Raw genomic sequence first — 115,343 nt, forward strand, 5'->3', positions numbered from 1 at the left:
TTCGAGCAGGTCAAACAAGCGCCGGCCCGCTTCGACACAGCGCTCACGCTGACGAACCTGCCCGGCGGTATCACGCAGGCACACTTGCCCGAGCACGCGGGTCGGCCCGCTGACGGCCCACGGCCCAACCTGCTCGGCCAACAGCCGCAGCAACCGGCGCTCAGCCAGCACGAAGCCCAGGCGCACACCGGCCAGGCCGAAAAATTTGCCGAACGAGCGCAATACAATCAGGCCGACATGATGGGTGTGGCTGGCCAGGCTGAGCTCTGGTGTGACGTCCATGAATGCCTCGTCCACCACCAGCCAACCGCCGCGTTGGGCCAGCCGCGCGTGCCAGTCCAGCAGGCGTTGCGGGCTCAGGCTAAGGCCGGTGGGGTTGTTGGGGTTAACCACCACCAGCACGTCAAGGCTGTCGAGAAAGAAGTCGACTTCCTGCTCCTGCACTTCGCGCACCACATACCCGGCGCGGCGCCAGGCTTCGGCGTGCTCGGCGTAACAGGGCGACAACACGCCAACCTTGCCGGAGCGGCGCAGACGCGGCAGCAGCTGGATCGCGGCCTGGGAGCCCGGCACCGGCAGCAGGTGGGCGGCACCGTAATAGTCGCAGGCGGCCTTTTCCAGGCCGTCGTCGGCTTCCGGCAAACGCGCCCAGGCGCGCAGCGGGATGTCCGGGATCGACCAGGGCCAGGGCGCGAGGCCGCTGGACAGGTCAAGCCAATCGGCCTCGGCAATCCCGTATTCAATCACCGCCTTACGCAGGCGCCCACCGTGCTCAAGCATACAATTGCGCCCCCGCGCAGAGGATCAACAGCCATAACCAAACGCCACGCTGCACCAGTTGCCAGCCACGGTCGATGGCGTCGGCATCGGCGGCCGGGCCTTCGCCCAACTGCGGACGCTGATGCAGCTCGCCGTGATAGATCGCCGCGCCACCCAGCTCGACGCCCAGGGCGCCCGCCCCGGCCGCCATCACCGGACCCGCGTTGGGACTGTCCCAGGTGGGGCCTTGGGTGCGCCAGCATCTGAGCGCCAAGCGAGTTTTGCCTAAAACGGCGTAGGTCAGCGCCACCAGCCGTGCAGGAATATAGTTGAGTACATCGTCGATCTTGGCGGCTGCCCAGCCGAAGCGCTCGAAGCGTTCGTTGCGATAGCCCCACATGGCGTCGAGGGTATTGCTCAGGCGGTACAGCACCACGCCCGGCACACCGGCGACCACAAACCAGAACAACGCGGCGAATACCGCGTCGCTGCCGTTCTCCAGCACTGACTCGGTGGCGGCGCGGGCGACTTCGGTGCTGTCCAGCTCGCTGGTCTGGCGACTGACCAGATAACTCACACGTTTGCGCGCTTCATCCAGGTCACCGCTGCGCAACGCCTGCGCAACCGGGATCACATGTTCACCCAGGCTGCGCATGCCGAGCGCCAGGTACAGCGCCAGGATTTCCAGGACCCAGCCGATATAGGGCGCCCACGATAACGCGGTCGCCAGCAGTGTCAGCGGCACCACGGCGATAAACCATGCGGTCACGCCGTGGCTGCGCCAGCCACGGCCACCGGTGTTGAAACGTTGCTCGATGCGCCCGGCGAAATTGCCGAACGCCACCAGCGGATGCCAGCGCCTGGGTTCACCCAGCAGCGCATCCAGCGCCACCGCAGCGACACACAGCAAGGCCACACTCATTGACTCACTCCCCACACATTCTCATACAACATGTCACTCAGCGGCCGTGGTTCGGTCCAGCCTTCGAGTTGCAACATCGGTGCCGGGTAGAACTCGGCCACCGGGCCCAGGCACAAGACGGCCAGGGGTTTGGCGCCGGGCGGCAGGCCCAGCAGGTCGGCCAGGGCTTGTGGCTCGAACAGCGAGACCCAGCCCATACCAATGCCCTCGACACGGGCGGCCAGCCAGAGATTCTGGATCGCGCAGGACAGCGACGCCATGTCCATCTCCGGCAAGGTGCGCCGGCCAAAAATATGGCGCTCGCGGTCGTCCATCAACGCGGCCACCAATACTTCGGCGCAGTCGTGGATGCCTTCGACCTTGAGCTTCATGAATTCGTCGGAGCGCTCGCCCAGGGCTTCGGCGGTGCGCACGCGTTCTTCCTCCACCAATTGCTGAATATTCCCACGCAGTTGACGGTCGCTGATGCGGATAAACCGCCAGGGTTGCATCAAGCCCACGCTGGGCGCCTGGTGTGCGGCCTGGAGCAGGCGGTGCAGCAATTCGGGCGCGACCGTGCCGCCGGTGAAGTGGCGCATGTCGCGGCGTTCGGCGATGGCGCGGTAGACGGCGTCGCGGTCGGCTTGGGGATAGGCGTTGTCCGTCATGGCCCTATCGCGGGCAAGCCCGCTCCCACATTTGCAATGCATTCCCCTGTGGGAGCTGGCTTATCGGGTCGCCGCATCGCTGCGATAGCGGTCTCAATGCTCGGCGCGAAGAGTGCGGCCACCGCCGTTGGATTCGACGGAAAATAAAAGTGCACATAAGAAGCCGTCATCCGCCCCTGCCGATACACCGCCTCCGCCCCGCGCCCGCCATTGGGGCTCAGGCCGCGGGCAATCGGCTGCCATTCGGTGCTGGTCAGGGAATGGTGATAGGTATGGCCGCGCAGCACGCCTTCGGGCAACTCGACACTTTGCAGGGCCAGGGCGGCAAGTTTCTTTTGCATCACCGCATCGCCTTGCAGCAGACCGACCAGTTCGGCACGGGCGCCGTCCACATCGGTGAGCGAATCCAGCAGGTAGAGCATGCCGCCACATTCAGCCAGCAGTGGTTTGCCAGCCGCATGATGGGTGCGAATAGCCGCAAGCATCCGGGTGTTTTCAGACAGTGCCTGGTGATGCAATTCGGGATAGCCGCCGGGCAAGTACAGGCTGTCGGCGTCGGGCAATTGGTGATCATGGATCGGCGAGAAAAACTTCAACTCAGCGCCCATTGCCCGCAACAGATCCAGGCTGGCGCCGTAGGTAAAAGCGAAGGCTTCATCACGGGCTACGGCAATACGCACACCGGCCAACAGCGGCTCAGCCTCAATCAGTTGCGGCGCGGCGAACGTCACCGGCGGCGGCAACGCCACTTCGCAGCTGCTGCCCAGCGCCTGGGCTGCGGCGTCCAGGCGCGCATCGAGGTCATTGAGTTCACTGGCTTGCACCAGGCCCAGGTGACGACTCGGTAATTCAATCCCCGTTTCACGGGACAACGCGCCATACCAGCGCAGGCCTTCGGTGAGGCTGCCCTCGAGCAGCTGCGCATGACGCAGGGTGCCGACACGGTTGGCCAGCACACCGGCGAATGGCAAGTCCGGCTGGTAGCGCGCCAGGCCCAAGGCCAAGGCACCAAAGGTCTGGGCCATGGCGGTGCCATCAATGACCCCGAGCACCGGCACACCAAAGTGCCGCGCCAGGTCGGCGCTCGACGGTGTGCCGTCAAACAGCCCCATTACGCCTTCGATGAGAATAAGGTCAGCCTCGCCGGCTGCTTCCCACAGCAAGCGGCGACTTTCTTGCTCGCCCACCATCCACATGTCCAACTGATACACCGGCGCACCGCTGGCGCGCTCGTGGATCATCGGGTCGAGAAAATCCGGCCCGCATTTGAACACGCGCACCTTGCGCCCCAGGTTGCGGTGCAAGCGGGCGAGCGCGGCGGTGACGGTGGTTTTGCCCTGGCCGGACGCCGGTGCGGCGATCAATACGGCTGGGCAATGACGGGGCTGATTCAAAGTTCGACGCCCTTCTGTGCCTTGATACCGGCTTGGAACGCGTGCTTGAGCATGCCCATTTCGGTGACGGTGTCGCCCATTTCGATCAGTTCAGGCTTGGCGCCACGGCCAGTCACCACAACGTGCTGCATGGGTGGGCGGGCCTGCAGGTCGCTGAGCACCTGGTCCAGATCGAGGTAGCCGTGCTTGAGGGCGATGTTCAACTCGTCCAGCACCACCAGGCCGATGGACGGGTCTTGCAGCAATTCGCGGGAAACTGCCCAGGCGGCTTCGGCGGCGGCGATGTCGCGCTGGCGGTCCTGGGTTTCCCAGGTGAAGCCTTCGCCCATTACATGGAAACGCACTTGCTCGGGGAAACGCCGGAAGAACAACTCTTCGCCGGTGCTGTTACGCCCCTTGATGAACTGCACCACGCCGCACTGCATGCCGTGGCCCATGGCGCGGGCGAGCATGCCGAATGCCGAGCTGCTTTTGCCTTTGCCGTTACCGGTCAGCACCAGCAGCAAGCCGCATTCGTTTGGGGAATTGGCGATACGCTCGTCGATCACGGCTTTTTTGCGCAGCATGCGCGCCAGGTGGCGTTCGTCGCGGTCGGGGGAATCAGTCATGGCAGCTCTCCGTTGGGGCTGGACAAAAACGGCGGGCAGGAAAAAGAAAAACAGACAGCCAAGCATCGCCCACCGTGATGCTGTTGGATGATCCAGGCCGGTCTCCGGGCTCATGAGTGGCGCTCTGCTGATAGCGCGAGCAGGCCAACGGCGCGCCTTCCCATATCACGCGGATACAGTGGCAAAAGGCACCGTTTTGACTCATTTACCGTTGCGGGGGCAGCGCCGGAATTGCGGCTGCGCTGTGTACAAACGCGCTCACTCACCGGCTTCCCTGTTTCACTCTGTCGGCACATGGGCCACAGAGCACCTGGAACAAGCCGCGAAGGTTAGTGGGTTGGGGGTGGAGCGTCAATTAAAGCTGGCCTTGCACTTGAACCATCCGACTGCCGCGCTTCTCTACCTTTACAGGTATTAAGGAGAAAACCATGTACAAAACCAGACTCGCCTTACTGATCATGCTGGCAGGCACCCTCGCCGCCTGCGGTGAAAGCTCTACCCTGCAGGTCTCGGACGGCACCGGGCCATCGCCCAACCTGCCGGAGCCGAACAAAACCCTGATCCCCACCGTAAACATCGCCCCGGCGATCGGCTGGCCGGAGGGTGCCAAGCCGACAGCCGCTGCCGGGACTCAAGTAGCGGCATTTGCCGAAGGCCTGGATCACCCGCGCTGGCTCTACGTTTTGCCTAACGGGGATGTGCTGGTAGCCGAAACCAATTCGCCACCCAAACCGGAAGACGCCACGGGCATTCGTGGCTGGGTGATGGAGAAGGTCATGGGCCGCGCGGGCGCGGGCGTGCCGAGCCCGAACCGCATCACACTGCTGCGCGATGCCGACCATGATGGCGTGGCCGAGACGCGCACGGTGTTTCTGGAGAACCTCAATTCACCGTTTGGCATGACCCTGGTGGGTAACGACCTGTACGTCGCCGATTCGGACAAGCTGCTGCGCTTCCCTTACCAGCCGGGTGAAACCGCGATCAAGGAGGCCGGCACCAAGGTGATCGACCTGCCGGGCGGCAGTATCAACCACCACTGGACCAAAAATGTGGTGGCCAGCAAGGACGGCAGCAGGTTGTATGTGAGTGTCGGCTCCAACAGCAATGTCGGTGAGAATGGCCTGGCGGCGGAGGAAGGCCGAGCGGCGATCTGGGAGGTCGACCGCGCCACGGGCCAGCACCGTATCTTTGCCTCCGGTTTGCGCAACCCCAATGGCATGGCCTGGGAACCGCAGAGCGGCAAGCTGTGGACGGCGGTCAACGAGCGCGACGAAATCGGCAGCGACCTGGTGCCGGACTACATCACCTCGGTCAAGGATGGCGCGTTTTATGGCTGGCCCTTCAGTTACTACGGCCAACATGTGGACGTGCGGGTCTCACCGCAAAACCCCGACCTGGTCGCCAAGGCCATCGCCCCGGACTATGCCGTGGGGCCGCATACCGCGTCCCTTGGGTTGACGTTTGCCGAGGGCAGTAAACTCCCGGCACAGTTCAGCAACGGCGCTTTTATTGGCCAGCATGGTTCGTGGAACCGCAAACCGCACAGTGGCTACAAGGTGATCTTCGTGCCGTTCGAGGGTGGGCAACCCAAGGGGCAGCCGGTGGACGTGCTGACCGGGTTTCTCAATAAAGACGAAAAAGCCATGGGCCGGCCGGTGGGCGTGGTGATTGATCAGCAAGGGGATTTGCTGGTGGCCGATGATGTGGGGAATAAGGTGTGGCGGGTGTCGGCGGTTAAGTAACTGCCTTGTATGGGGCCCATGTGGGAGCTGGCTTGCCTGCGATGGAATCGCCTCGGTTTAACTGACAGACCGAGCCGCCTGAATCGCAGGCAAGCCAGCTCCCACACAAGCCGGCTCAGACACTTGGGCCCGAGTGGCTTAAGGATTACGCGCCAGGCTTGCCGGCAACACGCGCTTGGCGCTCAGGTAGGCATTCTGCCAATAGGCCTTGGACAAGGTGTCCAGCTTCACCGTACCGCCCGTTTGCGGGGCGTGTACGAATCGCCCTTCACCCACGTAGATACCTGCGTGGCTTACTCGCGAGCCGCCGCCGGTGGCGAAGAAGATCAGGTCGCCGGTTTGCAGGTTGTTTTCGCTCACATCCTGAGCGCGCATCACGATCAGTTCGCGGGTGGTGCGCGGCAGGCTGATGCCGGCGGCGTCACGGTACACAAAGCCGATCAGGCCGCTGCAATCGAACCCGGAGTCCGGGGTGTTGCCGCCCCAACGGTAAGGCGTGCCGACCAGGCCCAGCGCACGGAAGAGCACGTCTTCGGCAGCTGGCGAGAAATTTTGGGTCGAATAGTTGAACACCGGCCTGGGCTTGACCGCGACAGGCGCAGGCGGCGGTGGACGGCTTGCGCAGGCGCTGAGGAGCGCGGCGCAAACAAGAAGAATGAGGCGGGCTGAGGTCGACATGGGCAGAACAATCCTGATCTGGATGCGGCTTTCGCTGCCGAACGCTGAAAACCAGAACGCGCAAGCAAAGCTCGCGCGAACGGATTACAACAATGTCCAGGGATTCTAGCGCTTACGCGTCAAACTTCAAGTATCACTTTAACTTTACTTACTAGCGGTAACCGTAGTCGGGGCCATGGCGAGGGCGCGCTTGGCTTCGATGAAGGTTTTGCTCCAGTAGCTGTCACCCAGGTTGTCGACTCGAACACCGCCACTGCGACGGCTGCTGGAGTGGATAAACTGGTTATCGCCCAAGTAGATACCGGCGTGACTTACACGACCACGGCCTGCCGTACTAAAGAAAAGCAGATCACCGGGCTTGAGGTTGTTGCGTGCGACCAACGGTGCATCCACGTTGATCATTTCGCGTGTCGAGCGTGGCAAATTCATGCCGGCTTCTTCACGGAACAGGTAGCCGATAAAGCCGCTGCAGTCGAAACCGGCTTCAGAGGTACCGCCGAAACGGTAACGGGTACCGATCAGGGACATGCCGCGTTCGAGGATACTGTCGGCCAGAACGGGAAGCTGGTAAGGCTTGTTGCCGGCGAAGGCAGCCAGTTCTTTCTCAGTAGCCTGCTCTTCTTTATAAAGAGCTTCTTCATAGACAGTAGAAGACTGCGCTGCAACGAACTTTGCCTGATTTTGAACCTGTGGTTTTTGCTGCTCAGCCACGTTTTGAGTGTGGGTGGCGCAACCAAACAACAGGGTAACGAGTGCGAGAGGCACGAGGGGTGCGAAGCGATTTAGCATGGGCACGACCGTGGCTGATGTGTAAAGAAGTCGAGACTATGCCCTCTATCACATCGATTTGCAAATTCAATCGTGATCTATGTGACTTCTGGTTTGGACTATGACATCTAAGCCCTTAACACCCTATTCATGCCTGTTGCGTGGCCAAACCGGCCAAAACGCAGGTTTTCTGGCGCCTGGAAGTTGCCGAAAACCCCACTGGACAAGGGCTGGCTACCAGCCGAGGGTTTCCTTGAGAAACGGAATGGTCAGCTTGCGCTGGGCCTGCAGCGAGGCCTGATCGAGCTGTTCGAGCAAATCGAACAACGCGCTCATGCTGCGGGTGCCACGGGTAAGGATAAAGTGCCCGACCTCATCGGTCAGGTGCAGGCCACGACGCGATGCACGCAATTGCAGGGCACGCAGCTTGTCTTCGTCGGAGAGTGGGCGCATTTGAAAGATGAGCGCCAGGGTCAGGCGTGACTTGAGATCAGCCAGTTTCACCGGCAGCTCACGCGGCGAGGTGGACGCAGCAATCAACAAGCGCCGGCCGCTGTCACGCAGGCGGTTGAACAGGTGAAACAGCGCCTCTTCCCAATCTGCCTTGCCGGCGATGGCCTGCAGGTCATCCAGACACACCAGTTCGTATTGCTCAAGGTGGTCGAAGATGCCGATGCCACGGTCCATCAGCTCAGCCAGCGGCAAGTAAACCGCCGGCTCGCCCATCTGCTCGAAGCGCAGGCACGCGGCCTGCAACAGGTGGGTACGCCCCACGCCGTGTTTGCCCCACAGATAGATCAGGCTTTCAGTCCACCCGGCGTCGGCTTCGCAGAGTCGCTCGACATAGCCGAGTGCAGCGGCATTGGCGCCTGGGTAGTAATTGATAAAGGTGGCGTCGTCACGCAGACGCACACCCAAGGGCAGCTGAATCGGTTTCATGCTGACTGAACGGCTCCAAACGAACCGTTAGTGGCCTCTGTGTAAAGTTTGCAAAGTTTATACCCGTGAAGCCGGGCGCACAATGCAGCAGACCACAAGCAAAATCAAAGGTTTGCGTTAACTTGGGGCGATTTGCGCAATTTGTTTGACACCCCGCCCCAGAAACAACAAACCCGGCTTAGGCCGGGTTTGTTGCGAAACGGTTACAGGTCCGGGTCTTCAACCCCGGTATACGCATCCGAATCCTTATATAGATCATGGACGTGACGCACCAACACCATGATCACCGCCGCCACCGGCAGCGCAAGCAAGATGCCAGTAAAGCCAAACAGCTCACCACCCGCCAGGATCGCAAAGATCACCGCTACCGGGTGCAAGCCAATGCGGTCACCCACCAGCAACGGCGTCAGTACCATGCCTTCCAAAGCCTGGCCGACCATGAATACCGCCACGATCCCAAGCATCGGGTACAGGTCGCCGCCAAACTGGAACAGCCCGGCCACCAGCGCGGCGCCGATGCCAATCACAAAGCCCATGTACGGCACGATGGCGGCCAAGCCGGCGATCAAGCCGATCAACAGTCCCAGCTCCAAACCAATCGCCATCAAGCCGGCGGCATAGATGATCCCCAGCGCCAGCATTACCAGCAACTGACCGCGTACAAACGCGCCGAGCACCTCATGGCACTCTTGTGCCAGGGAAACGATGCGCTCTTCGTTATTGCGTGGCAGCAGGCTGCGGATCTTGGCCATCATGATGTCCCAGTCACGCAGCAGGTAGAACGCCACCACCGGGATCAGCACCAGGTTGGTCAGCCAGCCGATCAATGCAAGGCTGGAGGCCGTGGCCTGGCTGAGCACCACACCGACAATGTCGGTGGTCTGGCCCATATGCTCACTGATCGCGGCCTTGACCTTGTCGAACTTCCAGAAGCCATCCGCCAGCCCCAGCTTGGCCTGAGCCCACGGCATCGCCGTGTGCTGCAACCAGTCGAGCATTTGCGGCGCCAGCTCATAGAGACGGAACAGCTGCTTGGCCAGCATCGGCACCAACACCAACACCAGCACCGTGATAATCAATGTGAACAGCGCAAACACCGTCACCACACCCCAGGTGCGCGACATGCCGATTTTCTCCAGTCGATCCACCACGGGATCGAACAGATAGGCGAGCAGCAACGCCACCAGGAACGGCGTCAGGATCGAATGCAGCAAGAACACAAAAACGCACAGCAGGACAACCCCACCAAGCCACACCCAACGACGCGTATCCGCCATAAACCACTCCATCTATCATTTGTTTCCTTCTATCTATATAGAAGGAAGATCACCTACCAACGAAAACGTAACTGCGCCTGGGGCTCCGGGGCAGCCGGCGGCTGCGTACCATCGGCCACCGGCGGTTGAACCGGCGCTTCGCCCGCAGGCACTTCCTGCAACTTGGCCAGGCTCAACTGAGTGCGCAACTGATCGGCACTGCCGTTGACCCGATACACAATGCGATTGCCATCCACCCGCTGTGGCTGAGCGCCAAAGGGTTCAAGCAGATGGCCCAAAGCGGCATAGCGCTCCAGATTCATGCCCTGCACTTCGAGCAACTGTTCGGTGCTCACACCTGGCTTGACGGCAAAACGCGGTGCCAGTTTTTGACTGACCGCCAACATCACGGCATCGGCCACCGCGCCAGTGTCAGCGCCCTGGGCGGTGCCCTGCTCGCTTTTGTCGCCCAGCCACAGGCGCCATTTGGCCTGCCACTGGCTGCCTTCCTGGCGCGCGTGCACGGCCAGCAACGCGTCGGCGCCGTAGCGTTCGGAGGCGGCGCGCAAGGGCGTGGCATCGGCACTTTCCAGATTCGGTGCAGTGGCGACGACCTGCTCATCCAGGTCACCCAAGGGCAAACGCAACGGCAAGCCGCGGTGTTGTGCGGCACGGCGCAGTGCACCGGCTATCGCCTGGCCATCACCGACCAGGCTGCTGCCGTCAGTGGAATCGTTGAGCCACCAGCCGAGGATCGACGGCCGATTGCTGCCCCAGATCGACAGGCCGGCCTCACGCAATGCGCGATCAGTGCTCACAGGGTCGAAGTCTACTTGCAGGCTTTCCGGCGGGCCGGCGTCGTAGCCGTATTGGCTGATGATTTGCTGCGGGTCTTTGCGAATCGCCGCCAGGCCTGGGCCGTCGGCAGCCTTGGCATCGCCGGTCAGGCGGATCACCAGGGTTTGCACCGCGCGCTGGGTGGCCTGGTCACGCTCTTGGGGCGACTGGCTGACAACCGGTTCAAGTACTTGATAAAGGCCATTGAGGGTTTCGGCATGACTCGCCAGGCTGACCAACGACAAGCAGCCTACAAAGAAGAAATTACACAGACGCATGGAAGATTCCCGAACGACAAATTTAGCGGCTGGAACAGACCGCGTGAACTCGGCTTGGCAAGGCTGTGACCACAGCAGCCGGTAAAACATTCACAGGGTCATGGCAGTTTTTGTACTGTCATAACGATAGCGGGTTAAAGGCTATACCTTAATACACGCCATTACCGGCACGTTTAGCATTTTTTTAACCGGCTTTTTTAACCTATATGGCCCTGCCCGTCGGCCCGAGGATGGCCGCTGCCCCTCAAGCCTGATAAAATCGCGCGCCTTCGCAGACCGTCAGCGGCTGGGCCTTTTACCAAAAGCGCCTGCCGGCTCGGTCGTTACCCAGAAATCCCCCCTAAAGGCCTGGATCATGAGCAAGCAACCCTCCCTGAGCTACAAGGACGCCGGTGTAGACATCGACGCCGGTGAAGCATTGGTCGAACGCATCAAGAGCGTCGCCAAGCGCACTGCGCGCCCCGAAGTCATGGGCGGCCTGGGCGGTTTTGGCGCCCTCTGCGAAATCCCGGCCGGCTACAAGCAGCCTGTGCTGGTGTCCGGCACCGACGGCGTGGGCACCAAGCTGCGCCTGGCGCTGAACTTGAACAAGCACGACACCATCGGTATTGACCTGGTTGCCATGTGCGTCAACGACCTGGTGGTGTGTGGCGCAGAGCCGCTGTTCTTCCTCGACTACTACGCCACCGGCAAGCTGAACGTGGACACCGCTGCTCAAGTGGTCACCGGCATCGGCGCCGGCTGCGAGCTGTCGGGTTGCTCTCTGGTCGGCGGCGAAACCGCTGAAATGCCAGGCATGTACGAAGGTGAAGACTACGACCTGGCCGGTTTCTGCGTCGGTGTTGTCGAAAAAGCTGAAATCATCGACGGTTCCAAAGTCGCAGCCGGTGACGCCCTGCTCGCCCTGCCATCGTCCGGCCCGCACTCCAACGGCTACTCGCTGATCCGCAAGATCATCGAAGTGTCCGGCGCCGACATCGAGAATACCCAGCTCGACGGCCAGCCGCTGACCGACCTGCTGATGGCCCCGACCCGTATCTACGTGAAGCCGTTGCTCAAGCTGATCAAAGACACCGGCGCCGTTAAAGCCATGGCCCACATCACCGGTGGCGGCCTGCTGGACAATATCCCGCGCGTGCTGCCAAAAGGCGCACAGGCGATTGTCGACGTGGCAAGCTGGACCCGTCCTGCCGTGTTCGACTGGCTGCAAGCGCAAGGCAACGTCAACGAAACCGAAATGCACCGCGTACTGAACTGCGGCGTAGGCATGGTTATCTGCGTGGCTCAAGAGCACGTTGAAACCGCGCTGAACGTACTGCGTGAAGCGGGCGAGCAGCCTTGGGTTATCGGCCAGATCGCAACCGCTCCAGAAGGCGCGGCCCAGGTTGAACTGAAGAACCTCAAGGCTCACTGATGCCTGAGACCTGTGATGTCGTGGTGCTGCTCTCCGGCACCGGCAGTAACTTGCAGGCCCTGATCGACAGCACGCGCACCGGCGATAGCCCGGTGCGCATCGCTGCGGTGATCTCCAACCGCAGCGACGCCTACGGCCTGCAACGCGCCAGGGACGCGGGTATCGACACCCGCTCCCTGGATCACAAGGCTTTCGAAGGTCGCGAGGCCTTCGACAGTGCCTTGATCGAACTGATCGACGCCTTCAACCCCAAACTCGTGGTCCTTGCCGGCTTCATGCGCATCCTCAGCGCCGATTTCGTGCGGCACTACCAAGGGCGCCTGCTCAATATCCACCCGTCCCTGCTGCCCAAATACAAAGGGTTACACACGCACCAACGCGCCCTCGAGGCCGGCGACACGGAGCATGGCTGCAGCGTGCACTTTGTCACCGAGGAACTCGATGGCGGGCCTCTGGTCGTACAGGCAGTGGTTCCGGTAGAGTCTGCAGATTCGGCGCAGACACTTGCGCAACGGGTTCACACCCAGGAACACAGGATTTACCCGCTGGCTGTTCGCTGGTTTGCCGAGGGACGATTGATTCTCGGCGAACAGGGTGCATTATTGGACGGTCAGTTACTCGCGGCCAGCGGCCACTTGATTCGAACCTAGGAGATTTTATGCGTCGCGCCCTGCTCTTCGCTTTTGCGCTGTTCGCCTTGCCCGCCGTGCAAGCAGCAGACCTTCACCCGTTCTCCGCCAGCTACACCGCCGACTGGAAACAGTTGCCCATGAGCGGTTCGGCCGAACGCAGCCTGGTCAAGAATGACAATGGCTCGTGGACCTTGAATTTCAAGGCATCCATGATGATCGCCAGCCTCACCGAAACCAGTGTGATCCGCCTCGACAAAGATGCCCTGCAGCCCGTGAGCTACAGCTTCGAACGTGGCGGCCTGGGTAAGTCGAAGAAGATCAACCTGGACTTCGACCAGACGGCCAAGAAAGTCACCGGCTTTGAAAACAAAGACCCGGTCAACGTCGCCCTGCAAAGCGGCATGCTCGACAAGTCGACTTACCAGTTGGCACTGCAACGCGATGTGGCGGCCGGCAAGAAGAGCATGAGCTACATCGTCGTTGAAGGCACCGACACCGACACCTACGACTTCCGCGTGATTGGCCCGGAAAAGGTCCAGACCAAGGTCGGCGCCATCGATGCGATCAAGGTTGAACGTGTACGTGACCCGACGCAAAGCAAGCGCATCACCCAGATGTGGTTTGCCAAGGACCTGGGCGGCATTTTGGTAGCCTTGCGCCAGGTGGAAACCGACGGCAAGGAATACAACATCATGCTGCAGGACGGTACCGTTGATGGCCAGGCTATCAAAGGTAGCTGATACCGTGATGTGATTAAAAAGAGCCTCGCTGAATGCGGGGCTTTTTTTCGCCTGGAGGTTTTGTGTTGAAACCACTACCGCTCTCGCAGGCAAGCCAGCTCCCACAGGTGAATGCATTTCAAATGTGGGAGCTGGCTTGCCTGCGAGAGGGCCAACACGGTCACCACAAGACTTTAAGCCCATCCGAACATGAAACTTTTGTCATAAAACTCAGCACCCTGCGACGCAATGTCGCGATTTGCGTGGCCTGCAGCACTGTTGCATTTCCTGCAATAAATAGTTGCGCGCAAAATCGGTTTACTTAGCAAGCTAACAAAACATATAAAAGAGGCCTGCGACGACTTGCCGCAGATCAACCAGAGATTGGAGCAAGCAGATGACTGTAAAAGTAACTGAACGCGACGATGCACACATGTCTCACGAAGCACTGGGCCATGGGATTCACATCTGGGATGTACATCAACAAGACCAACTGGTCGGCATGTTCCACAACGAGAACGAAGCCCACAATTATAAAAACGAGCTCGAATCTCTTGAGATGAAACGCCAAGCCGACGGCTCCTGAAACTCTGAAATCTGCCAGTCACCCAGCCCCACACAGCAGCTGGTGTGCCTACACACAAAAACCCCGCCTTTGAGCGGGGTTTTTCGTTTCTAACAGCCACCGTTTTCCTGTGTTCTGCCACGACCGCATGAAAGCAGATACACCCTACAGAACCTCAGGCTTCGTACTACAAGTCACCTCAAAGACACTGAACCAGCCTGACTTAGCCCCTTCAACCCTGATTCCAGACCTGCATGGTCGCTCTCTCCGGCTTCGAACCGCCCTCCTTTCGCCCCTGAATAATCGTTTCCGCAAAAAGCGTAACAACAAATAGACATTTGGTAATGATTCTCGATAGTATCCGTTCGCTTTTCACTCAGCCCTACGGATAAGGAGTTCGATTTGATGCACGGACAGGTCGCCACACCGGAAAAACTACTGCTGGAACGCTGGGGTGAAGCACTCTCCACTCGCCAATTCCTGGCTAAGCACGTCACGCTTGATGCCCTGATCGATACCCTCGCACCTGCCGCCGAACGCAGCTTCCAGCGCCTGATCCAAGCCCTCTTCCGTGAAGGCCTGCTCAACCCCACCACACGCACTTATGACGAACACAATCGCTGCTGGCTGGAGCTACCCGACCACACCCGCCTATGTTTTGATCACCTGCGCCCAGGCCGCATGGCCAGCTGGGATTTGCGCGGCACGGTGAGTGTCCTGCGCGCTGGCCAGCCCGAACAAAAAATCCGATTCCCCTCGCAGTTGCTGACATTACTCAACAGCAGCCTCGAATCATCTGCCGCCCCAGACGTCTTGAGCCGCCTCAACCGGGAGATAGACGACAGCTTTATCAACGATACGCTGTGCCTCGCCTTCCACGAGCAGTGGACCCTCGAGCTGCACGCCGCAATGGCCCCCGCGCATCAAAACAATTTGCTCAGCTACCTCAAAAACAACCCAAGCGTTTCCAACCCGACATCAGTACTCGAGCAGTGGGGCACCTTGGGCCATCCATGGCACCCCAACTACAAGACGAAGTTGGGCCTGGGTACAGAGCAGGTGATTGAATTCTCGCCGGAGTTCGAGGCGCGCTTCCCGGTATTACTCTGCGCGCTGCACCGCCAGTTCGCCCATGTCGAAAGCCTGGCCGGTACTGCAGATTACTGGCAGTGGTGGCAAAACCACTTCCCGCAGGCCGCCCGCCAACTGACAGCGCACTTAAGCGCTCAAGGCCTTGAGGCTGGCGACTACCTGCCGATGCCCGCTCACCCTTGGCAAGCTCGCCAAGAGCTGCCGCAACTGTTCGCCAATGAAATCGGTGACAGGCTGCTGGTGCTGACCGACATCGTCGCGTTCACCGCCCACCCCACCATGTCATTCAGGACCGTGTTGCCTGAAGGCCGGTGCGACGCGCCAATGGTTAAACTTCCCGTGTCGCTGCGCTTGACCAGTGTGCAGCGCACAGTGTCGCCACGCTCCGCGCGCATGGGGCCACGGATCAGCCATTTACTGCAAACCATCCTGACACGCGAACCGCAGATTCAACCTATTCTCAGCATCGTGCCCGAACGACTCGGCGTGCATTTCCAACCACAACCTGCCAATGACGAGCACTCCCGGCACCTGGCCGTCCTGTACCGTGACAACCCGCAGAGCCTGCTCGAACCGGGCGAAATGGCCATTCCGGTAGGCAGCCTGTTTGCCATTGATCAGCATGGGCAACCCTTGCTCAAGCAGTGGGTACGCCTGAGCAAAGGCGCTGATGACGCGCAGGCCATGCAGGCGTTTTTTAAAGACTATGCATCGATTGCAGTGCCGGCACTGCTGGGCATGTACTTGCGTTATGGCGTGGCCTTCGAGGCCCATCAGCAGAACTCCTTTATGGTCATGGGCACAAACGGGCAAGCAAACCGCCTGTTGCTGCGTGATTTCGGTGATATCCGCATCGACCGCAAGACCTTGCATGCCCATGGCCTCGACATCGAACTGCACGACCCGAAGATGACCTTGTACGACGATGCCGGCTTCGTGCGCGACAAGTTGCTGCACACCGTGTTCATGTGCCACTTGGGCGAACTGGTATTGCTCAGTGCGCGCCATTTCGATATTCCGGAGGGGCTGCTGTGGGACGAGCTGTCAGCCCAGGTCCGCGAGTGTTTCGATAATTTGCGCAGCCAGGTCGAACCCCAACGTTGGCAGACCGAACGTGCCGCGCTGCTGGAGCAGGACTGGCCAGCCAAGTCGTTTATGCGCATGCGCCTGATGGAAAGCCACGCCGATATCGTCGGACGCCTGCCGAACCCGCTGAGCACTGCCGCCAATGTCGGCTAACAACACTGCATTGCGTCTGTTGGTGGTGATTCAGTTGGTGTCGATGGGCGCCATGGAGATGAGCGGCCCCTTCTGGCCGTTGCAGATCCAGAAACTGCTGGGCGTTGCCAACGCCCAGTACACCGGCCTGCTGTCGTCGCTGGTATATGCCGGGCCGATGATGGCGGCGATGATCCTCACGCCAATGTGGGGGCGCCTGGGTGATCGTACCGGCCACAAGCCGATGATCATTCGCGCGCTGCTGGCCCTGGCGGTATGCCAGGCGCTGGCCGCTGTCACCACCGACCCGTGGCTGCTGGTGGTCATCCGCGTGGCGCAAGGCGCGCTGGCAGGTTTTATTGCAGCGGCCCAAGCCTATGCGCTGGCGTACTGCGCCGAAGGTGGGCGCGGGCACATTCTGGCGCGGCTGCAATCGGCCACCGCCGTGGGCTCGCTGGCCGGGCCGGTGCTGGGTGGCTGGCTGATGGATATTTCAGGTTTCGCGTTGCTGTGCTACAGCGCCACGGCGGTCTGCCTGCTGTGCGCGCTGATCAGCCTGTTTCTACCCAGCGATGCGCCGCGCTCAAGACCGGTACGCGCCTCAACGCCTACGGCACTGCCCAAAGGCTGGCTCGGCGCAATGCTCGCCATCATCGTGCTGATCCAGGCCGCCAAGATGATGCCCCAACCGTTTTATGCCCTGTACGTCGCCGATGTTCTACACGCTCCTGCCTGGCTGATCGGCGCCAGCTACGCCGCCAGCGCACTGACGCTCGCGCTGTCCGCGCCGCTGTGGGGCCGCCTGTTTGACCGACACCCCGCGGCGCAAACATTACGCATCATCGAATGGGTCACGTGGTTTTGCGCCTTGACGCTGGCCTTCACGGCGATGGCCGGTGAATGGCTGGGGTTCCTCGCCAGCCGGCTGCTGTGGGGCGTGTGGCAAGGCGCGCTGCTGCCGGTCGCCTACACGTTGATCGCCAACACCGTTGCACCCAGCCAGCAGGGGTTTGCCTTGGGCCTGGGCAATAGCGCCGCAAAAGGTGGCGCGTTGTGCGGTGCGCTGTTGGGAGGCGTCGGCATGGCAATGGTGGGCTTGGCGCACAGCTTTTGGCTGGTGGCACTGACCTATGCCTTGGCGGCCCTGGGTATCCGCGCCATCCGTTCGTTCACCCGAACACCTGAGACTACCGATTTTTCTGTCAATACTTCTAATAACTCAAAGGCAAGATCATGAACAAATCACAATGGGCCGTCCTGCTGCCCCTGCTCGGTTCGATAAGCGCGCCTGTCTGGGCCGATCAACCTGAAGACGCGCCAGCGGCGGCTACCAACCTGCAATTGCAGGCGACGGTCGTTTCGGCCACTCGCAGTGAAACCAGCATTGCCGCGATCCCAGGCTCGGTGCAGGTCATCGACGAAGCACAGATCCGCCAGCAGACAGCAGCAGGACGCCGGGTTGCCGATATCCTCGGGCAACTGGTCCCGGGCATAGCACCCTCCAGCGGTGGCATGAGCAACTTCGGCCAAACGCTGCGCGGGCGCAACACGCTGATCCTGATTGATGGCGTGTCCCAGAACGCCACGCGTGACAACTTCCGCCAGCTCAACAGCGTGGCACCGGAAAGCATCGAGCGCATCGAAGTGATTTCCGGCGCCAGCAGCGTCTACGGAGCCGGCGCCTCAGGCGGCATCATCAACATCATTACCAAGCGCAACAAAGGCGAAGACCTGGCCTTCAGCAGCAAGATCGGCATGACCGCCGGTAACAATTTCAGCCACAAGGGGTTTTCCTACGAAGCCTTCCAAAGTGCCACCGGCCGCAAAGGCCCGGTGGACTGGTATGTGTCGGGCAATACGGTGCAACGCAACGACCAGTTCGACGGTAACGGCAAACGCATTCCCCAGGACACGTCCCAGGGCAGCAACATGGACACCGACACCTACGACCTGCAAGGTCGCTTCGGCTACGAGCTGGATGACGACAAGAAGATCAGTCTGTCGCTGCAAGACTATAAAGATGAACAGGACACCCGCTACACCAAGAACCCACGCATCACCAGCACTGCCGTCGCGGTAAAAGGCCTGGACCTGGATGACCAACCCTTCACCCACAACCAGGCGGTCAACCTCAATTACGCCGACAAGGACTTCTACGGCCAGGGCTTGCAGGTCGAAAGTTACTGGCGGCGTGCCGATGCACTGTTCTTCCCGGACCTGTCTCGCGGTCGTGCCGGGGTGTCCGACAACAACAGTGTGCAAGACGTCTATGGTGTGCGGGCAGCGATTGATACACAAATGCCGGACATCGGCTCGGCGACCGGTAATCTGGTCTGGGGCGCCGACTATGACCATGAAACCTCGCGCCAACGCGGTGACCAATACCGGGTCAACGGCCTGAGCTATACCAAGACCGGCACCACCTTTGAGATGGGCCCGGACATCGCAACCAGCACCAAAGCCATTTTTGGTCAGCTGTCCTACGATATCGATGACTGGACCTTACGTGGCGGCATCCGTCGTGAGTGGATCGAAAGCGAAGTGTCCGACAGCATTGCCTACGGCGAGATCGTGCAGACCGGCAACCGCGCCACACTGCCGGGCGGCACCCTCAAATACGATGACACGCTCTATAACCTGGGTGCCGTGTACCACCTGAACGAAAACCAGGACGTGTTCGTCAATTTCAGCCAGGGGTTTTCCCTGCCGGATATCCAGCGCTTCCTGCGGGACGTCAACAGCAAATACGACATCCAGGACCTGAACGCCCAAGCCCTCAAGGTCGACAGTTACGAGCTGGGCTGGCGTGGCAACTGGGACAAGTGGCTGGCCAACGTCACCGCGTATGAGAACACTTCGGACGTCACCCAGTTCTATGATGCCAATGACCGTGTGTTGCGCCTGATCAACCAGAAAGAGCGCGTGCGCGGCATCGAAACCAGCCTGACCTACAACGTCACCGATCAATGGTCGGTAGGCGGCACGTACGCCTACGCCAAAGGCGAGACCCAGCAAAACGGCAAATGGATCGACCTGCCCGCCACACGTATCTCGCCTGCCAAGACCACCGCCTTTGTCGGCTATGACCGTGGCGACTACAGCCTGCGCCTGCAAGGCATGCAACTGGCCGACTATGATGCCGCGGCCAAAGACAACAACGGCCGCGATATCAAAGGTTATACGCTGGTCGATCTGCTCGGTTCGGTCAGGTTGCCAGTCGGTCGCCTGGAAGGCGCGATCTACAACCTCAGTAACCGCAATTACCAGAACATGTTTGCCCAGGCCAACGCCCGTGCGCCGTACCCGAACGCTGAAGGGCGTACCTTCAGCGTGAGTTATGCAGTGGATTGGTGATCGGCTGAAGCTGCAGGTTAAAAACACAAACCCCGCCTTTTGAGCGGGGTTTGTTGTTTTTAACGCCTTACCACATCAGATCATCCGGGATCTGGTAGGCCGCGTATGGATCGTCCTCATCCGGCACCTGGCTTTCGGTGAGGATATTGAGCTGCACGATACGCTCTGGTGCGCGCTCCTGGATCTTCAGCGCCGCTTCACGCGGGATCACCTCGTAGCCGCCACCGTGGTGCACGATCGCCAGGGAGCCGTTGCTCAGTTTGTTGCGCATCAACGTGTTGACCGACAGGCGCTTGACCTTCTTGTCATCCACGAAGTTGTAGTAGTCCTCGGTAGTCAGCTTGGGCAGGCGCGAGGTTTCGATCAGTTGTTTAACCTGAGCCGTGCGGGCCTTGGCCTCGGCTTTTTCCTGCTGCTGGCGGTTCAGTTCCTGGTCGCGCTTGACCTTTTCGGCATGCGCTTCGGCGGCCAGGCGCGCCTGGGTGTCATCAGCCTCGATCTGGCCTTTGTGGACCAGGCGCTGCTGCTTCTGTTTGTCTTTGCCGACCTGCTTGGCCTGCTTTTGGTTGACCAGACCTGCTTTGAGCAACTGGTCGCGAAGGGAAAGGCTCATGGTGCTTACTCACTTAGGCAACTGCTCAACCGCAGCTGGACACATTCTTTTCCTGGCGTTTGGCTTCGCCCCACAGGGCGTCCAACTCTTCGAGGGTGCAATCTTCTATGGGTTTGTGCGTATCGCGCAATGCCTGTTCGATAAATCGGAAACGTCGTTCGAACTTGGCGTTGGCGCCACGCAGCGCGGTTTCCGGGTCGACCTTGAGGTGACGGGCCAGGTTGACCGCCGCAAACAACAGGTCACCGACCTCATCGGCGATCGCCACCGAATCGTTATCAGCCATGGCTTCGAGCACTTCATCCAGCTCTTCACGCACGTTGTCGACCACCGGCAAGGCAGCCGGCCAGTCGAAACCGACCTGGCTGGCGCGCTTTTGCAATTTGGCGGCGCGGGATAACGCGGGCAAGGCCGCAGGTACGTCATCGAGCAGGGACAATTGCTCGGGTGCGTCGGATTTTTCTGCGCGCTCCTCAGCCTTGATCTGCTCCCAGCGTTCTTTAACCTGTTCTTCGCTTAACTGGGGAATATCCAGCGGCGCGTACAAATCACCCGTCGGGAATACGTGCGGATGGCGACGAACCAGCTTGCGCGTAATGCTGTCGATTACCCCGGCAAACTCAAAGCGCCCTTCTTCCCGCGCCAGCTGGCTGTAATACACCACCTGGAACAACAGGTCGCCCAACTCGCCTTGCAGATGATCAAAGTCGCCGCGCTCGATGGCATCGGCAACCTCGTAGGCTTCTTCAAGGGTGTGCGGCACGATGGTCGCGTAGGTTTGCTTGATGTCCCACGGGCACCCGTATTGCGGGTCGCGCAGGCGATTCATCAGGTGCAGCAGGTCTTCAAGTGAATACATCGGTCAATCTCTGCCCATTGTCTGGAACCGCTGAAGATCTAATGTGGGAGCTGGCTTGCCTGCGATAGCCTCGACTCGGTCTATCAGACAGACCGAGTCGCCTGCATCGCGGGCAAGCCCGGCTCCCACAGAAAGCAGCCCACAGATATTTTCAGACCGCATCAAGGTGTGCGATTACGCCGAGTCTCGATGATGTTCGGCAACTGGGAAATCCGCCCCAGCAACCGCCCCAACGCGTCCAACCCCGGGATCTCGATGGTCAGGGACATCAACGCAGTGTTGTCCTCTTTGTTCGAGCGGGTGTTGACCGCCAGCACGTTGATGCGCTCGTTGAGCAGCACTTGCGACACGTCACGCAGCAAACCGGAACGGTCGTAGGCACGGATGATGATGTCCACCGGGTAGGTGAGCACCGGCACCGGGCCCCAACTGACCTGGATGATGCGCTCGGGCTCGCGCCCGCCCAGTTGCAGCACCGAGGCGCAATCCTGGCGGTGAATGCTCACGCCACGCCCCTGGGTGATGTAGCCGACGATGGCATCGCCCGGCAATGGCTGGCAGCAGCCGGCCATTTGCGTCATCAGGTTGCCCACGCCCTGGATCTGGATATCACCGCGCTTGCCAGGCTTGTAGCCGGTGGCTTTGCGCGGAATCAGTTCCAACTGCTCGCTGCCGCGCTCCGGCTCGACCAGTTGCTGGGCCAGATTGACCAATTGCGCCAGGCGCAAGTCGCCAGCACCGAGGGCGGCGAACATGTCTTCGGCGATCTTCATGTTGGCTTTTTCGGCCAATTTGTCGAAGTCCACCTGTGGCAGGCCCAGGCGCGCCAATTCGCGTTCAAGCAAGGTCTTGCCGGCCGCGACGTTCTGGTCGCGTGCCTGCAACTTGAACCAGTGAACGATCTTCGCCCGCGCCCGCGACGTGGTGATGTAGCCCAGGTTCGGGTTCAGCCAGTCGCGGCTCGGCGTGCCGTGCTTGCTGGTGATGATCTCGACCTGTTCACCGGTTTGCAGGCTGTAGTTGAGCGGCACGATGCGCCCGTTGATCTTGGCGCCCCGGCAGTTGTGGCCGATTTCGGTGTGTACGCGATAGGCGAAGTCCAGCGGCGTGGCGCCCTTGGGCAAGTCGATGGCGTGGCCGTCGGGGGTGAAGATATAGACCCGGTCCGGCTCGATATCCACCCGCAGCTGCTCGGCCAGGCCGCCGATATCGCCCAGTTCTTCGTGCCATTCCAGCACTTGGCGCAACCAGGAGATCTTCTCTTCGTACTGGTTGGACCCGGCCTTGACGTCGGTGCCCTTGTAGCGCCAATGCGCGCAAACTCCAAGCTCGGCCTCTTCGTGCATGGCGTGGGTGCGGATCTGCACTTCCAGCACCTTGCCCTCGGGACCGATCACGGCGGTGTGCAGCGAGCGATAGCCGTTTTCCTTGGGGTTGGCGATGTAGTCGTCGAATTCCTTGGGGATGTGCCGCCACAACGTGTGCACGATGCCCAGCGCGGTGTAGCAGTCGCGCATTTCCGGCACCAGTACGCGAACGGCGCGCACGTCGTAGATCTGGCTGAAGGCCAGGCCCTTGCGCTGCATTTTGCGCCAGATGGAATAGATGTGCTTGGCGCGGCCGCTGATGTCGGCGTCGACGCCAGTGGCCTGCAACTCGGAACGCAGCTGGCCCATCACGTCGGTGATAAAGCGCTCACGGTCGAGCCGCCGCTCGTGCAACAGCGTGGCAATTTGTTTGTATTGATCGGGTTCGAGGTAGCGGAAGGACAAATCCTCCAGCTCCCACTTGATATGGCCGATGCCCAGGCGGTGCGCCAGCGGCGCGTAGATGTCGAACACCTCGCGGGCCACGCGGTTGCGCTTTTCGTCGTCGGCGGTCTTGACCGCACGGATCGCGCAGGTACGTTCGGCCAGCTTGATCAGCGCGACGCGCACGTCGTCGACCATGGCCACCAGCATTTTGCGCAGGTTTTCGACCTGGCCCTGGGTGCCCAGCACCATGGACTGACGCGGGCTGAGGCTGGCGCTGATGGCGGCCATGCGCAGCACGCCGTCGATCAGCTTGGCCACCACCGCGCCGAAACGCTGGCTGACCGTCGGCAACGGGATATGCCCTTCACGCACGCCACGATAAAGCACGGCGGCGATCAGCGAATCCTGGTCCAGCTTGAGATCGGCGAGGATCTCGGCGATTTCCAACCCGGTGCGAAAGCTTGAAGTGCCTTCGGCCCACAGGTTCTTGGCCGCATTGTCTTGCTGTTCAGACTCACGAGCGAACTCGCAGGCTGCTTTCAAGGCTTCACGGTCCAGTGCCGGGTCGACACTGACGGCATGATCCAGCCATGCCTCGAGATTGATACTGCCGTCGGTGTTGATCGGCTGGTGTGCTCTCACCTGTACCATCTTGCTTACCTTCCCTACGACGCACCTTGGATGCGCCAAAAATCATCGCTGACCTGCTGCGTAACCCTAGCGGTGCAACCATTAGGCTAGGTACCACTCCCTGACAGGTCACGGCCCAGGAGACGACAGGCCAGTCGGATTAAACGGGCATCCTAGCCCGCTTCAAATAACGCCATGGCCTCGACATGCGCTGTTTGCGGAAACATGTCGAGGATCCCGGCACGTTTTAGCCGGTAGCCTTGCTTGACCAACTCAACCGTGTCCCGCGCCAGCGTGGCCGGGTTGCAGGACACATACACCAAGCGCTTGGCCCCCAGGGTGGCGAGCTTGCGCACAACCTCCAGGGCACCGTCACGGGGTGGGTCCAAGAGTACCGCAGAAAAGCCCTGTTTGGCCCACTCCGCGTCGGTCAAAGGCTGAGACAGATCGGCCTGAAAAAACTGCACATTATGCAAATTGTTGCTGACGGCGTTCTGCGCCGCCCGCTCGACCATGGCTTGCACGCCCTCTACCGCCACCACTTCGCGCACCTGTTTGGCCAGTGGCAGGGCAAAGTTGCCCAGCCCGCAAAACAGGTCCAGCACCCGCTCTTCGGCCTTTGGCGCCAACCACTCCAGGGCCTGGGCGACCATCGCATCGTTGACTCCGGCGTTGACCTGGACAAAATCTCCCGGACGGTAAGCCAGTTCCAGATCCCACGCCGCCAGTCTAAAACCAAGCGCCTGACCCGGCTCTACCGGCTCCGGCTGGCCCTCGCCATGCAGCCACAATTGGGCGTCATGGAAGGTGCAAAATTCTTTCAATACCTGCAGGTCCGCTTCGGACAGCGGCGCCATGTGCCGCAGCAACACGGCAATCGACGAACCACTGAACAACTCCACATGCCCCAACGCCTGTGGTTTGCTCAGGCGGCGCAGCATGTTCGGCAAACGCTGCATGATCGGTTGCAAGGCTTGTACCAGCACCGGGCAATCATCGACAGCGACGATATCCTGGCTGGCCACGGCGCGAAAACCCACCTCAAGCTGTTTGGCCTTGGCATCCCAGCGCACCGCCACACGGGCGCGGCGACGGTAGCCGAACTCCGGCCCGCTCAACGGTGCCGCCCACTCTTGCGGTTCGACACCGGCCACACGGGTCAGTTGCTCGGCGAGCATGCGCTGTTTCAGGGCAAGTTGTTCGTCATGGGGCAGGTGCTGCACGCTGCAACCGCCACAGCGGCCGAAGTGCGCGCACGGTGCCGGGCGACGCAGCTCGCTGGCCTTGAACACACGCTCGGTACGCGCCTCGACGATTTTGCCGTGGGCGCCCAACACCCGCGCTTCGACTTCTTCGCCGGCCAGCGCGCCATTGACGAACCAGGTGCGGCCTTCAAAGAACACAATGCCGCGGCCATCGTTAGCCAGGCGTTCGATGGTCAGGCGTTGCTTCTTGCCCACCGGAATCTGCGGGGCGCGGCTGCCGCCCGTCGGCTGAAAGCGCAGGCCTCTCTCGTGCTTGGCCATCAGTTGGGTTCGTCGAAGATGCCGGTCGACAGGTAGCGGTCGCCTCGGTCACAGATGATCGCGACGATCACCGCGTTTTCAACTTCTTTGGACAGACGCAACATACCGGCCACAGCGCCACCGGAGGACACGCCACAGAAGATGCCTTCTTCACGCGCCAGACGGCGGGTGGTGTCTTCGGCTTCACGTTGGGCCATGTCGATGATGCGGTCCACGCGCGTCGCGTTGTAGATCTTGGGCAGGTACTCTTCAGGCCAACGACGGATACCGGGAATGGCCGCGCCTTCCATCGGTTGCAGGCCGACGATCTGGATCGCCGGGTTCTGCTCCTTGAGGTAGCGCGAGTTACCCATGATGGTGCCGGTGGTGCCCATGGAACTGACGAAATGGGTGATGCTGCCTTGGGTCTGGCGCCAGATTTCCGGGCCGGTGCTGGTGTAGTGTGCCTCGGGGTTATCGCCGTTGGCGAACTGGTCGAGCACCACGCCACGGCCTTCGGCGGCCATGCGCTCAGCGAGGTCACGCGCGCCTTCCATGCCTTCTTCCTGGGTGACCAGGATGAGTTGGGCGCCATAGGCGGTCATCGCCGCCTTGCGCTCGGCACTGCCGTTGTCGGGCATGATCAAGACCATCTTGTAACCCTTGATCGCCGCGGCCATGGCCAGGGCGATGCCGGTGTTACCCGACGTGGCTTCGATCAGGGTGTCGCCCGGCTTGATCTGCCCACGCAACTCGGCGCGGGTGATCATCGACAACGCCGGGCGGTCCTTGACGGAACCGGCCGGGTTGTTGCCTTCGAGCTTGAGCAGCAAGGTATTGCTGGTTTCACCCGCCATGCGTTGCAAGCGGACCAGGGGCGTGTTGCCGACGCAATCGGCGATTGTAGGGTACTGCAAGGTCATGGCGTATTCGCAATCCAGACTGCGGGGGCGAACATCATACCGGGAAAGGCCGGCGGGCCATATCACGCAAAGTGTGGTGCTTATTCAATACAGATATAAGCGCAGTCAGTCGCTGCCGACAAATGCCGCCCATTCCTGCGCCGTCAACTGCAGAACGAGGTCATTCTTGGCTGAGAGCATTGCCACAGCAATCTCGCCCCCCTTGATAAAGTAAGCATTTTCGCTCAAATCCCCGACTTGGACTTGCTCTAAAGCCTGCTGATACCGCTCATCGTACGGGCTTCGCGCCGCCTCAAACATTAACGGGTATTTGAGCTCCAGAAACGTCACCCAATATTCTTTATCCTTGAGTAAATCCGGCCAATTGATTCGAGCCTCATCACGAATAATGGCCAGGCGATATTCATTCAACACCTGCGGATCAATTTCCACGACGGGTGTAGAAAAACGCATCGTGAGCGGCAGGGGTAGATTCAGATCCTGCGCCAAGGCGAGCCGACAACCCAGCAAGAACATACTGTGTTCAACGCCTGAATGGGCTGGAAAGTCTAAAGTGGCCCGCTGCTTGATGGACGCGATCCGATTAGATCCTCGGTAATAATTCAAAAAGTCTGCTGCCACGGCTTGACTGCCTGGTGCCAGCATCTGCAACGGCAACACTGCAAGTTCCAGATCATTCAGGCACAGCAGCCAGCCATCAGCCTGGGCCCGGATGTACTCCAAGGGCTGCTCAAACAAAACCCGTTCAATGTGTGTGTCATGGGTGGCGCAGTCAATCAATTGCCAGACTCTGCGGCTGATGTCCTCGCGCAATGCTCGATACTTGGCAGCTAAAAATGGCGGATAGGCGGCAAAAACCCCTAGCAGCACGCGAAAGTTCTGGGAATTACGATTCGCATCGATCAAAGACCAAAGCGCTCGACGTTGCGCTGTCTCGCCGGCGGGAATCGATATCAACCAGGGGTCAACGGAAGACAACACCGTGAGTGAAGCGTCCGACACGCCGAAATGAACATTCTGGTAACCCGGTCTTTGTTGGTATTGGCGGATTACCTCCAATGTGCTCGCAGCCAACTCGTTGCCCTGCAAATCCATTGCACGATGGACATTGAGGTTCAGGCCCAGATCCATTTCGGTCAGTACATGAAGCTGATTGTCGCGCAGATCGAAGGTACTCAGACGTCGCAGAGTCACCGCACCCCGGGGCAACTGATGGATGTGTGTATTCTTGAGGTTGAGGACTTCCAACGCCTTCAGACGATACAGGTTCAGCCGGCTGCCTTGCCCCAGAGGGTTATAGGACAGGTCCAGCCAGGTCAGGCGTGTCAACTCTTTCAGACCCAGAACATCCTGCAAATTGGGCCGAATACGATTGTTCGACAAATTCAGTTGCTGCAAATACCGCAGCTCTGACAACCCTTGAGGCAGATGATCCAACAGGTTGCCATCAACAGAGAGACTGCGCAGAAACCCAAAGCACCGGAGGAACTCTGTCGGCAGTGTTTGCAACTGATTGTTCCTCAAGCTCAGCAGATCGACGTGGGAAAAGCTCGCAGTCGTCTCAGGCAGGTCATTCAGGGCAAGGTCGTCGAGGTAAAGCTCATAGGGCATACCACGTACGGACTCCTGTCGGCTCCAGCAACGTCGAATACGTTCAGAGGCTTGAAGGTGTGCGCTCAAGTTCACACTATCGCCCAGCAAGCACCATCGCTCCAGGCTGGCATTCAAGGCCTCCTGTTCAGAAAAAAGTTGATTGATGGCGGACTGTCGCTCCGCGAAGGATTCCCCCAGGTTGAGGACTCTCTCACTCGCCTCTGCATCGGTCTTGGTCGGAAACAACTTGCGCCACTGCGCCACCTGCGCAGCCGCTACGCCACCTGAACCGCCATCGCCGCTCAGCGGATAACCAATACGCCCATCACTGAGCCGTTGCGGCGGGTTAAACCAGGGGCGTGGCTCCATACCGAGCAGCTTTTCAATATTAAACCGGGAGTCGCCGAGCGCTGGCTGGGTTTCCAGTCGCCGCGCAATCTCCTGTGTCAGTTCTTCAACACCCGTCACATGGGTGTAGCCCAAGGCCTGGCGCTCCGCCGTCGGCAGTGCATTTAACAAAACCACCAGAAACTCACCGTAGCCGCCTATCGGTTGGCGCCCGCCGTTGATTTGCACCGTGTACGCCTGGTACTGACCGTCCTGCACCTCCAGCACACGCTTATGCGGCGAGTCAGTGGCGCCGATGCTGTCAATCAGACGCCCTCTTTCCCACACCTCGACCCGCAGGTTCTTTGGCCATCCATTGATGTCCGACAGTGTCCGCAGGATTAATTTCGCGCTGTCTTCATCACCGGTGATAGGCATATGTACCCCCTCCAAGGCGCGCGCCTTGCGCAGAGAATGCAACCACCAACGCACGAGTGGCGTAAGCGTCAACGGCACGCGACCGGCCTCCAGACTACTTCGCTCAGCAGGCGTGGACTGACTCACCAAGTCTTGGGCAATGACCGCAGTCAAACCGGGAAAGTCGCGCTGCAGCACTTGCGCCAGAGGGTCGGACGACTGCGCGCTTTTATGACACAACGCCTTGAAAAAAAGCCGCTCCATCCTGGGTTTATTGGTCATAACCTTGGCCTCCAGCACGGACACCTGGTCCGCCCTGCTGACTCCGGCGCGCCCGACCAGTGCATCGGCATTGGCCGGCCCAATCTCTCCCAGCAGTTCATCAAGGAAATCGCGCCCCAACGCGGTGCCCTCAAGCGTCTCCATGCCTTCCAGGTGCGTCTTGAGCCGCTGATGAATCGTGAAGCGCTCGACGGTCTCTCTCAGGATAGCGGGAGGCCGTTCATTACGTGCGTGCATCCGGCGCAGGATGTCCGGCGTCACTCCACTTATCTGCTGGATCTGCACAATGGCATCCGGCGTCAACGCACGAAACGATGGCCCGAGGCGATAAAACGGCTTCTGCCCGTCCCAGGTCAGCGGGTTCTCCCATTCGTGGCGCCAGGCGCCCGCGCCATTGTGGGTCAGCACGGGTGCATAGGCCTGCTCCAGCAATGGGTGTTGAATACGCCAGGGGACCAGCCCTTGCCCCTGGATGACTTTGAAATAATTTCCCTCGATAAACACGAAGCGATCGTTGCCCGGGCTGTAAAGGCCGAGCGCGTCAGGCTCGGGCACCATATTTGACGTCTCGACAACGCTGGCGTATTGCCCGATCTCACGGCGTGCCGGATAAAACCTGCCATCGGCCGTACGGTTATTGAGCAAGGCCTGGGCGACTGTGTGCCGGAACTGAGAGGCAGCGCCCTGCTCGTCCCACCCCAACCGTAACAGGTCGGTTTCAGAGATTTGGCTCACGACCGTTTGATATAAATCATCGGTTTCGGTCGACCTTGGTTTGGGGGATTGAATGTCAAACAACGAGAACTGTCCGCGCCCGTGATCGATCACGACGATGGTTTTGTCCAGCGGTCCCCGTGAAACATAAGGTATCGCTTGCGCTTCAGGGCTGATGACGAGTACCTGGCCGGTCAGGTCGCGCAGTGCTTGGACGGCAAACTCCGTAGCCCAGTTCTGAATTTTCTGACTGAAGCGCCGAGGATGGAGTACGCCGTCAACCATGGTTTCTGCGCGTGCCACCTGACGGGCAGAGCGCAGCGCGGTGTAAAGCGCTTCGGGTTGCAGTTGCGATTGCAGGAGTTGTGCCTGCTGATGTTCCGACAACGGATTTCGGCGCAGCACTTCCAGCAACCGTGCCCGGCTCAATCCGGGGTGCAAGGTATGTAACTGCTCAATCACGGGGTGCGGCGGGGTAGCGCTGGCAACGCTGTCAGGCAGTAATCGAAGCACTGATGCTGGTGCGCCCGTGGCCGCGGATCGACTGGTATCGGCATACACCGTGAGTGCCTCAAACAGATCAATGCGCAATGCGTCGGCTTTATCGGCAAGTTGCTCGACCAACGTCGACCTGCGCGATAAAAAAACGTCGGGTAGCAAATCGACAATAGCCTGGGGCAAATGAGCGCTGATCCGGCGTGGCGTTGAATAAGCGAACAGTCCGCTTTCCAACACGGTGACCGTGACCACTGCCGTGGTCTTGTGATCCGCACGTTTGCTATAGCGCCGTACTTCCACGCCTTGCGGGTTTTGAATGCTCAAGGATGTGCTTTTCGGCCAATCCTTATGCTGGGTGAGTAGCGGAGCGAGAATCTCAACGGCACCGACCGCCTCGGGAAGGTTAGCGTCGGCCCCCTTGGCAGCCCAGTCGATCAGCTTGTCGACGTTAAACCGATTCACCGCCTCAACCAGCGATGCCGAGGGCGGTGCTCCATCCCATACCTGGTCCAGGTCGGCTCGCGAGCTATTACTGAGGCTGACGATCCGCTCTAACGTTTGTGTGGGTACGTCGGTGGCGCCCATCATTTTTTCAACCAGTTGGCCGCCTGTCTGACTCTTGCGCTCAGTGGTCGTCATCAGTCTGCTTTGCTGGGCCAGCCGGCTATACAACGCTTGATGCCGGCGCCTGACCGTCGGGGCCAAACGTCGGTGCAAAAACCTGCTGCTGAGCAAGTCAGCGATATCTATCGCCAATTGCACCAAGTTTGCGCGGCTATCCTCTTGCAGCGCCTGGAAAAATGTCAGCCCTATTGAAGTGAACAGGGCGAACGCTCTCAACCGCCCAAGGCCTTTCAAAGGCCCTGGCACCGGGATCAACAGCAGGTTGATGATTTCACCGAACAGCGTCTGGGAAAACTCAAGCAAGGTGGCCATGGCGCCCGGCGTTTCATGCGCCAATACCTTGAGGTTGGCTCGGCAACGCTCGATGTAAAAACGATAGAGGCTGACTGTCGGCGCGTTGTAAACGCTATCGCGCTTGTAGCCGATGTGGTTGACCTGGGTAAGCCTGCTTGCACGCCCGCACAACCGGTGTAAGAACTGCGCAAATGCATTGAGCTCCTCCGGCCTGCTTTCTTTCGCCGGCCTGGCGTTCAAGCGCGCGTAGTCGGACAGCGACATGGACTGATACAACCACCCCATTTCCTTTCGCGCATGAAACGCCTTGAAGCCGACATAAAATTCGTTGGCAGCCTCCGAAAACTTGTCGTAGTGCTTGAGGGCACCGCCAGGCCGGTCGGGGAAATAGCTGAACGCGCCTTTGCATCCTTTGACCGAGAAAATCACATAAGGAATGCTCAGGTAGTCACCTCTTGGCAGGTCCGTGTATACGCCAAGCAGGCCGTAGCGTTCGGTCCCATTGATATTGTTCGGGCCATAGGGAATGAACAGTTTCACTTCTTGAGTGACATCCCAAGGCGACTCGCCTGACAACGCACCCACCACAGCGTGGTATTTTTCCCGGTCAACCCGGCTTCGGTCGGTGGTCCTCAAGGCCTCTATCAACGCGAATTCAAGCTCTGCAGTTGCCAGCGCCAACACCTGCACCCCCAATAGCGTAGAGCTCTGCAGCGCGCTGTCCAGGCGCGTGCGCAATTGGGTGCCAAGATTGAGTTCGCGCACCAGCTCGATGAAATCCGCCGCGCTGATTCCGACATTCGAATCCAGATAGCTGGCCTCCTTCAGGCTGACATGCCCCGGAAAGCCCCACCCCGACAAACCGCTGTAGTTCATGCAGGCGGCCTCCCACAGGGTGACGCTGGACAGGCCCTCGCTGTCCACGCGGTCATCTATCGCGCGTGGAACTCGCAGGGTTGGGTTGTTTGGCGTCGATGTATCAGCCGGTTTCACATAGCGGGTATGGATACGCGCAACCTTGGGATCAACCTCTTTGCCGGCCAGTGCTTTCAGCCTTGCAGTCAGGCTCGCCAACAAGGTGGTTTCAAGGTCCGCGCCGAGTTGCTTGATAGCCGCTTCGAATGTGGTTTGTGCGCTGACGTAGGCCTTTTGCAAACGTATGTAGTCTTGCTGCTCTTGCTCATCAAGGCCGCCGAAAAAGCGCTCAAGTGTCTTGCGCAAAGGTAACAAGACGCGTGTTATGGACCACTCTGCGCCAGTCATCAACGGCCCTTGGGCTTGTTGTTCCTGGATATACGCAGACAACGTATCCATGGGTCGAAGTGGGAGTGTCTCTTCAGGCTCTGTCATTTTTCCCTCAAAGGGTGTGATAAATGACGAGCCTAATCAGCGGCGCTTACGCCAGGCGGTAGCTATGTAGCCTCTACGTGATTACGCTGGTAGACCGCCTCGCCCATGGCGGCAATCTGGCCTTCGATCAACGCATCGAAAGGCTTGAGCAACGCGTCAAATGAAGCCGGGGCTTCGAGTACCTGCAACGCTTGCACGATTGCTTCCACCGTCGACAAAGCGCCCGGGCCGGGTGCCTTGCGTAACCGATAACGCGACACGCGCTCGCCCGCCAGGGCCACGCGCGGCAAAGCCGCCAACAACGGGTTGAGGTGCAGCAGCTTGCGCGCCTTGCGCCAAGTGCCATCGGGCACCACCAGCAACAGCGGTTGATCGCTCGGCGTATAGGTTTGCAACGGCTCAGCATCGTCCGCCGGGAACAGCAGGCGTGCCTGATAACCCGGCGGGCTCAACAGCATGGCCAGGTCATCAAACACCTCGCCCACCACCAACTGCGCATTGTTCAAGCCCAGTGCCGCCAAGCGCGCAGTATTGAGCGCGTGATTGACCTCACTCGGGTGCTGCAACAGCAAGATGCGGGTGCGGCTGTCGAGGCTGGGGATCAGCGCGCACAGACAGTGAGTAACGGGCCTGAGGCAGCGAGGGCATTGGGGTCTGGACATGGTTTATCAGGCCTGGTTGAGCTGCGCTTTGAGCAGATCGCGGAAAGTCTGGATCAGCGGTTCGCGACTGCGGCCACGGCGCATGATCATGGAAAACGGCGCCTGGTAGCCGAAGGTTGCCGGCAACAAAACGCGCAAGTCACCCTTGTCGGCCCAGGCCTGGGCGTAGTGCTCGGGCAGGTAGCCGATATAGGCGCCGGACAGCACCAGGATCAACTGGGCTTCCATACTTTCCACGGTGGCCGCGCTGTGTTTGAAACCATGCCGCGCCAGTTCGGCCTGGCTCCAATAGCCACGGCCGACCATGCGTTGCTGGGTGATCACTTGTTCGGGGATACGCCGCTCGTTGAACAGCGGGTGGCGCGTGCTGCAATACAGCCAGTGCTGTTCGCGATACAGCGGCATGTAGATCAGCCCGCTCATGCGGTTGGAGAACGCGCCGATGGCCAGGTCCAGGCGATTGTCCTGCACGCCCAGTTGCAGCTCGTAAGGGCTCATCACCGACAGATGCAGATGCACGGCCGGGTGTTCGAGGCTGTAGGCGCCGATCACTTCGGCGAACGGCAAGGCCTTGTCGCTGACGGTGGAGTCCAGCACGCCCAGCTTGAGGGTGCCGCGCAGCTCGCCTTTGAGGGCGGCGGCGTATTGCTCGAAGCCTTCGAGTTCACCTAAGAGACGCAAGGTTTCCTGATGGAACAGCTCGCCTTTGCTGGTCAGGCTGAATCCGCCCCGGCCGCGATGGCACAGCACCAGGCCCAAGGCCGATTCGAGTTGGCTCATGTAGGTGCTGATGGCCGACGTCGACAGGTTGAGTTCGTGCTGGGCATTGGCAAAACCCTGGTGGCGCACGACGCTGACGAAGATGCGCAGGAGTTTCAGGTCGGGCAAGGCGTTGGCCATTTGTTCTCCGCGGAACACAAAAATCCTGTGGGAGCTGGCTTGCCTGCGATCGCAACAGTGAATTCAACGCCGCCATCGCAGGCAAGCCAGCGCCCACATTTGGGCCGAGTTTAACTCAAGCATTAGTTTAGAAAAATCTGAACTAAGTATTTGCCTCTGCCGATTCTTCCCGCCACGGGCTTTTCGCAGAATCGGCCCCTAATAAACAAAACAACGATGAGGCACTCCCGTGGACAAGATTTTCCACCAACCACTGGGCGGCAACGAAATGCCGCGCTTCGCCGGCATCGCCACCATGATGCGACTTCCCCACCTGCAAACGGCCAAAGGCCTGGATGCTGCCTTTATCGGCGTGCCTCTGGATATCGGCACGTCGCTGCGCGCCGGCACCCGCTTCGGGCCGCGTGAAATCCGCGCTGAATCAGTGATGATCCGCCCTTACAACATGGCCACCGGCGCCGCACCGTTCGACTCGCTGTCGGTTGCCGACATTGGCGATGTGGCGATCAACACCTTCAACCTGCTCGACGCCGTGCGCATCATCGAAGAAGCCTACGACGAGATCCTTGAGCACGACGTGATCCCGATGACATTGGGCGGTGACCACACCATCACCCTGCCGATCCTGCGTGCTATCCACAAAAAGCACGGCAAGGTCGGGCTGGTGCACATCGATGCCCACGCTGACGTCAACGACCATATGTTCGGCGAGAAAATTGCCCACGGCACCACCTTCCGCCGCGCCGTGGAAGAAGGCCTGCTCGATTGCGATCGTGTTGTACAAATCGGCCTGCGTGCCCAGGGCTACACGGCCGAAGACTTCAACTGGAGCCGCAAACAGGGGTTTCGCGTGGTCCAGGCCGAAGAATGCTGGCACCACTCCCTCGCCCCCTTGATGGCCGAAGTGCGCGAAAAAGTCGGTGGCGGCCCGGTGTACCTGAGCTTTGATATCGACGGCATCGACCCCGCCTGGGCGCCCGGCACCGGCACACCGGAAATCGGCGGGCTGACCACTATTCAGGCGATCGAGATCATCCGTGGTTGCCAGGGCCTCGACCTGGTTGGTTGTGATCTGGTAGAAGTTTCGCCGCCTTACGACACCACCGGCAACACCTCGCTGCTCGGCGCCAACCTGCTGTACGAGATGCTCTGCGTACTGCCCGGCGTGGCGCACCGCTGATGAGCGCCCAAGAGGTGCTGAAAGCCGCCGCCGACCTGGTGGCAGCCTTCGCCGCTAATGACCGCGAGGCTTACTTTGGCGCGTTCACGGCCGATGCCAGCTTCGTGTTTTACACCCTGCCCCAGCCTCTGCTCAGTCGCGATGCCTACCAGGCGTTGTGGGACAGCTGGCGCGCGGACGAGGGGTTTGAAGTGCTGTCCTGCAGCTCAAGCAATGCCGTGGTCAGCCTGCAGGGTGACGTGGCGATATTTATTCATGACGTGGCCACCGAGCTGCGCATGAACGGGGAGCAATTTTTTAGCCAGGAGCGCGAGACCATTGTCTTCAAACGGCAAGCGTCTCACCTAAAACAACAAGGCCTGTGGCTGGCCTGTCACGAACATTTGTCCGCTATGCCGGAAGGGCTGCCGCCCCCTTAGCCAATGTGATCGGAGCTGATCATGAATAATAAAAACAACGAAAACAGTATTCGCAGAATAGAAACCAACGGGGTCGAACAGATCCCGGACCACGAACGTACCGCCAGACCCAAGGATCTGTTTCGCCTGATCTTCGGCGGTGCCAACACCTTTGCCACCGCCGTGCTGGGCTCGTTTCCGGTGCTGTTCGGTTTGTCGTTCCAGGCTGGGGTCTGGGCAATTGTGCTGGGCGTGTTGGTGGGCGCGCTGATCCTGGCGCCCATGGGCCTGTTCGGGCCGATCAATGGCACCAACAACGCCGTGTCTTCCGGTGCGCACTTTGGTGTGCATGGGCGGATTGTCGGCTCGTTTCTGTCGCTGCTGACGGCGATTGCCTTCTTCTCACTGTCGGTGTGGAGTTCGGGTGATGCGCTGGTCGGTGGTGCGAAACGCCTGATTGGCCTGCCGGAAACCGACCTGACGCTGGGCTTGGCCTACGGCCTGTTTGCCTTGCTGGTGCTGACCGTGTGCATCTACGGCTTTCGCTTCATGCTGTGGGTCAACCGCATTGCGGTGTGGGCGGCGAGCCTGCTGTTTCTGCTGGGCATCTTCGCGTTCGCACCAGCGTTCGACAGCCACTTCGCCGGCAGCGTCGCCATGGGCCAGGCTGGTTTCTGGGCTGCCTTCATCGGCTCGGCGCTGGTGGCCATGAGCAACCCGATTTCCTTCGGCGCGTTCCTGGGTGACTGGTCGCGCTACATCCCGCGTGAGACGCCGAAAATGCGCATCATGCTGGCGGTCGTGCTGGCGCAGATCGCCACCTTGATTCCGTTCCTGTTCGGCCTCGCCACCGCGACCATCGTGGCGATCAAGGCGCCGGACTATATTGCGGCCAACAACTATGTCGGCGGTTTGCTGGCCGTATCACCGAGCTGGTTCTTCCTGCCGGTGTGCCTGATCGCGGTGATCGGCGGCATGTCCACCGGCACCACCTCGCTGTATGGCACCGGGCTGGACATGTCCAGCGTGTTCCCGCGCTTGCTGTCGCGGGTCAAGGCCACGTTGCTGATCGGGGTGATGTCGATTGCCTTCATCTTTATCGGACGTTTCGCCGCCAACCTGGTGCAGAGCGTGTCGACCTTCGCCGTGCTGATCATCACCTGCACCACGCCGTGGATGGTGATGATGATCATCGGCCTGATCGTGCGCCGCGGCTTCTACTGCCCGGATGACTTACAGGTGTTCACTCGCGGTGAGACCGGCGGGCGCTACTGGTTCAGCCACGGCTGGAACTGGCGCGGCCTGGGCGCCTGGGTCCCGAGCGCACTGGTGGGCCTGTGCTTCGTCAACCTGCCGGGGCAGTTTGTCGGGCCGCTGGGCAACCTGGCCGATGGCATCGATATCAGCCTGCCGGTGACGCTGGGGCTGGCGTCGGTGGTGTACCTGACCTTGCTTCGTGTGTTCCCGGAGCCGGCCGAAGTCTATGGCCCGGCCGTAGTGGCGAGGGAGCTTGCTCCCGCTGGGGTGCTTGCTCCCGATGGGGTGCGGAGCGGCCCTAAAAAAGCCGGCTCCAGCTTCGCTGTCGAACGGGAGCAAGCTCCCTCGCCACAGCAAGCTCCCTCGCCACAGTAAGTGCCCTTCCTGCAGAAAACCTCTCAATAGCCTAAAAAAATAAACGGAGAACCGCCGTCATGGCTTTGGATTTATTCGTCGTACTCATCTACGCCGCCGGCATGCTCGTGCTCGGCTATTACGGCATGCGCCGTGCCAAGACCCACGAAGACTACCTGGTGGCCGGTCGTAACCTGGGCCCGTCGCTGTACATGGGCACCATGGCCGCCACCGTATTGGGCGGTGCATCCACCGTCGGCACCGTGCGCCTGGGTTATGTGCATGGCATTTCCGGCTTCTGGCTGTGCGCCGCACTGGGCGCAGGGATCATTGCGCTGAACCTGTTCCTGGCCAAGCCGCTGCTCAAGTTGAAGATCTTCACCGTCACCCAGGTGCTGGAAAAACGTTACAACCCGATGGCCCGCCAAGCGAGTGCGGTGATCATGCTGGCCTACGCGCTGATGATCGGCGTGACCTCGATCCTGGCCATCGGCACCGTGCTGCAAGTGCTGTTCGGCCTGCCGTTCTGGGTGTCGGTGCTGCTCGGCGGTGGCGTGGTGGTGGTGTATTCGACCATCGGCGGCATGTGGTCACTGACCCTTACCGATATCGTGCAGTTCGTGATCAAGACCGTCGGCCTGATGTTTATTCTGCTGCCGATCTGCCTGTACCGCGTCGGCGGCTGGGATCAACTGGTGGCCAAGCTGCCGGCGTCGAATTTCAGCTTCACCGAAATCGGCTGGGACACGATCATCACCTACTTCATGATCTACTTCTTCGGCATCCTGATCGGCCAGGACATCTGGCAACGCGTGTTCACCGCCCGTGACGAAAAAGTCGCCCAGTACGCAGGCACGTTCGCCGGTTTCTACTGCATCCTCTACGGCCTGGCCTGTGCCCTGATCGGCATGGCCGCGCATGTGCTGCTGCCGAACCTGGACAACGTCAACAACGCCTTCGCCGCCATCGTCAAAGCCTCGCTGCCAGACGGCATCCGTGGCCTGGTGATCGCCGCCGCACTGGCCGCGATGATGTCCACCGCCAGCGCCGGCCTGCTCGCCGCTTCCACCGTACTGACCGAAGACCTGCTGCCACGCCTGCGTGGCGGCAAGCAGTCGAGCCTGAGCATCAACCGTCTGTTTACGATGCTGACCGGTATCGCCGTGCTGGGTATCGCGCTGGTGGTCAACGACGTGATCAGCGCCCTGACCCTGGCCTACAACCTGCTGGTGGGCGGCATGCTGATCCCGCTGATGGGCGCAATTTTCTGGAAGCGCGCCACCACCTCCGGCGCCATTGCATCCATGACATTGGGCTTTGTGACGGCGCTGGTGTTTATGTTCAAAGACGGCTTGGACGCGAATACGCCGATCTACTACAGCCTGGCGGTTGGGCTGGTGAGTTTTGTATTGGTGAGCTTGTTGTCACGTCGGCCAGAGGCTTCGGTGGCCAGGGCCATTTGACAGGTAACAGGATTTAAAGCGGTTTCTTCAGCGGGCGCGACGTCGGATGTCGCGCCCATTCTTTTGCCTTGCACAAAACGACTGTGGGAGCGGGCTTGCCCGCGATAACTGTGTGTCAGTCAACTTTAAATCGACTGATACACCGCTATCGCGGGCAAGCCCGCTCCCACATTCTAAAACCTGTTGCTACCTGAGCTTAGCGGCGACGCGGACGACGCTGCTCGTCATCCGTGCGAATCGGTATCGGCTGCAGTGGCGGTTCAATCAAGCCCAGCGCAACGCCGAGGTCGTGGAGCCAGTTTTGAATTTTCTCTTTCATGGTTGCCCCCTTTGAGGGTAATGCGGCTAGGCGGGAGTTCTGTCGCCTTTTCCTACAGTGATAGTAGCTCTAAGTCTTACGTAATGCTTGAACGAAACCACAACGAACTATTACAGGATTGATCTGAATCCTGACGGATCGTTCAAGCAATCGCGCGCGCGTCTTGCAGGAAATCGGCCTTGCCCTCTTGTTGCAGATCGATCCATGCATTGAGGTTAGCGCCGAGCATGCCCTTGCGCCACATTAACCAGGTAGTAGCAGTGGCAAAAGGCCCGGTCAACGGATGAACGGACACACTGTCCTTGCCTGGCAGGCTGTCGAGCATTGATTCTGACATCAATGCCACGCCGGAACCGGCGATCACGCAGGCGAGCATGCCTTGGTAAGACTCAATCTCGATGGCGCGGCCCATGGCCACACGCTCGTGGGAAAACCAGGTTTCCAGGCGCGCACGGTAGGCGCAACTGCGTCGGAAGGTGAACACCGAGCGGCCGGCGACGTCCAGGGGGCCACGCACGGGCGGGTGATCCGCCTCGCAAATGATCACCAGGCGCTCTTCGCACAGCGGCACGCCGTCCAGCGTCGCGATCGTTATCGGGCCATCCACAAAGGCCGCGTCCAGACGCCCGGTGATCAAGCCCTCTAGCAACTCGCCGCTGGGCGCCGATTGCACCTGGAGGTTCACCATCGGATACGCCTTGTGATAGCGCGCCAACAGTTTGGGCAAATGCACTGCGGCCGTGCTGTACATGCTGCCCAATACAAAATCGCCCGCCGGCTGCCCTCCTTGCACCGCGCCGTGGGCTTCATCATGCAGCGCCAGCAGTCGAGTGCTGTAGTCCAGCAACACTTTGCCTGCGGGAGAAAGCTGCAAGCGCTGGCGTTCGCGCACGAACAACTCGACGCCCAGTTGCTCCTCCATTTGCTTGAGCCGTGTCGACAGATTCGAGGGCACGCGATGCAGGCGCTCAGCCGCGCGGGTGATGGAGCCCTCTTCCGCCACGGCCTGGAAGATGCGCAATTGACTGAACTCCATACCTTTCTCCAAAACTGAACAAGTTACTCACTATTATTCATTTTTACAGAAAGTCAATCCGCTTTAGCCTACAGGTCATTCGCTTCCCCGTAGGAAACCTGCACATGTCACCGCTGATTCGCTTAACCGCCAGCTTTATCGCCCTGATGATGGCCATGGGCATTGGCCGCTTCGCCCTCACTCCGCAGATGCCGCATTTGCTCAGCGAGGGGCAGATTGACCTGACGGGCGCGGGCCTGATTGCCGCCGCCAACTACCTGGGCTATTTCGTCGGCGCGGTGGACTCGATCTTCGCCCGCAGCCATCACCACATAAAAGCGCGTTTGTATGGCGGGCTGTGGCTGTGCGTGCTGCTGACCCTGGGGTCGTACTGGGCGCATGGCTTCTGGCCGCATTTGCTGCTGCGCTTTGGTACCGGCGTGGCGAGCGCCTGGGCGCTGGTAATGATCACCAGTTTGAGCCAGCCGCTGGCAATAGCCGCCGAGCGTCCGCGTTTGGGAGCATTGGTGTTTGCCGGGCCTGGCCTGGGGATTCTGCTGACAGGATTGCTGGCACTGGGCTCCAATCTACTGGGCGAAGACTCTGCGACCTTGTGGCTGGTCTATGGCGTGGTGGCATTGGTGATGTTGCTGGCCATCCTGCCCTTTTTACCGAAACCGACCGTGACGGTGACCCATGCCACTAGCGCGGGCAGCAACGCCAGCATCGCGCATCTGTGCTGGATCTACTTCTTGTATGGCCTGGGCTACATCATCCCCGCAACCTTCTTGTCGCAGATGGCCAGCGCGCAGTTCCACGGCGCGTGGCAAGCCGACCTGTTCTGGCCGTGCTTTGGCCTGGCGGCGGCGCTGGGTGTGGTGGTGGCGAGCCTGCGTCGCAAGGACCCGAACACCACCCGCCGCTGGTTGATGACGACTTTGTGGCTGCAAGCGGCCGGGGTATTCGCCTGCCTGCTGGGCAATGGCTGGGGCCTGGCCCTGGGAGTGTTGCTGTGTGGTGCGCCGTTCCTGGCATGCATGCAACTGGTGATGGCGCGTTTGCGCGAGGTGGCGCCCCACGGCTACCAGCGCAGCACCGGGTTGCTCACCGCCAGCTTTGCCATTGGCCAATTGTGCGGCCCGTTGCTGGCCTCGGTGAGCAGCCACCTGAGCGGTGGCCTGCAACCGGCCTTGGTCATTGCCGGTTGCGGCTTGGTGGTGGCGGGTGCGGTGTTGGTCAACCGGCAACCAGCGACGTCGGCGCACGAACCTGCTCGCGCCGCGCCAGCACCAGGAAAAACAGCCCTCCCAGGAAGCACCCGGTAAACCAGGCAAAGTTGGCCATGCCCTGCAACGCGGGCGTGAAGGTGATAGCGACGCCCACCAGCGTCGCAGGCACCAAGGCTTTGACGGCGGTCCAGTTCACGCCGCCGTCGTAGTAATAACGGCCGTTGGGGCTGTCGTCGAACAGGGCATCCACGTCGATTTTCTGCTTTTTGATCAGGTAAAAATCCACAATCAAAATCCCGAACAGCGGGCCGATAAACGCAGCGAGAATGTCCAGGGTGTAGTGGATCATCAGCGGGTTGTTGAACAGGTTCCACGGCGTGATAAAGATTGAGGCCACGGCCGCGATCATGCCACCTGCGCGCCAACTGATCTTGCTCGGCGCGACGTTGGCGAAATCAAACGCCGGTGACACGAAGTTGGCGACAATGTTGATGCCGATGGTGGCGGTCACGAAGGCAAAGGCGCCGAGCAGCACGGCCATGCTGTTGTCGATGCGCGAAACCGTAGCGATTGGGTCATGCAACATTTCGCCAAACACCGGCAAAGTGCCCGAAACGATGACGACAGTCACCAGCGAGAACGCCAGAAAGTTAACCGGCAACCCCCAGAAATTGCCGCGTCGCACGTCGTGCATGCTGCGGCAGTAGCGGCTGAAATCACCGAAATTGAGCGTAGGCCCGGAGAAGTACGACACCACCAGCGCCGTCGCCACAATCACTTGGCCAAACGCCTGCCAGCCCGACAGGGATTTTTCCGCCAGGGTGAAACTGATGTTCGCCCAACCCGCCTTCCACACGATCCAGCCGGCCAGGGCAAACATTACCGCATAGACCACTGGCCCCGCCCAGTCGATAAAGCGGCGGATGGACTCCATGCCGGCCCAGAATACGGCTGCCTGCAGCGTCCATAAGCTGAGGAAGCCAAACCAGCCCAGGTAGGACAGGCCCGCAAAGTGCGGCTCTGCATACACCGCCATCTGTGGGAAAAAGCGCAGCACTACGATAATCAAGGCACTCGACGCCAAGTACGTCTGGATGCCGTACCAGGCCACGGCGATCAAACCGCGAATCACCGCCGGAATATTCGCCCCAAACACGCCAAATGCCAGCCGGCAGATGACCGGGTATGGCACCGCCACTTGCTGGCTCGGCTTGGCCACCAGGTTGGCAATCAACTGCACGATGCAAATGCCGGTGAGCAAGGCGATCAACACCTGCCAACTGGCCAACCCGAGGGCAAACAGGCTGGCGGCGAACACGTAGCCGCCGACGCTGTGCACGTCGCTCATCCAGAAAGCGAAAATGTTGTACCAGGTCCATTTCTGCGGCAGCGGCCCGAGGTCCTGGTTGTACAGGCGCGGGCTGTAGCCTTTGGGCAATTGTTCGGTCATCGCTTGGCTCCTCGAAATACCGGCCTGCGCTGCCGTAACGGTGTGCATACGGGAGGCGGCCTGGTTTGTATACGAGGTATTCAGCAGAATATGTGCCAATGGCACACAATCCCTCTGAAACGGTGTTCCAAAGAGATTTATGAAGGCTTGTTGGCGGGGGTTATGCTCAGCAACGGTGCACGTCAATCCTGTACACAATCAATGCCGCACCCGATGTGCACACAAATAACCGACACTGCAACAGACGGCCGTCAGGAAGGTGCCCCAGGCCATGTCCATCAGGGCCAGCCCGGCTGACCAACCTTGCAATGTGGCCCAGTTGCTCAGGTCATACGTGCCGTAGGCCACCAGGCCGAGCAGAGCGCCAAGGCCTGCTGCACGTTGCCAGCTGCCGCTGGGCAAAACCACGAACACCACACAACCGAGGGCATACAGCAGATAAAACAGCACAGCAGGCAGCAAGCGAGGCTGATCAAGCATCAGCGAGCCGAGCAGGGATCTGTAGGTCTGGCCCATGAAAACGCCGAGCCAGAGGCCGTCGAGCACCAGAAACGCGAGTAAGGTGCCGAGGTAAGCGAAGCGTATTTTGCGGGTCATGGTTGCAGCCTCCATAGGCGCCGAGCGGCACCTACAGAAGAGCAAAACGCGATCAGCTTAGTTCAATGCGATCGGCGTGAATCACAATCTGGCCCTGCTTGTAGAGCGCACCAATGGCTTTCTTGAAGTTGCCTTTGCTGACACCGAACAAATTGCTGATCACCGCCGGGTCGCTCTTGTCGCTGACCGGCAGGGTGCCGTTGTTTTCACGCAACTTGGCGAGGATCTTCGAGTTCAGGCTCGAGGCCGCTTCCTGGCCAACCGGTTGCAGGCTCAGGCTGATGTTGCCATCGGCGCGAATCTCTTTAATGAAGCCTTTCTCTTCCTTGCCCGGGCGCAGGAACTTGAACACTTCGTTCTTGTGGATCAGGCCCCAGTGCTTGTTGTTGATGATCGCCTTGAAACCCATGTCGGTGGCTTCGGCCACCAGCAGGTCGACTTCCTGGCCCACCTGGTAGTTGGCAGGTGTCTTATCCAGGTAGCGGTCAAGTCGCGCGGTGGCGGTGATGCGTTTGGTGTGCTTGTCGAGGTAGACGTGCACCACGCAGTATTCACCTGCAGTCAGCTGGCGTTTTTCTTCCGAATACGGCAGCAACAGGTCTTTTGGCAAACCCCAGTCGAGGAATACGCCGATGCTGTTGACTTCGACGACTTTCAAACTGGCGAATTCGCCGACTTGAACTTTCGGCTTTTCAGTCGTCGCGATAAGTTTGTCATCGCTGTCCAGATAAATGAAAACGTTAAGCCAGTCTTCATCTTCACTGGGAATATCTTTGGGGATATACCGATTAGGCAAGAGGATTTCGCCATCTTGCGCACCATCCAGGTACAAACCAAAGTTAGTGTGTTTAACCACTTGCAAGCTGTTGTAGCGCCCGACTAAAGCCATTTCCAGATACCTTCGTTACGTGGGCGGCATTCTACCCGAGTTGCGCCCGCCACGCGCGTGCGCCTGAAAAATCGCGGGCTGGCGTGGCCTCGTAATGGCACCGCCCCGCTCGTCTGATCAATCGATCGAATTTTACCCGCGGGCAGCAGCCGAATAAACCCTGTTGTTTCGAGTTAAAACAGTAAGTTAGGGGCTTATTTCAAGGTAAAATTTTGGCCGACTACATCGGCTATGGTTATTCCCAGAGGATATTTGCCAAGCAATTGTCAAGTATTTCCTGTACGATGCCTGGCCAAGTTAATTTTCTACAGGTTAGTGGCCGCCATGCGCGTAAAAGCATCCAACAGCAAAGCAAAGCCAGCTCCCGCCGTTGAAACCAGCGAATCGATCAACAGCCAAATTGCTGCTTTCCTCAAGTCCGGCGGCGAAATCCAGCAAATTGCCAAGGGCGTGAGCGGCCAGACTTTCGGCCCGTCCAAGCAGATCAGCCTGGGCAAAAAGTAATACCCGCGCGTCGCATCTAGCTCCTAAGCGTCTTGCCTTCCAAGGCGCCAGGACTAGAGTCTGAAACACCCTCCTGCTACTTATCTTGATGTGCTAATCGACGAACGGGGCTCACCGCGAAGCATTCGCCGGTATGCTTGCACCCGTCTAGCACGGGCATCTGTCCGATTTTTTCATTACTGCTCCTCGCTTTTCATGGAGTGAAGCATGCTCAAGCCCTGCTTGTTTCTCATCGCAGCCCTTACAGCAAGTCCCCTCGCATACGCGCAGATTTTTCAGCGTGAACTGGGTGACTTCGACCTCAAATTAGGCACCACGCCCAGCCGCAGCATGGCCCAGGGCCTGGTCAAGCCCACCTCGCCGGGCAGCGATTCCTTCCACGGCGGCCTGGACCTGAGCCACGACAGCGGCCTGTATTTCGGCCAGTTTTCGCCCAATATGGGCCTGTCCTCGGCCAACAACCTCGAAGTCGACTCCTACATGGGCTTCAAGCGCCCCTTCGACCAGACCCTCGGCTACGAAGTCGGTATGATCCACTACAGCTACCCCAAGCTCAGCCCGCTCGACAGCCAGGAGTTCTACGGCGGCTTGAACCTGCTGGGCAATCGCTTCGGCGTGTCGTTCAGCAACGATCCGGATCGCCAGGACAGCACGCTGTTTGCCGACCTCGGCGGTACACAGCCCTTCGGCATCGGCGTCAGCATGAAGTACACCACTCACCAGCTCGGCACTCCAACTGCGGTGGAAGGCGGCTACATCAGCAGCTTCAGCGACTGGTCAGTGCAGTTCTCCCGCGCATGGAAAGGCGTTGACCTGGACCTGATCTATAGCGGCTCCAGCCTCAGCGGTGGAGACTGCTCGGCCTACTCCGGACACAATTCGCAATGCGACGGCCTGTTGACCTTGAAGGCCGCGCGGTCGTTTTATTGATGGGCTGAACTGTCGCGCCTCGCACAGGCTCACATGCATGAACCCTCCCTGCGAAAGGACACGCCCATGCTGCGTCGGCTCAAATTACTGGTGGTATTACTGACGTTGAGCCTGGTGCTCGCCGGCTGCAATCGCGTGGGCCTGGCCTACCGCAACCTTGATGTGATCATCCCCTGGACGCTCAACGACTACCTGGACATGAACGCAGGGCAAAAGAGCTGGTTCAATGACACACTCAAGGAACATCTGGCCTGGCACTGCACCACTCAACTGCCGGGCTACCTGGACTGGCTTGATCGCCTGCAACAAATGGTCGACAACAACCAGATCACCGACGCCGCGCTGCAAGCGCGCACCAGCGAAGCCAAGCAGGCGATCGCTGAAGTGGCCCGTGAGATCACCCCGTCAGCCATCCAGTTGCTGCAGGGCCTGGATGATCAACAAGTCAAAGACATGGGAGATGCGCTGGCCAAAGACCTGCGCAAGCGCCAGGACGAATACCTCAAACCGCCACTGGCTCAGCAGATCAAGGAGCGCGCCGAGCGCATGAGCAAACGCCTGGTTGCGTGGATAGGGCCGTTGAGTCCCAGCCAGCAGAACCGAGTGACGGCGTGGTCAATCGCGCTGGGTGAACAGAATCAGGAATGGATCGGTAATCGCGCCCATTGGCAGGCGCAATTTATCGTCGCCTTGCAGCAGCGTCACAGCGCTGACTTCCCACAGAAAATCCAACAGCTGCTGGTGGATCGCGAGAGCCTGTGGACCCCGCAATACCGCACCGCCTATGCGCAAACCGAAGCCGCTGCGCGCAGCCTGATCATCGACCTGATGGCCGAAAGCACGGCGCAGCAGCGCCAGATACTCACACAAAAAATCGGCAAGGTTCGCAGTGACTTCCAGGCCCTCAAATGCCTCAAGGCCGCCTCGATTTAAAAATGTGGAAGCGGGCTTGCTCGCGAATGCGGTGAATCAGTCGATGAATCTATTGACTGACACACTGTATTCGCGAGCAAGCCCGCTCCCACATTTTGATTTGGGGTGTGCTCTTTCAGGCAATCTGCGCCTTGGAAGCCACCTCGGCGAACGTCGCCGGGTCCAGCGCGTCGGCCTGCTCGTCCAGCACTTGGCGCGGGTGATCGTTGCCGGGGATTGAGCTGTCGATCAGGGCCAGCAACTGCGCGCCCAGCGCCGTGAGGATGAAGTTCTCACCATTGCCGCCCTCTTCTTCCGGGCGCGATTCAATGAAACCGCGTTTGAACAACAGCGCTTCGTAATCGGCGGCGGTCTTTTTCAACGCGTCCAGGTTACCGGTGGATTCGCCCGCCGTGGCCTTCTCGGCGGCTTCCTGCTCGGCGTATTTGCGCGGCGCAAAGCTGCCTTCGCCGTTCTGCACTTCATGCAGTAGACGTTCGATCAGATCCCAGTTGTAAGTCGTCATCCTGATTACTCCCGCGGGCAGATTAAAAAGTGGCCCGTCATAGGTAGTGACATGACCTGACACTGGCCGTTCATCCCAATAGACGAGCGTCATTTCTCTGAACTTTCCAGACGTTCGCGCCCTCAACTGAACACCACTGCCAAGGAGGTCCGACCATGAAAACCCTGATGAACCTGGCCATCGCCGCCGCCCTGCTGAGCGCCCTGCCCGCCTGGGCCTGCACGCCGGAAGAGGCCACGGCCAAACGCGAACAACTGGCCAGGGAAGTGACCAAACTGACCCAGCAAAACCCGGCCAGGGCCAAGGAAATCAACGATGAGTTGCAACACATGAACCTGGAGACTGCCAGCGCGGATCTGCCAGACAAGTGCCAACTGATCGACCAGCGCCTCAAGGAGCTGGATGAGGCGGCCGACAAAGCAAAGAATTAACCACCACAACGGGACGCGGAGCGCCCCTGGCGGCATTCCCACGCAGAGCGTAGGAACGATCAACTGAGGGCATAAAAAAACCGGACAGCGTCCGGTTTTTTTATATCAGCGGCCTTATTCGGCAGCTGGCGCTTCTGGCTTGCGGCGCTTGAGCGGCGCCATGCCGTCCTTGCTGACGAGCGACAGGTTGTCGGTCTTCGGCCGGTTGGCAATCTTGCGCTTGGTTGGCGACTTGGCGCCGGTTTTCTTCTTGTCACCCTTGGCGTCGGTCTTTTTCTTCTTCACGCCAACGGCTTTGCCCGACGCCTTGACCTTCTTCGGCCCGGTGTAGGTGCCTTTGACTTCCTTGATGGTGCGGCGCTCGAACGACTGCTTGAGGTAGCGTTCGATACTCGACATCAGGTTCCAGTCGCCGTGGCAGATCAGCGAGATCGCCAGACCATCATTGCCGGCGCGCCCGGTACGACCAATACGGTGCACGTATTCGTCGCCGCTGCGCGGCATGTCGAAGTTGATGACCATGTCCAGGCCATCCACGTCCAGGCCGCGGGCGGCAACGTCGGTGGCGACCAGGATCTTCACGCCGCCAGCCTTGAGGCGGTCGATGGCCAGTTTGCGATCCTTCTGGTCTTTCTCGCCGTGCAGCACGAACGCCTTGTATTCCTGAGCCACCAGGCGACCGTAGATACGGTCGGCTGCTGCACGGGTGTTGGTGAAAACGATGGCCTTCTGATAGGTCTCGTTGGCCAGCAGCCAGTTCAGGATCTGTTCTTTGTGTACGTTGTGGTCGGCCATCACGATCTGCTGACGCGTGGTCGCGTTCAGGTCGCTGACGTTATTGACCTGCAAGTGCTCAGGGTTGTTCAGCACCTTGGCAACCATATCGCGCAGGGTCGAACCGCCGGTGGTGGCGGAGAACAGCATGGTCTGCTGGCGATTGACGCACTCGGCCACAAGGCGCTGCACATCGTCGGCAAAGCCCATGTCGAGCATGCGGTCGGCTTCGTCGAGCACCAGCACTTCGACTTCCTTGAGGTCGAGGTTGCCGGCGTTGAGTTGCTCGATCATCCGGCCTGGGGTGCCGATCAGGATGTCGGGCACCTTGCGCAGCATGGCGGCCTGGACCTTGAAGTCTTCACCGCCGGTGATGATGCCGGACTTGATGAAGGTGAACTGCGAAAAGCGCTCCACTTCTTTCAAGGTCTGCTGCGCCAGTTCGCGGGTTGGCAGCAGGATCAGGGTCTTGATGCTCACGCGGACTTTGGCCGGGCCGATCAGGCGGTTCAGCACCGGCAGGACGAAAGCGGCGGTTTTACCGCTGCCGGTTTGTGCCGTCACCCGCAGGTCACGCCCTTGGAGCGCGAGCGGGATGGCCGCTGCTTGCACAGGCGTAGGCTCGACAAATTTAAGCTCGGCCACGGCTTTGAGCAGGCGTTCGTGCAGGGCGAATTGGGAAAACACGGGTGCTACCTCGAAGAAATACAAAATATCAGCTGCATAGGGTAACGGTTTCGGGCGCTCAAACCGAGTTTCTTTACGCGAACGAGGCTAATCAGCTGCTTTTTTGTCAGCAGATTTGTCCGCAAAACCAACTTTGTTGCACATAAATGCTCTAATCGACCCGTGTTGTCTTACAGAAGAATCGGTTTTACCCATGGATATCAAACAGCTCTGGCTCAACGTCCAAGACCTTTGGGGCGCCCTCGATGAACACCCGCTGCTGCATGCCAGCCTGGGTTTGCTGATACTGCTGGTAGTCGCCCTATTGGTCGGACGGGTAGCACGCTACCTCATCCTCCACGCCGTCAAACTGCTCGGCCGGCAACCGGCGCTGCACTGGCTCAATGACCTGCGGCATAACAAAGTCTTCCACCGCCTGGCGCAAATGACGCCCTCGCTGGTGATCCAGTTCGGCCTGTACCTGGTACCCGACCTGAGCAAGACCGCCACCCTGTTTATCGGCAATGTGGCGCTGGCGTTCACCATCCTGTTCATGACGCTGGCCGTGAGCGCCCTGCTCAACGCCTTGCTGGATATCTACGCGCGCACCGAACATGCCCGCACCCGCTCGATCAAGGGCTATGTGCAGTTGGCAAAGATGGTGCTGTTCGTGTTCGCCGCGATCATCATCGTCGCTACCTTGATCGACCGTTCGCCGCTGTTGCTGCTCTCGGGTCTGGGTGCAATGTCAGCGGTGATTTTGTTGGTGTACAAGGACACGCTGCTGTCGTTTGTGGCCAGCGTGCAGCTGACCAGCAACGACATGCTGCGGGTCGGCGACTGGATCGAGATGCCTCAGGTCGGCGCCGACGGTGACGTGGTGGATATCACCCTGCACACGGTCAAGGTGCAGAACTTCGACAAAACCATTGTCTCGATCCCCACTTGGCGCCTGATGTCCGAGTCGTTCAAAAACTGGCGCGGCATGCAGGCTTCCGGCGGGCGCCGCATCAAACGCAGCCTGTATATCGACGCCAGCGGCGTGCGCTTTTTGCGCGACGACGAAGAAGTGCGCATGACCCAGGTACACCTGCTCACCGACTACATCAGCCGCAAGCAGGCCGAACTCAAGGCCTGGAACGCAGCTCAGGGCCATAGTGCGCAACTGTCGGCCAACCGCCGCCGCATGACCAACCTCGGCACCTTCCGCGCCTACGCCCTGGCGTACCTGAAAAGCCACCCGGACATCCAGCCGAACATGACCTGCATGGTGCGCCAGATGCAAACCACCGCCCAAGGCGTGCCGCTGGAAATCTACTGCTTCACCCGCACCACGGCGTGGGCCGATTACGAGCGCATCCAGGGCGATATCTTTGATTATTTGCTGGCGGTGTTGCCGGAGTTTGGCTTGAGCCTGTATCAGCAGCCGAGTGGCAATGATTTGCGCGCGGGGATGGTGCCGGCGGTGTTGGGGGCCAGCCATTTGCCAGCCCTGGAAAACGAATCTGCCTGACGCCATCCATTCCCTGTGGGAGCGGGCTTGCCCGCGATAGCGGTGTATCAGTCGAAATATTTGCCGACTGACACCCCCTATCGCGGGCCGCTCCCACATCTGGATCAGCTTATGACCGGCACCTTGCGCACACCCAAGCGACTGATCCAGACCGCCCCCAGAATCACCAAACCTCCCAACGCCAAGCGCCCCAGCGGCTCGTGCTGATTCCAGATCAGCAGGTTCAGCAACAACCCCACCGGCACATGCAGGTTGTTCATCACCGCCAATGTACCGCCGTTGACCAGGCAGGCGCCTTTGTTCCACCAGTACATGCCCAGCGCAGTGCTGACCAGCCCAAGGAACACCAGTACGCCCCATTGCAGCGGCGCTTCGGGCAAAAAGTTGCTTTTCCCGAACAGCAGAAATGCCGGCAGCACCACGATCAAGGCGCCCAGGTAGAAGTAGCCGAAGCGCCGGTAGTGCGGCAGGTCGCTCGGATAACGCGCCACCAGGTGCTTGTACATCACCTGCCCGGCGGCGTAGGTGAAGTTGGCCAGTTGCAGCAGCAAGAAGCCCATCAGGAAGTTCGGCGTGATCTGGTCGAAGCGAATCACCGCCGCGCCGCCCACGGCAACCAGCGCAGCAATCAGCGCCCAAGAGTTGAATCGGCGGTTAAGCGCGTCTTCGATCAGGGTCACGTGCAACGGCGTGAGGATGGTGAACAGCAACACTTCCGGCACCGTAAGTACGCGAAAGCTCAAGTAAAGGCATACATAGGTCACGCCGAACTGCAGCGCACCGATCAGCAACATGCCGCGCATGAAGGGTGGCGCCACCGAACGCCAACGGGTCAGCGGGATGAAGATCAACCCGGCCAATACCACGCGCACCAGCACGGCGAAGTAGCTGTCGACGTGACCGGCGAGGTATTCGCCGATCAAGCTGAAGGAAAATGCCTGAATCAGGGTGACAACCAGTAAGTAGCCCATGCGCGCCTCGTTTCGAATGGGCGGGACATTAAAGGTTTTCGCCGTTTACTGAAACTCAAGGCAAAAAAAACCCGACCTCGCTAAAGCGGCAGTCGGGCAGGAGCACTCAGGAGCAACAAGTGCAAAGGGAGGTTCGATACGCGTACTTGAAGGGTTTGCGTGGAGCGATATAAACACCACGCGATTATGTGACGATTAAAACGTCAGGCGACCTGTGCCAGCAGCGCTTTGGCGTGGTTGATGCCCTTCTCCTGGAAGTCACCGCTCAAGTTCACGCCTTCGGCATGAATGAAGGTGACGTCATGAATCCCGATAAAGGCCATGACCTGGCGCAGGTACGGCTCCTGATGGTCGGAGCTGGCGCCGGTGTGGATGCCACCGCGTGCGGTCAGCACAATAGCGCGCTTGCCGGTCAGCAAACCCTGCGGGCCGGTGGCGGTGTACTTGAAGGTCACACCGGCACGCAACACGTGGTCCAGCCAGGCTTTGAGGGTGCTGGGAATGGCGAAGTTGTACATCGGCGCGGCCATCACCAGCACATCGGCGGCGAGCAATTCGTCGGTCAGTTCGTTGGAGCGGTCCAGGGACGCCTGCTCGACGCGGCTGCGCTGGTCGGCGGGTTTCATCCAGCCGCCGAGCAGGTTGGCGTCCAGGTGCGGAACCGGGTTGAGGGCCACATCACGCACAGTGATCTGATCCGCCGGGTGGGCGGCCTGCCATTGGCTGATGAACTGTTGAGTCAGCTGGCGGGAGATCGAATCCTGCTGGCGGGCGCTGCTTTCGATGATCAGAACATTGGACATGGCTGGGTAGGCTCCATCTGTAAATGCTGTAAGACGATGGAGTGAAGATTAAACAGAGCCAATTCGATAAAAAAGCGTAAAAAACTGCTACAACCCATCTATAAATTTGTTTATAAGCGGAGTATTGCTGTGGGCATGCTCCGCTGCCGGTTTATTTTGGGGTGCAGGTCAGTGCGATACGCATTTTGATAATGGCGCGGCTGAAATTCACCGTGGTGTTGGTGGTTTTCCCCGCCGCAACTGTGACCTTGCGAGTACGCGGGGCTTCCGGGCCGTTGGTAAAACGCACCTTGCACTCCGCATCATTTGAGCCGTAATTGGTCAGTCGGATCGAACTAATATTGCTGTCGACATCCGAGGCGCTGTAATCGATCTTCACACCCTGAATGTCTTTCGTCACATCGGTGCTGAATGCAAACGCGCCCATCGGCAGCAGCGCCAGCAACACACAACAGAATTTTCTCATTCGGCAGTCTCCAATAAGGACCGCCAGCTTAGGACAAGAGGAGCTCATCTTGAAAGCGCCCCGCGTTACCCTCGATCAATGGCGCACGCTGCAGGCTGTGGTCGACCACGGTGGCTTCGCCCAGGCGGCTGAAGCACTGCACCGTTCGCAGTCCTCGGTGAGCTACACCGTGGCCCGCATGCAAGACCAGCTCGGCGTGCCATTGCTGCGCATCGACGGACGCAAGGCCGTGCTCACCGAGGCCGGTGAAGTGCTGTTGCGCCGCTCGCGGCAACTGGTCAAAAACGCCAGCCAACTGGAAGACCTCGCCCATCATATGGAACAGGGCTGGGAAGCCGAAGTACGCCTGGTGGTGGACGCCGCCTACCCGAATGCACGCCTGGTGCGCGCGCTCACCGCCTTTATGCCGCAAAGCCGTGGCTGCCGCGTGCGCCTGCGTGAAGAAGTGCTGTCGGGCGTTGAAGAGCTGTTGATGGATGGCATGGCGGACCTGGCCATCAGCGGCTTCATCATTCCAGGCTACCTGGGCACCGAAATGAGCGACGTGGAATTTATCGCTGTGGCCCACCCCGACCACTCACTGCATCGCCTGAACCGCGAGTTGAGCTTCCAGGACCTGGAAAGCCAGATGCAAGTGGTGATCCGTGACTCTGGCCGCCAGCAGCCGCGCGACGTCGGCTGGCTCGGCGCCGAACAGCGCTGGACCGTCGGCAGCTTGCCCACCGCCGCCACCTTCGTCAGCAGCGGCCTGGGCTTCGCCTGGTTGCCCCGACACCTGATCGAACGCGAACTCAAGGATGGCCTGCTCAAGCAGCTGCCATTGGAAAAGGGCGGCAGCCGCAACCCGACGTTCTACCTGTACTCGAACAAAGACAAACCCCTGGGGCCGGCCACGCAGATTCTTATCGATTTGTTGCGCACCTTCGACACCGCTCCCCTGGACGCACCTTTCGCCGCCCCCCAGCAAGCCTGAGACGGAGTTCACCCATGGCCTGGTTCGACCACGAAGGCTGCAGCCTGCATTACGAGGAATACGGTCACGGCGCTCCGCTGATCCTGATCCACGGCCTGGGCTCCAGCAGCCAGGATTGGGAACTGCAGATTCCGGTCCTGGCCCGGCATTACCGCCTGATCGTGGTGGATATACGCGGTCACGGTCGCTCCGACAAACCCCGCGAACGCTACAGCATCCAGGGTTTTACCTTCGATCTGGTGGCGTTGATCGAACACCTGAACCTGCCGCCCGCCCATGTGGTGGGTTTATCAATGGGCGGCATGATCGCATTCCAGCTGGCCGTGGACGACCCCGCTCAGGTCAAGAGCCTGTGCATCGTCAACAGCGCGCCCGAGGTCAAGGTGCGCAGCGCCGATGATTACTGGCAATGGGCCAAGCGCTGGAGCCTGGCGCGCGTGCTTAGCCTTGCCACCATCGGCAAAGCGCTGGGCGATCGGCTGTTCCCCAAACCCGAGCAAGCCGACCTGCGGCGCAAAATGGCCGAACGCTGGGCAAAAAACGACAAACGTGCTTATCTCGCCAGCTTCGATGCGATTGTCGGCTGGGGCGTGCAGGAACAACTTTCCAGAATTACCTGTCCTACCCTGGTCATCAGCGCCGACCACGACTACACCCCCGTGGCGCAGAAAGAAAACTATGTAAAACTGCTGCCCGATGCGCGGCTGGTGGTAATCGAAGATTCCCGCCATGCCACGCCCTTGGATCAACCCGAAGTCTTTAACGCTACCTTGCTCGATTTTCTAAAGACAGTCGAAACCACTACCCAGGATCACTGACCCATGCTGAAAAAAATCGCCTTCTTTGCCGGCTCCGTATTGTTCGCAGCCAACCTGATGGCTGCTGAGCCTGCCAAGGCCCCTCACGTCCTGATCACCACCACCAATGGCGACATTGAAATCGAACTGGACCCGGTCAAGGCGCCGATCAGTACCAAGAACTTCCTGGCCTATGTCGACAAAGGCTTCTACACCAACACCATTTTCCACCGCGTGATCCCGGGTTTCATGGTCCAGGGCGGCGGTTTCACCGCGCAGATGTCGCAGAAGCCGACCGAAGCACCGATCAAGAACGAAGCCAGCAACGGCCTGCATAACGTTCGTGGCACCTTGTCGATGGCACGCACCAACGATCCAAATTCGGCCACCAGCCAATTCTTCATCAACGTGGCTGACAATGCCTTCCTCGACCCTGGCCGCGATGCGGGTTATGCCGTGTTCGCCAAGGTGGTCAAGGGCATGGACGTCGTCGACGTCATCGTCAACTCGCAAACCACTACCAAGCAAGGCATGCAGAACGTGCCAATCGATCCTGTTGTGATCAAGTCGGCCAAGCGCATCGACTGAGGTCCGCAGCAAGCTCCGCACGCGGCCCACAACGCTGCGTGCGCATTTGAAAGGAGAGCCCGCAACGCGGGCGTCAGACTGAATGCTCTATCGTCGCTTTGAACAACTGATCGACATTTTCCGCGACGCTCCCAGCGCCGCCCCTCCTGATAAAGTCCTGCCCTTCTACCTCTACTACCTGCGCCAGGTGTGGCCAAGTTTTGCCGCCTTGCTGGTGGTCGGCCTGATCGGCGCGTTGATCGAAGTGGCATTGTTCAGCTACCTCAGCCGCATTATCGATTTGGCCCAAGGCACGCCGCCCGCCAACTTCTTCCAGATTCACAGCGCCGAGCTGATCTGGATGGCCGTGGTTGCCCTGCTGCTGCGCCCGATCTTCAATGGCCTGCATGACTTACTGGTGCACCAGACCATCAACCCAGGCATGACCAGCCTGATCCGCTGGCAGAACCATAGCTACGTACTCAAGCAGAGCTTGAACTTCTTCCAGAACGATTTCGCCGGGCGCATTGCCCAGCGCATCATGCAAACCGGCAACTCCTTGCGCGATTCGGCAGTGGCGACCGCGGAAGCCATCTGGCACGTGTCGATCTACGCCATCAGCGCCCTGGTGCTGTTTGCCGAGGCGGACTGGCGCCTGATGATCCCGCTGATCACCTGGATCATTCTTTACAGCCTTGCGTTGCGTTACTTCGTGCCTCGCGTGAAAGAACGCTCGGTGATTTCCTCCGAGGCGCGCTCCAAATTGATGGGCCGCATTGTCGACGGCTACACCAACATCACCACCTTGAAGCTGTTCGCCCATACGCAAAATGAGCAGGAATACGCCAAGGAAGCGATCATCGAGCAGACCGAAAAAACCCAGTTGGCCGCGCGCGTGCTCACCAGCATGGACGTGGTGATCTGCACCTTGAACGGCGTGCTGATCGTCACCACCACCGGCCTGGCGTTGTGGCTGTGGACGCAGTCACTGATTTCGGTGGGCGCCATCGCCCTCGCCACAGGCCTGGTGATCCGTATCGTCAACATGTCCGGCTGGATCATGTGGGTGGTCAACGGCATCTTCGAAAACATCGGCATGGTGCAGGACGGCCTGAAAACCATCGCTGCACCACTGGCAGTGACCGACCGCGACAATGCCCCGCGCCTGAACGTGCCGCACGGCGAAGTGCGTTTCGAGCAGGTGGATTTCCACTATGGCAAAAAGAGCGGGATCATTGGCGGCCTGAACCTTCAGATCAAGGCCGGTGAGAAAATCGGCCTGATCGGCCCCTCCGGCGCGGGCAAATCAACCCTGGTCAACTTGTTGCTGCGCCTGTACGACCTGCAAGGCGGGCGCATCCTGATCGACGGCCAGAACATCGCCGAAGTCGCCCAGGAGTCCTTGCGTGCACAGATCGGCATGATCACCCAGGACACCTCGCTGCTGCACCGCTCGATCCGTGACAACTTGCTGTACGGCAAGCCGGATGCCACCGATGAGGAACTCAACGCCGCCATCCACAAAGCCCGCGCCGATGAATTCATCCCGCTGCTGTCGGATGCCGAAGGGCGCACAGGGCTGGATGCGCACGTGGGCGAGCGCGGGGTGAAACTCTCGGGCGGGCAACGTCAGCGCATTGCCATTGCGCGGGTGCTGCTCAAGGACGCGCCGCTTCTGATCATGGACGAGGCCACCTCGGCACTCGATTCGGAAGTGGAAGCGGCGATTCAGGAAAGCCTGGAGACCTTAATGCAAGGCAAGACGGTGATTGCGATTGCGCACCGGTTGTCGACCATTGCGCGCATGGACCGGCTGGTAGTGCTGGAGAAAGGCCAGATTGCCGAGACCGGCAGCCATGCCGAACTGCTGGCCCATGGCGGCTTGTATGCCAGGTTGTGGCAGCACCAAACGGGTGGGTTCGTCGGCATCGATTAAAAACACACCGCAAAACAGTGTGGGAGCTGGCTTGCCTGCGATAGCGCACTGTCAGTACCGAATTGGTTATCTGGCACACCGCAATCGCAGGCAAGCCAGCTCCCACCTTTAATCAGCGCCAAGCCCCTAATCCACGGGCCCCTGGCGCTTTTTTTATGGCCTGGATTTGTATCAAAAGCGTGCTGTAATCAGTGCAGTGCCTAGAGGGGCGCTGAAGTAAATCTGCAGGGAGCATCACTGATTTGCTGATTCGGTAGAGCTATCTATCAAGGACGTGTCGCATGTCTTTGTTCAAACGTTCAATCACAGAGGGGTTAGGTACGTTTTGGCTGGTGTTGGGCGGTTGCGGGAGTGCGGTGTTGGCCGCAGCGTTTCCCGCCGTCGGGATCGGGTTCCTCGGTGTGGCCCTGGCCTTCGGGCTGACGGTGCTGACCATGGCGTTTGCCATCGGGCATATCAGCGGGTGCCACCTCAACCCGGCAGTGTCAGTGGGGCTGGTCGTGGGCGGGCGGTTTCCGGCCAGGGAGTTACCGGCTTACATCGTCGCGCAGGTAATCGGCGCCACTGTCGCCGCTGCGCTGTTGTACTTCATTGCCAGTGGCAAGCCGGGGTTCGAACTGGCGTCGGGCCTGGCCTCCAACGGCTACGGCGAGCATTCGCCGGGTGGCTACTCGATGGCTGCGGGGTTTGTCTGTGAGCTGGTGATGACGGCGATGTTCGTGCTGATCATCCTCGGCGCCACCGACCGTCGTGCTCCGCCGGGTCTTGCACCCATCGCCATCGGCCTGGCCTTGACCTTGATCCACTTGATCTCCATTCCCGTGACCAACACTTCGGTCAACCCGGCCCGCAGTACCGGCCCGGCACTGATCGTCGGCGGATGGGCGATCCAGCAGTTGTGGATGTTCTGGCTGGCGCCGATCCTCGGTGCTGTAATCGGCGGCGTGACCTATCGATGGCTGGGCAAGGAGCAGCCAGCCTGAGGCAAACGGGTTCAGCCCTGCCGATAAGGCAGGGCTGCCCTTGCCTCTTCGGCATACGCCAGAATCCCAACCCGCTCGCGCTCCAGAAAGTCTTCCACGGCATTCTTCAAACCCGGATGGCGCAGGTAGTGCCATGACCGTGTGATCACCGGTTCAAAGCCGCGAATCAACTTGTGTTCGCCCTGGGCGCCAGCGTCAAAACGTTGCAGGCCGTGGGCGATGGCGTAGTCCATACCTTGGTAGAAGCAGGTTTCGAAGTGCAGGCGGTCGAACTCCGCCAGGCAGCCCCAGTAGCGGCCATAGAAACTGTCGCCACCGATCAGGCTGAAGGCCATGGCCACCGGGCGTGCGCCTTGTTTGGCCAGCACCACGCGGATCGCCTCGGGCATGCGTTCGGCCAGCAGGCTGAAAAAGGCGCGGGTCAGGTAGGGTGACTGGCGACGCACCGCGTAGGTGTTGGCGTAACAGGCGTAGACAAAATCCCACTGCGCCTCGCTTAACTCGTGGCCTTGCAACCATTCAAAATCGATGCCCTGCCCCGCCACTTGCTCGCGCTCTTTGCGCATTTGTTTGCGCTTGCGTGAACTCAAGGCATCGAGGAAGTCCTGGAAGTCGCGATAGCCGCGGTTTTGCCAATGGAACTGGCAGCCCAGGCGCTGCAACCAACCCGTCTGCCCAGCTAATGCGGCATCGGCCAACGGGTCGGTGAAGTTGATATGGGCACTGGAGAGCCCTTCGATTTCCAGATACCCGGGCAAGCTACCCAGCAGTTCAACCCCGTCCTCGGCATTCCTGGCCAACAAACGTGGGCCACTCACCGGACTGAACGGCACCGCCGTCAGCAACTTGGGGTAGTACTCGATGCCCGCGCGCGCGCACGCATCCGCCCAGCCATGATCAAACACGTACTCGCCGTAGGAGTGCCACTTGCGGTAGCTGGGCAGGGCCGCCACCAGCCGCTCGCCTTCCCAATGCAGCAAATGCTCGGGCTGCCAACCGGACTGCGGGCCCAGGCTGGCGCTGTCTTCCAGGGCACTCAGAAAGGCGTGCCGCACAAAGGGTTGGGCCTGCGGCACCAGGGCATCCCAGACTTGCGGGGCGATTGCAGACAGCTTGTCCAGGCGTTGCAGCGGCATCGGCATCCTCACTGTTTCTTGGCGTGAAAGCCTGGCGAGTATCGCCTATCGCGGCGCCAGGCACACCTCGAAACGAGCGCGACAAACCTAGAAACAATTAGTTCCAGATTAAATAATTTGTCATCTAGGTGAAATCACTTAGCCACTACTCCGTCATAAACGATCGCGATACTGACGCCTGTTTTTAGAGCGCCTGGTTCTACCAGGCGGCTATTTTCCGTCCGTCATCGGTCGGTTGTGTCCTGGATGGTTTGCCATCCCTCCTCACTTTCGGAGATTGATATGCGTCTTGCTTCCACTAAAACTGCGGCGGCCCTGTGTGGCGGCCTGTTGCTGGCCCTGAGCGTTCCGGCCAGCGCTGCAGTCGACGCTAAATTGCTCGACATGCTCAAGGCCAACGGCCAGATCACCGCTGCGCAGTACACCGAACTGCAAACGGAATTAGCCAAGGACCAGAAAGAAAAGCAGATCGCACAGCAAGCTCAACAAGAGACCAACGAGCAGATCGCGGCCACCGCGAAAAAAACCAACGACCTCAGCGTCTTCGATCAGAAGCTGGCCTGGGCCGCACGCACTCAGCTCAAGGGTGATGTGCGCTTCCGTCAGGAAACCGTGAAGATCCAGGGCGAATCCAACAACGGCGGCCGCGACAAAGACCGTCAGCGCATCCGTGCCCGCCTGGGTGCCTACACCGAAATCAACTCCCAGGTTGACACCGGCATCCGCGTGGCCACCGGCAGCAGCGACGACGCGCGCTCCACCAACCAGGACCAGGACAACTACTTCGACAAGAAGTCGATCTGGCTGGACCTGGGCTACATCGACTACCACCCGGACCAGATCAAGAACCTGCACGTGATCGGCGGCAAGATGCTGCAGCCGTGGGTAAACATGGGCGACGTGATCTGGGATAGCGACATCAACCCTGAAGGCCTGGCCGTCACCTACAAGTACCCATTGGGCGGCAGCGCCGAGCTGTTCGGCAGCCTGGGTAACTACAACCTCAAGGACAACGTAGACGGCGACGGCGTGCAATTTCGCCACGACCTGCGCCTGACCTCCGGCCAGTTGGGCACGCGCTTCTCGCTCACCGACAACCTGAAAATGACCCTGGGCGGCAGCGTCTACGCCTACCAGAACGACAAGGACAGCCGCTGCACAACCACCACCACGCCATGCGCGCTGGCGGTCAACGGCAACTCGGCCAACAACGAATTCCGCCTGTATGAAGGCTTTGCCCAAGCCGACATCGGCGGCCTGGCCGTGCCTTTGGCGTTCTACGGCCAGTACGTGAAAAACAACGATGCGGTGACCGACCAGGACACCGCCTGGTTGATCGGTGCCAAATCCAAGGTGTTCGGTTTCAACCTGGACTACAACTACCGCGATACGCAACGTGATGCAGTGGTTGGCGCCTTCACCGATTCGGACTTCGCCAACGGCACCACCGGTTCGCGCGGTCACAAGCTCAAAGTCAGCTACGACATCGACAAGAACTTCGCCCTCGGCGCCACGTACTTCCTGACCAAGGCTGACTACGCCAGCCGCACGCAGCGTGATGCCAACACCAACACCTTGCAGTTGGATGCTGAAGCCAAGTTCTAAATGTGCATGCAATAACCCTTGGGCCAGGACGGCCCGAGGGGGTTTCAACAGCCTTGCGTGGGTGGGTCGATCCCCATCATCCGTTCGACTCACCCACGCGAGCCTGCCTCTTTCCCACCGTTACTGATCTTTGAGCCTTTCGGCCACCAGCCGATCAGCCAGTGCATCAGCGTCCTTTACCGGCTCCTCCGGCATGATCTTCAAAGTCGCCTGCATCAGGCGCATCTGACGAATAAATCGCCGGCAGTTGGGGCAGAACATCAAGTGATGACGCACCAGCAAACGCTCTCGAAAGGTCAATTGCCCATCGAGGTAGTCACTGGACCGCGCCACTTGTTCCTTACAGGTCAACATTCGCCCGTTTCCTCAAAATGCTCCACCGTGGCGAAGACTTTAAGCCGTGCTCGATGCAACAGCACACGGACATTGGAGAGCGAGAGGGTCAGAAGATTACAAATCTCCTCCAACTCCAGGCCCTGACGTTCACGCAACACCAATACGCTGCTTTGCAGCTCCGACAAGCTCAGGATTGTATGCTCCAGGCATTTGCGCAGTTCATCCTCGGTCAGCAAGGCTTCCGGGGTGTCCTGGTGCCAGGCGTAAGGCGCAACGGCCCAGTGGCCGTCGTCGGGGACGAAGCGGTCATCGCCAATGGTGCCGTGGGGCGAAGGCAAATCGTCGAGCAATACTTCCCGGCGATTCTGTTTGTAGCGGCCCTTGGCAGAATTGGCGGTGATGGTCAGCAGCCAGGTTTTGAGGCTGGAGCGCCCTTCGAACTTGGCCAGGTTACGCACCACTGACAACCAGGCGTCTTGCACCACTTCATCGGCGTGGCGCTGGCCGACAATGGCATAGGCTACCGCGCGCATTGCACTCTGGTAGGTGGTGACCAGTTCCTTGTAGGCCCGCTGCTCGCCCTTGAGCAGCCGTTCAAGCAGGTGCGCGTCGTCCGCTGCTGCCATTCAAACCTCGATCTTGCCTTGGAAATAGGATCAATGTGGGAGCTGGCTTGCCTGCGATGAAGGCACCTCGGTGGATCAGTCACACCACAGTGATGCCATCGCAGGCAAGCCAGCTCCCACAAGATTAGCGCTTGCGCAGGATCACGCTGCCGATCGAGTAACCCGCACCGAACGAGCTGAGCACTGCAACCGAGCCCTTGGGCAGATCGTCCTGATAGGTGTGAAACGCGATCACCGAGCCCGCCGAGCTGGTATTGGCGTATGTATCAAGGATCACCGGCGCTTCTTCCACCGAGGCTTCGCGGCCCAGCAGCTTCTTCACAATCAGGTGGTTCATGCTCAGGTTGGCCTGGTGCAGCCAGAAGCGCTTCACGTCGGTCACGCTCAGCTGGTTTTCTTGCAGGTGTACACCGATCAACTCGGCAACCATCGGGCAGACATCACGGAAGACTTTGCGGCCTTCCTGCACGAACAGCTTGTCCGGGGCGCCGATGCCTTCTTCGGCGGTACGGTTGAGGAAACCGAAATTGTTGCGGATGTTATTGGAAAACTTGGTCAGCAGCTTGGTGCTGACCACGTCGAACTGGTGCTCGGAGGTCGCCAGATCAGCACGCTCAAGAATCACCGCCGTGGCCGCATCACCGAAGATGAAATGGCTGTCGCGGTCGCGAAAATTCAAGTGGCCGGTGCAGACTTCCGGGTTGACCATCAGGATCGCCCGGGCCTGGCCCAGTTGGATGCTGTTGGCCGCGTTCTGGATGCCGAAGGTAGCCGAGGAACACGCCACGTTCATGTCGAAGCCGAAACCCTGGATGCCCAGGGCTTCCTGGACTTCAATGGCGATGGCCGGGTAGGCGCGCTGCAGGTTGGAGCAGGCGACGATCACGCCATCGATGTCGGCGGCGGTCTTGCCGGCGCGCTGCAGGGCTTGTTCGGCGGCGCCGACGGCCATCTGGCAGAGTACCGACCACTCGTCGTTGCTGCGCTCGGGCAAGCACGGGGCCATGCGCTGTGGGTCAAGGATGCCGTCCTTGTCCATCACAAAGCGGCTCTTGATGCCCGACGCTTTCTCGATAAAGGCGGCGCTGGACTCGGTCAATGCCTGCACGTCACCGCGCTCGATGGCGGCAGCGTTGTCTGAATTGAACTGTTGCACGTAAGCATTGAAAGACTGCACCAGCTCTTCGTTGGAGATGCTGTTGGCCGGGGTGTACAGGCCAGTGCCGCTGATGACGACGTTATGCACGGTCGTTCCTCTAAATCTGTCAGGCAGAGAAGATATTGGTACCGTCGTACCAAACTTTAATTCGTTCGATACCCTCCAGCGGGCATCAAACTGGCAACGCTTTATCCCATCGCACCACAGTGTTTCGCGGCGTTACCGGTCTTTATGTCTGCGAAGTTTGCCACAACCTCGCGCATTTGGCGCCATCCCCGGGATTAACCCCCGCAATCCACAGTGGGAGCTGGCTTGCCTGCGATGCAGACACTGCGGTGTATCAGCCAAACGGCGGTGATGCCATCGCAGGCAAGCCAGCTCCCACAGGGGTTGGGCGTTGCCTGGAGGATCGAGGAAGAATTCAGGCCTCGACCAGGCTCCACTGTTTGCTCAAACGCTTATCGGAAATCGGCACCTTGGTGCCCAACTGCTGGGCAAACAGCGACACCCTGTATTCCTCCAACCACCAGCGGTAAAGTTCCAACTGCGGGTCGCGCTTGCCTTCCTGGGCATGTTTGTTCAAACGGTTCTGGTACTGCGCCCACAGGCCGCCCAACTCCGAGCTCCAGACCCGATCCTTTTGCACCTGGCTTGGCAACTTCTCCAGGCGCAGCTCGATGGCCTTGAGAAAGCGCGGCAATTCCTTGAACCACTGCGCCGGGGTTTCGCGCACAAAACCGGGATACACCAGGTTGCTGAGTTGCTGTTTGATGTCGTTCAACGCCACCGCCTGGGCCAGGTCGATCTTGCCTTTGAAGCGTTTCTGCAAGCCATGCCAGAGTTTCAGCACGTCCAGGGTCAAGCGCGCCAGGCGTTCGGCGTGTTCGGTCCAACTGCCGCGCTTGCGTTCGGCCAACGCAGCCAGACCCGCGCCGTCACGCGGCAGGCTGGCTTCGCCTTCGAGCACGCAGGTGTCGAGGCTGGCCAACAGAATATCTTCCACCAGCGCATCAATGCGCCCCAGCTCGCGGTACATCAGGCCCAGCTCAGTCAACCCAGGCAATTTGCCGCGCAGGAATTTTGCCGGTTCCGCCAGTTGCTGCATGAGCAGGCGCTGCAAGGCGCGGCGGTGCTGAAACTCGGCTTCGGCGGCAGTGGAGAAACGCCCTTCCTTGACCGTGCCGTTTTCTTCGACCAGTGCCGGATACACCGTCATCGACAGGCCAGCAATCTTTTGCTGGGTCTTTTCCGCCACGGCGGCAAACACCTTGGCTTCCACCGGCTGTTGGCTTTTCGCGGTTTGCGGTACAGCCAATGCGGCCTGGCTGGCCTCGGCGAAACGTGCGGTCAGCTCGGCCAGGTCGCGGCCTTCGCCCAGGAACTTGCCCTGGCCGTCAACCACCTCCAGGTTCATCTTCAGGTGGCTTTCCACCTGCTGCGCCGCCTCGGCCCAGGCTTCATCGCTGACCCGCGCGCCGGTCATGCGCAGCAATTCGCGGCCCAGCGCCTGGGGCAACGAGCCCTGGCCAAATTCGATACGTTGCAGGGCGGCCTTGACGAAATCCGGCACCGGCACAAAGTTCTTGCGCAGCGCCTTGGGCAAGTTGCGCACCAGCGCAATGCACTTGGCTTCGATCACACCCGGCACCAGCCACTCCAGGCGCTCAGGCGGCAACGCCGGCAACAGCGGCGCCGGTACGCGCAGGGTTACGCCGTCGCGGGGGTGGTTGGGTTCAAAGTGGTAACTCAGGGCCAGTTCCAGGTCGCCCAGGTGCAGGGTGTCGGGGTAATGCGCGGCGGTGACTTCACTGGCCTCGCGGGCCAGCACGTCTTCTTCACGCATGATCAGCAGTTGCGGGTCTTTCTGGCTGTTGACCTTGTACCAACTGTCGAACGTGGCGGTCTGGTGGATCTCTGCCGGCAAGCGCGCGTCATAAAAGGCGTACAGGGTTTCTTCATCCGCCAGAATGTCGCGACGACGGGCCTTGGCCTCCAGTTCATCGAGCTGTTCCAGCAGTTGCTGGTTGGCCGTGAGGCACTTGGCGCGGGATTGAATCTCGCCGCGTACCAACCCTTCACGAATAAACAACTCGCGGGACACCACCGGGTCAATCGGCCCGTAATGTACCGGCCGGCGCCCGACCACAATCAGCCCGAACAGGGTGATCTGCTCAAACGCCACCACTTGACCGCGCTTCTTTTCCCAGTGCGGTTCGAAGTGGTTTTTCTTGATCAGGTGCCCGGCCAGCGGCTCGATCCAGTCGGCATCGATCTTGGCGACCATGCGCGCATACAGCTTGGTGGTTTCCACCAGTTCGGCGGTCATCAGCCATTGCGGACGTTTTTTGCCGATGCCCGAGGACGGGTGAATCCAGAAGCGCCGCTGCCGTGCGCCCAGGTAATCGCCGTCTTCGGTTTTCTGGCCGATCTGGCTGAGTAAACCGGACAGCACCGCCTTGTGCAGTTTCGCAAAGTCGGCCGGCTCCTTGTTGACCGTCAGCTGCATATCGCGGCAGATCAGGCTCAACTGGCGATGGGAGTCACGCCACTCGCGCAGGCGCAGGTAATTCAGGAAGTTCTTGCGGCACCAGTTGCGCAATGGGCTGGCGGTCAGTGCCTGGCGCTGTTCTTCAAAGCCGCGCCACAGATTGACCAGCCCGGCGAAGTCCGAATCTGCATCCTTCCATTGCGCGTGGGCCTGGTCGGCGGCTTGCTGGCGCTCCGGCGGACGCTCGCGTGGGTCCTGGATCGACATGGCACTGGCCACAATCAACACTTCCTGCAAACTGCCAAGCTTGGCCGCTTCGAGCAGCATGCGGCCCATGCGCGGGTCCACCGGCAAGCGCGCCAACTGCCGGCCCAGGGGCGTGAGCTGGCTGTTGCGGTCGACTGCCGAGAGCTCTTGCAGCAGGTTAAAACCGTCGCTGATCGCCTTGCCATCCGGCGGCTCGATAAACGGGAAGTCAGTGATTTCGCCCAGGCGCAGGTGCAGCATCTGCAAGATCACGGCGGCGAGGTTGGTGCGCAGGATTTCCGGGTCGGTAAATTCCGGGCGGCCGATAAAATCTTCTTCGCTGTACAAACGAATGCAAATGCCCGGCTCAACCCGGCCGCAGCGGCCTTTACGCTGGTTGGCACTGGCCTGGGAAATCGCCTCGATCGGCAGGCGCTGCACCTTGGCGCGGTAGCTGTAGCGGCTAATGCGCGCGGTGCCGCTGTCGATCACATAGCGAATGCCCGGCACGGTCAGCGAGGTTTCCGCGACGTTGGTCGCCAACACCACGCGGCGGCCTGGGTGGGACTGGAAAATCCGCTGCTGTTCGGCCGGCGACAGGCGCGCGTAGAGCGGCAGAATTTCAGTGTGCTTGAGCTGGGCCTTGCGCAGCATGTCGGCGGCGTCGCGAATTTCGCGTTCGCCCGGCAAAAACACCAGCACATCGCCGGGGCTGCGGCGTTCGCTGCGCTCATAGGCGGCAATTTCGTCGAGGGTGGCGAGGATCGCCTGGTCGACCGTCAAGTCATCCTCGACGCGGTTGCCCTCCTCGTCCTGCTCCAGCGTCAACGGGCGATACCAGGTGTCGACCGGGAACGTGCGGCCCGAGACCTCGACAATCGGCGCATCGTCGAAGTGCTTGGAAAAGCGTTCCAGGTCGATGGTCGCCGAGGTGATGATGACTTTCAGGTCCGGGCGGCGCGGCAGCAGGGTTTTCAGGTAGCCGAGCAGGAAGTCGATGTTCAGGCTGCGTTCGTGGGCTTCGTCGACGATGATGGTGTCGTAGCGTTCCAGATAACGGTCGTTCTGGGTTTCCGCCAGCAAAATGCCGTCGGTCATCAGCTTGATCAGCGTGTTGGAATCGCTCTGGTCTTCAAAACGCACCTGATAGCCGACCAGCGCGCCCAATGGCGTGGCCAGCTCTTCGGCAACCCGGCTGGCGACGCTGCGCGCAGCAATCCGGCGCGGCTGGGTGTGGCCGATCAGGCCGTACTGGCCGCGCCCAATCTCCAGGCAGATCTTCGGCAACTGGGTGGTTTTACCCGAACCGGTTTCGCCGGCAATGATCAGCACCTGATGCTTGTTTAGCGCCTCTTTGATCTCGTCACGCTTGGCCGCGATCGGCAGGCTGTCGTCATAGCGAATCACTGGCAGGCTGGCACGCCGCGCGGTGACTTGGGCGCAGGACGCCTGCATACGCGTGACCCACTGCGCCAGCTTCTCCTCGTCGGGCTTCTTGCGCAGCTCAAGCAACTGGCGCCGCAAGCGGTGGCGGTCGGCGAGCATGGCGTGATCGAGGTTTTTGAGCAGTTGGTCGATAGCGGGCGCTTGGTCAGTCATCAGGTACTTTGCAGGTCGTCTATTTATGCACGGCCGACAAGTGTGGCAGAAAAGCGGCTGATCTGGCAGACGGCTAAGTAAACCGGATCAAATGTGGGAGCAACTGTCTTAACCCACGCTCCTCTGTGGCGAGCAGGCTTGCCCTGCGCTGGGCTGCGCAGCAGCCCCATTGTAGACACCGAGATACTCCTGAAAGAACTCTGAGTCTGTTTTTGGGGCCGCTGCGCAGCCCAACGCAGGGCAAGCCTGCTCGCCACAACAGCCCACTTCGCACAGACGTTGTTAAAAATTCCTATGGCTATCGGGAGCAAGCCTCCTCCCAAACGGTATATGCGTTTACAGCGGGTCTTTGCGCCGATACGGAAACACATCAATCACCTTGCCGGCGCGAATCGCTTCCTGCAGGCCTTTCCAGTAGTCGGCGTTGTACAACTCACCATGCAACTCGTCGAACAGCTTGCGCTGGCCGGCGTCGGCGAACAGGAACGGCGGGAACTCTTCCGGGAACACGTCCAGCGGGCCGATGGAGTACCAGGGCTCCGAGGCCATTTCATCTTCAGGCGTGCGCGGCGCGGGGATGTGGCGGAAATTGGCTTCGGTGAGAAAGCAGATCTCGTCATAGTCATAGAACACCACACGACCGTGGCGGGTGACGCCGAAGTTCTTCAGCAGCATGTCGCCGGGGAAGATGTTCGCCGCCGCCAGTTGCTTGATCGCCAGGCCATAGTCTTCCAGGGCTTCGCGCACCTGGGCGGGGTTGGCGTTGTCCAGGTAGAGGTTGAGCGGGGTCATGCGCCGCTCGGTCCAGCAGTGGCGAATCAGTACCGTATCGCCCTCCACCTGCACCGTGCCGGCGGCGACTTCCAGTAACTCGACCAGGCATTCGGGCTCGAATTTGCTCAAGGGAAAACGGAAATCGGCAAACTCCTGGGTGTCGGCCATGCGCCCCACACGGTCAACACTTTTGACCAGCCGGTACTTCTCGATCACCGTGGCGCGGTTGACGTTCTTCGACGGCGAAAAACGGTCCTTGATGATCTTGAACACGGTGTTGAAGCCCGGCAGCGTGAACACACTCATGACCATGCCGCGCACGCCGGGCGCCATGATGAATTGATCATCGGTGGTCGCCAGGTGGTTGATCAACGCGCGGTAAAATTCCGACTTGCCATGTTTGTAAAACCCGATCGAGGTGTACAACTCGGCAATGTGCTTGCCCGGCAGGATGCGCTTGAGAAAGCCGATAAACTCGGCCGGCACCGGCACATCGACCATGAAGTAGGAGCGCGTGAAGGAGAAGATGATCGACACATCGGCTTCGTCGGTGATCAGCGCATCGATCTGGATGCCGCGCCCTTCGCGGTGCAACAACGGGATCACCAGTGGCCACTGCTCGTCGCGGGTAAAAATGCGCCCAACCAGATAGGCGCCTTTATTCCGGTAAAGCACCGACGAAAACAGCTCGATGCTCAGCTGCGGGTCTTTGCACACCCAATCCGGCAGGTTTTCGCGCAACTGCGCCTGGAGGCGGCGCAGGTCGCCGTCGAGGTCGGCGTAGGCTTCGCTGAAGCGGTAATCGGCGAAGATCTGCGCCAGCGTCGCCGCCAGGTCGCCCGCAGGCTTATAGGTACGCGTTTGCGCCGCACGTGCCCGGCGCAGGCTGGGCCGCGTGGTGTGGATGAACATGCAGCCGTCGCTGATCAGGTCATGGCTGAACAGCCCGCAAAAGATCGAGTTGTACCAGGTCTCGGACAGCTCATCGTCAAAACGCAGGTCGATCAGGCCGATGTACGCGCTTTTGACCAATGGCCACTCGTCCACTGCCAGCAACGCCGCCTCATCGAAGTGGGCACGCAGACGCGCCGTGACTTCAGCGACCTTCTCTTCATACAAATTGATCCGCGCCGCCGATGCCGCCTGCCCTTGCTGCCACTGAGCCTTTTCGAAACGCTCGCGGGCGCCGTCGGTGATCTGGCGAAAATGCTCACGGTAATCGTCGAAGCCATCGAGGATCATGCGGGCAATGGCAGGGGCGGATGGCGACATGCGGGAAACCTCGAACGGGTATCTGGATGCCTGAGCTTAGCCAGTGAATCGAGGCAGGAGAAGGATGATTTGCACGGCCTGACTGTACAACATCATGCAATTTGTACATTTATTTTCAGTTTTCACCAATCGACCGTACGGTCAGCAAAAACACCATAAAGTCGCGCCGCCCACCGCTACAGGCCTGGAGCTGCGGGGCTTGACGCTCATTGCCAGGAAACCGCGCAAACCTGTGAGTTCTCAACGTATGTAACACCCTTGATACCACTTAGGGGAAACCCCGATTACCACCTTGATGGCACTTTGATATATAGCGCGCCCTTCCCAACCTAACAAGGTCTGAAGACCGACCCGGGAACCGGTTCAAATCGCCTAAGGAGCACTAAGATGTCATTGAGGAATATGCCGATCGGTCTGCGCGCCAGCCTGAGTTTTGGGGTGTTGGCCAGCATGCTGGTGATCGTCGGAATGTTTGGCCTGGGGCAGATGGCCAAGCTGCGCGAAAGCGCGTTGGTGATTGAAGAATCGTGGATGCCGAGCATCGAGAATATCCACGACGCTGCCGCCTGCATCGCCAGCATCCGCCTGGAGTCGATGCGCATGGCGACCACCGACGAATCACGGATCCGCGACAACAGCAAAAGCCTGATCGCCAACCAGCGCAGCGAACTCAACACCCTGCTGGAGCACCACGCAGACCTGCTCAGCGGCGACGACGAACGCGCCATGCTCAAGCAGCTCAACATCAATGTGAACACTTACAACAGTATCGTCAGCCAGATGGTGGAGCTGGTCGACAAGGATCAACAGCAAGACGCCATCGACCTGCTCAGCACGCGCCTCGGCCCGCAGGGCACGCTCCTGAATAAAAGCCTGGAGGACATGATTACCTTCAACCAAAAAGGCGTGGAAACCGCAGCAGACGCGGCGGCGCAGATGTATACCAGCGCGCAGTGGGTGGTCGGCCTGATCATTGTGTGCGCGCTGATCGCGACCTTGTTGCTCGCCTGGCTGCTGACCCGCAGCATCACCGCCCCGCTCGGCCAGGCCCTGGCCGTGGCGCGCACCATTGCCGGTGGTGATTTGAGCCAGCCCGTCGTGGTCAAAGGCAGCGACGAACCGGCGCAACTGTTGACGGCCCTGGCCACCATGCAGGACCAGTTGCGCACCACCCTCCATGGCATCAGCGAGTCGGCGCAGCAACTGGCGTCCGCAGCCGAAGAGATGAGTTCGGTGATGGAGCAGAGCACCCGTGGCTTGCAAGCGCAGAACGATGAGATCGAACAGGCCGCCACCGCCGTCAACGAGATGAGTGCGGCAGTGGACGAAGTCGCGGCCAATGCGGTGTCCAGCGCCGAGGCATCCAAGGCCTCCGACGAAGACAGCAAGCACGGTCATTACCAGATCAGCGAAACCATCAGCTCGATCCAGAACCTGGTGGACGAAGTGCTCGGCGCCTCGAACAAGGCCGAAGGGTTGGCCGTACAAGCCCAGGACATCAGCAAAGTGCTGGAAGTGATCCGCGGCATCGCCGGGCAAACCAACCTGCTGGCGCTGAATGCCGCCATCGAAGCCGCCCGCGCAGGTGAGGCCGGGCGTGGGTTTGCAGTGGTGGCCGACGAGGTGCGCTCGCTGGCGCAACGCACCCAGGACTCCACCGAAGAAATCGAGCAGATGATCAACGGCATCCAGCAAGGTACCCAAGGCACCGTCGAAGCGCTCAACAGCAGCGCCGAGCACGCCGGCCAGACCTTGCAGCGGGCCAACAACGCCGGCAGCGCCCTGGAAAAAATCACCGCCGCCATCTCGCAAATCAGTGAACGCAACCTGGTGATCGCCAGCGCCGCCGAGCAACAGGCCCTGGTGGCCCGCGATGTCGACCGCAGCCTGGTGAACATCCGCGACCTGTCGACCCAGACCGCCGCCGGTGCCACCCAGACCTCGGCGGCCAGCCACGAATTGTCGCGCCTGGCGGTGGACCTCAACGGCATGGTCACGCGGTTTGTCCTGTAATTAGCGATTGTGTCGCGCAGGCCACTGGGCAACACTCGCCGCCTTATTGATGTAGGAGTGTTCCGTGAGACCTGTCGACACCCTGTACCTGTTGGGGCTGGCTGCCATTTGGGGCGCCAGCTTCCTGTTCATGCGCATCATTGCGCCGGAAATCGGCACGGTGCCGACTGCGTTTTTTCGCGTGTCGATTGCTGCCGCCGGGTTGCTGGTGATCCTCACGATGATGCGCGTGAACTGGGACTTCCAGGGCAAGTTCAAGACCGTGCTGCTGCTCGGCGTGATCAACTCCGGGATTCCCGCCACCATGTACTCCGTGGCGGCCCAGGTGCTGCCGGCAGGCTACTCGGCGATCTTCAACGCCACCACGCCGTTGATGGGCGTGTTGATTGGCGGGTTGTTCTTCAGTGAACGCCTGACCCCTTCGAAAATCGCAGGTGTGTGTTTGGGCCTGTTTGGCGTAGGAGTCCTGACCCGTGCCGGGCCGGTAGCCTTTGATCTGGACTTGTTGATGGGCGCACTAGCCTGCCTGCTGGCCACCACGTGCTACGGCTTTGCCGGTTTCCTTGCGCGGCGCTGGCTCGATCAACGTGGCGGCCTGGACAGCCGACTTGCGGCGTTGGGCAGCATGCTCGGCGCTACCCTGTTCTTACTGCCGTTCTTTGCCTACAGCGCCATCAGCCATCCACCAGCGAGCTGGGGTGGTTGGCAGGTATGGTCTTCGTTGCTGGGGTTGGGGCTGGTGTGTACGGCGTTTGCCTACATCCTGTACTTCCGTTTGCTGTCGTCCATTGGGCCGGTGAAGTCGATGACGGTGACGTTTATGATTCCGCCGTTTGGGGTGTTGTGGGGGGCGTTGTTGCTGGGGGAGCCGTTGTCGATGGCGCATTTGTATGGGGGGGTGTTGATTGGGGGGGCGTTGTGGTTGGTGTTGCGCCGAACACATTGACTAAGGCGCTGTAAAGTCAGCAGGCTTGCTGCCCTTTTTTGAACCGACAATCGTCAAAACAAACGGCCAATTACCCTCGTGTCCACTCCCAACCTGAGTGGACGCGTTAAGACTACTGAAACGAGGATTCGACTAAGGGAAGGTTTCAGCATCCACCAAACTTTTGGCATTTGTGTCTTTAGCCGAAAGTGTAGGCGGTTCGGAAATCGGCCACTCAATAGCGACATCCGCGTCATTCCACGCAAGACTGCGCTCGTGCTCCGGCGCCCAATAATCGGTCGTTTTGTAGAGAAACTCAGCCGATTCCGAAAGCACCACAAAACCATGGGCGAACCCTTCCGGTATCCAGAGCTGCGCACGGTTACTGGCACTGAGGTGGGCGCCCACCCACTTGCCGAATGTAGGCGAGCTTTGACGTAAGTCCACGGCCACGTCAAAGACTTCTCCTTGTACAACACGAACTAGCTTTCCTTGGGCCTGCTTGATCTGGTAATGCAGCCCGCGAAGTACGCCGCGCACTGACTTGGAATGGTTGTCTTGCACGAATTGAACAGGTTTTCCGACGGCCTCTTCGAAAACTTTCTGATTGAAACTTTCATAGAAAAAACCGCGCTCGTCCCCGAATACGTTCGGTTCAAACAGAAGAACATCTGGAATGGCGAGGGAAGTGGCTTTCATCTTTACGATGTCTCCAAGGTGTTATCAGAGCCGGCTTGGCGGCGGTACAGGGCAAATAAACTTAAGGCAACATCACACGATGCCGCCTTACAGTCGGCTCTTTAAAAAATCTTTTCGTGCAGCAGGCGCTTCAGGTATTTACCGTAACCGCTTTTAGAAAGCGGTGCCGCAAGCATCTCCAACTGCTCTGCATCAATCCACTTTTGACGAAATGCAATCTCTTCGGGGCAAGCCACTTTAAGCCCCTGACGATGCTCGAGCGTAGCGATGAAACTACTGGCCTCCAGCAACGAATCGTGGGTGCCGGTGTCGAGCCATGCATAACCGCGGCCCATGATTTCCACCGACAGCTTGCCGCGTTCCATATAAACACGGTTGAGATCAGTAATCTCGAGTTCGCCACGAGGTGATGGCTTGATGCTCTTGGCAATTTCAACGACGTCGTGGTCGTAGAAATAAAGGCCTGTTACCGCGTAATTTGACTTGGGTTGCAGCGGTTTCTCTTCAAGACTGATGGCTTTGCCTTGCGCATCAAAATCTACAACGCCATAACGCTCCGGATCGTTCACGTGGTAGGCAAAAACGCTGGCGCCGTCCTCACGCAGCATCGCACTCTTGAGCAGCTCATCAAAATGATGACCGTGGTAGATATTGTCACCCAACACCAAGGCAGACAGATCATTACCAATAAACTCCTCACCGATAATGAACGCTTGGGCCAGGCCGTCCGGTGATGCTTGTACGGCATAGGAGATATTCAACCCCCAATTACTGCCATCCCCCAAAAGCTGTTCGAAGCGCGGGGTGTCCTGCGGCGTGGAAATAATCAGAATGTCGCGGATACCTGCCAACATCAATGTGGTCAGCGGATAATAAATCATCGGCTTGTCATAAACGGGCAGCAGCTGCTTGGAAATAGCCAGGGTCGCAGGGTGCAGGCGTGTGCCCGAACCACCCGCCAAAATAATTCCTTTACGTTTGAGCATTTTCATTTCTCTAGAATTTCTATCAGCATCCGTGCCACACCGCCCTGCCAATCTGGCAAACGAAGTGAGAAGGCATTCTGCAATTTGTGAGTGTTAAGTCGAGAGTTGCCCGGGCGCTTGGCAGGTGTCGGATACGCAGTGGTCGCAATCGCACCTATCGATGCAGGCGCAACCTTGAGTACCACACCGGCCGCTTGCGCTTGCTCGAGTACAAAACGAGCGTAGCGGTGCCAGGTGGTCTCGCCTGCAGCCGCAAGATGGTAAACGCCTCCCAGTTGAGGGTCCATGCGCATCGCGCGGATAGCATGAGCAGTGACATCCGCCAGAAGGTCCGCGCCGGTCGGCGTGCCAAACTGATCGTCGATGACATTCAGGCTGTCACACTCGATAGCCAGGCGCAGCATGGTTTTGGCGAAGTTGTTACCTCGCGCTGCGTACACCCAACTTGTACGGAAGATAAGATGCGCGCAACCAGATGTCTGAATGGCGTGCTCACCTTGTAGCTTGGTAGTGCCATAAACGCTCAGAGGCCCCGTCGGGTCGCTTTCCTGCCAGGGCGTATCGCCGTCGCCGGCGAACACATAGTCAGTCGAATAATGCACCAGTAAGGCATTCAGCTTTCGGGCTTCTGCTGCCAATACTGCCGGAGCCTCAGCGTTGACTCGCAACGCTTGCTCAGGCTCACTTTCGGCCTTATCAACGGCAGTGTAGGCCGCGGCGTTAACAATTATGTCAGGCGCAAAGCGCTGCACAGTGGCCGCCAATCCTTTCAAGTCGGCCAAGTCACCGCAGTAATCCTGGCTTTTTGAGTCCAGCGCCAGGACTTGACCCAAAGGCGCCAAACTGCGTTGGAGTTCCCAGCCTACCTGGCCATTTTTGCCCAGCAGAAGAATCCTCATGCCATTTGGCCGGAGTAATTATTCTCCACGCAACCCGATACAAAACCTGCATCGATAAAGCCTGAACCACCGGTTACTAAAATAATCATTAAGTCACATCTTTTTCTGTAGGGTTGCAAGAACGGGCCCGAGGTTCCTCTGTCCACATCGGCCAGCCGCCCCCCAGCCTTCGTCGTGTAAAACATCTCGACGAGTAACGCACAAGTCACCCGATTGAAAACCATCGTGTGGCTGCATGCAACCATCTGAACGAGCAGGGTTGGCAAGCGCGGGATGTGACGGGTGCGCAAGGAACCCGCTCGACGCCGGATACCCGCCTCTTCTCAGCACCACCAAAATAGCGACGGTCGCTGACAGAGGGAACTCGTACAGTAACTTTGTCACCTGCAGCTTATTTTAGTTGCAGTTAGTGTCCAGATAGTACCCGCCGCCAGGCACTACCTCAACGATCGCTATTCGGGGGGAGATCAACGGGGTTGAACACGCTCTCTCAAGGCTCGCTTAAAGAAGGGATCATCCCCATCGAGTGCCGAGTTCCCGTTTCGATAACGACAATTGCAACGGCATCGGGATTGAACTGTTCAATGAGATCCGTTCGAAAAAAACCATCTTGCACGTGAGCCATCACGATCGTATCAAAATGCTTTTTCAGGAGTGGCAGCAACTCAGTTGAAAATGAATCTCTCAGGAGCAGCAGGGTTTTTCCAGTCTTGGCCTCGGTGTGAAGAACCTGCGGTGCAACCCAGCTATGGTTATCGCTTAAAAAAGTGGTTTTTTCGGGTGGATGGGTCTGCATACCCGCAAATGACACACGATCGTGCGGGACAAAATCTGATATCCCCAACATCAACGACAAATCTCTCGGAGTACCCGCCTTCGTAACCGGAACCGGGGTAAAGGCGGCCATCGGCAAAGGCTGCAGGTCGGCGAAATCTTTAGACATCCTTGTCATTAACTGCTGATAAGCAATATAGGCACCCAATCCTGTCCAATGCGTGTCGAACTCATCATAAAGTTTTTGATTTTGGCGCTCCAAGAAAATAGCTTCCCGCGGGTCGATAATTTGGTCGAAGCCTGCTTTTCTTGAAGCGTTGATGATCTCATCGATTTCGGTAGTCACGCGAACTTCAGGCATCCATTTGGGTCGATTTTCGGGATAAATATCCTCCTTGACCGGGGCCACCATGAAGTAAAACTTCGTATCTCTTTTCTTCAGATAATCTACCCGCTGCCTGAACCCACTCACCCAAGCATCAACACTCGGTTTGTCCAAAATAAGGCTACCCGACATCAGAGACAGATGACTACCGTCGTCATAAAAAAGCCAACCATTCTGCCCCACAATGATGCGTTTCGAGCCTGAGTAACCCACCGTGTATCGGACAAAATTCAGCCGCGTAATCATCTGGGTGCGAAGTGGAAACTGGTCAATCACAAACGCATCCAGTTTCGCCGGTAACGCCGCCCATTCAGGAACACTTTTCGGAAAAGGAGGGAGGCTCGCCAGCACCCTGTTTTCCGCCATTTCGGGTTCCTTAACTTTGAATAAAGGAAACACATGAACGACGGTCATTATCAGAATCACGCCAACAATCAAGAACCACCAATGGTACGTAAGCTTGGTCTCTGTTGGCAGTTCGACACTTTCGGAAACATGGCTCATATGCACGCCTTAGAATCGGAAATAAAGAAATGGGTTAAGCGTACTGCTGGCAAGCAAGAACATGCAGCATCCCCACCCAACTAGCAGAAAATAGGCTGGCAGTGCATGAACGTCCGCCGCATCTCTACCGTGCATGCCAGGCTCCGTAGAACCATTGACTTTGGTTAACCTAAGCTGTGTTCCTAACCAAGGAATAACAGGAAATGAAAGGATGGCTCCGGCGATGAGGGCCAAGACTGTTTCAGGCGTCATCCAGACCATCATGGGCTGCCATACTTGTACGGCACCTCCGAATCCCACCAGCGCCTTGATGATGATCCAAGCCTGGTCAAAACTATCGGCTCTGAAGTACACCCACCCCACCATGACTACAGCCAAAGTGTACGCCCGAGCCAGTAGAGCGGGAGCCGCTTCGAGTATGCCTTTTAAGAACACCCTCTCCAGCACGACAAACAAGCCGTGAAACATGCCCCAAAATATGAAAGTCCACGCCGCACCATGCCAAAGGCCTGTGACAAAAAAACTATCAGCAGGTTTCGAACCGTTGAAATCTCTCCTCCACGGCTGCCCCCCAACGGAATATAGACATAGTCCCTAAACCAAAAAGATAGGGACATATGCCAGCGACGCCAAAATTCGGTTATAGACTTCGAAGAGTAAGGATAGTCAAAATTTTTGGGAAACCTGAACCCCAACATAAAGGCAAGGCCAATGGCCATATTGGAGTAGCCACAGAAATCAAAGTAGATTTGCAATGTGTAGGCCAGCGTGCCAATCCAAGCGACTGCTAAGGTAACGCCCGATGGATCGAGCCCAAATAAATGGTCCGCGGCCGGTGCAACCGAGTTTGCGATCATTACCTTTTGGCACAGCCCGACGATAAAGTACTGAACACCCAGACCAAACTTCTCCACCCCTACCGTTCGATGACGCAACTCTCCTTCGATATCGGTGTATCTAACAATCGGACCCGCAACCAAATGTGGAAACATCATCACATAGGTGGAAAGGCGAACAATACTGGTCTCCGGGCGAATCGTCCGCCTGTACACCTCTACAAGGTAAGACACTAACTGAAAAATAAAGAATGAAATACCCAGTGGTAAATGCATACCAATATGAGTGGATTCAACACCGATTACCCCGGATACAATATCAACAACGAACTGGCTATACTTGAAAACACCGAGAACCAATAAATCCACAACAACAAACACAGCCAGCGCTAATTTTCGATTTCGCCCAACCGCTGCCCCTATTACTTTCCCCGCACTAAAGTTTACCGCCAACAACGCGACCAGCAGTAATAAATAGAGTCCCTCTCCCCACACATAAAATATGGCGCTTGCCGTCAGCAATACCGCATTCTTGATGCCCGTCAAATAATACAGGCACAAAAAAACAGGCAAGAAGTAAAAAATGAACACGACCGAACTGAATACCATTTCTCATTCTTCCATAGCGATTTTTTCGCGGCAATCTACCACAAAACCAGAACAACTCAACTCATTCTGAATATATTGGTCGCAAAGGGGTGTTCCTGCGCTAAAAACGCAGCCATCCGCCAGTTCAATTTGGCCAGACTGGGCATCTGTCTCTTACGCAAGGGAATTACCGACCGCTGCGTCCAAGCTCATTTGAACACTCCAATGGAATGTATGGGCCGCAAAAAAGTGCCAGGCTCTCCAATCATAAGCACCTTGCGCCATACGTGACTCGTCATGTCGAGAGCTGCCATTTGGCCGTCAGACGTTCGCTTTTAGTGCACTACGTGGACTCGAAATAAAAAATAGCACACCACTTGAAGCCAGGGCGTCGACATTTAAGAAAAGCTGAACCGAATCAAAATACCTGGAGGGCTCAGCCTAGTCAATTATAACTCAACCCTAGCTATATGACGCCTCGTCACGGTAGTCGCACACAACAAAACGATGCTGCCATCTGCTTAGAACCAGAATTCCACCCGAAGACTGAGCTCACCTGCTACCTAAGGGATCGTCAAAATGGAGTTTAAAATATGCGTGGATTAGGGTTGATACTTTTATACATCATAACCGAATATAATCTAATCCCGACATGCGACAACAACATAAAAACAATGGAAAAATAGACGTATAGAAAATCAGAGTAGACACGTATACATGCCTACAGGATTAATAAATTTTGCATATAGAAACAGCTTTGACTACGGCGCACTTAACGATCACAGAAACATGAAAAGGATTCCCTGAAAAACATCAAAACCCCTAAAGTTGATACCCCCTAACCTTAAGAGAGCGCCTAAACTCCATCATGCTGGATAGCCTTTCCAATTCATCAACAATGAGCTTTAAGTTTCCCAAGCGATCAAGCTTGAGCTAATTGAGCGGGCGGTTACGCTACATTTAAAAAACAATAAGCTCTGCCTTCCAACCGCCAAAAATGTGTGTCTAGCGGAACAACTCAGAAGCTAAAGATTGCCAAGAAGACCATTCACTGCATTGGTAAACAAATGTGATTTTGGATGGCGGAACGTATCATCCTGTTGACGTCTTTCCAGACTCGCGATGCCTTAATTAACGACCATCTCGTCTCAAAATGACCTGGTTCCCGCTTTGGAAAAGGCCGCCACCCCAATCCGGACCTGCTGCATACCACTGTCGCTGAATTACTTACCAAGAGGTTCGCGACCTCCAGTACTGGACTGGTATTCAGGCCCCCGCGAACCGTTGGTACCGTACACCACTGGTCAAAAGTCAACCGTCACGGGCCCCCTTGAGCAACTGGTTCACGCGTCCGGGAGCGACAAGGAGCTTATAAAATGCCCGAACGACCTTTCACCTCCTCACAAGTTCAAACACGCTACCCGTTTCGGCGCTAGTTTTACACCTTCATGAGCAGGGTCTTGATGAGGGCTATCAACGCCAGCCCGTAAACATAGGGCTCCCGCACATTTGTTGCTTGCATGACGTTAAAGTCAACAATATTAATGTTGTCAACCGAGGATATTACGGTGAGGCAGGAAAGAATTTTAATGCAGATCCCTGTTCTTCATTACACTTGAATATGTTAGGCTCCCTTACAATTTTTTTTGCATGAGAGATGGAGCACTCGCGTGTCTGATCAAGCTACGACAATAGCGGTTCTGATTCCCAGCTATAAAGTGAAGAATCACATATTAGACGTAATTCGGCTGATCGGGCCGGAAGTTTCTAAAATCTACGTAGTTGACGATTGCTGCCCGGATGGATCGGGAGATTTCGTTATTGAACACTGTACCGACGAACGCGTAGTAGTATTGCGCAACCCCGTCAACCTGGGCGTCGGCGGAGCGGTGATGACTGGCTACAAGGCCGCCATCGCGGATGGAATCGATATCATCGTGAAGATCGACGGTGATGGACAGATGGACCCCAGCCTGATCAGTGACTTTGTCTCTCCCATCATCGCCGGCAACGCTGACTACACCAAAGGCAATCGCTTTTTCAATTTGGAAAAGATATCCGAAATGCCAAAAATTCGGCTGTTCGGTAATGCTGTCCTGTCATTTATGACGAAATTGTCTTCGGGCTATTGGGAGCTATTCGACCCGACCAACGGCTATACAGCAATTCACAGTGAAATAGCCAAACACCTACCCCTTAACAAGATAAGCCAGCGTTACTTCTTTGAAACTGACATGCTTTTTCGCCTCAACACATTGGGCGGCGTTGTCATTGACATCCCTATGGATGCCAAGTATGAAGATGAAGTCAGCAATCTGAAAATCTCCAAAGTAATTGGAGAGTTTCTCGTCAAACATATCCGAAACTTCGGCAAACGCATTTTTTACAATTATTACCTTCGCGGCATGTCGCTGGCATCGATTGAGCTTCCGCTAGGCATAATACTGTTAGTCGCGGGGTCAACCTTCGGCATTAGCCATTGGATCGAGTCTATGCAATCCAATGTATCGACACCAGCCGGCACTGTGATGCTATCCGCTTTACCTGTCATTGTCGGAATTCAATTTTTACTGGCATTCATCGGCCATGACATTTCATCCTCCCCGCGCCAAGCTTTCCACGTGTTACGCAAAAAACATATCCTGCCTAACAAGGACCACTCAGCATGATTTACCTGATAGCGTTTGCTTGTGTTGTCGGAATTGCCATCGGGCAAATTCTATTTAAGCTTAGCGCTGCGGCCTTGCATCAAAGTGGTAGCTGGTTTGATACCAAAACACTGATTACATTATTTTCAGCTTTCGCACTGTATGGCATCACTACAATTGCCTGGATATGGGTACTGCAGAAGATTGAATTAGGCAAAGCCTACCCATTGATGGCACTTGCATTCGTGCTAGTACCGATTGGAAGTCACTTCATATTGGGAGAGCGCTTCCAACCACAATACTTCGCCGGGGTTGCCATTATCATTTTGGGTATCGTTGTTATCGTAAAGTCTTGAAATCTTCTACGCTAACTCCCGCTCATCAAGATATGCCAATACCCTTGAGACCAGCGTCGACACGTCGTGCTCCAACGTATTAAGGTGAATATCGGGGGCACGTGGGGCTTCGTAAACAGAGTCGATGCCGGTGAATTTTTTGATCAACCCCTTACGGGCTTTCACGTAAAGCCCCTTTGGGTCCCGCCGCTCACACTCAGAAAGTGGTGCATCAATAAAAATCTCAATAAATGCATCAGCGCCGATGACCTCGCGCGCGAGCGTTCGATCTCGCTCGAACGGAGAGATGAATGAGGTGATCACAATAAGACCGGCATCAACGAATAATCGCGATACCTCTGCTACACGCCGGATATTCTCCTCACGATCGGCATCGCTGAACGCCAGATCTCGACACAACCCAAGGCGAACATTGTCGCCATCGATCAAAAAGGTGTGGTGACCCCGCTCAACCAACGCCACTTCAATGGCGTTGGCGACGGTAGTTTTCCCCGCACCGCTAAGCCCGGTCAACCATAATACGAGTGGCTTTTGACCTTTGATCTTGGCTCTCGTGTCGGAACTGACGCTGGAGACCTGAAATACCAAATTATTGCCCATCACTCAAAATCCAATGAGAGTTATTTATTCGAGTGTCGAATACTTTCGCCACTGGAGATTAATACATCGGGAACACATTTAAAATCTATAACCCCGGTCGCTAATTGCTCGGTAACCGGTAACACTCGGAATAAACAGGCATCCAATAGCCGATGCAGGTAGGTCTCTCCCTCCTTGATAGCACCCAACACCCCGGCATTCACGAAATACGTACCTGGATTCAAGTTACACTCAAATGCGAACTCAACTTGGATCACAGTTCCGGCTGATACATAACTGATGGCATCTTGAGGATTTAGAGCGGTCGCAGCACCACCCAGTTCGACGCCGGCTAACGTTTTGATCATCATGCCAAAGCGCACACCCGTCGCAGCGACTGCAAACTCAACTTTGTAGGTGTAACGATAGGTACGCCCGCGCTTCAAACAATTAACAGGCTCGCCGGCAAGATCGACGATCCTCGGTAAATGAATGACCGCACCATGGGACTCATAGGCGAATTCACTTTTGGAAATCAGATGAGGGTCATAGAACTCTTCCACCTCATCAACATGACTCTTCGATGCCGACGACTGTGCCGGCTCAGACATTGAGTTCAATGTCAATAGCGCTACATCGCCTTCACTGCTGACCGCTGCACGGATACTCTCAATTTTTTCGCTAGGCGCATAAAGCAGTTTTTGATATTTTCCGATAACGCTTTTAGGCGTACCTTCCGTGAGCTTATCGCCATTATCCAAAAGAATGGCGCGATCACACAGCTCAACAATCGCGCTGCCCGAATGTGATACAAACAGGATTGTTGCACCGTTGGCTTTGATCGCCTCGATTCGTGCAAAACATTTGCGTTGAAATAGCTCATCCCCTACCGACAATGCTTCATCGACGATAAGAATTTGAGGGTCGACGTTAATTGCCACAGCGAACGCAAGGCGAACCATCATCCCACTTGAATACGTCTTGACCGGCTGATCAATAAAGTTGCCGATCTCAGCGAACGCTTCTATTTCAGAAAATCGTGCATCGGTTTCCTCTCGTGACAGCCCGAGCACAGCAGCATTCATATAGACGTTTTCACGCCCACTAAAGTCTGGATTAAAGCCGGACCCCAACTCTAGCAATGCCGCAACTCGCCCAGACGTTTGAACATCCCCTGAGGTTGGCGTTAACGTACCACAGATGATTTGCAACAACGTGGACTTGCCGCTACCGTTGCGCCCGATAATACCCACGGTCTCACCTTTGCGGACCGCAAAGGAGACGTCACGCAGCGCCCAAAACTCTCTAAAGTATTGTTTGCGTCGACCATTAAACATTTGTAAAAACCGGTCGCGAGGATTGTCGTAAATGTGAAAGCATTTACTGACGCCGCTTACTTTTATCGCAATATCAGAGCACATCGGAGAACCCTTTTCGCATTTTCTGGAACCATACAAATCCTGCCCAGAATACGACTAACGCAATGAGTAAGTACTGGAAAAGCCCCATAAAGTCTGGCGCCTTGCCCCAAATTAAGACATCTCGGGCTTGCTCAATGATAAACGTCAAAGGGTTTGCCATGATGAGTGGTTGGAATTCCAGCGGCAAGTTCTTTACTGGGAAAAACACCGGCGCCAAAAACATCATCATGGTTGTAATAATGGTCACCGTTTGCCCTACGTCCCGAAGGAAAACGCCAAGCGATGCGAGAAACCATGCCAATCCCAGTGCAAGAACCAATAGCGGAAAAAGCACCAACGGAAGGTACAACATATGCCAATCGGGCATATCAATAAGAATGGAGTACGCGAACAGCCAAACAGTCAAGCTGACCAACGCGTGAAATAGCGCAGCGCAGGCTGCGACGACGGGCAAAATCTCGAGGGGGAAAACCACTTTTTTCACATAGTTGACATTTCCCACGATCAAGCCCGGGGCACGGTTAAGAATCTCCGCAAAAAGACCGTAGACAATCATGCCGATAAAAAGCACGACAGCAAACATCGCTTTGCTTTCTTCTACCCCATTTTCTGCCATTCCCCAACGAGAGCGGAATACCACGGAAAATACAAAAGTGTAGACAGCGAGCATCAGTAAAGGGTTGAGAAAAGACCACCCTAATCCGAGAAACGACCCTTTGTAACGACCTATCACTTCACGTTTGGTCATTTGGCCAATTAACTGGCGATTCACCCACAGACTACGCAGCAACGCCCATATCGATATGGGTTGGGGAGCATGCGGGTTCATAGCTTGACTCCTGGATTCACTGTTACAGCACGTTGAATATAAATAATGATAACCGCTCTCCTAATACCCGACTCACCTGCTTCCGAGTAGAAAGTGGATAGGCAGTCGTAGTGTCACAATGTGTAAAATACTAAAGGCCATCCCAGAAACCGCCAAGGGGCTCCTCTAAATAGAAGGAGCCACTGAAGCGAAGGCTTTCAGTCATACATTCGCGTGTGACCGTTAAAAGCCCGAATCATCCACAACGCACCTAATAATGAGCCTGACACTGGACAACATCCTGCAACCTCACCCTTTACGCTTGCCGCTTCTCTTCGACACCGAGTAATAGTACCAAGCCTAATACCATGATTAAGGGTATTGCCCCAAACAGGTACCTGAAATCCGAAGCAATACTGGTCGGTAGGAACGAGCCATACATCAAGATCGTAGCGAGTGCAATACTTGCGCCTATCGCCTTTACAGCACCGGGTAAGGTCTTGCGCCCACCAACGACAGCAATAACAACTAGTAACCCCATCCAGAAAAAATGTCGATAGATTGGCCAATTGAAAAAATAGGCGGCCATGTCATAGACTTTCTGAGCACGCTGCGTTGTACCTTGTTTAATGCTAACCGCTGCGAAGTAGTCAGGGCGACCCTCAACCCCAACGAAGACCGGCAACGTACCATTAAGCCCACGCATTCCTAGCAAAGTTGCAAAGGTAGTTGCTCGATGCTCCAGATAAGCGCCTGGGTTTTGTTTAACCATCGCCCACCAGGCCTGTCGTAGAGTTTCGGGTGGAATGGCCGCCAACCAGTCGTGCACAACCGGGTTCAGATCAAGGAAATCAATTCTGCTTGGATCATAGGCAGCCTTGATCGCAGTAAACTGCTCTTCAGTAATCGGGAAAACAAAATCACCAGGGGAGCGTTTTGAATCACTGATGATCCCCGCCAAGTCAAACTGCATGATACCGCGGAAGCCAACAGAGCTCGCGCGATCATCGGCGCCCTTGATCGTGGAGTTGACCTGGTGCTGAATACCCCAGACAACGCCCACGAACAACACGACAATCACTGCAGCCGCCAGGAGCTTTCTACTGGGTTTGAAAGAGTAATAAGCGAGGATTGGCGACAGCAAAAGTACCGGCGCCATGAATACCCCTTGCTGACGAGCCTGATAGCCAGCGCCAAGCAGGACGATGGACAAACCGATGCAAGAGTAACGACGTAGCGATGACCCCACGGTGGCGGCAATCGCACAGGCGCATGCGGCGGTTAATAAAGATGCAAACAACACATCCTTCCATACGATCCCTGCGTAAATGAAAATGATCGGGTTCATTATCAACAGGAATGCAAGGACCACTCGCCATGTAGCAATTTCATCAAAGCCACACGCTGCGCGTATTTGCAACATCGTCAATGCGACAGCGGCAAAGGCACCGTAAAGCAGCACCGCATTGATCAGCACGAACATGGCGGTTGAGAGTTCCCCCCCTCCGAGCCAATGGAGCAAAGCCGACATGAACGGCGGACTCCAACTCACGGACTGCCCTGTATAGGCCTCGTACAGTTGTATGCTGGAGTCCATCGACATTTGCCCTGGCGCATGTATAGCAATCGCTGCACAGGCAAGCAGCGCGGTGAGCAAAATGATAAGGCGGCTCACGTGGCCAGCCCTGATAGCGCCCAATGCATTTGCCCTCTTGTTTTGAAGCGTACCTTCCCGCTGCTGATTAACATCCGTTAACGGCATCACATCTAATCCTTTTCAAGCAATCGGGGTCATCGCGAAATACGTTTGACGATACCGGGAACACCTTCTGTACGCAGCACTTCCCATGCACGTTTAGCCAACTTCACACCGTGACTTGGATCGTCTAGCGCCTGGCCTAAATGTTCACGGACGCGACTGGAACTGAATACGGCCGGCACTCCACCCGCCTGATATCCTGGAGTCAGCGCAGACGTGACCCGCAACGTCTCAGCGGCCGACGTCTTGGCGTCGAAAAACGCAGGGAACTCAACACGTCCCTGGGACTCCCACCAAGCCAGATAGCCACCGCCTTCGGTTGCAAAAGGATCCGGAAACGCTTGTTGCAAGTCCAGACGCTCCCGATAAATGAGGCGTGCGGCCTTTGGAATAGGGGTACCGTCCGCAAAACGCGAGAATGCCCAAGGCACTTGGCTCAAAGGGTCTTTGCCAAGATCAGCAATAGTCTCTGTGTACCATTTGATCAACGCATGCGCGGTCGGCTGGTCAGCGGCATTTTTCCAAGCCATGGTCTTATGCGCACCGCTGTCAAAACCAGTGAAGTGATAGAAGCCAAGAGGCTGGCCGTCCACCAACACTTTATCTGGCAATTCACCGGTAATCTGGCGAGTTGTAATGTTCCACGGTGCCACGTTCAGGCGCGACGTGCGAAGGATGCATACGCCTTCAAAGAACGCCGGCACGAGATCAATCCAGCGCTGATCGGTGAACAACCCGTTGTGAATCTCGGCACGACAGAAGTAGTAAAGGCGATCCGACCACCAGCGAGCAAACTGCTTACCAATTTCCGTAGGGGCTACCGCGAGGAAGCCCAGATTATAAATACCGTGCTTCAGGCTCGATATTTCGTTATCCATGATCGCAGCCAAGTTAGGCTCTGGAGTCACTTGATGAGGCGTCAGCGCGATATTTGAATGCTGGATAGCTTCCAGCACGTCATTAAGTGGTGAAAACAGCACGGTGTCAGGGTCGAGGTAGATCACCCCTGCACAGTCAGGACGATCAAGCAGGTGAGCAAGAAGGAACGGCTTGATGGCCGTCGACAGCTCTACGATGGTATGGCAAAACGCCCAACCATTTGCATCCGGAATATCGAGGCTGCTGATGGGATGAATTTCATCAAACGGCTCTGCGGACAGGTCTAAACCGGCGGGCACTTCATCCGATAACGCCAAATGCACGACCCAGTCAGGATGGTATTTTTTAATCGATTCGACCAATGCCCGTACTTTTGGAATGTAATTACAGGCCGCGCTGGTATAAACATGTATTTTTTTCAAGAGATGACCTTAAGACTTAAAGGGTGAAGAGAACGATCGAAAGCCAAGATATCCTCGAGCAAGCCCGGCCCATCTTGTCGTTTTGCGATGTAACCGGTGTCGAGACTGCGCACCAAATCGGCTTGAGCTCCCAGGTCGAGACATATCAATGGAAGTTTCATCGAGAGGATTTCATGCGCAACAAAGGAAAATGTTTCAGGGCAAATTGAAGGCAGGAACGCAATGCTGATGCCATGTTTTTCTACAATCTTTGGCAAATCGTCTTGTGCATAGGGACCTGTTTCCTTCACCACATCCGCAGGACAAGGCGCATCAACGTTTCCAATTACGACAATTCGAACTGGCGCGTCCGCTTGACGAATAGCTTCGGCCAACCCCTCCAATACACCTGCCCCTTTGTGATGGGAAATCGCGCCAATGACGCCAATCGTCAGGTACTTTTGCGGCTGTTTTGGGAGGCTAACTTCGCGCAGCGGCTCCACATAATGCGGAGAAAGCTTGGCACGGGCTCCCAGGCCCGGATAAGCGCGCTCAAGTAGCGTTCGAGATGAAGTTGAAAAACAACGGATCTCGTCAGCTGCACGCAGCAATTCACCCCACATCTCACGCCAGCGTTCAATTGAACGTTCGCCCGCCAGAGAGACAAATCCATCAGGATGATTACTCAGGCACTCATTACAACGCGATACTGAAGGTATGCCGCAGTACTGCCCCTTATCATCCAGAAGGAAATGCGACGGGCAGACAAGAAAGTATTCATGTATCGCCACCACCAGGTTAGTCTTGGTTCGCTGTTTCAACGCCAGCATGAACGCCCTGACGCTTTGGGGCTGTGGAAAAGAGACAGCGCAGTTAAAAAACACTTCCTTAAGATTTGCACGCACTAACAGTTCGGCCAGGCTGTCCAAATTCGCGAGTTTGCACGAATAAGACCCGCTACGATCCCGAATTTCTACGAACGTCTGCATTGAGGACACGCGAAAGCTGAGCAAGATGACGGTATCACCTGCCGCCCTCCAATCAGCAGCCACCCGTTCGCGGAAAAGATTGGCGCCGCCGCCCATCGAATGATCAATCAATAAACGGCATGGGCGGTTCTTCAAACGGGCAGCAAGAGCGACCTCGTCCTGACTCAGCAGCGCTGGATTGCGCCCGCGATAACGCAGGCACTTCCTGATCAGCGTTTTAAAATTCCCACGGCGCAAATAAGCCCAGGCTCGCTTGGCAAGATATATGTTTTCCGCGACTTCAGTGTTGGGTGTAGCGTCAGGCGCCGACAGAACCAGTTCGTGGCGACCGACGGCGCCAGCCGCCATTTCAAACACCAGCTCGACCTTTACAGGATCCTCGGCGCCCCAACCGGCAATCACCATAAAACCTGAGTTGGCCGCGCGATCGTTATTCGGAAACGCTGCAGCGACGTCTTCGCGCGCTCTGCCCAACGACACCGCAACGCGCTCCACACGCCCATCCGCAAACCCCATGCAAAGGTGCGCCTGAAAAATCGTATGCTCATGGTCAAGCGCCCACCCGAAGCCGAACAGACCATAGGGGTGGCGAACGAAATGATCCATTTGGCAGATTAGGGTTGTCGAGCGTACCTCAGGTTGCTTGAGACGCTGAAGGTTGGGATCAACTACATCCATGTATATCGGTTCCAGTATCGATTTATTGCCACAAAGTTCTTCGACATGAGCCAAAGTCACCTACTTAAGTTTAGGGCCCAGCTCTGGTCTGTCTTGCAACGACTCTGCTGCAATCACTTGCGTCACACCGAAATTCGATGCCTGTAAATTAGCCAGTTCTAATGCCTCTTGCTGCTGCCCCACGATCTGTTCGGCGTAAGCCAAAGCATTGCTGGTCAGCATGAGTTGAGCATCAAGCTTTTGCATCTGCTCCAGACGCTCAAATGCGAGAGACTCTGCCTCTTGGAAGTGCAACTGCATCTCATCGCTTCGCTTGGATGCTTCCTGCTGTTCGCTTACAAGCCGCTCAGCGAGTGCGAGTGCAGCACTTGTTTGAATCAATTGGGCATCGAGCTTTTGCATCTGCTCCAAGCGCTCAATCGCTAACAGCTCGGTTTCACGGAATCGAGAGCAGGCTTCATCCTGACGTGCGATTAAATGATGCTGGTCCAACACGATCTGCTCGGCACGTGCGAGTGCGGTGCTGGTTTCCATTAACTGGGCGTCCAACTTCTGCATTTGCTCCAAACGCTGGATGGCTAACAACTCCGCCTCCCGAAAACGCGCCGACACCTCTGCTGTACGCTCGAACGCTTCGCGCTGCTCACTGACAATTTGTTCCGCGCGGTTGAGTGCTGCGCTCGTTTCAAGTAATTGGGCATCCAGCTGTTGCATTTGCTCCAAGCGCTGGATCGCTAATAGTTCCGTCTCTTGAAAATGCGCCAGCACATCATTTGTTCGCTGGGACGCGTCCTGTTGTTCTAGGACAATCCGCTCTGCACGGGAAAGCGCTGCACTTGTTTCGAGCAGTTGAGCATCAAGCCGTTGCATGTGCTCCAGACGCTCAATCGCTAACAGCTCAACCTCATGGAATCGCGAGCACACCTCGTTCTGACGCTCGATGACACCTTGCTGATCAAACACGATCTTCTCGGCACGCGCGAGCGCATCACTTGTCTGGTTCATCTGAGCATCAAGCTTTTGCATTTGCTCTAGACGCTCAACTGCCAGTAATTCGAATCGGTGAAGACGAGAACATGCATCATCCCTATGTTTAGCCTCTTCCTGCTGACGCAACACTATCTGCTCGGCTCGAGCCAGAGCATCGCTGGTCTGTATCAGTTGAGCATCAAGCTTCTGAGTCTGGTCCAGACGGTCAAGCGCCATTTTTTCGGCCGCTTCCAGTCCCTTGCTCAACGCACCAATGCGTGATTCCATGACCGAAAGCTGCCGATCATTCTGAAAGAATTTCTGTACGGAAATTAGTTCCGGGATGATATCACATTGATACTGACCGATTATCCCCTTCCACTGAACGCTCTCTCGGAAAGCCCTCGGAGACATGCCAACTTTTATTGCGCTGCATAAAGCCTCATAGGCCTTCACGACCAGCGGCGGCAGAGTTTCCTGACTCGTATCAGCACCATGGGTCAGCGCAGGGGCAATGAAGTCGCTCGCGAAACTTGTAACGATGTCCGGATCAGGTGTCAAACTCAACCAATCTGCAACGTCGGTTAAAAAAGCCGCTGGTTCATTAAGCAAATGATCAAATGCGAAAAATCTCATGTCCTCAGCGACGTCCAGATACTCCAACGCTCCGAACAAGTGAGTCATCCACAGCCACGCTGCTCGCTCAGCGGAAATACCATCACGCCGAGCCAGAGAATGCGCAACCTCAGTTGGATTGCGCACCACCATCATCAGCTTCGGTTTGACGCTTAATCGAGAGAACACTTGCCCCCAAAACGGCGCAAGCTGACACATCCTAGGATCTTTAAATCCCCAAGCGGGCGTATCACCAAATAGACCTCGAACCAAATCGACAGCCTCGTCGACAGACTCATCCCATCGGCTATCTCGCTCAAGACTAGGAGGCAGCGGCGAGTCCCAGCGACGATCATATAAGGCCAGCAATCTGTTATTAAATTCGACAACCCGGCGCTCTTCGAAATACCCCTTGGGGTTCCATTCGTCACCTTGAAACAACGAACTGCCCATCACCAGACCTAACTGTTCAAGGCCTGCCGCGATGGCGCTGGTGCCACTACGATGCATACCCAGCACGATCACTACATTCTTATTCGCGTCAACTGGATACATTATTGAGAACTCTGCTTATTGACATTCTGACGAAAATGGCCGATGACCTTTTAACGAATTGGATAACCTGCTCAGAGGGCAATGGATGTATCGTAAATGACACACCACTGGAACGCCGAGCAAGCGACGCGCCTATGGGCTAATGGAGAAGTAGCGGGCGACCACTTTTCCTAGCATAGAGCCCCTAAGCGCGCATAGAGGTTCAGATTTTTTTCATGACGGTTGCAAGCATAAGCCCTAGATTTCCAAGGAACGTCTGCCGATACAACCCCGCCAACCACATACCCGAAACTCGCCGAACAATACTCTGCTTGCGCGCTCCCTTGAAATGAGCAAGCGTTACCTGATTGTCACTGCGCAGCCGATGATGCATGACCTCCAACGCCTGTATATTTTGCTCGTTCCATTCGTGAAAGCGCCCTTGAAAAACCATTCGCAACCGAATCAAGCGCGCAAGCCAACCGGAGTTGCTGCCAACCACATTCTCAGCATGCTGCCTATATTTCATTTTGGGCTCTGGGTCGTAATAAACGTCACCGCCCACACCTGACACCAACTGATAAAGCCACCAATCATGCGCAGGGACATTCAACTCCGAGCCCGCCTCGCACAATAGCGAATGGGCAGCCCGATTGAAGACCATCGTGTTACCACCAGCAATACTTTGAACCAGCGCATTACTGAAGCGTGGCGCGAGTCGAAAGTGAGGTGAGTAACCTATGTGGGCACCGTCCTCCCCGATCAATTGAGTTCGACCACAGTAAAGTCCAGGGCGGTCAGCTGGCACGGTCTGCAACCAAGACAGCGCATGCTCCAACTTGTCGTCATTCCAGATGTCATCCTGATCGGACCAGGCGAAAAAGTCGGCCTCAATGTCTACCTGAGAACTCAGCGACAAAAAATTGGCAGCAAACCCTCGTTTTGGGCCTTCTAAAATTCGCAGGCGATCATACCCCCATCGATTACGGCAGCCTTCCAAAAGCGCAACAGTCCCGTCTTGAGAGCCGTCATCAGACACCATCAAGGTCCAGTTGGGATGAGTCTGGCGCTCCAATGAATCGAGCTGCTCAGTAAGAAATGCCTCGCCGTTGTAGGTGCACATTAGCACCACGACTTTAGCTCCGCGAATATCGCGCGATTGCAAGCGAGAAGGACTACACAATGTGGTAATAGACACGAATATCCCGTCGCGACGAACTGCCAAACCTGTAGGAAACAGGGATGTACGCCGTAAGAAAGTACGAATTATTACAGCTATTTTCAAAACGTACAATCTGACGCATTGACCAATGGTCGATATTCAAAACTCAAAGCACCAATATCGCAGCAGTTTGCGTCAAGAAACCGACTTTAGAGCCTTCGCCCGCCCCTGAACCGCTAATACAGTAGTGGCGCGAGCGACAGCAGAGAGCGGCATTTTGCCATCATCTATATATTCACAGACCTCACCAATAAGGTTGATGATTTCAAATAAAACCGCCATCGGCAGATGCCGACAAAATTCAATGCCAAAAAGTTCATTACTTTTTTTAGATATAATTGTTTTTAAACCACTGGCATTTATAACAGGCGTGTATAGAGCGAACAATGCGATGCCATTCGCACCAAAGTGAAGCGTGATCCACATCAAATGATCCTGAATGCACGCAAAAGGTACTGGAGTACCACCTTGATTCATTCCACTATATGGACCACACATGCCTTCGCCTGCTCGCAAACGGCACCGAATGAGTCGCTAAAAATTAGCCAGATGGCACGAAACACCCTATTCAAGTTGGAGCAAGGATGAAGACCAAAACCATCGCGATTATTGGCGCAGGCTTCTGCGGCTCAGTATTAGCAGTGCATTTATTGCGTACCCCCACCTCCACTCCCGTTAAAGTCCTACTAATCAGTCGGCCCGGCGCTAAGGCCCGAGGGGTGGCCTACGGCACCCGCGCGTCTTCACATGTACTCAACGTACCCGCAGGCAGAATGAGTGCTCTGACTGACAATGACGACAGCTTTTACGAGTACGCAAAACGCCTTTATCCGGACGTCACCCCCGCCTCATTTGTCCAAAGACAACTGTATGGTGACTATCTAGAAGCATTGCTTAACGATGCCTCGCATAACGCGGCTCATGACAACGAGCTATGCAACGTGACTGGCGAGGTGCTGGAAGTAGTCCCCAATACAGAGAGCGACGGAGCTCGCGTCCTGATGAAAAATGGGGACCATTTTGATGTCGAGACAGTCGTCCTGAGCATCGGCAGCTGCGCTCGCCAACGACCGTCAACGACAGCAGAGAGTCAGACGTTTTACGAAGACCCGCGCTACATTCATGACCCATGGCAGGCCGAGTCGTTAGCCCGTATAGAAAAAAACAGCCCGGTGTTCTTGATTGGCAGCGGATTGACCATGCTGGACGTAGTACTTGACCTGCGCGATCGCGGACACCAGGGCATGATCCATGCAGTTTCTCGTCGCGGTCTATCCCCCCAACCTCACCGAGTACTGAGCTCACACCCCCAGTATGATGGCCAGCTGTCTCAACACATGCTTGAGCACTGCACAATACGCCACTATCTGCGTGAAGTTCGCAACGCAATAAAGCTTCAGGCGCTTGAGGGGGGCGATTGGCGTGACGTGATTGGCGGACTGAGATCCACCACCTCTCAACTGTGGCATGCACTCCCTATCCCCGAGCGACAACGCTTTTTGCGCCACGTACGCCCTTACTGGGACACCCATCGCCACCGCTGCGCACCGCAGGCGGGAGCACGCTTGCAGGCCGAGATTGACAGCGGCAGCCTCAATCTCTTCGCAGCACGGGTAACCGGCTACGAATCAAACTCGGAAGGCGTCAGCGTTCATATTCGCCGCCGCAAAGCAAAGAACGAGGAAAACATTAAAGTGGATGCCGTCATTAATTGCACGACACCAGCGTTTGATCTCCGACAATTGGACGATCCACTTCTCGAGTCGCTGCGAACTAGGGGCCTGCTGAAACCCGATGCACTAGGGACCGGCATGGAGATCACCCCTTCAGGCGCGCTGGTCAATAGCGACGGCGCGGAGTCGCGTTGGCTGTATTACGTCGGCCCCTTCCTACAAGCACGCGACTGGGAAGCCACCGCCGTACCCGAGCTACGGGAATACGTAAAGCGCATGGCGGACACCCTTGCTAGCGCACTCGTCCGTCAGTAATCCGCGAATCTTGCCCTCCTCCGCCCACAAAGGCGAAGGAGGGAGATACAGCCTGCTAACTTCTACGAAACACAACCCCCAACCCAACAACGATCAACCCCATCCCCAGCACGCTCAACAGCGCAAGCCGATTGCCAAAGATCAGGTAATCCATCACCGCCGTTACCGCCGGCACCAGGTAAAACAGGCTGGTGACATTCACCAGATTGCCACGCGCGATCAGTCGATACAGCAGCAGCGTCGCCAGCAACGACACCACCAGGCCCATCCACAGCACCGGCAGGTAAAAGCTCGCGCTTTGCTCAAAGTGGAACGGCTGGAACGGAACAAACACCGCGCACAGCAGCAGCCCTGCCACGTACTGCACCGGCAGTGTGCCCAACGGATTGTCGGTGATGCGTTTTTGCATGATCGAACCCAGCGTCATGCTGGCCAGCGCCAGCAAGCCGAACAGCATCCCGGCCAGGGACATACCCGACAGCCCGATGCCCTGATAGACCACCATGATCAACCCCGCCAACCCCAGCCCAAGGCCGAATAACCGGCTTAACGAGCGCTGACGCTCCATCAGCACCACCGTGAGGATCGGCTGCACGCCCATGATGGTGGCCATCATTCCTGGCGTGACTCTGAGGTCCAGGGCCAGCAGGTAGAAAATCTGATACGCGCCCAACAACACCAGGCCGGTCGCCGCCGCATACAGCATGGGTTTGCCGGGGCGCGGCAGTTTCAGCTTGAGCATTGGCACCAGGATGACCAGGCCCGCCAGGGCGATGGCAAAACGGATCAATAAGAAGGCAAAGGGTGAAGCGTGGGCCAGGCCCCACTTGGAGAAAATCGCCCCGCTGCTCCACAGCAGGACAAACAGGCTCGTCGAGGCCGCCGCGGCCACGGATTGTTTCGAAAGAACAGACATGGTTACCACCTGTCATCAGGCAAAAAAAGCCGATTCAGCAGACGCTGAGATTCAATAGGTTTTTTTCAGGCGGGCAGACGGGAACAGCAATTTGCTGATCAGCCCGAAATGCCGACACCCGGCGGTGATACGACTGCGTACACCGGCGTGCTACTGACAGGTGGGGGATAGTGACTGATCTGCGCAGGCTGCTTATTCGCGCACGGCACGACCACAGCGTTGACCGCTGAATCGACTACCGCTATGCGCTGGAAAGTTGGCATGTGCTGATCTTTTTGAAGGGATTGAGACCTGCGGACTATAACCAGCTGCCAAGCGATTTTGCAATCACTTCACCCAGGCGTTTTGCGTGGAAGAGTTTTCATGCCTGCAACGAAAGTCGGTCGCTATAATGCCGGCCAGTTTTTTTCAAGGATTTCACATGATTGCTCTGCCCTGGCTGTACCTGCTGCTTCTTTCCATTGGCTATGTACTGGCCTTGACCTACGGGCAACTGGGCATGCTGGCGGCGGTTTCCGTAGTCATGCTGCTGATTGCGGGTTACGCCGTGCGCCAGCAACGCAATCCTTGGGCGCGTTACCTCGGACACGGCTTGTTTATCGTGCTGGCGCTGGGCCTGGCGATGCATTGGTTGCCAGGTTTCTACAACGGCCGCGGGATCGCGCCTCAACGCTTTACGCCTGATTCGGTGCCATTTTCGATGTACCTCAACCAGGACAAACCGTTGATCGGCTTCTGGCTGCTGCTGGCCTGCCCCTGGATCGTGGCACGCAGGTCATTGCGCCTGTCGATCTGCGTGACTGCGCTGGCGTTGACCCTGACAGCCGTTGCAGCGTTGGGCGGCGCAATGTTGCTGGGGATGATCAGTTGGGCGCCCAAATGGCCGGAACAGGCGTGGTTGTGGGTATTGAACAACCTGCTACTGGTGACCCTGGTTGAAGAGGCGTTGTTTCGTGGCTACATCCAGGGCGGCCTGAGCGAGCGCTTCAAACACCTGCCTTATGGCGAGAATGTGGCGCTGCTGCTGGCCTCGCTGCTATTCGGTTTGATGCACCTGGGCGCAGGTTGGCACTGGGTATTGCTGGCAAGCATCGCCGGGGTCGGTTATGGCCTGGCCTATCGCTTTGGAGGGTTGGGCGCGGCAATCGCCACCCACTTCGGGCTGAACCTGCTTCACTTCGGGCTGTTTACCTACCCGATGCTGGCCGGCTGATTATTGCAAAAATAAGTTAAATAAAAGCCCGCAAGCGCCGATAACCCCTGAAAGCCTTGCGGATTGAACAACCATGCGTAATAACCAACCCGTTACCCAGCGAGAACGTACCTTCCCCGCTCAGCAACGGTTGATCTCCACCACGGATGCCAAAGGTGTAATCACCTACTGCAACGACGCTTTTGTCGAAATCAGTGGGTTCACCCGCGACGAACTGGTCCGAGCACCGCACAACCTGGTGCGCCACCCGGATGTTCCGTCGGCTGTGTTCGCGCACATGTGGTCCACGCTCAAACAAGGCTTGCCATGGATGGGCATCGTCAAGAACCGCTGCAAGACCGGCGATCACTACTGGGTTAACGCCTATGTGACGCCAGTCTTCGACGGCAACCAGGTGATCGGCTACGAATCGGTGCGCATCAAGCCCACCGCCGAGCAGATCCGCCGGGCCGAAGCGCTCTATCAACGCATCAACCAGGGCAAGTCCGCCGTGCCGCAGCGCGACAAGTGGCTGCCGGTGTTGCAGGACTGGCTGCCGTTTATCCTGGTCAGCCAGCTGAGCTTTATGATTGGTGCATCGCTCAATTCCCACTGGGGTTTTGCCCTGGCGGCGGGCCTGTCGGTGCCACTGGGCCTGCTGGGCCTGAGCTGGCAGCAGCGCGGCCTCAAGCGTTTGCTGCGTTTGGCCGAGCAGACCACGTCTGACCCGTTGATCGCGCAGATGTACACCGACAGCCGAGGCGCGCAGGCGCGGCTGGAGATGTCGATTCTCAGCCAGGAAGCGCGGCTGAAGACCTGTCTGACACGCTTGCAAGACACGGCTGAACACCTGAACGACCAAGCGGCGCAGTCCAATACCTTGGCGCATAACAGTTCCAGCGGCCTGGAACGCCAGCGTGTAGAGACCGAACAAGTAGCCACGGCGGTCAACCAGATGGCAGCGACCACTCAGGAAGTCGCCAGCCATGTACAGCGCACGGCGGACGCCACCCAGGAAGCCAATCGCCTGACCGGTCGCGGCCGCGACATCGCCGGGGAAACCCGCGAGGCGATCCAGCGTCTGTCGGTGGCCGTGGGCGAGACGGGTGTGACCGTCACCCAACTGGCCAAGGACAGCGATGAAATCGGCGGTGTGGTCGATGTGATCAAAGGCATTGCCGACCAGACCAACCTGCTGGCACTGAACGCGGCCATCGAAGCGGCGCGCGCCGGTGAGATGGGCCGAGGTTTTGCGGTGGTGGCTGACGAAGTTCGCCAACTGGCGCAGCGCACTGCCGAGTCCACCGGGCAGATCCATACGCTGATCGCCAAGCTGCAACACACCGCAGCGGCGGCCGTGCAAACCATGGACGCCGGGCATCGCCAGGCCGAAGAAGGTGTGGCGCGGGTGATGGAGGCGGATCAGGCGCTGGTGGGCATCAGTGAGGCGGTGGCCAATATCACCGACATGACGACGCAAATCGCTGCCGCTACCGAAGAGCAAAGCGCAGTAGCCGAAGAGATCAGCCGTAACATCAGCACGATTGCGCTGTTGGCGGATCAGACCTCGGAACAGGCGATGAACTCGGCGCAGTTGAGTGAGGAGCTGACGCACACCGCCAATACCCAGTATTCGCTGGTAGAACGTTTTAACCGGTAAATCGCTATCGCAGGCAAGCCAGCTCCCACATTTGAAGGTATTCACAATTCAAAATGTGGGAGCTGGCTTGCCTGCGATGGGGCCCTAACAGGCGCCCAAAAACCCAGCCACCTTCACCGCAGCCGCCTCCAAATGCTGCTCATGACCAAACCCCGAAGCCTTCAACGGCTTCAAATCATGATCCCCCGCCACCAGCCACATCACCTCGATGCTCGGTGACAGCGCATACCCTTCCACCGCCGCCCGATTACCCAGCGCATCGCGCTCGCCCTGCACAATCAACGTCGGCGTCTTCAACCCGGCCAGATGTTCGACTCGAGGTTTTTCCGGCTTGCCCACCGCATAAAACGGATAACCCAAACACACCAGCGCGTCAGCCCCCAGCTCATCGGCCAACAAACTGGCCATGCGCCCCCCCATGGACTTGCCGCCAACCGCCAGCTTCCCAGCGACATGACGTCGCACCTCGGCATACACCTCGCGCCAGCATTCGAGCAGTTTCGGCGCCGGGTTCGGCGGGCGTTTACCGCCGTCCACGCGGCGTTGAGCCATGTACGGGAACTCGAAGCGCAACACGTTCACGCCATGTCCGGCAAGGCGTGCAGCCATGTCGTTCATAAAGGCTGAGTCCATCGGTGCACCGGCGCCGTGGGCCAGGATCAGTGTCGCCGGCGCACGCGCGATAGACCCCGTCGCGGCATTCCACAACCAGCCATGTTCCCGTACACACTGCGCCCATTGATCCCCGTCAATACTGGCCTTGTGCTCTTTGCCCATGCTTGCCTCGCTTTTTAGTCTGCCTATAACTCCAGCCCAAGTGCCGCATTTGCTTGGGTTGAACCGTGGATGGGGAACCATGAACACTACTTTAAGTACCGCCTATAACTACAAGGTGGTCCGCCAATTCGCCATTATGACGGTGGTGTGGGGCATCGTCGGCATGGGGCTCGGGGTTTTTCTCGCCGCCCAATTGGTATGGCCTGCGCTCAACTTCGATTTACCCTGGACCAGCTTCGGCCGTTTGCGCCCGCTGCACACCAACGCGGTGATCTTTGCCTTTGGTGGCTGCGCACTGTTCGCCAGCTCGTTTTACTCGGTGCAACGCACCTGCCAAACCCAGCTGTTCGCGCCGAAAATCGCCGCGTTCTGCTTCTGGGGCTGGCAGCTTGTGATTGTGCTGGCCGCTATCAGCCTGCCACTGGGCTACACCACATCCAAGGAGTACGCCGAGCTGGAATGGCCGATCGCCATTCTTATCGCCGTGGTCTGGGTCGCCTACGGTGTGGTGTTCTTCGGCACGGTGATGAAGCGCAAGACCAAGCACATCTATGTCGGCAACTGGTTCTTCGGTGCGTTTATCATCACCGTGGCCATTCTGCACATCGTCAACCACGCGTCCCTGCCAGTGAGTTGGACCAAGTCCTACTCGGCCTATGGTGGTGCGACGGATGCGATGGTGCAGTGGTGGTACGGGCATAACGCGGTAGGCTTTTTCCTCACCGCAGGCTTCCTGGGGATGATGTACTACTTCGTACCCAAACAGGCCGAGCGTCCGGTGTATTCCTATCGCTTGTCCATCGTGCACTTCTGGGCGCTGATTACCCTGTACATCTGGGCCGGCCCCCACCACTTGCACTACACCGCGCTGCCGGACTGGGCACAGTCGCTGGGCATGGTGATGTCACTGGTACTGCTGGCACCCAGCTGGGGCGGCATGATCAACGGCATGATGACCCTCTCGGGCGCCTGGCATAAGTTGCGCAGCGACCCGATTCTGCGCTTCCTCGTGGTCTCCCTGGCCTTCTACGGCATGTCGACCTTCGAAGGGCCGATGATGGCCATCAAGACGGTCAACGCCCTCTCCCACTACACCGACTGGACCATCGGCCACGTACACGCCGGGGCGCTGGGTTGGGTAGCGATGATTTCCATCGGCGCGCTGTACCACATGATCCCGAAAGTCTTTGGCCGCGAGCAGATGTACAGCCTCGGCCTGATCAACGCGCACTTCTGGCTGGCCACCATCGGCACCGTGCTCTACATCGCTTCGATGTGGGTCAACGGCATCGCCCAGGGCCTGATGTGGCGTGCGGTCAACGAAGACGGCACCTTGACCTACTCCTTCGTCGAAACCCTGGTGGCCAGCCACCCTGGCTTCATCGTGCGGCTGGTGGGCGGTGCGATCTTCCTCAGCGGCATGTTGCTGATGGCTTACAACACCTGGCGCACCGTGCGTTCGGCGCAACCTGTCGAAGCCACTACCACTGCGCAGCTGGCCTGAGGAGTCGATGATGAAACACGAAACGATTGAAAAGAACGTCGGCCTGTTGATGCTGCTCATGGTGCTTGCCGTGAGCATCGGCGGCCTGACCCAGATCGTCCCGCTGTTCTTCCAGGACGTCACCAACAAACCGGTGAAAGGCATGAAGCCCTACACCGCGCTGCAGCTTGAAGGCCGCGACATCTACATCCGCGAAGGCTGTGTGCAGTGCCACTCGCAGATGATCCGCCCGTTCCGCGCCGAAACCGAACGCTACGGCCACTACTCGGTAGCCGGTGAAAGCGTGTGGGACCACCCGTTCCTGTGGGGTTCCAAGCGCACCGGGCCGGACCTGGCACGCGTCGGCGCACGTTACTCGGACGACTGGCACCGCGCGCACTTGTACAACCCGCGCAACGTGGTGCCGGAGTCGAAAATGCCAGCCTACCCATGGCTGGTCACGGCCCCGGTCGACAGCAGCCACACCGAGACCAAGTTGAAGGTGATGCGCACCCTCGGCGTGCCGTACACCGACGACGACATCAGTGGCGCCGTCGCCAGCCTCAAGGGCAAGACCGAGATGGACGCGCTGGTTTCGTACCTGCAAGTGCTCGGCACTGCCATCAAGAGCAAGAGGTGAGCCATGGGATTTGAATTCGATGCGGGCACCATCCGCGGCCTTGGCACGCTGGTGGTCGCCATCGCCTTTATCGGCCTGTCGCTGTGGGTGTTCAACAACCGGCGCAATGCGGACTTCGAGCAGGCCCGCCTGCTGCCGTTTGCCGATGAACCTTCTCCATCCGACGCTCAAGAAGAGCCTGCAACAAGGAGCACCCGCCCATGACTACCTTCTGGAGTACATGGATCTGCGTACTGACCCTCGGCAGCCTGATCGGCCTGACCTGGCTACTGATCGGCACCCGCAAGGGCGAGACCAAGGGCAGCGTGGACCAGACCATGGGCCACGCCTTCGACGGTATCGAGGAATACGACAACCCGCTGCCCCAGTGGTGGTTCATGCTGTTCGCCGGCACCCTGGTGTTTGCCGTCGGCTACCTGATCCTCTACCCGGGCCTTGGCAACTGGAAAGGCGTGTTGCCGGGCTATGAAGACGGCTGGACCCAGACTAAGGAATGGGACAAGGAAATGGCCAAGGCTGATGCCAAGCTCGGGCCGATCTTCGCCAAATTCTCGGCCATGCCGGTGGAAGAAGTGGCCAAAGACCCGCAGGCGCTGAAAATGGGTGGGCGCCTGTTCGCCTCCAACTGCGCGGTGTGCCACGGCTCGGATGCCAAGGGCGCGTATGGTTTCCCGAATCTGGCGGACAACCTCTGGCGCTGGGGCGGCTCGGCTGAGGCGATCAAGGCCACGATCATGAGCGGGCGCCATGCGGCGATGCCGGCCTGGGGTGAAATCCTCGGTGAGGACGGCGTGAAGAACGTCGCCGCCTATGTGCGTCATGACTTGGCCAAGCTGCCATTGCCGGCTGACAACACGGCCGACCTGGTAGCCGGCCAAGCCGCGTTCAACACCACCTGCGTGGCGTGCCACGGCCCACAAGGCCACGGCATGGAAGCCATGGGCGCGCCGAACCTGACCGAGCCTGCCGGCTTCATCTACGGCACCAGCCTGGCCCAGTTGCAGCAGACCATCCGCCATGGTCGCCAAGGGCAGATGCCGGCGCAGGATGTACTGCAAGGCAATGACAAGGTGCACCTGCTGGCAGCCTATGTGTACAGCTTGTCCCACACCGCTGATGGCGCAACGCCAGAAAGCCAACCTGAGTAACTGCTGAATGCCTCCCCCTGATCAGGGGAGGCCCGCTTAACTGTGGCGAGGGAGCTTGCTCCCGCTGGGCTGCGAAGCGGCCCCAAAATCCTGGGAGCGCTACGCACTCCAGCGCGAGCAAGCTCCCTCGCCACAGGTTCACCTCGCGGCCAAGTGTCGCACCCTTCCCAAGTCCAACTTTCCCCTCCTCACTTTCGGGTCTACGCTTGTTCCCACAGTGGACCAATCCTGGCCTACGCGACGGTATTCGTTGCGCCCCTGAAAATTCCTGTCCACTTGATCAGCTTTCCATTTCCGATTTTGTCCCTACGTAAAACATGGAAAGGGCGCAGAATCTGGCTCGGAACGCATTGATACAGGTCAGTCATTGCGTTGCAATGGCCCCTCGCTTTCTACATACTTGCGGCCGATTTTACCTATAAAAAACCTAAACCGTGGAACCTTAGAATGAGCACAGCAATCAGTCCGACTGCTTATAACTATAAGGTCGTCCGCCAGTTCGCCATCATGACGGTGGTCTGGGGGATCCTTGGCATGGGGCTCGGGGTGTTTATCGCCTCGCAACTGGTGTGGCCGGAATTGAATTTCGGTTTGCCCTGGACGACCTTCGGCCGCCTGCGCCCGCTGCACACCAACCTGGTGATTTTCGCCTTCGGTGGTTGTGCGTTATTTGCCACTTCCTACTATGTCGTGCAGCGAACCTGCCAGACGCGACTGATCTCCGATGGCCTCGCCGCCTTCACCTTCTGGGGCTGGCAAGCCGTAATCCTCGGCGCCATCATCACCCTGCCGCTGGGCTACACCACCACCAAGGAATACGCCGAGCTGGAATGGCCGATCGCGATTTTGCTCGCCATCGTCTGGGTGACCTACGCCCTGGTGTTCTTCGGCACCATCGTCAAGCGCAAGACCAAGCACATCTATGTCGGTAACTGGTTCTACGGTGCCTTCATCCTGGTGACGGCGATGCTGCACATCGTCAACCACGCGTCGCTGCCGGTCAGCCTGTTCAAGTCCTATTCGGCGTATGCCGGTGCGACCGACGCGATGATCCAGTGGTGGTACGGCCACAACGCCGTAGGCTTCTTCCTCACCACCGGCTTCCTGGGGATGATGTACTACTTCGTGCCCAAACAGGCCGAACGCCCCATTTACTCGTATCGCCTCTCTATCGTGCACTTCTGGGCGTTGATCACCCTGTACATCTGGGCCGGTCCTCACCACCTGCACTACACCGCGCTGCCGGACTGGGCGCAATCGCTGGGCATGGCGATGTCGATCATCCTGCTGGCCCCAAGCTGGGGCGGCATGATCAACGGCATGATGACCCTGTCGGGCGCCTGGCATAAGCTGCGCACCGACCCGATCCTGCGTTTTCTGGTGGTGTCGCTGGCGTTCTACGGCATGTCGACCTTCGAAGGGCCGATGATGGCGATCAAGACCGTCAACTCCCTGTCCCACTACACCGACTGGACCATCGGCCACGTACATGCCGGCGCCCTCGGTTGGGTGGCGATGATCTCCATCGGCGCGCTGTATCACATGATCCCCAAACTGTTCGGCCGTGCGCAGATGCACAGTGTCGGGCTGATCAACACCCACTTCTGGCTGGCCACCATCGGCACCGTGCTCTACATCGCCTCGATGTGGGTCAACGGCATCACCCAGGGCCTGATGTGGCGTGCGATCAACGATGACGGCACCCTCACTTACTCCTTCGTCGAAGCGCTGCAAGCCAGCCACCCGGGCTACATCGTCCGCGCCATCGGTGGTGCGTTCTTTGCCAGCGGCATGCTGTTCATGGCCTACAACGTCTGGCGCACCGTGCGTGCTTCCGACCCGGTAGAAGCCGAAGCCGCCACCAAGATCGCCGTTGTGGGAGCTCACTGATGAAGCATGAAGTAGTCGAGAAGAACATCGGCCTGCTGGCCTTCTTCATGGTCATCGCCGTGAGCATCGGCGGCCTGACCCAGATCGTTCCGCTGTTTTTCCAGGACGTGACCAACAAACCCGTAGAAGGCATGAAGCCGCGCCCAGCGCTTGAAGTTGAAGGCCGTGACGTGTTCATCGCCAACGGCTGTGTGGGTTGCCATTCGCAAATGATCCGTCCGTTCCGTGCCGAAACCGAACGCTACGGCCACTACTCGGTTGCCGGGGAAAGCGTCTGGGACCACCCGTTCCTGTGGGGCTCCAAACGGACCGGCCCGGACCTGGCCCGTGTCGGTGGTCGTTACTCCGATGACTGGCAGCGTGCGCACTTGTACAACCCGCGCAACGTGGTGCCTGAGTCGAAAATGCCGGCGTACCCGTTCCTGGTGGAAAACAAGCTCGACGGCAAGGACACCGCCAAGAAACTCGAAGTCTTGCGCACCCTGGGCGTGCCCTACACCGATGAAGACATCGCCGGTGCAGCCGCTGCCGTGAAGGGCAAGACCGAAATGGACGCACTGGTGGCCTACCTGCAAGGCCTTGGCACCATCATCAAAAGCAAACGGTGATCTTCATGGATATCGGGATGATTCGTGGCCTGGGCACCGTTGTGGTGATGGTGGCCTTTGTCGGCCTGGCGCTGTGGGTGTTCAGCCCGCGCCGCAAGTCGGAGTTTGACGACGCGACCATGCTGCCCTTTGCAGATGATCCCGAGGCCATCAAGCACGTCGAGCAAGCTTCTAGGAGTAACAAAGAATGACTACGTTCTGGAGTCTGTACGTCACAGTCCTCAGTCTGGGTACCATTTTCGCCCTGACCTGGCTGCTGCTGTCGACCCGCAAGGGCCAGCGCACCGAGCAGACGGACGAGACCGTCGGCCACTCGTTCGACGGCATCGAGGAGTACGACAACCCGCTGCCCAAATGGTGGTTCATGCTGTTTGTCGGCACCATCATCTTCGCCCTCGGCTACCTGGCGCTGTACCCCGGCCTTGGCAACTGGAAAGGCCTGCTGCCGGGCTATAACTACCTCGACAACGACAAGCAAACCCCTTTCGCCAACGGCCAGACCGGCTGGACCGGCGTGCACGAATGGGAAAAGGAAATGGCCAAATCGGACGCCAAGTTCGGCCCGATCTTCGCCAAATTCGCTGCAATGCCGATTGAAGACGTCGCCAAAGACCCGCAAGCCTTGAAGATGGGTGGCCGCCTGTTCGCCTCCAACTGCTCGGTGTGCCACGGCTCCGACGCCAAGGGCGCCTACGGCTTCCCTAACCTGACCGACGCCGACTGGCGCTGGGGCGGCGAACCAGCCACCATCAAGGAAACCATCATGAAAGGCCGCCATGCGGTGATGCCGGCCTGGGCCGATGTCATTGGCGAACAAGGCGTGGCCGACGTGGCGGGCTTTGTGGTGACTAACCTCGATGGCCGCAAACTGCCGGAAGGCGCCAAGGCCGACGTGGCCAACGGCGCGAAACTGTTCGCCGCCAACTGCGTGGCCTGCCACGGCCCGGCCGGTAAAGGCACGCCAGCAATGGGCGCGCCGGACCTGACCCACCCGGGTGCATTCATCTACGGCTCAAGCTTCGCGCAATTGCAGCAGACCATTCGTTATGGCCGTCAGGGCCAGATGCCGGCGCAGGAGTTGCTGCAAGGCAATGACAAGGTGCACTTGCTGGCAGCGTATGTTTACAGCCTGTCCCATGGGGATAAGCAGGCTGAGGAGCAGTAAGCTCTCGGCAAACGACAAAGCCCCGCAGTGCGGGGCTTTTTTTATGCCGGGCTGGTTTTCTGCCGGGCTGGGGCGATTGCAGCGCATGACCATTCGGAACCTTGCACTTGCTGCGCGCCGACGCAAAGTAGTAACGTTACTACATTAAATTTGCCGAAGGGGAATACCCCATGACCATCACTACCATTTCCAGCCGTGAATTCAATCAAGACACAAGTGGTGCCAAAAAAGCCGCCAGTAAAGGTCCGGTTTTTATCACCGATCGCGGCAAGCCTGCCCATGTACTGCTAAGCATTGAGGACTACCAGAAACTGACAGGTTTGAACGTCGACATCGTTGACCTCTTGGTGATGCCGGAAGCGGCCGAAATCGACTTCGAAACCGAACGCGCCGTGATCACCCACCGACCTGTGGACCTCTCTTGATGTATCTACTCGACACCAACGTAATCTCCGAACTTCGCAAACCCCAGGCCGACGCTAGAGTAGTAGCCTGGGCAAAAAGTGTTATCGCTCCGCGCATGTTCATCTCGGCCATTACGCTGAAGGAATTGGAAACCAGTGTACTGCGCATGGAACGCCGAGACCCGGTTCAGGGGAAAGTGTTACGAACATGGCTCAAACTCCACGTGATGCCAGCGTTCGATGCCAGGATACTGCCGGTTGATGCCGCCGTTGCGCTGCGTTGTGCCGATCTGCATGTGCCGGACCAGGCCAACGAAAGTGACGCGTTGATTGCCGCAACGGCTCTGGTGCACGGGCTCACCGTGGTGACGCGCAACGTCAGTGACTTCATGTCCAGCGGTGTGCCTCTGATCAATCCATGGGACGAATGACCTGCCTACCGGCAAAAACCGGCCATACTTCACAAGTCAATTGATCCAGATCACGTACACCATCAATTGATTTCCCCCAACGCGACCAAAGGTCGCACCCTTTACACAGCACCGGAGGCGTATCATTACGCCACTGCAACACCCTGTTTTTGACCCCGGTTGGCACGTACTGGCCGAGGCAAATCTCCACCGCCGTGGGATGCAATGATGAGCAACCAGATACCGGTACATGACGTTACCCCGCCTGCCAAAAACGCCAGCAGCACTGTCGACCTCTACGCCTCGCGCGAGAAAATCTACACCCGCGCCTTTACCGGCCTGTTCCGCAACTTGCGCATGGTCGGTGGCGCCGCTCTGTTCTTGTTGTACTTCGGCACCGTGTGGCTGAACTGGGGTGGCCACCAGGCCGTCTGGTGGAACCTGCCGGAACGCAAATTCTTCATTTTTGGCGCCACTTTCTGGCCTCAGGATTTCATCCTGCTCTCGGGCATTCTTATTGTGGCGGCCTTTGGCCTGTTCTTTATCACCGTGTACGCCGGGCGCGTGTGGTGCGGTTATACCTGCCCGCAAAGCGTATGGACATGGATCTTCATGTGGTGCGAAAAGGTCACCGAAGGCGACCGCAACCAGCGCATCAAGCTCGACAAGGCGCCCATGGGCGCGAACAAATTCCTGCGCAAGTTCAGCAAGCACACGCTGTGGCTGCTGATTGGCTTTGTCACCGGCATGACCTTCGTCGGCTACTTCTCGCCCATCCGCGAGCTGGTGTTCGACTTCTTCACCGGCCAGGCCGATGGCTGGTCGTATTTCTGGGTCGGGTTCTTCACCCTGGCCACCTACGGTAACGCCGGTTGGCTGCGTGAGCAGGTGTGCATCTACATGTGCCCGTATGCGCGTTTCCAGAGCGTGATGTTCGACAAAGACACCCTGATTGTTTCCTACGACCCGCGCCGTGGCGAAGTGCGTGGCCCGCGCAAAAAAGGCATCGACTACAAGGCCCAGGGGTTGGGCGATTGCATTGACTGCACGATGTGCGTGCAGGTGTGCCCCACCGGCATCGACATCCGTGACGGCCTGCAAATCGAGTGCATCGGTTGCGCCGCGTGTATCGACGCCTGCGACAACATCATGGACAAAATGGACTACCCGCGCGGCCTGATCAGCTACACCACCGAGCACAACCTGTCCGGGCAGAAAACCCATAAGTTGCGCCCGCGCCTGATCGGTTATGCCTTGGTGCTGCTGGCGATGATCGGCCTGTTGGCCGGTGCATTTTTCATGCGCTCGCTGGTGGGCTTCGACGTCAGCAAAGACCGCGTGCTCTACCGCGAAAACGCCGAAGGCCGCATCGAAAACGTCTACAGCCTGAAAATCATGAACAAGGACCAGCGCGACCACACTTACGTGCTCGATGCCTCGGGCCTGCCGGATCTCAAGCTGCAAGGCCGACGCGAGATCAAGGTCGCCGCCGGGGAGATCTTCACGATGCCGGTAGAGCTGTCCAGCGCCCCTGAGCAACTGCCATCGAGCACCAACGAGGTGAAATTCATCCTCAAGGATGCCGACGACGACAGCGTCCACATTGAAGCCAAGAGCCGATTCATCGGCCCACAAGTCCGCTAATAACAGAGAGCACAACAATGCCCGCAGCTACTGCCGCAAGCCCTTGGTACAAGCACCTCTGGCCCTGGATCATCATTGGGATCCTGGCCTGCTCGGTGACCTTGACCTTGTCCATGGTGACCATTGCGGTGAAGAACCCGGACAACCTGGTCAACGACAACTACTACGAGGCCGGCAAAGGCATCAACCGCTCCCTGGACCGTGAGCGGCTGGCCCAGACCCTGCAACTGCGCGGCAAATTGCACTTGGACGAGTTGACCGGTGAAGTCGAGTTGCAACTGACGGGCTACAGCAACCCGAACACTCTGGAACTGAACCTGATTTCCCCGACCCAGCCGCAGAAGGATCGCAAGATCAACCTGACCCGCAGTGACAGCGAACCCGGCCGCTACATCGGCCAGGTCACCGACAAGGTAGAGGGTCGGCGCTTCGTGGAATTGCTCGGCGTGGAGGGCGACAAGACCTGGCGCCTGTTCGAAGAAGAAGAGGTCAGCCACGACAAGGACTTGCTGCTGGGTGATGAACCGTTGCAGGGTGCCGAAGACCTGAAAAAGTAAAACCCTTGCGCTTCGCGCATCGCGGGCAAGCCCGCTCCCACAGTGGATCGCGGTCTCCTGTGGGAGCCGGGCTTGCCCGCGATGAGGCCCTCCCAGCCGATATAGATTTCACACCATGACCAGCCCAACCCCCTGCTACCACTGCGCCCTGCCCGTCCCACCCGGCAGCCGGTTCACCGCCGAAATCCTCGGCGAGCGCCGCGAACTCTGCTGCCCGGGCTGTCAGGCAGTGGCCGAGGCGATTGTGGCCGGCGGGTTGCAAAGCTATTACCAGCACCGCAGCGAAGCCTCGGCCAACCCCGAGGCGCTGCCGGTGCAACTGGTCGACGAATTGGCGCTGTACGACCGCGCCGACGTGCAAAAACCCTTTGTGCGCCACGAAGACGATCTGGCCGAAACCACCCTGTTGATGGAAGGCATCAGCTGCGCGGCCTGTGGCTGGCTGATCGAAAAACACTTGCGCAGCCTGCCCGCCGTGGCCGAGGCGCGGCTGAACCTGTCCAACCATCGCCTGCACGTGCGCTGGGCCGATGGGCAATTGCCGCTGAGCCAGGTGCTCAGCGAACTGCGCCATATCGGCTACGCCGCCCACCCTTACCAGGCCGATCGCGCCGCCGAGCAATTGGCCAGCGAAAACCGCCGGGCCTTGCGCCAGCTGGGTGTGGCGGGGCTGCTGTGGTTCCAGGCGATGATGGCGACCATGGCGACCTGGCCGGAATTCAATATTGACCTGAGCCCGGAGTTGCACGTGATCCTGCGCTGGGTGGCGATGTTTCTGACTACGCCCATCGTGTTCTACAGCTGTGCGCCGTTCTTCAAAGGCGCCCTGCGCGACCTGCGCACGCGCCACCTGACCATGGATGTGTCGGTGTCCCTGGCGATTGGCGGCGCGTACCTGGCGGGCATCTGGACCGCCATAACTGGCACTGGCGAGTTGTACTTCGACGCGGTGGGCATGTTCGCGCTGTTCCTGCTCGCCGGGCGCTACCTGGAGCGCCGGGCACGTGAGCGTACGGCCGCCGCCACCGCGCAGTTGGTCAACCTGCTGCCGGCGTCATGCTTACGCCTCAAAAGTGATGGTCAGAGCGAGCGCATCCTGCTCAGCGAACTGGCCGTAGGCGATCGCGTACTGGTGCATCCAGGCGCCGTGCTGCCGGCCGACGGCGTGATTCTCGACGGCCAGTCGAGCATTGACGAGTCCCTGCTCACCGGCGAATACCTGCCGCAGCCGCGCAACGTCGGCGACGCGGTTACCGCCGGCACGCTCAACGTCGAAGGCGCGCTGACCGTCGAGGTGCGCGCCTTGGGGCATGACACCCGCCTGTCTGCCATCGTGCGCCTGCTGGAACGTGCCCAGGCCGAGAAACCCCGCCTGGCGCAAATCGCCGACCGTGCTGCTCAATGGTTTCTGCTGTGCTCGCTGATCGCGGCCGCGCTGATCGGCCTGCTGTGGTGGGAACTGGACGCGTCACGCGCATTCTGGATTGTGCTGGCGATGCTGGTGGCAACCTGCCCTTGCGCGTTGTCGCTGGCGACACCGACCGCCCTCACCGCCGCCACCGGCACATTGCACAAACTCGGGCTGTTACTCACTCGTGGGCACGTGCTGGAAGGCTTGAACCAGATCGACACGGTGATTTTCGACAAGACCGGCACCCTGACCGAAGGCCGCCTGGCCCTGCGTGCCATCCGCCCGTTGGGCACGTTGAACAGCGACGACTGCCTGGGCCTCGCCGCCGCGCTGGAAAACCGCTCCGAGCACCCGATTGCCCGCGCCTTCGGGCGTGCGCCGCTGGCCGCTGAGGAAGTCCTGAGTTTCCCAGGCTTAGGCCTGGAAGGTCGTGTGGGCGAGCATCAATTGCGCATCGGCCAGCCGGGCTTTGTGTGCCAATTAAGCGGCTGCGCGATTCCCGCCTCGCCGGACGAAGCAGGCCAATGGTTGCTGCTGGGCGATCGTGAAGGCGCCCTCGCCTGGTTCGTGCTCGATGACCGCCTGCGCAGCGATGCGCCCGCCCTGCTGGCCGCGTGCAAAGCGCGAGGTTGGCGTACGCTGTTGCTGTCGGGTGACAGCTCGCCGATGGTCGCCAGTGTCGCGCTTGAGTTGGGGATTGACGAGGCCAAGGGCGGCTTGCGCCCCGACGACAAACTGCAGGTGCTGCACCAGTTGCACCAGCAAGGCCGCAAGGTGCTGATGCTTGGCGACGGCGTCAACGATGTGCCTGTGCTCGCCGCCGCCGATATCAGCGTGGCGATGGGCTCAGCCACCGACTTGGCAAAAACCAGTGCCGATGCCGTGCTGCTGTCCAACCGTCTCGACGCGCTGGTGCAGGCGTTTACCCTGGCGCGGCGCACGCGGCGGGTAATCATTGAAAACCTGCTGTGGGCCGGGCTGTACAATGGCCTTATGCTGCCGTTTGCCGCCCTCGGTTGGATCACCCCGATCTGGGCCGCGATCGGCATGTCCCTCAGCTCGTTGACCGTGGTGCTCAACGCCTTGCGCCTGACTCGGCTGCCGAGCACGCAGGCAAACAGTGCCACCTTAGTAACCCGCCCGCTGCCGGCTTGAGCCGCGTGGGCATGGAGTACCGATGCCAGCTCTCTACGTGATGATTCCGGCGGCGCTGCTGTTAGTCGGCGTGGCCATTTACATTTTCTTCTGGGCGGTGGACAGCGGCCAGTACGACGACCTCGACGGCCCGGCCCACAGCGTGCTGTTCGACGACCAGGACCCGAACCACCTGGCGGGCGTCGACGAAGCCAACCGGGCCGAGCAACCGCCCAAAGACCCACCCCATGCTTGAGCTGGCGCCACTGCTGGTCTCTGCCCTGATCCTTGGGCTGCTGGGCGGCGGCCATTGCCTGGGCATGTGCGGCGGACTGATGGGCGCGCTGACGCTGGCAATCCCCAAAGAACAACGCAGCCGCCGTTTTCGCCTGCTGCTCGCCTATAACCTGGGGCGCATCCTCAGCTACGCCGCTGCCGGGTTATTGATCGGCCTGGCCGGCTGGGCGGTGGCCAACAGCCCGGCGGCGATGTTCATGCGCGTGCTCGCCGGGTTGTTGCTGATCAGCATGGGCTTGTACCTGGCCGGTTGGTGGAGCGGCCTCACCCGTATCGAAAGCCTGGGGCGCGGCCTGTGGCGCTACGTACAGCCGGTCGCCAACCGTTTGCTGCCGGTGTCCAGCCTGCCACGCGCATTGCTGCTGGGCGCGCTGTGGGGCTGGTTGCCGTGCGGGTTGGTCTACAGCACGCTGTTATGGGCGGCGAGCCAGGGTAATGCGCTGGACAGTGCGATGCTGATGCTGGCCTTCGGGCTTGGAACTTGGCCAGTACTACTGGCGACTGGTCTGGCGGCAGAACGTGTCACTGCGGTGCTGCGCAAACGCAGCGTGCGTGTAGCCGGTGGCATGCTGGTTATGCTCTTCGGCGTTTGGACGTTGCCAGGCCCGCATCAACACTGGCTAATGGGCCATTAAATCGCCATGTGGCATAGCGCCGCTCCCCGTTGATGCAAATCAAGATGGTACCTGCGGCGCGCCCCTAGACTCGGCCCACTAGCCAATCCCGGGGACCGCCCGCATGCTCGACGCCATTCGTTGGGACACAGATCTGATTCACCGCTACGACTTGGCGGGGCCGCGCTACACGTCCTACCCCACCGCCGTACAATTCGATAGCCAGGTCGGCACCTTCGACCTGCTCCACGCCCTGCGCGACAGCCGCAAGGCCGTACGGCCCTTGTCGCTGTATGTGCATGTGCCGTTCTGCGCAAACATTTGCTACTACTGCGCGTGCAACAAGGTCATCACCAAAGATCGTGGCCGTGCCCAAGCCTACCTGCAACGCCTGGAGCAGGAAATCCAGCTGGTGGCCTGTCACCTCGACCCAAAACAGCCCGTGGAACAGTTGCATTTCGGCGGCGGCACGCCGACTTTTCTCAGCCACGACGAACTGCGCCAGGTGATGACCCGCCTGCGCCAGCACTTCAACTTGCTCGATGATGATTCCGGCGACTACGGCATCGAGATCGACCCGCGTGAAGCCGACTGGGCGACCATGGGGCTGCTGCGTGAACTGGGCTTTAACCGCGTGAGCATCGGCCTGCAAGACCTTGACCCCGAGGTGCAGCGTGCGGTCAACCGCCTGCAAAGCCTGGAAGAAACCCGTGCGGTGATCGATGCGGCGCGCACCCTGCAATTTCGCTCGATCAATATTGATTTGATCTACGGCCTGCCCAAGCAGACGCCGCTGAATTTTGCGCGCACCGTCGAAGAGGTGATCAACCTGCAACCGGATCGCCTGTCGGTCTTCAACTACGCGCACCTGCCCGAGCGCTTTATGCCGCAGCGGCGCATTAATGCCGACGATTTGCCCTCGCCGGAAGAAAAACTGCTGATGCTGCAAACCACCATCGAGCAGTTGACCCGTGCCGGCTACCGCTACATCGGCATGGACCACTTTGCCCTGCCGGATGACGAACTGGCCGTGGCCCAGGAAGAAGGCACGCTGCAGCGTAACTTCCAGGGCTACACCACCCACGGGCATTGCGATTTGATTGGGCTGGGCGTGTCGGCGATCAGCCAGATCGGCGACCTGTATTGCCAGAACAGCAGTGACCTCAATCACTACCAGAACGCACTGGCCGGCGCGCAACTGGCCACCAGCCGTGGCCTGGTCTGCACCACGGATGATCGTTTGCGCCGGGAAGTGATTCAGCAGTTGATCTGCAATTTCAGCCTGGCATTCGAGCGGATCGAACAGGCCTATAACATCGATTTTCGCGGCTATTTCGACGAACTCTGGCCACAGCTGGAGACAATGGCCGCCGACGGCCTGATCGAACTGGATGCCCACGGCATTCGCGTTTTACCGGCCGGGCGCTTGCTGGTGCGCTCGGTGTGCATGGTGTTCGATGCCTACCTGGAGCACCAGAACAGGCAGCGATTCTCGCGGGTGATCTAAGGGCTTTATTTCGCCATCAGGCTCATGGCTTCCATCTGAGCTTCAGGCGACTCATCTTTCAGCGATTTGGCCAGTTGTGATTGGGCGGTCATTAAACCGGCCTGTATCGTCGCCACGTCGCCCTGCAAACCCGCCACTTTGGCTTGGCGTGCTTGCGGGGTCAACGTGGTGTCATTCATGACTGCCGAGAGCTGAGCCATCTTTTCGGCAAGCTGCTTTTTCAGCTCGCGGATCATCTTCAGCAACTGTTTGATGTTGTCTTTCAGATTGCTTTCATCAATATCGCTATTGGAGGATTTCTCAGCCGAAGCCATGCCCATCCCCGCGCCGGAAATGACCACCTTCACACCTTCAGCCGCATTAGGTTCAGCGGGCTTGTCCTCGGTGGCGGCCTTGGGCGCGGCGTCTTTATCCCTGGCCGCATCGGCGGCCTTCCAGACCGATACCGTTGCAACGTTGATCGATGGGTTTGAGACAGTGCTGACTGACATGATCTGAGCTCCAGCTCATAGAGAGACACCTGTGTATCGGCACCGATACAAAGAGCTTTATACCGTTGCTGCTTTTTTGTACACGCTGGCCTCAGCCACCCTCGGTGCGTTACCCTTACGTCTTATGTGTGTTTTCCCACAAGGATTTAAGAAATGTCCGAGCCAGTTAAACTGCGCGCTCACAGCCAGGCTCACTGCAAGGATTGCAGCCTGGCCCCCCTCTGCCTGCCACTTTCGTTGAATTTGGAAGACATGGAAGCGCTGGACGAAATCGTTAAACGCGGCCGACCGCTGAAAAAAGGCGAGTTTCTGTTTCGCCAGGGCGACAAATTCGATTCTGTCTATGCAGTTCGCTCCGGCGCATTGAAGACCTTCAGCCTGAGCGACGGCGGCGAAGAGCAGATCACCGGCTTCCACCTGCCCAGCGAACTGGTCGGGCTGTCTGGCATGGACACCGAGATTCACCCGGTGTCGGCCCAGGCCCTGGAGACGACCTCGGTGTGCGAAATCCCTTTCGAACGCCTGGATGAATTGGCCCTGCAGCTGCCGCAACTGCGCCGCCAATTGATGCGGGTGATGAGCCGCGAGATCCGTGACGACCAACAGATGATGTTGCTGCTGTCGAAGAAAACCGCCGACGAGCGCATCGCCACGTTTTTGGTCAACCTGTCGGCACGCTTCCGTGCCCGTGGGTTCTCGGCCAACCAGTTCCGCCTGAGCATGTCGCGCAACGAAATCGGCAATTACCTGGGCCTGGCGGTGGAAACCGTGTCCCGCGTGTTTACCCGTTTCCAGCAAAACGAACTGATTGCCGCCGAAGGCAAGGAAGTGCATATCCTCGACCCGATCCAGCTGTGCGCGCTGGCCGGGGGCTCGCTGGAAGTCTGAGGCAGACACTTGCGGCCGCGCCAATCGGCAGGGCCGCAGGTATACTTCGAGTCCGTTTTCCGCTCCCAGGACTCTTCGACGATGACCTTCGATTCGTTCGACATCAAATCCCTGATCCGCCCCGTCATCGACTTCCCCAAGCCTGGGGTGATCTTTCGTGACATTACCCCGCTGTTCCAATCGCCCCGCGCCCTGCGCCTGGTGGCCGACAGTTTTGCCCAGCGTTACGTCGAGGCCGACTTTACCCACATCGGCGCGATGGATGCCCGTGGCTTCCTGATCGGTTCGATCATCGCCTACCAATTGAACAAACCACTGATCCTGTTCCGCAAACAGGGCAAGCTGCCCGCTGACGTGCTGGCCGAGGGTTACCAGACCGAATACGGCGAAGCCTTTCTCGAAGTACACGCCGACAGCCTGTGTGACGGCGACTCGGTGCTGATGTTCGATGACCTGATCGCCACTGGCGGCACCTTGATTGCCGCGGCGAACCTGGTGCGACGTATGGGCGCGAAGATCTTCGAAGCGGCGGCGATCATTGATCTGCCTGAGCTGGGTGGTTCGCAACGCCTGCAGGATATGGGCATTCCGACGTTTTGCCTGACGCAGTTTGGGTTGACCGAAGTTTAAAAGTTGCCTGGGCCGGCGCTATCGCAGGCAAGCCAGCTCCCACATTTTGATTTGCATTCCAAGTGTGGGAGCGGGCTTGCTCGCGAAGAGGCCCTCAAGGACACCCCGCATCACAACCCCATCTGCTTGCTGATGATCTCGTTCATCACCTCACGCGTGCCCCCGCCAATCGACAGAATGCGGTTATCCCGATACAGCCTCTCCACCAGGCTGCCACGCATATACCCCTGCCCACCCAGTATCTGCACCGCGTCATAGGTCACCCGATCCGCGGTATCAGTGGCCAGGTTCTTGGCCATGGAAATCTCCTTGATCACACTCTTGCCGGCCGCCATCTTCGCCGCCTGGCGGTAGGTGAACTCGCGGGAGACTTCCACTGCGGTGGCCATTTCCGCCAGCCGATGCTTGAGCACCTGGAATTTGCCGATGGGTTTGCCGAAGGCTTCGCGCTGGCTCGCCCACTTGAGGCTTTCTTCCAGGGCGAGCTGCGCAGTCATGTTCGCCATCAGCG

102 protein-coding genes and 1 riboswitch (2 of these 103 running past the window's edge) are annotated in these 115,343 nt (G+C 58.5%); of the genes, 49 read left to right on the plus strand and 53 right to left on the minus strand.

What is annotated here, in order from left to right; translation table 11 throughout:
• The 5 genes in view from cobD to cobO are tightly spaced (each overlapping or abutting the next) and all read right to left on the minus strand, a layout consistent with a single transcriptional unit that may run on beyond the window.
• Positions 1-780 carry the 5' portion of a threonine-phosphate decarboxylase CobD gene (gene cobD, locus HX790_RS07765; RefSeq protein WP_017134892.1) on the minus strand. The gene continues 210 nt to the left of window position 1, outside the view, so the window shows 780 of its 990 coding nt (coding positions 1-780); the start codon lies at positions 778-780; its stop codon lies off the left edge, out of view.
• Positions 773-1,681, minus strand: a complete 909-nt coding sequence (gene cbiB, locus HX790_RS07770; protein WP_017134891.1) for an adenosylcobinamide-phosphate synthase CbiB — start codon at positions 1,679-1,681, stop codon at positions 773-775. The genes cobD and cbiB overlap by 8 nt, the downstream gene beginning before the upstream one ends.
• Positions 1,678-2,328 carry a 5,6-dimethylbenzimidazole synthase gene (gene bluB, locus HX790_RS07775; RefSeq protein WP_169984844.1) on the minus strand — a complete coding sequence of 217 codons (651 nt, stop codon included), beginning with the start codon at positions 2,326-2,328 and terminating at the stop codon, positions 1,678-1,680. The genes cbiB and bluB overlap by 4 nt, the downstream gene beginning before the upstream one ends.
• Complete coding sequence (locus HX790_RS07780) at positions 2,325-3,722, minus strand: cobyrinate a,c-diamide synthase (RefSeq protein WP_099548859.1); 1,398 nt, start codon at positions 3,720-3,722, stop codon at positions 2,325-2,327. The genes bluB and HX790_RS07780 overlap by 4 nt, the downstream gene beginning before the upstream one ends.
• Complete coding sequence (gene cobO / locus HX790_RS07785) at positions 3,719-4,330, minus strand: cob(I)yrinic acid a,c-diamide adenosyltransferase (RefSeq protein ID WP_010208674.1); 612 nt, start codon at positions 4,328-4,330, stop codon at positions 3,719-3,721. The genes HX790_RS07780 and cobO overlap by 4 nt, the downstream gene beginning before the upstream one ends.
• Before the next feature lie 77 nt (positions 4,331-4,407).
• A riboswitch (cobalamin riboswitch) is annotated at positions 4,408-4,659 on the minus strand.
• 99 nt (positions 4,660-4,758) lie between these two features.
• On the opposite strand from cobO, the gene HX790_RS07790 reads away from it, so the two are divergent.
• Positions 4,759-6,072: a sorbosone dehydrogenase family protein gene (locus HX790_RS07790; protein ID WP_176991400.1), complete on the plus strand. Its 1,314-nt coding sequence runs from the start codon at positions 4,759-4,761 to the stop codon at positions 6,070-6,072.
• A 138-nt stretch (positions 6,073-6,210) separates the two neighbouring features.
• Here HX790_RS07790 and HX790_RS07795 read toward each other — a convergent pair whose 3' ends face one another.
• The 5 genes from HX790_RS07795 to HX790_RS07815 all read right to left on the minus strand — a co-directional run bounded on the left by HX790_RS07795 (position 6,211) and on the right by HX790_RS07815 (position 10,828).
• Complete coding sequence (locus tag HX790_RS07795; RefSeq protein WP_017134887.1) at positions 6,211-6,750, minus strand: C40 family peptidase; 540 nt, start codon at positions 6,748-6,750, stop codon at positions 6,211-6,213.
• Positions 6,751-6,894: 144 nt separating this feature from the next.
• Positions 6,895-7,539: a C40 family peptidase gene (locus HX790_RS07800; RefSeq protein WP_017134885.1), complete on the minus strand. Its 645-nt coding sequence runs from the start codon at positions 7,537-7,539 to the stop codon at positions 6,895-6,897.
• A gap of 213 nt (positions 7,540-7,752) precedes the next feature.
• Positions 7,753-8,457 carry a DnaA regulatory inactivator Hda gene (gene hda / locus HX790_RS07805; RefSeq protein ID WP_017134884.1) on the minus strand — a complete coding sequence of 235 codons (705 nt, stop codon included), beginning with the start codon at positions 8,455-8,457 and terminating at the stop codon, positions 7,753-7,755.
• A 203-nt stretch (positions 8,458-8,660) separates the two neighbouring features.
• Complete coding sequence (locus HX790_RS07810) at positions 8,661-9,734, minus strand: AI-2E family transporter (protein WP_026013513.1); 1,074 nt, start codon at positions 9,732-9,734, stop codon at positions 8,661-8,663.
• A gap of 53 nt (positions 9,735-9,787) precedes the next feature.
• Positions 9,788-10,828 carry a DUF2066 domain-containing protein gene (locus HX790_RS07815; protein WP_176991401.1) on the minus strand — a complete coding sequence of 347 codons (1,041 nt, stop codon included), beginning with the start codon at positions 10,826-10,828 and terminating at the stop codon, positions 9,788-9,790.
• 355 nt (positions 10,829-11,183) lie between these two features.
• On the opposite strand from HX790_RS07815, the gene purM reads away from it, so the two are divergent.
• The 7 genes from purM (at position 11,184) to HX790_RS07850 (ending at position 19,822) form a co-directional block, all read left to right on the plus strand.
• Complete coding sequence (gene purM, locus HX790_RS07820) at positions 11,184-12,242, plus strand: phosphoribosylformylglycinamidine cyclo-ligase (protein WP_017134881.1); 1,059 nt, start codon at positions 11,184-11,186, stop codon at positions 12,240-12,242.
• On the plus strand, positions 12,242-12,892 hold the full coding sequence (gene purN, locus HX790_RS07825) for a phosphoribosylglycinamide formyltransferase (RefSeq protein WP_017134880.1): 651 nt from the start codon (positions 12,242-12,244) through the stop codon (positions 12,890-12,892). The genes purM and purN overlap by 1 nt, the downstream gene beginning before the upstream one ends.
• A gap of 8 nt (positions 12,893-12,900) precedes the next feature.
• The gene (locus HX790_RS07830) at positions 12,901-13,614 is read left to right on the plus strand and encodes a DUF3108 domain-containing protein (RefSeq protein ID WP_017134879.1); all 714 of its coding nucleotides are present in this window, start codon (positions 12,901-12,903) and stop codon (positions 13,612-13,614) included.
• Positions 13,615-13,990: 376 nt separating this feature from the next.
• Positions 13,991-14,179, plus strand: coding sequence for a hypothetical protein (locus HX790_RS07835; protein WP_138449000.1), 189 nt, complete (start codon positions 13,991-13,993; stop codon positions 14,177-14,179).
• 384 nt (positions 14,180-14,563) lie between these two features.
• Positions 14,564-16,489, plus strand: a complete 1,926-nt coding sequence (locus tag HX790_RS07840) for an IucA/IucC family siderophore biosynthesis protein (RefSeq protein ID WP_176991402.1) — start codon at positions 14,564-14,566, stop codon at positions 16,487-16,489.
• Complete coding sequence (locus tag HX790_RS07845) at positions 16,479-17,705, plus strand: MFS transporter (RefSeq protein ID WP_099548855.1); 1,227 nt, start codon at positions 16,479-16,481, stop codon at positions 17,703-17,705. Before HX790_RS07840 ends, HX790_RS07845 begins: the two co-directional genes overlap by 11 nt.
• On the plus strand, positions 17,702-19,822 hold the full coding sequence (locus tag HX790_RS07850) for a TonB-dependent receptor (protein ID WP_099548854.1): 2,121 nt from the start codon (positions 17,702-17,704) through the stop codon (positions 19,820-19,822). Before HX790_RS07845 ends, HX790_RS07850 begins: the two co-directional genes overlap by 4 nt.
• Positions 19,823-19,889: 67 nt before the next feature.
• Here the strand turns inward: HX790_RS07850 and HX790_RS07855 are convergent, their stop codons facing one another.
• From HX790_RS07855 to HX790_RS07890, 8 genes are all read right to left on the minus strand, one after another.
• Positions 19,890-20,435, minus strand: coding sequence for a DUF2058 domain-containing protein (locus HX790_RS07855; RefSeq protein ID WP_017134874.1), 546 nt, complete (start codon positions 20,433-20,435; stop codon positions 19,890-19,892).
• A gap of 25 nt (positions 20,436-20,460) precedes the next feature.
• Complete coding sequence (gene mazG / locus HX790_RS07860; RefSeq protein WP_017134873.1) at positions 20,461-21,294, minus strand: nucleoside triphosphate pyrophosphohydrolase; 834 nt, start codon at positions 21,292-21,294, stop codon at positions 20,461-20,463.
• 161 nt (positions 21,295-21,455) lie between these two features.
• Complete coding sequence (relA, locus tag HX790_RS07865; protein ID WP_017134872.1) at positions 21,456-23,699, minus strand: GTP diphosphokinase; 2,244 nt, start codon at positions 23,697-23,699, stop codon at positions 21,456-21,458.
• 152 nt (positions 23,700-23,851) lie between these two features.
• Positions 23,852-25,204, minus strand: a complete 1,353-nt coding sequence (rlmD, locus tag HX790_RS07870; protein WP_176991403.1) for a 23S rRNA (uracil(1939)-C(5))-methyltransferase RlmD — start codon at positions 25,202-25,204, stop codon at positions 23,852-23,854.
• Positions 25,204-26,106: a cysteine synthase CysM gene (gene cysM / locus HX790_RS07875; RefSeq protein ID WP_017134870.1), complete on the minus strand. Its 903-nt coding sequence runs from the start codon at positions 26,104-26,106 to the stop codon at positions 25,204-25,206. Before cysM ends, rlmD begins: the two co-directional genes overlap by 1 nt.
• Before the next feature lie 105 nt (positions 26,107-26,211).
• Positions 26,212-32,205: an NEL-type E3 ubiquitin ligase domain-containing protein gene (locus tag HX790_RS07880; protein ID WP_176991404.1), complete on the minus strand. Its 5,994-nt coding sequence runs from the start codon at positions 32,203-32,205 to the stop codon at positions 26,212-26,214.
• A 62-nt stretch (positions 32,206-32,267) separates the two neighbouring features.
• Complete coding sequence (locus tag HX790_RS07885; RefSeq protein WP_017134868.1) at positions 32,268-32,867, minus strand: tRNA-uridine aminocarboxypropyltransferase; 600 nt, start codon at positions 32,865-32,867, stop codon at positions 32,268-32,270.
• 6 nt (positions 32,868-32,873) lie between these two features.
• Positions 32,874-33,767, minus strand: a complete 894-nt coding sequence (locus HX790_RS07890; RefSeq protein ID WP_017134867.1) for a LysR family transcriptional regulator — start codon at positions 33,765-33,767, stop codon at positions 32,874-32,876.
• Between the two features lie 229 nt (positions 33,768-33,996).
• Between HX790_RS07890 and speB the strand changes: the two genes are divergently transcribed.
• Genes speB through HX790_RS07910 form a run of 4 tightly spaced genes read left to right on the plus strand, consistent with a single transcriptional unit; the run spans position 33,997 to position 38,419 of the window.
• Positions 33,997-34,947 (plus strand): agmatinase, encoded by a 951-nt coding sequence (gene speB, locus HX790_RS07895; RefSeq protein WP_017134866.1) that lies wholly within the window; start codon positions 33,997-33,999, stop codon positions 34,945-34,947.
• Complete coding sequence (locus HX790_RS07900; protein ID WP_017134865.1) at positions 34,947-35,366, plus strand: nuclear transport factor 2 family protein; 420 nt, start codon at positions 34,947-34,949, stop codon at positions 35,364-35,366. The genes speB and HX790_RS07900 overlap by 1 nt, the downstream gene beginning before the upstream one ends.
• Positions 35,367-35,387: 21 nt before the next feature.
• Complete coding sequence (locus HX790_RS07905) at positions 35,388-36,977, plus strand: cytosine permease (protein ID WP_176991405.1); 1,590 nt, start codon at positions 35,388-35,390, stop codon at positions 36,975-36,977.
• A 59-nt stretch (positions 36,978-37,036) separates the two neighbouring features.
• Positions 37,037-38,419, plus strand: a complete 1,383-nt coding sequence (locus HX790_RS07910) for a sodium:solute symporter (RefSeq protein WP_017134863.1) — start codon at positions 37,037-37,039, stop codon at positions 38,417-38,419.
• Positions 38,420-38,615: 196 nt separating this feature from the next.
• Here the strand turns inward: HX790_RS07910 and HX790_RS29560 are convergent, their stop codons facing one another.
• Both HX790_RS29560 and HX790_RS07915 read right to left on the minus strand, forming a co-directional pair.
• Entirely contained in the window at positions 38,616-38,738 is a 123-nt protein-coding gene (locus HX790_RS29560) for a PA1414 family protein (RefSeq protein ID WP_017134862.1), read from the minus strand.
• Between the two features lie 142 nt (positions 38,739-38,880).
• Complete coding sequence (locus HX790_RS07915) at positions 38,881-39,774, minus strand: LysR family transcriptional regulator (protein ID WP_176991406.1); 894 nt, start codon at positions 39,772-39,774, stop codon at positions 38,881-38,883.
• 104 nt (positions 39,775-39,878) lie between these two features.
• On the opposite strand from HX790_RS07915, the gene HX790_RS07920 reads away from it, so the two are divergent.
• On the plus strand, positions 39,879-41,078 hold the full coding sequence (locus HX790_RS07920) for an MFS transporter (protein WP_099548850.1): 1,200 nt from the start codon (positions 39,879-39,881) through the stop codon (positions 41,076-41,078).
• Here HX790_RS07920 and HX790_RS07925 read toward each other — a convergent pair.
• The 3 genes from HX790_RS07925 to HX790_RS07935 form a co-directional block, all read right to left on the minus strand.
• Complete coding sequence (locus HX790_RS07925; protein ID WP_176991407.1) at positions 40,990-42,432, minus strand: NCS1 family nucleobase:cation symporter-1; 1,443 nt, start codon at positions 42,430-42,432, stop codon at positions 40,990-40,992. The genes HX790_RS07920 and HX790_RS07925 overlap by 89 nt on opposite strands.
• Before the next feature lie 198 nt (positions 42,433-42,630).
• The gene (locus HX790_RS07930) at positions 42,631-43,029 is read right to left on the minus strand and encodes a DUF2177 family protein (protein ID WP_017134858.1); all 399 of its coding nucleotides are present in this window, start codon (positions 43,027-43,029) and stop codon (positions 42,631-42,633) included.
• A gap of 52 nt (positions 43,030-43,081) precedes the next feature.
• Positions 43,082-43,918: a S1 RNA-binding domain-containing protein gene (locus tag HX790_RS07935; protein ID WP_017134857.1), complete on the minus strand. Its 837-nt coding sequence runs from the start codon at positions 43,916-43,918 to the stop codon at positions 43,082-43,084.
• A gap of 324 nt (positions 43,919-44,242) precedes the next feature.
• On the opposite strand from HX790_RS07935, the gene HX790_RS07940 reads away from it, so the two are divergent.
• From HX790_RS07940 to HX790_RS07950, 3 genes are all read left to right on the plus strand, one after another.
• Positions 44,243-44,422, plus strand: a complete 180-nt coding sequence (locus tag HX790_RS07940) for a hypothetical protein (RefSeq protein ID WP_003193095.1) — start codon at positions 44,243-44,245, stop codon at positions 44,420-44,422.
• A gap of 207 nt (positions 44,423-44,629) precedes the next feature.
• A complete protein-coding gene (locus tag HX790_RS07945; RefSeq protein WP_017134856.1) occupies positions 44,630-45,352 on the plus strand; it encodes a TorF family putative porin in 723 nt (240 codons plus the stop codon).
• 66 nt (positions 45,353-45,418) lie between these two features.
• On the plus strand, positions 45,419-46,285 hold the full coding sequence (locus HX790_RS07950) for a DUF6279 family lipoprotein (RefSeq protein ID WP_176991408.1): 867 nt from the start codon (positions 45,419-45,421) through the stop codon (positions 46,283-46,285).
• Between the two features lie 115 nt (positions 46,286-46,400).
• Here HX790_RS07950 and HX790_RS07955 read toward each other — a convergent pair whose 3' ends face one another.
• The gene (locus HX790_RS07955) at positions 46,401-46,790 is read right to left on the minus strand and encodes a hypothetical protein (RefSeq protein ID WP_017134854.1); all 390 of its coding nucleotides are present in this window, start codon (positions 46,788-46,790) and stop codon (positions 46,401-46,403) included.
• Between the two features lie 155 nt (positions 46,791-46,945).
• Here HX790_RS07955 and HX790_RS07960 point away from each other — a divergent pair, with 155 nt between their 5' ends.
• Complete coding sequence (locus HX790_RS07960) at positions 46,946-47,221, plus strand: hypothetical protein (RefSeq protein WP_176991409.1); 276 nt, start codon at positions 46,946-46,948, stop codon at positions 47,219-47,221.
• Positions 47,222-47,335: 114 nt separating this feature from the next.
• On the opposite strand, the gene HX790_RS07965 is transcribed toward HX790_RS07960, so the two are convergent.
• Positions 47,336-48,682 (minus strand): DEAD/DEAH box helicase, encoded by a 1,347-nt coding sequence (locus tag HX790_RS07965; protein WP_026013512.1) that lies wholly within the window; start codon positions 48,680-48,682, stop codon positions 47,336-47,338.
• A gap of 193 nt (positions 48,683-48,875) precedes the next feature.
• On the opposite strand from HX790_RS07965, the gene HX790_RS07970 reads away from it, so the two are divergent.
• Positions 48,876-50,174, plus strand: a complete 1,299-nt coding sequence (locus HX790_RS07970; protein WP_138453987.1) for a mechanosensitive ion channel family protein — start codon at positions 48,876-48,878, stop codon at positions 50,172-50,174.
• 104 nt (positions 50,175-50,278) lie between these two features.
• On the opposite strand, the gene HX790_RS07975 is transcribed toward HX790_RS07970, so the two are convergent.
• From HX790_RS07975 to HX790_RS07985, 3 genes are all read right to left on the minus strand, one after another.
• Positions 50,279-51,145, minus strand: a complete 867-nt coding sequence (locus HX790_RS07975; protein ID WP_017134850.1) for a carboxylate/amino acid/amine transporter — start codon at positions 51,143-51,145, stop codon at positions 50,279-50,281.
• 203 nt (positions 51,146-51,348) lie between these two features.
• A complete protein-coding gene (locus HX790_RS07980) occupies positions 51,349-51,948 on the minus strand; it encodes an FMN-dependent NADH-azoreductase (protein WP_017134849.1) in 600 nt (199 codons plus the stop codon).
• A 151-nt stretch (positions 51,949-52,099) separates the two neighbouring features.
• Positions 52,100-52,414, minus strand: a complete 315-nt coding sequence (locus HX790_RS07985) for a 3-phosphoglycerate kinase (protein ID WP_138454187.1) — start codon at positions 52,412-52,414, stop codon at positions 52,100-52,102.
• Positions 52,415-52,463: 49 nt separating this feature from the next.
• Between HX790_RS07985 and HX790_RS07990 the strand changes: the two genes are divergently transcribed.
• The 5 genes from HX790_RS07990 to aqpZ all read left to right on the plus strand — a co-directional run bounded on the left by HX790_RS07990 (position 52,464) and on the right by aqpZ (position 57,670).
• Positions 52,464-53,387 (plus strand): LysR family transcriptional regulator, encoded by a 924-nt coding sequence (locus HX790_RS07990; RefSeq protein WP_017134847.1) that lies wholly within the window; start codon positions 52,464-52,466, stop codon positions 53,385-53,387.
• 14 nt (positions 53,388-53,401) lie between these two features.
• Positions 53,402-54,205, plus strand: coding sequence for an alpha/beta fold hydrolase (locus HX790_RS07995; protein ID WP_017134846.1), 804 nt, complete (start codon positions 53,402-53,404; stop codon positions 54,203-54,205).
• A gap of 3 nt (positions 54,206-54,208) precedes the next feature.
• Positions 54,209-54,772, plus strand: coding sequence for a peptidylprolyl isomerase A (locus HX790_RS08000; RefSeq protein ID WP_016979352.1), 564 nt, complete (start codon positions 54,209-54,211; stop codon positions 54,770-54,772).
• A gap of 82 nt (positions 54,773-54,854) precedes the next feature.
• Positions 54,855-56,687, plus strand: coding sequence for an ABC transporter ATP-binding protein (locus HX790_RS08005; protein WP_017134845.1), 1,833 nt, complete (start codon positions 54,855-54,857; stop codon positions 56,685-56,687).
• Between the two features lie 281 nt (positions 56,688-56,968).
• The gene (gene aqpZ, locus HX790_RS08010; protein WP_017134844.1) at positions 56,969-57,670 is read left to right on the plus strand and encodes an aquaporin Z; all 702 of its coding nucleotides are present in this window, start codon (positions 56,969-56,971) and stop codon (positions 57,668-57,670) included.
• A gap of 11 nt (positions 57,671-57,681) precedes the next feature.
• Here the strand turns inward: aqpZ and HX790_RS08015 are convergent, their stop codons facing one another.
• On the minus strand, positions 57,682-58,806 hold the full coding sequence (locus HX790_RS08015; RefSeq protein WP_169984861.1) for a GNAT family N-acetyltransferase: 1,125 nt from the start codon (positions 58,804-58,806) through the stop codon (positions 57,682-57,684).
• A gap of 282 nt (positions 58,807-59,088) precedes the next feature.
• Between HX790_RS08015 and HX790_RS08020 the strand changes: the two genes are divergently transcribed.
• The gene (locus tag HX790_RS08020; RefSeq protein ID WP_017134842.1) at positions 59,089-60,411 is read left to right on the plus strand and encodes a putative porin; all 1,323 of its coding nucleotides are present in this window, start codon (positions 59,089-59,091) and stop codon (positions 60,409-60,411) included.
• A 120-nt stretch (positions 60,412-60,531) separates the two neighbouring features.
• Here the strand turns inward: HX790_RS08020 and HX790_RS08025 are convergent, their stop codons facing one another.
• From HX790_RS08025 to aceK, 5 genes are all read right to left on the minus strand, one after another.
• Positions 60,532-60,765: an anti-sigma factor gene (locus HX790_RS08025; RefSeq protein WP_017134841.1), complete on the minus strand. Its 234-nt coding sequence runs from the start codon at positions 60,763-60,765 to the stop codon at positions 60,532-60,534.
• On the minus strand, positions 60,759-61,373 hold the full coding sequence (locus HX790_RS08030; RefSeq protein ID WP_016973332.1) for an RNA polymerase sigma factor: 615 nt from the start codon (positions 61,371-61,373) through the stop codon (positions 60,759-60,761). The genes HX790_RS08025 and HX790_RS08030 overlap by 7 nt, the downstream gene beginning before the upstream one ends.
• A 124-nt stretch (positions 61,374-61,497) precedes the next feature.
• Positions 61,498-62,619: a beta-ketoacyl-ACP synthase III gene (locus HX790_RS08035; RefSeq protein ID WP_176991410.1), complete on the minus strand. Its 1,122-nt coding sequence runs from the start codon at positions 62,617-62,619 to the stop codon at positions 61,498-61,500.
• Positions 62,620-62,953: 334 nt separating this feature from the next.
• Positions 62,954-66,865, minus strand: a complete 3,912-nt coding sequence (hrpA, locus tag HX790_RS08040) for an ATP-dependent RNA helicase HrpA (protein ID WP_176991411.1) — start codon at positions 66,863-66,865, stop codon at positions 62,954-62,956.
• A gap of 336 nt (positions 66,866-67,201) precedes the next feature.
• Positions 67,202-68,911 (minus strand): bifunctional isocitrate dehydrogenase kinase/phosphatase, encoded by a 1,710-nt coding sequence (aceK, locus tag HX790_RS08045; protein WP_176991412.1) that lies wholly within the window; start codon positions 68,909-68,911, stop codon positions 67,202-67,204.
• A 450-nt stretch (positions 68,912-69,361) separates the two neighbouring features.
• On the opposite strand from aceK, the gene HX790_RS08050 reads away from it, so the two are divergent.
• Positions 69,362-70,924, plus strand: coding sequence for a methyl-accepting chemotaxis protein (locus HX790_RS08050; RefSeq protein WP_371318499.1), 1,563 nt, complete (start codon positions 69,362-69,364; stop codon positions 70,922-70,924).
• Between the two features lie 64 nt (positions 70,925-70,988).
• Complete coding sequence (locus HX790_RS08055) at positions 70,989-71,870, plus strand: DMT family transporter (RefSeq protein ID WP_176991413.1); 882 nt, start codon at positions 70,989-70,991, stop codon at positions 71,868-71,870.
• 132 nt (positions 71,871-72,002) lie between these two features.
• Here HX790_RS08055 and rfbC read toward each other — a convergent pair whose 3' ends face one another.
• The 6 genes from rfbC to HX790_RS08085 form a co-directional block, all read right to left on the minus strand.
• Positions 72,003-72,548: a dTDP-4-dehydrorhamnose 3,5-epimerase gene (rfbC, locus tag HX790_RS08060; RefSeq protein ID WP_176991414.1), complete on the minus strand. Its 546-nt coding sequence runs from the start codon at positions 72,546-72,548 to the stop codon at positions 72,003-72,005.
• A gap of 101 nt (positions 72,549-72,649) precedes the next feature.
• The gene (gene rfbA / locus HX790_RS08065) at positions 72,650-73,534 is read right to left on the minus strand and encodes a glucose-1-phosphate thymidylyltransferase RfbA (RefSeq protein WP_032865395.1); all 885 of its coding nucleotides are present in this window, start codon (positions 73,532-73,534) and stop codon (positions 72,650-72,652) included.
• A 2-nt stretch (positions 73,535-73,536) separates the two neighbouring features.
• A complete protein-coding gene (gene rfbD, locus HX790_RS08070) occupies positions 73,537-74,433 on the minus strand; it encodes a dTDP-4-dehydrorhamnose reductase (protein ID WP_017134833.1) in 897 nt (298 codons plus the stop codon).
• 490 nt (positions 74,434-74,923) lie between these two features.
• Entirely contained in the window at positions 74,924-76,096 is a 1,173-nt protein-coding gene (locus tag HX790_RS08075) for a hypothetical protein (RefSeq protein WP_176991415.1), read from the minus strand.
• A 9-nt stretch (positions 76,097-76,105) separates the two neighbouring features.
• Positions 76,106-76,552 carry a hypothetical protein gene (locus HX790_RS08080; protein ID WP_176991416.1) on the minus strand — a complete coding sequence of 149 codons (447 nt, stop codon included), beginning with the start codon at positions 76,550-76,552 and terminating at the stop codon, positions 76,106-76,108.
• Positions 76,522-77,541, minus strand: a complete 1,020-nt coding sequence (locus HX790_RS08085; protein WP_176991417.1) for an MBOAT family protein — start codon at positions 77,539-77,541, stop codon at positions 76,522-76,524. Before HX790_RS08085 ends, HX790_RS08080 begins: the two co-directional genes overlap by 31 nt.
• A 1,649-nt stretch (positions 77,542-79,190) precedes the next feature.
• On the opposite strand from HX790_RS08085, the gene HX790_RS08090 reads away from it, so the two are divergent.
• Together HX790_RS08090 and HX790_RS08095 are read left to right on the plus strand one after the other, a co-directional pair.
• On the plus strand, positions 79,191-80,189 hold the full coding sequence (locus tag HX790_RS08090) for a glycosyltransferase family 2 protein (protein WP_017134830.1): 999 nt from the start codon (positions 79,191-79,193) through the stop codon (positions 80,187-80,189).
• A complete protein-coding gene (locus tag HX790_RS08095) occupies positions 80,186-80,524 on the plus strand; it encodes an EamA family transporter (protein ID WP_017134829.1) in 339 nt (112 codons plus the stop codon). Before HX790_RS08090 ends, HX790_RS08095 begins: the two co-directional genes overlap by 4 nt.
• Positions 80,525-80,530: 6 nt before the next feature.
• Here the strand turns inward: HX790_RS08095 and cysC are convergent, their stop codons facing one another.
• From cysC to HX790_RS08140, 9 genes are all read right to left on the minus strand, one after another.
• On the minus strand, positions 80,531-81,124 hold the full coding sequence (gene cysC / locus HX790_RS08100) for an adenylyl-sulfate kinase (protein WP_017134828.1): 594 nt from the start codon (positions 81,122-81,124) through the stop codon (positions 80,531-80,533).
• A 20-nt stretch (positions 81,125-81,144) separates the two neighbouring features.
• Positions 81,145-82,524 (minus strand): ABC transporter ATP-binding protein, encoded by a 1,380-nt coding sequence (locus tag HX790_RS08105; protein WP_017134827.1) that lies wholly within the window; start codon positions 82,522-82,524, stop codon positions 81,145-81,147.
• On the minus strand, positions 82,514-83,353 hold the full coding sequence (locus HX790_RS08110) for an ABC transporter permease (RefSeq protein ID WP_017134826.1): 840 nt from the start codon (positions 83,351-83,353) through the stop codon (positions 82,514-82,516). Before HX790_RS08110 ends, HX790_RS08105 begins: the two co-directional genes overlap by 11 nt.
• Before the next feature lie 295 nt (positions 83,354-83,648).
• Positions 83,649-85,094, minus strand: a complete 1,446-nt coding sequence (locus tag HX790_RS08115; RefSeq protein ID WP_017134825.1) for a hypothetical protein — start codon at positions 85,092-85,094, stop codon at positions 83,649-83,651.
• Between the two features lie 29 nt (positions 85,095-85,123).
• Entirely contained in the window at positions 85,124-86,392 is a 1,269-nt protein-coding gene (locus HX790_RS08120; protein WP_026013508.1) for a hypothetical protein, read from the minus strand.
• A complete protein-coding gene (locus tag HX790_RS08125) occupies positions 86,389-88,038 on the minus strand; it encodes a glycosyltransferase (protein WP_176991418.1) in 1,650 nt (549 codons plus the stop codon). The genes HX790_RS08120 and HX790_RS08125 overlap by 4 nt, the downstream gene beginning before the upstream one ends.
• Before the next feature lie 60 nt (positions 88,039-88,098).
• On the minus strand, positions 88,099-90,177 hold the full coding sequence (locus HX790_RS08130) for a sulfotransferase family protein (protein ID WP_017134822.1): 2,079 nt from the start codon (positions 90,175-90,177) through the stop codon (positions 88,099-88,101).
• 202 nt (positions 90,178-90,379) lie between these two features.
• Positions 90,380-91,354: a glycosyltransferase gene (locus tag HX790_RS08135; protein WP_026013507.1), complete on the minus strand. Its 975-nt coding sequence runs from the start codon at positions 91,352-91,354 to the stop codon at positions 90,380-90,382.
• Between the two features lie 159 nt (positions 91,355-91,513).
• On the minus strand, positions 91,514-91,804 hold the full coding sequence (locus tag HX790_RS08140; protein WP_176991419.1) for a hypothetical protein: 291 nt from the start codon (positions 91,802-91,804) through the stop codon (positions 91,514-91,516).
• A 158-nt stretch (positions 91,805-91,962) separates the two neighbouring features.
• Between HX790_RS08140 and HX790_RS08145 the strand changes: the two genes are divergently transcribed.
• Positions 91,963-93,366 carry an FAD/NAD(P)-binding protein gene (locus HX790_RS08145; RefSeq protein WP_017134820.1) on the plus strand — a complete coding sequence of 468 codons (1,404 nt, stop codon included), beginning with the start codon at positions 91,963-91,965 and terminating at the stop codon, positions 93,364-93,366.
• A gap of 55 nt (positions 93,367-93,421) precedes the next feature.
• Here the strand turns inward: HX790_RS08145 and HX790_RS08150 are convergent, their stop codons facing one another.
• Complete coding sequence (locus HX790_RS08150; protein ID WP_176991420.1) at positions 93,422-94,282, minus strand: DMT family transporter; 861 nt, start codon at positions 94,280-94,282, stop codon at positions 93,422-93,424.
• 421 nt (positions 94,283-94,703) lie between these two features.
• Between HX790_RS08150 and HX790_RS08155 the strand changes: the two genes are divergently transcribed.
• Together HX790_RS08155 and HX790_RS08160 are read left to right on the plus strand one after the other, a co-directional pair.
• Complete coding sequence (locus HX790_RS08155; RefSeq protein ID WP_026013506.1) at positions 94,704-95,495, plus strand: CPBP family intramembrane glutamic endopeptidase; 792 nt, start codon at positions 94,704-94,706, stop codon at positions 95,493-95,495.
• A gap of 73 nt (positions 95,496-95,568) precedes the next feature.
• Positions 95,569-97,134, plus strand: a complete 1,566-nt coding sequence (locus tag HX790_RS08160) for a PAS domain-containing methyl-accepting chemotaxis protein (protein ID WP_056861515.1) — start codon at positions 95,569-95,571, stop codon at positions 97,132-97,134.
• An 84-nt stretch (positions 97,135-97,218) separates the two neighbouring features.
• Here the strand turns inward: HX790_RS08160 and HX790_RS08165 are convergent, their stop codons facing one another.
• Positions 97,219-97,911 carry an alpha/beta family hydrolase gene (locus HX790_RS08165; RefSeq protein WP_138454380.1) on the minus strand — a complete coding sequence of 231 codons (693 nt, stop codon included), beginning with the start codon at positions 97,909-97,911 and terminating at the stop codon, positions 97,219-97,221.
• A 79-nt stretch (positions 97,912-97,990) separates the two neighbouring features.
• On the opposite strand from HX790_RS08165, the gene ccoN (HX790_RS08170) reads away from it, so the two are divergent.
• The 16 genes from ccoN (HX790_RS08170) (at position 97,991) to hemN (ending at position 112,823) form a co-directional block, all read left to right on the plus strand.
• A complete protein-coding gene (gene ccoN / locus HX790_RS08170) occupies positions 97,991-99,415 on the plus strand; it encodes a cytochrome-c oxidase, cbb3-type subunit I (RefSeq protein WP_099548824.1) in 1,425 nt (474 codons plus the stop codon).
• Positions 99,416-99,425: 10 nt separating this feature from the next.
• On the plus strand, positions 99,426-100,034 hold the full coding sequence (ccoO, locus tag HX790_RS08175; RefSeq protein ID WP_176991421.1) for a cytochrome-c oxidase, cbb3-type subunit II: 609 nt from the start codon (positions 99,426-99,428) through the stop codon (positions 100,032-100,034).
• 3 nt (positions 100,035-100,037) lie between these two features.
• Positions 100,038-100,238, plus strand: a complete 201-nt coding sequence (locus tag HX790_RS08180) for a cbb3-type cytochrome c oxidase subunit 3 (RefSeq protein ID WP_017134814.1) — start codon at positions 100,038-100,040, stop codon at positions 100,236-100,238.
• Positions 100,235-101,182, plus strand: a complete 948-nt coding sequence (gene ccoP, locus HX790_RS08185; protein ID WP_176991422.1) for a cytochrome-c oxidase, cbb3-type subunit III — start codon at positions 100,235-100,237, stop codon at positions 101,180-101,182. The genes HX790_RS08180 and ccoP (HX790_RS08185) overlap by 4 nt, the downstream gene beginning before the upstream one ends.
• A gap of 447 nt (positions 101,183-101,629) precedes the next feature.
• On the plus strand, positions 101,630-103,072 hold the full coding sequence (ccoN, locus tag HX790_RS08190; RefSeq protein ID WP_176991423.1) for a cytochrome-c oxidase, cbb3-type subunit I: 1,443 nt from the start codon (positions 101,630-101,632) through the stop codon (positions 103,070-103,072).
• On the plus strand, positions 103,072-103,680 hold the full coding sequence (gene ccoO / locus HX790_RS08195) for a cytochrome-c oxidase, cbb3-type subunit II (RefSeq protein ID WP_053257425.1): 609 nt from the start codon (positions 103,072-103,074) through the stop codon (positions 103,678-103,680). Before ccoN (HX790_RS08190) ends, ccoO (HX790_RS08195) begins: the two co-directional genes overlap by 1 nt.
• A gap of 5 nt (positions 103,681-103,685) precedes the next feature.
• Positions 103,686-103,871, plus strand: a complete 186-nt coding sequence (locus tag HX790_RS08200) for a CcoQ/FixQ family Cbb3-type cytochrome c oxidase assembly chaperone (RefSeq protein ID WP_005790274.1) — start codon at positions 103,686-103,688, stop codon at positions 103,869-103,871.
• The gene (gene ccoP / locus HX790_RS08205) at positions 103,868-104,845 is read left to right on the plus strand and encodes a cytochrome-c oxidase, cbb3-type subunit III (RefSeq protein ID WP_017134812.1); all 978 of its coding nucleotides are present in this window, start codon (positions 103,868-103,870) and stop codon (positions 104,843-104,845) included. Before HX790_RS08200 ends, ccoP (HX790_RS08205) begins: the two co-directional genes overlap by 4 nt.
• Before the next feature lie 170 nt (positions 104,846-105,015).
• Positions 105,016-105,270 carry a type II toxin-antitoxin system Phd/YefM family antitoxin gene (locus HX790_RS08210; protein WP_017134811.1) on the plus strand — a complete coding sequence of 85 codons (255 nt, stop codon included), beginning with the start codon at positions 105,016-105,018 and terminating at the stop codon, positions 105,268-105,270.
• On the plus strand, positions 105,270-105,680 hold the full coding sequence (locus HX790_RS08215; protein ID WP_169984890.1) for a type II toxin-antitoxin system VapC family toxin: 411 nt from the start codon (positions 105,270-105,272) through the stop codon (positions 105,678-105,680). Before HX790_RS08210 ends, HX790_RS08215 begins: the two co-directional genes overlap by 1 nt.
• Before the next feature lie 207 nt (positions 105,681-105,887).
• Positions 105,888-107,303 carry a cytochrome c oxidase accessory protein CcoG gene (gene ccoG, locus HX790_RS08220; RefSeq protein ID WP_017134809.1) on the plus strand — a complete coding sequence of 472 codons (1,416 nt, stop codon included), beginning with the start codon at positions 105,888-105,890 and terminating at the stop codon, positions 107,301-107,303.
• 17 nt (positions 107,304-107,320) lie between these two features.
• Positions 107,321-107,860, plus strand: coding sequence for a FixH family protein (locus tag HX790_RS08225; RefSeq protein ID WP_017134808.1), 540 nt, complete (start codon positions 107,321-107,323; stop codon positions 107,858-107,860).
• A gap of 115 nt (positions 107,861-107,975) precedes the next feature.
• Positions 107,976-110,426 (plus strand): heavy metal translocating P-type ATPase, encoded by a 2,451-nt coding sequence (locus tag HX790_RS08230; RefSeq protein ID WP_170039240.1) that lies wholly within the window; start codon positions 107,976-107,978, stop codon positions 110,424-110,426.
• 22 nt (positions 110,427-110,448) lie between these two features.
• Positions 110,449-110,661, plus strand: coding sequence for a cbb3-type cytochrome oxidase assembly protein CcoS (gene ccoS / locus HX790_RS08235; protein ID WP_017134806.1), 213 nt, complete (start codon positions 110,449-110,451; stop codon positions 110,659-110,661).
• Positions 110,654-111,337 carry a sulfite exporter TauE/SafE family protein gene (locus tag HX790_RS08240; protein WP_176991424.1) on the plus strand — a complete coding sequence of 228 codons (684 nt, stop codon included), beginning with the start codon at positions 110,654-110,656 and terminating at the stop codon, positions 111,335-111,337. The genes ccoS and HX790_RS08240 overlap by 8 nt, the downstream gene beginning before the upstream one ends.
• Positions 111,338-111,440: 103 nt before the next feature.
• Positions 111,441-112,823 carry an oxygen-independent coproporphyrinogen III oxidase gene (hemN, locus tag HX790_RS08245; RefSeq protein WP_170039242.1) on the plus strand — a complete coding sequence of 461 codons (1,383 nt, stop codon included), beginning with the start codon at positions 111,441-111,443 and terminating at the stop codon, positions 112,821-112,823.
• 5 nt (positions 112,824-112,828) lie between these two features.
• On the opposite strand, the gene HX790_RS08250 is transcribed toward hemN, so the two are convergent.
• Positions 112,829-113,314, minus strand: coding sequence for a hypothetical protein (locus HX790_RS08250; RefSeq protein WP_017134803.1), 486 nt, complete (start codon positions 113,312-113,314; stop codon positions 112,829-112,831).
• A gap of 153 nt (positions 113,315-113,467) precedes the next feature.
• Here HX790_RS08250 and fnr point away from each other — a divergent pair, with 153 nt between their 5' ends.
• Complete coding sequence (fnr, locus tag HX790_RS08255) at positions 113,468-114,202, plus strand: fumarate/nitrate reduction transcriptional regulator Fnr (RefSeq protein ID WP_056861531.1); 735 nt, start codon at positions 113,468-113,470, stop codon at positions 114,200-114,202.
• 81 nt (positions 114,203-114,283) lie between these two features.
• Positions 114,284-114,832, plus strand: a complete 549-nt coding sequence (locus HX790_RS08260) for an adenine phosphoribosyltransferase (RefSeq protein ID WP_017134800.1) — start codon at positions 114,284-114,286, stop codon at positions 114,830-114,832.
• A gap of 110 nt (positions 114,833-114,942) precedes the next feature.
• Here HX790_RS08260 and HX790_RS08265 read toward each other — a convergent pair whose 3' ends face one another.
• On the minus strand, positions 114,943-115,343 hold the final stretch of the coding sequence (locus HX790_RS08265) for an acyl-CoA dehydrogenase family protein (protein ID WP_169984891.1). The gene runs 748 nt beyond the window's last position; only the last 401 of its 1,149 coding nucleotides appear in the window; its start codon lies beyond the right edge, outside the window; its stop codon occupies positions 114,943-114,945.

It is taken from the genome of Pseudomonas sp. IPO3747 (genome assembly GCF_013385245.1).
GTDB classification, from domain to species: Bacteria; Pseudomonadota; Gammaproteobacteria; order Pseudomonadales; family Pseudomonadaceae; genus Aquipseudomonas; species Aquipseudomonas edaphica.

Bases quoted from the DNA above. Each gene is read 5' to 3' on its own strand.
- HX790_RS07915 (WP_176991406.1), bottom strand. From the start codon at position 39,774: ATGGAGTTCAGTCAATTGCGCATCTTCCAGGCCGTGGCGGAAGAGGGC.
- HX790_RS07850 (WP_099548854.1), top strand. From the start codon at position 17,702: ATGAACAAATCACAATGGGCCGTCCTGCTGCCCCTGCTCGGTTCGATA.
- HX790_RS07845 (WP_099548855.1), top strand. From the start codon at position 16,479: ATGTCGGCTAACAACACTGCATTGCGTCTGTTGGTGGTGATTCAGTTG.
- HX790_RS08225 (WP_017134808.1), top strand. From the start codon at position 107,321: ATGCCCGCAGCTACTGCCGCAAGCCCTTGGTACAAGCACCTCTGGCCC.
- HX790_RS08125 (WP_176991418.1), bottom strand. From the start codon at position 88,038: ATGGATGTAGTTGATCCCAACCTTCAGCGTCTCAAGCAACCTGAGGTA.
- HX790_RS08230 (WP_170039240.1), top strand. From the start codon at position 107,976: ATGACCAGCCCAACCCCCTGCTACCACTGCGCCCTGCCCGTCCCACCC.
- relA (WP_017134872.1), bottom strand. From the start codon at position 23,699: ATGGTACAGGTGAGAGCACACCAGCCGATCAACACCGACGGCAGTATC.
- HX790_RS07835 (WP_138449000.1), top strand. From the start codon at position 13,991: ATGACTGTAAAAGTAACTGAACGCGACGATGCACACATGTCTCACGAA.
- HX790_RS08095 (WP_017134829.1), top strand. From the start codon at position 80,186: ATGATTTACCTGATAGCGTTTGCTTGTGTTGTCGGAATTGCCATCGGG.
- rlmD (WP_176991403.1), bottom strand. From the start codon at position 25,204: ATGGCCAAGCACGAGAGAGGCCTGCGCTTTCAGCCGACGGGCGGCAGC.
- HX790_RS08180 (WP_017134814.1), top strand. From the start codon at position 100,038: ATGGGATTTGAATTCGATGCGGGCACCATCCGCGGCCTTGGCACGCTG.
- HX790_RS07800 (WP_017134885.1), bottom strand. From the start codon at position 7,539: ATGCTAAATCGCTTCGCACCCCTCGTGCCTCTCGCACTCGTTACCCTG.
- aceK (WP_176991412.1), bottom strand. From the start codon at position 68,911: ATGTCGCCATCCGCCCCTGCCATTGCCCGCATGATCCTCGATGGCTTC.
- cysM (WP_017134870.1), bottom strand. From the start codon at position 26,106: ATGACCTTGCAGTACCCTACAATCGCCGATTGCGTCGGCAACACGCCC.
- HX790_RS08110 (WP_017134826.1), bottom strand. From the start codon at position 83,353: ATGAACCCGCATGCTCCCCAACCCATATCGATATGGGCGTTGCTGCGT.
- ccoO (WP_176991421.1), top strand. From the start codon at position 99,426: ATGAAACACGAAACGATTGAAAAGAACGTCGGCCTGTTGATGCTGCTC.
- HX790_RS07810 (WP_026013513.1), bottom strand. From the start codon at position 9,734: ATGGCGGATACGCGTCGTTGGGTGTGGCTTGGTGGGGTTGTCCTGCTG.
- fnr (WP_056861531.1), top strand. From the start codon at position 113,468: ATGTCCGAGCCAGTTAAACTGCGCGCTCACAGCCAGGCTCACTGCAAG.
- HX790_RS08105 (WP_017134827.1), bottom strand. From the start codon at position 82,524: ATGTGCTCTGATATTGCGATAAAAGTAAGCGGCGTCAGTAAATGCTTT.
- HX790_RS08050 (WP_371318499.1), top strand. From the start codon at position 69,362: ATGCTGGTGATCGTCGGAATGTTTGGCCTGGGGCAGATGGCCAAGCTG.
- HX790_RS07920 (WP_099548850.1), top strand. From the start codon at position 39,879: ATGTCACCGCTGATTCGCTTAACCGCCAGCTTTATCGCCCTGATGATG.
- HX790_RS08030 (WP_016973332.1), bottom strand. From the start codon at position 61,373: ATGGCAGCAGCGGACGACGCGCACCTGCTTGAACGGCTGCTCAAGGGC.
- HX790_RS08155 (WP_026013506.1), top strand. From the start codon at position 94,704: ATGATTGCTCTGCCCTGGCTGTACCTGCTGCTTCTTTCCATTGGCTAT.
- HX790_RS07995 (WP_017134846.1), top strand. From the start codon at position 53,402: ATGGCCTGGTTCGACCACGAAGGCTGCAGCCTGCATTACGAGGAATAC.
- HX790_RS08200 (WP_005790274.1), top strand. From the start codon at position 103,686: ATGGATATCGGGATGATTCGTGGCCTGGGCACCGTTGTGGTGATGGTG.
- HX790_RS08075 (WP_176991415.1), bottom strand. From the start codon at position 76,096: ATGAGCCATGTTTCCGAAAGTGTCGAACTGCCAACAGAGACCAAGCTT.
- HX790_RS08000 (WP_016979352.1), top strand. From the start codon at position 54,209: ATGCTGAAAAAAATCGCCTTCTTTGCCGGCTCCGTATTGTTCGCAGCC.
- HX790_RS07970 (WP_138453987.1), top strand. From the start codon at position 48,876: ATGGATATCAAACAGCTCTGGCTCAACGTCCAAGACCTTTGGGGCGCC.
- HX790_RS08150 (WP_176991420.1), bottom strand. From the start codon at position 94,282: ATGTCTGTTCTTTCGAAACAATCCGTGGCCGCGGCGGCCTCGACGAGC.
- ccoO (WP_053257425.1), top strand. From the start codon at position 103,072: ATGAAGCATGAAGTAGTCGAGAAGAACATCGGCCTGCTGGCCTTCTTC.
- ccoN (WP_176991423.1), top strand. From the start codon at position 101,630: ATGAGCACAGCAATCAGTCCGACTGCTTATAACTATAAGGTCGTCCGC.
- HX790_RS07900 (WP_017134865.1), top strand. From the start codon at position 34,947: ATGAGCGCCCAAGAGGTGCTGAAAGCCGCCGCCGACCTGGTGGCAGCC.
- HX790_RS07880 (WP_176991404.1), bottom strand. From the start codon at position 32,205: ATGACAGAGCCTGAAGAGACACTCCCACTTCGACCCATGGATACGTTG.
- HX790_RS07790 (WP_176991400.1), top strand. From the start codon at position 4,759: ATGTACAAAACCAGACTCGCCTTACTGATCATGCTGGCAGGCACCCTC.
- HX790_RS08025 (WP_017134841.1), bottom strand. From the start codon at position 60,765: ATGTTGACCTGTAAGGAACAAGTGGCGCGGTCCAGTGACTACCTCGAT.
- HX790_RS08085 (WP_176991417.1), bottom strand. From the start codon at position 77,541: ATGGTATTCAGTTCGGTCGTGTTCATTTTTTACTTCTTGCCTGTTTTT.
- HX790_RS07985 (WP_138454187.1), bottom strand. From the start codon at position 52,414: ATGAGAAAATTCTGTTGTGTGTTGCTGGCGCTGCTGCCGATGGGCGCG.
- HX790_RS08005 (WP_017134845.1), top strand. From the start codon at position 54,855: ATGCTCTATCGTCGCTTTGAACAACTGATCGACATTTTCCGCGACGCT.
- HX790_RS07890 (WP_017134867.1), bottom strand. From the start codon at position 33,767: ATGGCCAACGCCTTGCCCGACCTGAAACTCCTGCGCATCTTCGTCAGC.
- HX790_RS08240 (WP_176991424.1), top strand. From the start codon at position 110,654: ATGCTTGAGCTGGCGCCACTGCTGGTCTCTGCCCTGATCCTTGGGCTG.
- HX790_RS08115 (WP_017134825.1), bottom strand. From the start codon at position 85,094: ATGCCGTTAACGGATGTTAATCAGCAGCGGGAAGGTACGCTTCAAAAC.
- HX790_RS07905 (WP_176991405.1), top strand. From the start codon at position 35,388: ATGAATAATAAAAACAACGAAAACAGTATTCGCAGAATAGAAACCAAC.
- HX790_RS07795 (WP_017134887.1), bottom strand. From the start codon at position 6,750: ATGTCGACCTCAGCCCGCCTCATTCTTCTTGTTTGCGCCGCGCTCCTC.
- ccoN (WP_099548824.1), top strand. From the start codon at position 97,991: ATGAACACTACTTTAAGTACCGCCTATAACTACAAGGTGGTCCGCCAA.
- HX790_RS07960 (WP_176991409.1), top strand. From the start codon at position 46,946: ATGAAAACCCTGATGAACCTGGCCATCGCCGCCGCCCTGCTGAGCGCC.
- cbiB (WP_017134891.1), bottom strand. From the start codon at position 1,681: ATGAGTGTGGCCTTGCTGTGTGTCGCTGCGGTGGCGCTGGATGCGCTG.
- HX790_RS07925 (WP_176991407.1), bottom strand. From the start codon at position 42,432: ATGACCGAACAATTGCCCAAAGGCTACAGCCCGCGCCTGTACAACCAG.
- purM (WP_017134881.1), top strand. From the start codon at position 11,184: ATGAGCAAGCAACCCTCCCTGAGCTACAAGGACGCCGGTGTAGACATC.
- HX790_RS08210 (WP_017134811.1), top strand. From the start codon at position 105,016: ATGACCATCACTACCATTTCCAGCCGTGAATTCAATCAAGACACAAGT.
- hda (WP_017134884.1), bottom strand. From the start codon at position 8,457: ATGAAACCGATTCAGCTGCCCTTGGGTGTGCGTCTGCGTGACGACGCC.
- HX790_RS08145 (WP_017134820.1), top strand. From the start codon at position 91,963: ATGAAGACCAAAACCATCGCGATTATTGGCGCAGGCTTCTGCGGCTCA.
- HX790_RS08160 (WP_056861515.1), top strand. From the start codon at position 95,569: ATGCGTAATAACCAACCCGTTACCCAGCGAGAACGTACCTTCCCCGCT.
- purN (WP_017134880.1), top strand. From the start codon at position 12,242: ATGCCTGAGACCTGTGATGTCGTGGTGCTGCTCTCCGGCACCGGCAGT.
- rfbC (WP_176991414.1), bottom strand. From the start codon at position 72,548: ATGAAAGCCACTTCCCTCGCCATTCCAGATGTTCTTCTGTTTGAACCG.
- HX790_RS07840 (WP_176991402.1), top strand. From the start codon at position 14,564: ATGCACGGACAGGTCGCCACACCGGAAAAACTACTGCTGGAACGCTGG.
- HX790_RS07910 (WP_017134863.1), top strand. From the start codon at position 37,037: ATGGCTTTGGATTTATTCGTCGTACTCATCTACGCCGCCGGCATGCTC.
- HX790_RS08260 (WP_017134800.1), top strand. From the start codon at position 114,284: ATGACCTTCGATTCGTTCGACATCAAATCCCTGATCCGCCCCGTCATC.
- HX790_RS08130 (WP_017134822.1), bottom strand. From the start codon at position 90,177: ATGTATCCAGTTGACGCGAATAAGAATGTAGTGATCGTGCTGGGTATG.
- HX790_RS07815 (WP_176991401.1), bottom strand. From the start codon at position 10,828: ATGCGTCTGTGTAATTTCTTCTTTGTAGGCTGCTTGTCGTTGGTCAGC.
- rfbD (WP_017134833.1), bottom strand. From the start codon at position 74,433: ATGAGGATTCTTCTGCTGGGCAAAAATGGCCAGGTAGGCTGGGAACTC.
- HX790_RS07975 (WP_017134850.1), bottom strand. From the start codon at position 51,145: ATGGGCTACTTACTGGTTGTCACCCTGATTCAGGCATTTTCCTTCAGC.
- ccoG (WP_017134809.1), top strand. From the start codon at position 105,888: ATGAGCAACCAGATACCGGTACATGACGTTACCCCGCCTGCCAAAAAC.
- HX790_RS07945 (WP_017134856.1), top strand. From the start codon at position 44,630: ATGCTCAAGCCCTGCTTGTTTCTCATCGCAGCCCTTACAGCAAGTCCC.
- HX790_RS08215 (WP_169984890.1), top strand. From the start codon at position 105,270: ATGTATCTACTCGACACCAACGTAATCTCCGAACTTCGCAAACCCCAG.
- cysC (WP_017134828.1), bottom strand. From the start codon at position 81,124: ATGGGCAATAATTTGGTATTTCAGGTCTCCAGCGTCAGTTCCGACACG.
- HX790_RS08140 (WP_176991419.1), bottom strand. From the start codon at position 91,804: ATGTGGATCACGCTTCACTTTGGTGCGAATGGCATCGCATTGTTCGCT.
- bluB (WP_169984844.1), bottom strand. From the start codon at position 2,328: ATGACGGACAACGCCTATCCCCAAGCCGACCGCGACGCCGTCTACCGC.
- ccoS (WP_017134806.1), top strand. From the start codon at position 110,449: ATGCCAGCTCTCTACGTGATGATTCCGGCGGCGCTGCTGTTAGTCGGC.
- ccoP (WP_176991422.1), top strand. From the start codon at position 100,235: ATGACTACCTTCTGGAGTACATGGATCTGCGTACTGACCCTCGGCAGC.
- cobO (WP_010208674.1), bottom strand. From the start codon at position 4,330: ATGACTGATTCCCCCGACCGCGACGAACGCCACCTGGCGCGCATGCTG.
- HX790_RS07935 (WP_017134857.1), bottom strand. From the start codon at position 43,918: ATGGCTTTAGTCGGGCGCTACAACAGCTTGCAAGTGGTTAAACACACT.
- HX790_RS08250 (WP_017134803.1), bottom strand. From the start codon at position 113,314: ATGTCAGTCAGCACTGTCTCAAACCCATCGATCAACGTTGCAACGGTA.
- hrpA (WP_176991411.1), bottom strand. From the start codon at position 66,865: ATGACTGACCAAGCGCCCGCTATCGACCAACTGCTCAAAAACCTCGAT.
- HX790_RS07855 (WP_017134874.1), bottom strand. From the start codon at position 20,435: ATGAGCCTTTCCCTTCGCGACCAGTTGCTCAAAGCAGGTCTGGTCAAC.
- aqpZ (WP_017134844.1), top strand. From the start codon at position 56,969: ATGTCTTTGTTCAAACGTTCAATCACAGAGGGGTTAGGTACGTTTTGG.
- HX790_RS07940 (WP_003193095.1), top strand. From the start codon at position 44,243: ATGCGCGTAAAAGCATCCAACAGCAAAGCAAAGCCAGCTCCCGCCGTT.
- hemN (WP_170039242.1), top strand. From the start codon at position 111,441: ATGCTCGACGCCATTCGTTGGGACACAGATCTGATTCACCGCTACGAC.
- ccoP (WP_017134812.1), top strand. From the start codon at position 103,868: ATGACTACGTTCTGGAGTCTGTACGTCACAGTCCTCAGTCTGGGTACC.
- HX790_RS07930 (WP_017134858.1), bottom strand. From the start codon at position 43,029: ATGACCCGCAAAATACGCTTCGCTTACCTCGGCACCTTACTCGCGTTT.
- HX790_RS07955 (WP_017134854.1), bottom strand. From the start codon at position 46,790: ATGACGACTTACAACTGGGATCTGATCGAACGTCTACTGCATGAAGTG.
- HX790_RS08015 (WP_169984861.1), bottom strand. From the start codon at position 58,806: ATGCCGCTGCAACGCCTGGACAAGCTGTCTGCAATCGCCCCGCAAGTC.
- HX790_RS07950 (WP_176991408.1), top strand. From the start codon at position 45,419: ATGCTGCGTCGGCTCAAATTACTGGTGGTATTACTGACGTTGAGCCTG.
- HX790_RS07980 (WP_017134849.1), bottom strand. From the start codon at position 51,948: ATGTCCAATGTTCTGATCATCGAAAGCAGCGCCCGCCAGCAGGATTCG.
- HX790_RS08165 (WP_138454380.1), bottom strand. From the start codon at position 97,911: ATGGGCAAAGAGCACAAGGCCAGTATTGACGGGGATCAATGGGCGCAG.
- HX790_RS07885 (WP_017134868.1), bottom strand. From the start codon at position 32,867: ATGTCCAGACCCCAATGCCCTCGCTGCCTCAGGCCCGTTACTCACTGT.
- HX790_RS07830 (WP_017134879.1), top strand. From the start codon at position 12,901: ATGCGTCGCGCCCTGCTCTTCGCTTTTGCGCTGTTCGCCTTGCCCGCC.
- HX790_RS29560 (WP_017134862.1), bottom strand. From the start codon at position 38,738: ATGAAAGAGAAAATTCAAAACTGGCTCCACGACCTCGGCGTTGCGCTG.
- HX790_RS08020 (WP_017134842.1), top strand. From the start codon at position 59,089: ATGCGTCTTGCTTCCACTAAAACTGCGGCGGCCCTGTGTGGCGGCCTG.
- mazG (WP_017134873.1), bottom strand. From the start codon at position 21,294: ATGTATTCACTTGAAGACCTGCTGCACCTGATGAATCGCCTGCGCGAC.
- rfbA (WP_032865395.1), bottom strand. From the start codon at position 73,534: ATGCTCAAACGTAAAGGAATTATTTTGGCGGGTGGTTCGGGCACACGC.